Source organism: Cytobacillus sp. Hm23, from assembly GCF_051842895.1.
GTDB lineage: Bacteria > Bacillota > Bacilli > Bacillales > SM2101 > Nanhaiella.
In genome coordinates this window covers 1-115,343 of the sequence record NZ_JBPXRQ010000013.1, presented here as the reverse complement: position 1 = coordinate 115,343, position 115,343 = coordinate 1, and the positions used below count along the sequence as shown (strand labels likewise).

Annotated in this window: 101 protein-coding genes and 4 pseudogenes (1 of these 105 running past the window's edge); 33 read left to right on the top strand and 72 right to left on the bottom strand. The window is 33.5% G+C overall.

Annotation, left to right across the window (positions count from 1 at the left end; genetic code table 11):
- Positions 1-1,701: the 5' portion of a PAS domain S-box protein gene (locus ACSVDA_RS10745; RefSeq protein WP_485883085.1), read on the bottom strand. The gene continues 456 nt to the left of window position 1, outside the view; the window shows 1,701 of its 2,157 coding nt (coding positions 1-1,701); it begins with the start codon at positions 1,699-1,701; its stop codon lies beyond the left edge, outside the window.
- Positions 1,702-2,116: 415 nt separating this feature from the next.
- Positions 2,117-3,514: a sigma-54 interaction domain-containing protein gene (locus ACSVDA_RS10740; RefSeq protein WP_485883083.1), complete on the bottom strand. Its 1,398-nt coding sequence runs from the start codon at positions 3,512-3,514 to the stop codon at positions 2,117-2,119.
- A 357-nt stretch (positions 3,515-3,871) separates the two neighbouring features.
- Here ACSVDA_RS10740 and ACSVDA_RS10735 point away from each other — a divergent pair, with 357 nt between their 5' ends.
- A complete protein-coding gene (locus ACSVDA_RS10735) occupies positions 3,872-5,071 on the top strand; it encodes an ornithine--oxo-acid transaminase (RefSeq protein ID WP_485883082.1) in 1,200 nt (399 codons plus the stop codon).
- A 562-nt stretch (positions 5,072-5,633) separates the two neighbouring features.
- Here the strand turns inward: ACSVDA_RS10735 and ACSVDA_RS10730 are convergent.
- The 5 genes from ACSVDA_RS10730 to ACSVDA_RS10710 form a co-directional block, all read right to left on the bottom strand.
- Complete coding sequence (locus ACSVDA_RS10730; protein WP_485883080.1) at positions 5,634-7,400, bottom strand: methyl-accepting chemotaxis protein; 1,767 nt, start codon at positions 7,398-7,400, stop codon at positions 5,634-5,636.
- Positions 7,401-7,826: 426 nt separating this feature from the next.
- On the bottom strand, positions 7,827-7,982 hold the full coding sequence (locus ACSVDA_RS10725; RefSeq protein WP_485883078.1) for a Spo0E family sporulation regulatory protein-aspartic acid phosphatase: 156 nt from the start codon (positions 7,980-7,982) through the stop codon (positions 7,827-7,829).
- A gap of 45 nt (positions 7,983-8,027) precedes the next feature.
- Entirely contained in the window at positions 8,028-8,228 is a 201-nt protein-coding gene (locus ACSVDA_RS10720; RefSeq protein ID WP_485883076.1) for a hypothetical protein, read from the bottom strand.
- Positions 8,229-9,225: 997 nt separating this feature from the next.
- Positions 9,226-9,654 (bottom strand): DUF6326 family protein, encoded by a 429-nt coding sequence (locus ACSVDA_RS10715; protein WP_485883075.1) that lies wholly within the window; start codon positions 9,652-9,654, stop codon positions 9,226-9,228.
- A gap of 215 nt (positions 9,655-9,869) precedes the next feature.
- The gene (locus ACSVDA_RS10710) at positions 9,870-10,847 is read right to left on the bottom strand and encodes an NAD(P)-dependent alcohol dehydrogenase (protein ID WP_485883073.1); all 978 of its coding nucleotides are present in this window, start codon (positions 10,845-10,847) and stop codon (positions 9,870-9,872) included.
- 185 nt (positions 10,848-11,032) lie between these two features.
- On the opposite strand from ACSVDA_RS10710, the gene ACSVDA_RS10705 reads away from it, so the two are divergent.
- Positions 11,033-11,632 (top strand): TetR/AcrR family transcriptional regulator, encoded by a 600-nt coding sequence (locus ACSVDA_RS10705; protein WP_485883071.1) that lies wholly within the window; start codon positions 11,033-11,035, stop codon positions 11,630-11,632.
- A 110-nt stretch (positions 11,633-11,742) separates the two neighbouring features.
- On the opposite strand, the gene ACSVDA_RS10700 is transcribed toward ACSVDA_RS10705, so the two are convergent.
- Positions 11,743-12,054, bottom strand: coding sequence for a winged helix-turn-helix transcriptional regulator (locus ACSVDA_RS10700; protein ID WP_250886482.1), 312 nt, complete (start codon positions 12,052-12,054; stop codon positions 11,743-11,745).
- A 590-nt stretch (positions 12,055-12,644) separates the two neighbouring features.
- On the opposite strand from ACSVDA_RS10700, the gene ACSVDA_RS10695 reads away from it, so the two are divergent.
- A complete protein-coding gene (locus ACSVDA_RS10695; protein ID WP_485883069.1) occupies positions 12,645-13,649 on the top strand; it encodes an LLM class flavin-dependent oxidoreductase in 1,005 nt (334 codons plus the stop codon).
- Between the two features lie 862 nt (positions 13,650-14,511).
- On the opposite strand, the pseudogene ACSVDA_RS10690 reads toward ACSVDA_RS10695, so the two are convergent.
- A pseudogene (locus tag ACSVDA_RS10690) lies at positions 14,512-15,353 on the bottom strand (SDR family oxidoreductase).
- A gap of 237 nt (positions 15,354-15,590) precedes the next feature.
- Here ACSVDA_RS10690 and ACSVDA_RS10685 point away from each other — a divergent pair.
- Entirely contained in the window at positions 15,591-16,847 is a 1,257-nt protein-coding gene (locus tag ACSVDA_RS10685) for an MDR family MFS transporter (protein WP_485883067.1), read from the top strand.
- 300 nt (positions 16,848-17,147) lie between these two features.
- On the opposite strand, the gene ACSVDA_RS10680 is transcribed toward ACSVDA_RS10685, so the two are convergent.
- The 4 genes from ACSVDA_RS10680 to ACSVDA_RS10665 form a co-directional block, all read right to left on the bottom strand.
- Positions 17,148-20,732: a chitobiase/beta-hexosaminidase C-terminal domain-containing protein gene (locus ACSVDA_RS10680; protein WP_485883065.1), complete on the bottom strand. Its 3,585-nt coding sequence runs from the start codon at positions 20,730-20,732 to the stop codon at positions 17,148-17,150.
- A gap of 354 nt (positions 20,733-21,086) precedes the next feature.
- On the bottom strand, positions 21,087-21,782 hold the full coding sequence (locus tag ACSVDA_RS10675) for a hypothetical protein (protein ID WP_485883063.1): 696 nt from the start codon (positions 21,780-21,782) through the stop codon (positions 21,087-21,089).
- Positions 21,783-21,835: 53 nt separating this feature from the next.
- Positions 21,836-22,564, bottom strand: coding sequence for a hypothetical protein (locus ACSVDA_RS10670; protein WP_485883062.1), 729 nt, complete (start codon positions 22,562-22,564; stop codon positions 21,836-21,838).
- Positions 22,565-22,625: 61 nt separating this feature from the next.
- Positions 22,626-23,387 (bottom strand): aminoglycoside adenylyltransferase domain-containing protein, encoded by a 762-nt coding sequence (locus tag ACSVDA_RS10665; protein ID WP_485883060.1) that lies wholly within the window; start codon positions 23,385-23,387, stop codon positions 22,626-22,628.
- A 264-nt stretch (positions 23,388-23,651) separates the two neighbouring features.
- Here ACSVDA_RS10665 and ACSVDA_RS10660 point away from each other — a divergent pair, with 264 nt between their 5' ends.
- Positions 23,652-24,437, top strand: coding sequence for a nucleotidyltransferase domain-containing protein (locus ACSVDA_RS10660; protein ID WP_485883058.1), 786 nt, complete (start codon positions 23,652-23,654; stop codon positions 24,435-24,437).
- A gap of 181 nt (positions 24,438-24,618) precedes the next feature.
- On the opposite strand, the gene bluB is transcribed toward ACSVDA_RS10660, so the two are convergent.
- Together bluB and ACSVDA_RS10650 are read right to left on the bottom strand one after the other, a co-directional pair.
- Positions 24,619-25,281 (bottom strand): 5,6-dimethylbenzimidazole synthase, encoded by a 663-nt coding sequence (bluB, locus tag ACSVDA_RS10655; protein ID WP_485883117.1) that lies wholly within the window; start codon positions 25,279-25,281, stop codon positions 24,619-24,621.
- A gap of 557 nt (positions 25,282-25,838) precedes the next feature.
- Complete coding sequence (locus tag ACSVDA_RS10650) at positions 25,839-26,060, bottom strand: YdbC family protein (RefSeq protein ID WP_485883056.1); 222 nt, start codon at positions 26,058-26,060, stop codon at positions 25,839-25,841.
- A 277-nt stretch (positions 26,061-26,337) separates the two neighbouring features.
- Here ACSVDA_RS10650 and ACSVDA_RS10645 point away from each other — a divergent pair, with 277 nt between their 5' ends.
- The gene (locus ACSVDA_RS10645) at positions 26,338-26,754 is read left to right on the top strand and encodes a hypothetical protein (protein WP_485883055.1); all 417 of its coding nucleotides are present in this window, start codon (positions 26,338-26,340) and stop codon (positions 26,752-26,754) included.
- A 150-nt stretch (positions 26,755-26,904) separates the two neighbouring features.
- On the opposite strand, the gene ACSVDA_RS10640 is transcribed toward ACSVDA_RS10645, so the two are convergent.
- Positions 26,905-27,231, bottom strand: coding sequence for a nucleoside triphosphate pyrophosphohydrolase (locus ACSVDA_RS10640; RefSeq protein WP_485883053.1), 327 nt, complete (start codon positions 27,229-27,231; stop codon positions 26,905-26,907).
- A gap of 166 nt (positions 27,232-27,397) precedes the next feature.
- Positions 27,398-29,185, bottom strand: coding sequence for a S9 family peptidase (locus ACSVDA_RS10635; protein ID WP_485883051.1), 1,788 nt, complete (start codon positions 29,183-29,185; stop codon positions 27,398-27,400).
- A gap of 396 nt (positions 29,186-29,581) precedes the next feature.
- On the opposite strand from ACSVDA_RS10635, the gene ACSVDA_RS10630 reads away from it, so the two are divergent.
- Positions 29,582-30,754, top strand: a complete 1,173-nt coding sequence (locus ACSVDA_RS10630; RefSeq protein ID WP_485883050.1) for an oxalate decarboxylase family bicupin — start codon at positions 29,582-29,584, stop codon at positions 30,752-30,754.
- Between the two features lie 3 nt (positions 30,755-30,757).
- Here the strand turns inward: ACSVDA_RS10630 and ACSVDA_RS10625 are convergent, their stop codons facing one another.
- The 3 genes from ACSVDA_RS10625 to ACSVDA_RS10615 form a co-directional block, all read right to left on the bottom strand.
- A complete protein-coding gene (locus tag ACSVDA_RS10625) occupies positions 30,758-30,892 on the bottom strand; it encodes a hypothetical protein (RefSeq protein ID WP_485883048.1) in 135 nt (44 codons plus the stop codon).
- 350 nt (positions 30,893-31,242) lie between these two features.
- Positions 31,243-32,709, bottom strand: a complete 1,467-nt coding sequence (locus ACSVDA_RS10620; protein ID WP_485883046.1) for a protein adenylyltransferase SelO — start codon at positions 32,707-32,709, stop codon at positions 31,243-31,245.
- Positions 32,710-32,955: 246 nt separating this feature from the next.
- A complete protein-coding gene (locus tag ACSVDA_RS10615; protein ID WP_485883044.1) occupies positions 32,956-35,688 on the bottom strand; it encodes a GTP-binding protein in 2,733 nt (910 codons plus the stop codon).
- 224 nt (positions 35,689-35,912) lie between these two features.
- Here ACSVDA_RS10615 and ACSVDA_RS10610 point away from each other — a divergent pair, with 224 nt between their 5' ends.
- Positions 35,913-36,356 carry an SRPBCC family protein gene (locus ACSVDA_RS10610; RefSeq protein ID WP_485883042.1) on the top strand — a complete coding sequence of 148 codons (444 nt, stop codon included), beginning with the start codon at positions 35,913-35,915 and terminating at the stop codon, positions 36,354-36,356.
- A 151-nt stretch (positions 36,357-36,507) separates the two neighbouring features.
- Here ACSVDA_RS10610 and ACSVDA_RS10605 read toward each other — a convergent pair whose 3' ends face one another.
- Positions 36,508-36,699, bottom strand: coding sequence for a YwbE family protein (locus tag ACSVDA_RS10605; protein ID WP_214480569.1), 192 nt, complete (start codon positions 36,697-36,699; stop codon positions 36,508-36,510).
- Between the two features lie 130 nt (positions 36,700-36,829).
- Positions 36,830-36,985, bottom strand: coding sequence for a hypothetical protein (locus ACSVDA_RS10600; protein ID WP_485883040.1), 156 nt, complete (start codon positions 36,983-36,985; stop codon positions 36,830-36,832).
- 326 nt (positions 36,986-37,311) lie between these two features.
- Between ACSVDA_RS10600 and ACSVDA_RS10595 the strand changes: the two genes are divergently transcribed.
- Positions 37,312-37,968 (top strand): hypothetical protein, encoded by a 657-nt coding sequence (locus ACSVDA_RS10595; protein ID WP_485883039.1) that lies wholly within the window; start codon positions 37,312-37,314, stop codon positions 37,966-37,968.
- 384 nt (positions 37,969-38,352) lie between these two features.
- On the opposite strand, the gene ACSVDA_RS10590 is transcribed toward ACSVDA_RS10595, so the two are convergent.
- Positions 38,353-40,434: a choice-of-anchor J domain-containing protein gene (locus tag ACSVDA_RS10590; RefSeq protein ID WP_485883038.1), complete on the bottom strand. Its 2,082-nt coding sequence runs from the start codon at positions 40,432-40,434 to the stop codon at positions 38,353-38,355.
- A 318-nt stretch (positions 40,435-40,752) separates the two neighbouring features.
- The gene (locus tag ACSVDA_RS10585; protein ID WP_485883036.1) at positions 40,753-41,643 is read right to left on the bottom strand and encodes an AraC family transcriptional regulator; all 891 of its coding nucleotides are present in this window, start codon (positions 41,641-41,643) and stop codon (positions 40,753-40,755) included.
- Between the two features lie 106 nt (positions 41,644-41,749).
- Between ACSVDA_RS10585 and ACSVDA_RS10580 the strand changes: the two genes are divergently transcribed.
- On the top strand, positions 41,750-42,694 hold the full coding sequence (locus ACSVDA_RS10580; RefSeq protein ID WP_485883034.1) for a DMT family transporter: 945 nt from the start codon (positions 41,750-41,752) through the stop codon (positions 42,692-42,694).
- Positions 42,695-43,100: 406 nt separating this feature from the next.
- Here ACSVDA_RS10580 and ACSVDA_RS10575 read toward each other — a convergent pair whose 3' ends face one another.
- A complete protein-coding gene (locus ACSVDA_RS10575) occupies positions 43,101-44,186 on the bottom strand; it encodes a tetratricopeptide repeat-containing glycosyltransferase family 2 protein (protein ID WP_485883033.1) in 1,086 nt (361 codons plus the stop codon).
- A 410-nt stretch (positions 44,187-44,596) separates the two neighbouring features.
- On the opposite strand from ACSVDA_RS10575, the gene ACSVDA_RS10570 reads away from it, so the two are divergent.
- Positions 44,597-45,145, top strand: coding sequence for a hypothetical protein (locus ACSVDA_RS10570; RefSeq protein WP_485883031.1), 549 nt, complete (start codon positions 44,597-44,599; stop codon positions 45,143-45,145).
- 120 nt (positions 45,146-45,265) lie between these two features.
- On the opposite strand, the gene ACSVDA_RS10565 is transcribed toward ACSVDA_RS10570, so the two are convergent.
- Both ACSVDA_RS10565 and ACSVDA_RS10560 read right to left on the bottom strand, forming a co-directional pair.
- Positions 45,266-46,654, bottom strand: coding sequence for a sensor histidine kinase (locus ACSVDA_RS10565; RefSeq protein WP_485883029.1), 1,389 nt, complete (start codon positions 46,652-46,654; stop codon positions 45,266-45,268).
- A complete protein-coding gene (locus ACSVDA_RS10560) occupies positions 46,647-47,321 on the bottom strand; it encodes a response regulator transcription factor (protein ID WP_485883027.1) in 675 nt (224 codons plus the stop codon). The genes ACSVDA_RS10565 and ACSVDA_RS10560 overlap by 8 nt, the downstream gene beginning before the upstream one ends.
- A gap of 752 nt (positions 47,322-48,073) precedes the next feature.
- On the opposite strand from ACSVDA_RS10560, the gene ACSVDA_RS10555 reads away from it, so the two are divergent.
- On the top strand, positions 48,074-49,141 hold the full coding sequence (locus ACSVDA_RS10555; RefSeq protein WP_485883025.1) for an MBL fold metallo-hydrolase: 1,068 nt from the start codon (positions 48,074-48,076) through the stop codon (positions 49,139-49,141).
- A gap of 90 nt (positions 49,142-49,231) precedes the next feature.
- On the opposite strand, the gene rlmD is transcribed toward ACSVDA_RS10555, so the two are convergent.
- Genes rlmD through ACSVDA_RS10535 form a run of 4 tightly spaced genes read right to left on the bottom strand, consistent with a single transcriptional unit; the run spans position 49,232 to position 52,649 of the window.
- The gene (rlmD, locus tag ACSVDA_RS10550) at positions 49,232-50,665 is read right to left on the bottom strand and encodes a 23S rRNA (uracil(1939)-C(5))-methyltransferase RlmD (RefSeq protein ID WP_485883023.1); all 1,434 of its coding nucleotides are present in this window, start codon (positions 50,663-50,665) and stop codon (positions 49,232-49,234) included.
- Positions 50,666-50,676: 11 nt separating this feature from the next.
- The gene (locus ACSVDA_RS10545) at positions 50,677-51,549 is read right to left on the bottom strand and encodes a DNA-3-methyladenine glycosylase family protein (RefSeq protein WP_485883021.1); all 873 of its coding nucleotides are present in this window, start codon (positions 51,547-51,549) and stop codon (positions 50,677-50,679) included.
- Between the two features lie 39 nt (positions 51,550-51,588).
- Complete coding sequence (locus ACSVDA_RS10540) at positions 51,589-52,140, bottom strand: ribonuclease FAU-1 family protein (RefSeq protein WP_485883020.1); 552 nt, start codon at positions 52,138-52,140, stop codon at positions 51,589-51,591.
- Positions 52,141-52,175: 35 nt separating this feature from the next.
- Positions 52,176-52,649, bottom strand: coding sequence for an NUDIX domain-containing protein (locus ACSVDA_RS10535; protein ID WP_485883018.1), 474 nt, complete (start codon positions 52,647-52,649; stop codon positions 52,176-52,178).
- 581 nt (positions 52,650-53,230) lie between these two features.
- Between ACSVDA_RS10535 and ACSVDA_RS10530 the strand changes: the two genes are divergently transcribed.
- Both ACSVDA_RS10530 and ACSVDA_RS10525 read left to right on the top strand, forming a co-directional pair.
- Complete coding sequence (locus ACSVDA_RS10530) at positions 53,231-54,118, top strand: DUF4097 family beta strand repeat-containing protein (protein WP_485883016.1); 888 nt, start codon at positions 53,231-53,233, stop codon at positions 54,116-54,118.
- Between the two features lie 190 nt (positions 54,119-54,308).
- The gene (locus ACSVDA_RS10525) at positions 54,309-54,704 is read left to right on the top strand and encodes a VOC family protein (protein WP_485883014.1); all 396 of its coding nucleotides are present in this window, start codon (positions 54,309-54,311) and stop codon (positions 54,702-54,704) included.
- Between the two features lie 96 nt (positions 54,705-54,800).
- On the opposite strand, the gene ACSVDA_RS10520 is transcribed toward ACSVDA_RS10525, so the two are convergent.
- From ACSVDA_RS10520 to ACSVDA_RS10510, 3 genes are all read right to left on the bottom strand, one after another.
- The gene (locus ACSVDA_RS10520; RefSeq protein WP_485883012.1) at positions 54,801-55,325 is read right to left on the bottom strand and encodes a GNAT family N-acetyltransferase; all 525 of its coding nucleotides are present in this window, start codon (positions 55,323-55,325) and stop codon (positions 54,801-54,803) included.
- A 267-nt stretch (positions 55,326-55,592) separates the two neighbouring features.
- Positions 55,593-55,808, bottom strand: a complete 216-nt coding sequence (locus ACSVDA_RS10515; protein WP_485883010.1) for a hypothetical protein — start codon at positions 55,806-55,808, stop codon at positions 55,593-55,595.
- 230 nt (positions 55,809-56,038) lie between these two features.
- The gene (locus tag ACSVDA_RS10510; protein WP_485883009.1) at positions 56,039-56,521 is read right to left on the bottom strand and encodes an XRE family transcriptional regulator; all 483 of its coding nucleotides are present in this window, start codon (positions 56,519-56,521) and stop codon (positions 56,039-56,041) included.
- Positions 56,522-56,761: 240 nt separating this feature from the next.
- On the opposite strand from ACSVDA_RS10510, the gene ACSVDA_RS10505 reads away from it, so the two are divergent.
- Positions 56,762-57,124, top strand: a complete 363-nt coding sequence (locus ACSVDA_RS10505) for a GIY-YIG nuclease family protein (RefSeq protein ID WP_485883007.1) — start codon at positions 56,762-56,764, stop codon at positions 57,122-57,124.
- Positions 57,125-57,350: 226 nt separating this feature from the next.
- On the opposite strand, the gene ACSVDA_RS10500 is transcribed toward ACSVDA_RS10505, so the two are convergent.
- The 6 genes from ACSVDA_RS10500 to ACSVDA_RS10475 all read right to left on the bottom strand — a co-directional run bounded on the left by ACSVDA_RS10500 (position 57,351) and on the right by ACSVDA_RS10475 (position 63,640).
- Positions 57,351-58,016 carry a glycosyltransferase gene (locus ACSVDA_RS10500; RefSeq protein WP_485883005.1) on the bottom strand — a complete coding sequence of 222 codons (666 nt, stop codon included), beginning with the start codon at positions 58,014-58,016 and terminating at the stop codon, positions 57,351-57,353.
- A 411-nt stretch (positions 58,017-58,427) separates the two neighbouring features.
- Positions 58,428-59,027: a histidine phosphatase family protein gene (locus tag ACSVDA_RS10495; RefSeq protein WP_485883003.1), complete on the bottom strand. Its 600-nt coding sequence runs from the start codon at positions 59,025-59,027 to the stop codon at positions 58,428-58,430.
- Positions 59,028-59,125: 98 nt separating this feature from the next.
- Positions 59,126-61,006: a molecular chaperone HtpG gene (gene htpG, locus ACSVDA_RS10490; protein ID WP_485883001.1), complete on the bottom strand. Its 1,881-nt coding sequence runs from the start codon at positions 61,004-61,006 to the stop codon at positions 59,126-59,128.
- A 288-nt stretch (positions 61,007-61,294) separates the two neighbouring features.
- A complete protein-coding gene (locus tag ACSVDA_RS10485; protein WP_485882999.1) occupies positions 61,295-61,855 on the bottom strand; it encodes a GNAT family N-acetyltransferase in 561 nt (186 codons plus the stop codon).
- 237 nt (positions 61,856-62,092) lie between these two features.
- Complete coding sequence (locus ACSVDA_RS10480; protein ID WP_485882997.1) at positions 62,093-63,094, bottom strand: phosphotransferase enzyme family protein; 1,002 nt, start codon at positions 63,092-63,094, stop codon at positions 62,093-62,095.
- A gap of 45 nt (positions 63,095-63,139) precedes the next feature.
- Entirely contained in the window at positions 63,140-63,640 is a 501-nt protein-coding gene (locus ACSVDA_RS10475) for a GNAT family N-acetyltransferase (protein WP_485882995.1), read from the bottom strand.
- A 303-nt stretch (positions 63,641-63,943) separates the two neighbouring features.
- Here ACSVDA_RS10475 and ACSVDA_RS10470 point away from each other — a divergent pair, with 303 nt between their 5' ends.
- A complete protein-coding gene (locus ACSVDA_RS10470) occupies positions 63,944-64,873 on the top strand; it encodes a phosphotransferase enzyme family protein (protein ID WP_485882993.1) in 930 nt (309 codons plus the stop codon).
- A gap of 496 nt (positions 64,874-65,369) precedes the next feature.
- On the opposite strand, the pseudogene ACSVDA_RS10465 reads toward ACSVDA_RS10470, so the two are convergent.
- From ACSVDA_RS10465 to ACSVDA_RS10445, 5 genes and pseudogenes are all read right to left on the bottom strand, one after another.
- Positions 65,370-65,972, bottom strand: a pseudogene (locus ACSVDA_RS10465) (toast rack family protein); the annotation flags it as partial.
- Positions 65,973-66,174: 202 nt separating this feature from the next.
- A complete protein-coding gene (locus ACSVDA_RS10460) occupies positions 66,175-66,870 on the bottom strand; it encodes a Type 1 glutamine amidotransferase-like domain-containing protein (RefSeq protein WP_485882991.1) in 696 nt (231 codons plus the stop codon).
- Positions 66,871-66,958: 88 nt separating this feature from the next.
- Entirely contained in the window at positions 66,959-67,738 is a 780-nt protein-coding gene (locus tag ACSVDA_RS10455) for a Cof-type HAD-IIB family hydrolase (protein ID WP_485882989.1), read from the bottom strand.
- Positions 67,739-68,055: 317 nt separating this feature from the next.
- Entirely contained in the window at positions 68,056-68,487 is a 432-nt protein-coding gene (locus ACSVDA_RS10450; protein WP_485882987.1) for an NUDIX hydrolase, read from the bottom strand.
- 298 nt (positions 68,488-68,785) lie between these two features.
- On the bottom strand, positions 68,786-69,256 hold the full coding sequence (locus ACSVDA_RS10445) for a GNAT family N-acetyltransferase (protein ID WP_485882985.1): 471 nt from the start codon (positions 69,254-69,256) through the stop codon (positions 68,786-68,788).
- Positions 69,257-69,559: 303 nt separating this feature from the next.
- On the opposite strand from ACSVDA_RS10445, the gene ACSVDA_RS10440 reads away from it, so the two are divergent.
- The 4 genes from ACSVDA_RS10440 (at position 69,560) to ACSVDA_RS10425 (ending at position 73,512) form a co-directional block, all read left to right on the top strand.
- Positions 69,560-70,237 carry a response regulator transcription factor gene (locus ACSVDA_RS10440; RefSeq protein ID WP_485882983.1) on the top strand — a complete coding sequence of 226 codons (678 nt, stop codon included), beginning with the start codon at positions 69,560-69,562 and terminating at the stop codon, positions 70,235-70,237.
- Complete coding sequence (locus ACSVDA_RS10435; protein WP_485882981.1) at positions 70,234-71,613, top strand: sensor histidine kinase; 1,380 nt, start codon at positions 70,234-70,236, stop codon at positions 71,611-71,613. Before ACSVDA_RS10440 ends, ACSVDA_RS10435 begins: the two co-directional genes overlap by 4 nt.
- A gap of 109 nt (positions 71,614-71,722) precedes the next feature.
- The gene (locus ACSVDA_RS10430) at positions 71,723-72,811 is read left to right on the top strand and encodes an ABC transporter permease (RefSeq protein ID WP_485882979.1); all 1,089 of its coding nucleotides are present in this window, start codon (positions 71,723-71,725) and stop codon (positions 72,809-72,811) included.
- The gene (locus tag ACSVDA_RS10425) at positions 72,811-73,512 is read left to right on the top strand and encodes an ABC transporter ATP-binding protein (protein ID WP_485882977.1); all 702 of its coding nucleotides are present in this window, start codon (positions 72,811-72,813) and stop codon (positions 73,510-73,512) included. The genes ACSVDA_RS10430 and ACSVDA_RS10425 overlap by 1 nt, the downstream gene beginning before the upstream one ends.
- Before the next feature lie 38 nt (positions 73,513-73,550).
- Here the strand turns inward: ACSVDA_RS10425 and ACSVDA_RS10420 are convergent, their stop codons facing one another.
- Positions 73,551-74,027 carry a GNAT family N-acetyltransferase gene (locus ACSVDA_RS10420; protein WP_485882975.1) on the bottom strand — a complete coding sequence of 159 codons (477 nt, stop codon included), beginning with the start codon at positions 74,025-74,027 and terminating at the stop codon, positions 73,551-73,553.
- 638 nt (positions 74,028-74,665) lie between these two features.
- On the bottom strand, positions 74,666-74,989 hold the full coding sequence (locus ACSVDA_RS10415; RefSeq protein ID WP_485882973.1) for a hypothetical protein: 324 nt from the start codon (positions 74,987-74,989) through the stop codon (positions 74,666-74,668).
- A gap of 225 nt (positions 74,990-75,214) precedes the next feature.
- Here ACSVDA_RS10415 and ACSVDA_RS10410 point away from each other — a divergent pair, with 225 nt between their 5' ends.
- Positions 75,215-75,934 (top strand): AAA family ATPase, encoded by a 720-nt coding sequence (locus tag ACSVDA_RS10410; RefSeq protein ID WP_485882971.1) that lies wholly within the window; start codon positions 75,215-75,217, stop codon positions 75,932-75,934.
- A gap of 472 nt (positions 75,935-76,406) precedes the next feature.
- Here ACSVDA_RS10410 and ACSVDA_RS10405 read toward each other — a convergent pair whose 3' ends face one another.
- From ACSVDA_RS10405 to ACSVDA_RS10380, 6 genes are all read right to left on the bottom strand, one after another.
- Positions 76,407-77,174: an SDR family NAD(P)-dependent oxidoreductase gene (locus tag ACSVDA_RS10405; protein WP_485882969.1), complete on the bottom strand. Its 768-nt coding sequence runs from the start codon at positions 77,172-77,174 to the stop codon at positions 76,407-76,409.
- 474 nt (positions 77,175-77,648) lie between these two features.
- Positions 77,649-80,651 carry a carbohydrate-binding protein gene (locus tag ACSVDA_RS10400; protein WP_485882967.1) on the bottom strand — a complete coding sequence of 1,001 codons (3,003 nt, stop codon included), beginning with the start codon at positions 80,649-80,651 and terminating at the stop codon, positions 77,649-77,651.
- 278 nt (positions 80,652-80,929) lie between these two features.
- Positions 80,930-81,472 (bottom strand): GNAT family N-acetyltransferase, encoded by a 543-nt coding sequence (locus tag ACSVDA_RS10395; RefSeq protein WP_485882965.1) that lies wholly within the window; start codon positions 81,470-81,472, stop codon positions 80,930-80,932.
- A gap of 54 nt (positions 81,473-81,526) precedes the next feature.
- Positions 81,527-82,438 carry a phosphotransferase enzyme family protein gene (locus ACSVDA_RS10390; protein WP_485882963.1) on the bottom strand — a complete coding sequence of 304 codons (912 nt, stop codon included), beginning with the start codon at positions 82,436-82,438 and terminating at the stop codon, positions 81,527-81,529.
- Positions 82,439-82,566: 128 nt separating this feature from the next.
- On the bottom strand, positions 82,567-82,887 hold the full coding sequence (locus ACSVDA_RS10385; RefSeq protein ID WP_320209103.1) for a MazG-like family protein: 321 nt from the start codon (positions 82,885-82,887) through the stop codon (positions 82,567-82,569).
- A gap of 51 nt (positions 82,888-82,938) precedes the next feature.
- Complete coding sequence (locus ACSVDA_RS10380) at positions 82,939-83,283, bottom strand: ASCH domain-containing protein (protein ID WP_485882961.1); 345 nt, start codon at positions 83,281-83,283, stop codon at positions 82,939-82,941.
- 249 nt (positions 83,284-83,532) lie between these two features.
- Here ACSVDA_RS10380 and ACSVDA_RS10375 point away from each other — a divergent pair, with 249 nt between their 5' ends.
- Positions 83,533-83,883: a DUF952 domain-containing protein gene (locus ACSVDA_RS10375; protein ID WP_485882959.1), complete on the top strand. Its 351-nt coding sequence runs from the start codon at positions 83,533-83,535 to the stop codon at positions 83,881-83,883.
- Between the two features lie 151 nt (positions 83,884-84,034).
- On the opposite strand, the gene ACSVDA_RS10370 is transcribed toward ACSVDA_RS10375, so the two are convergent.
- Positions 84,035-84,391, bottom strand: coding sequence for a rhodanese-like domain-containing protein (locus tag ACSVDA_RS10370; RefSeq protein WP_485882957.1), 357 nt, complete (start codon positions 84,389-84,391; stop codon positions 84,035-84,037).
- 261 nt (positions 84,392-84,652) lie between these two features.
- On the opposite strand from ACSVDA_RS10370, the gene ACSVDA_RS10365 reads away from it, so the two are divergent.
- Both ACSVDA_RS10365 and ACSVDA_RS10360 read left to right on the top strand, forming a co-directional pair.
- Positions 84,653-85,831, top strand: coding sequence for a TsoY family (seleno)protein (locus ACSVDA_RS10365; RefSeq protein WP_485882955.1), 1,179 nt, complete (start codon positions 84,653-84,655; stop codon positions 85,829-85,831).
- Between the two features lie 108 nt (positions 85,832-85,939).
- A pseudogene (locus ACSVDA_RS10360) lies at positions 85,940-86,128 on the top strand (hypothetical protein); the annotation flags it as partial.
- 148 nt (positions 86,129-86,276) lie between these two features.
- Here the strand turns inward: ACSVDA_RS10360 and ACSVDA_RS10355 are convergent.
- Positions 86,277-86,807 carry a GNAT family N-acetyltransferase gene (locus tag ACSVDA_RS10355; RefSeq protein ID WP_485882954.1) on the bottom strand — a complete coding sequence of 177 codons (531 nt, stop codon included), beginning with the start codon at positions 86,805-86,807 and terminating at the stop codon, positions 86,277-86,279.
- A 180-nt stretch (positions 86,808-86,987) separates the two neighbouring features.
- Complete coding sequence (locus ACSVDA_RS10350; RefSeq protein WP_485882952.1) at positions 86,988-88,409, bottom strand: HD domain-containing protein; 1,422 nt, start codon at positions 88,407-88,409, stop codon at positions 86,988-86,990.
- 268 nt (positions 88,410-88,677) lie between these two features.
- Here ACSVDA_RS10350 and ACSVDA_RS10345 point away from each other — a divergent pair, with 268 nt between their 5' ends.
- From ACSVDA_RS10345 to ACSVDA_RS10330, 4 genes are all read left to right on the top strand, one after another.
- A complete protein-coding gene (locus ACSVDA_RS10345; protein WP_485882950.1) occupies positions 88,678-89,538 on the top strand; it encodes an SPFH domain-containing protein in 861 nt (286 codons plus the stop codon).
- 12 nt (positions 89,539-89,550) lie between these two features.
- Positions 89,551-89,721 carry a type II toxin-antitoxin system antitoxin gene (locus ACSVDA_RS10340; RefSeq protein ID WP_485882948.1) on the top strand — a complete coding sequence of 57 codons (171 nt, stop codon included), beginning with the start codon at positions 89,551-89,553 and terminating at the stop codon, positions 89,719-89,721.
- 835 nt (positions 89,722-90,556) lie between these two features.
- On the top strand, positions 90,557-91,702 hold the full coding sequence (locus ACSVDA_RS10335) for a HesA/MoeB/ThiF family protein (protein ID WP_485882946.1): 1,146 nt from the start codon (positions 90,557-90,559) through the stop codon (positions 91,700-91,702).
- Position 91,703: 1 nt separating this feature from the next.
- Positions 91,704-92,882: a zinc metalloprotease gene (locus ACSVDA_RS10330; RefSeq protein ID WP_485882945.1), complete on the top strand. Its 1,179-nt coding sequence runs from the start codon at positions 91,704-91,706 to the stop codon at positions 92,880-92,882.
- Positions 92,883-93,069: 187 nt separating this feature from the next.
- Here the strand turns inward: ACSVDA_RS10330 and ACSVDA_RS10325 are convergent, their stop codons facing one another.
- Positions 93,070-94,827: a hypothetical protein gene (locus ACSVDA_RS10325; protein WP_485882943.1), complete on the bottom strand. Its 1,758-nt coding sequence runs from the start codon at positions 94,825-94,827 to the stop codon at positions 93,070-93,072.
- Positions 94,828-95,324: 497 nt separating this feature from the next.
- Positions 95,325-96,035: a DsbA family oxidoreductase gene (locus ACSVDA_RS10320; protein ID WP_214480615.1), complete on the bottom strand. Its 711-nt coding sequence runs from the start codon at positions 96,033-96,035 to the stop codon at positions 95,325-95,327.
- Positions 96,036-96,172: 137 nt separating this feature from the next.
- On the opposite strand from ACSVDA_RS10320, the gene ACSVDA_RS10315 reads away from it, so the two are divergent.
- A complete protein-coding gene (locus ACSVDA_RS10315; RefSeq protein WP_485882941.1) occupies positions 96,173-96,739 on the top strand; it encodes a TetR/AcrR family transcriptional regulator in 567 nt (188 codons plus the stop codon).
- Positions 96,740-96,980: 241 nt separating this feature from the next.
- Here ACSVDA_RS10315 and ACSVDA_RS10310 read toward each other — a convergent pair whose 3' ends face one another.
- The 3 genes from ACSVDA_RS10310 to ACSVDA_RS10300 all read right to left on the bottom strand — a co-directional run bounded on the left by ACSVDA_RS10310 (position 96,981) and on the right by ACSVDA_RS10300 (position 99,481).
- On the bottom strand, positions 96,981-97,481 hold the full coding sequence (locus ACSVDA_RS10310; protein ID WP_485882939.1) for an NUDIX hydrolase: 501 nt from the start codon (positions 97,479-97,481) through the stop codon (positions 96,981-96,983).
- Positions 97,482-97,751: 270 nt separating this feature from the next.
- Entirely contained in the window at positions 97,752-98,384 is a 633-nt protein-coding gene (locus ACSVDA_RS10305) for an HAD hydrolase-like protein (RefSeq protein ID WP_485882937.1), read from the bottom strand.
- A 581-nt stretch (positions 98,385-98,965) separates the two neighbouring features.
- Complete coding sequence (locus tag ACSVDA_RS10300) at positions 98,966-99,481, bottom strand: nucleotidyltransferase family protein (protein ID WP_485883115.1); 516 nt, start codon at positions 99,479-99,481, stop codon at positions 98,966-98,968.
- A 511-nt stretch (positions 99,482-99,992) separates the two neighbouring features.
- Between ACSVDA_RS10300 and ACSVDA_RS10295 the strand changes: the two genes are divergently transcribed.
- On the top strand, positions 99,993-101,504 hold the full coding sequence (locus ACSVDA_RS10295; RefSeq protein ID WP_485882936.1) for a phage head spike fiber domain-containing protein: 1,512 nt from the start codon (positions 99,993-99,995) through the stop codon (positions 101,502-101,504).
- A gap of 218 nt (positions 101,505-101,722) precedes the next feature.
- Here ACSVDA_RS10295 and ACSVDA_RS10290 read toward each other — a convergent pair whose 3' ends face one another.
- The 7 genes from ACSVDA_RS10290 to hypB form a co-directional block, all read right to left on the bottom strand.
- Positions 101,723-102,529: a class I SAM-dependent methyltransferase gene (locus ACSVDA_RS10290; RefSeq protein ID WP_485882934.1), complete on the bottom strand. Its 807-nt coding sequence runs from the start codon at positions 102,527-102,529 to the stop codon at positions 101,723-101,725.
- Between the two features lie 416 nt (positions 102,530-102,945).
- Complete coding sequence (locus tag ACSVDA_RS10285) at positions 102,946-103,998, bottom strand: hypothetical protein (protein WP_485882932.1); 1,053 nt, start codon at positions 103,996-103,998, stop codon at positions 102,946-102,948.
- A 437-nt stretch (positions 103,999-104,435) separates the two neighbouring features.
- A complete protein-coding gene (locus ACSVDA_RS10280) occupies positions 104,436-104,711 on the bottom strand; it encodes a CD3324 family protein (RefSeq protein ID WP_485882930.1) in 276 nt (91 codons plus the stop codon).
- A gap of 316 nt (positions 104,712-105,027) precedes the next feature.
- Entirely contained in the window at positions 105,028-105,804 is a 777-nt protein-coding gene (locus tag ACSVDA_RS10275) for a class I SAM-dependent methyltransferase (protein WP_485882928.1), read from the bottom strand.
- 263 nt (positions 105,805-106,067) lie between these two features.
- On the bottom strand, positions 106,068-106,409 hold the full coding sequence (locus ACSVDA_RS10270; protein WP_320208970.1) for a hydrogenase maturation nickel metallochaperone HypA: 342 nt from the start codon (positions 106,407-106,409) through the stop codon (positions 106,068-106,070).
- A gap of 387 nt (positions 106,410-106,796) precedes the next feature.
- Positions 106,797-109,487 carry an FAD-dependent oxidoreductase gene (locus ACSVDA_RS10265; RefSeq protein WP_485882926.1) on the bottom strand — a complete coding sequence of 897 codons (2,691 nt, stop codon included), beginning with the start codon at positions 109,485-109,487 and terminating at the stop codon, positions 106,797-106,799.
- 36 nt (positions 109,488-109,523) lie between these two features.
- Positions 109,524-110,192: a hydrogenase nickel incorporation protein HypB gene (hypB, locus tag ACSVDA_RS10260; RefSeq protein ID WP_485882924.1), complete on the bottom strand. Its 669-nt coding sequence runs from the start codon at positions 110,190-110,192 to the stop codon at positions 109,524-109,526.
- Between the two features lie 461 nt (positions 110,193-110,653).
- Between hypB and ACSVDA_RS10255 the strand changes: the two genes are divergently transcribed.
- Both ACSVDA_RS10255 and ACSVDA_RS10250 read left to right on the top strand, forming a co-directional pair.
- A complete protein-coding gene (locus tag ACSVDA_RS10255) occupies positions 110,654-111,208 on the top strand; it encodes a PadR family transcriptional regulator (RefSeq protein WP_485882922.1) in 555 nt (184 codons plus the stop codon).
- 115 nt (positions 111,209-111,323) lie between these two features.
- Entirely contained in the window at positions 111,324-111,824 is a 501-nt protein-coding gene (locus tag ACSVDA_RS10250) for an anthrone oxygenase family protein (RefSeq protein ID WP_485882920.1), read from the top strand.
- Positions 111,825-111,955: 131 nt separating this feature from the next.
- Here the strand turns inward: ACSVDA_RS10250 and ACSVDA_RS10245 are convergent.
- The 3 genes and pseudogenes from ACSVDA_RS10245 to ACSVDA_RS10235 all read right to left on the bottom strand — a co-directional run bounded on the left by ACSVDA_RS10245 (position 111,956) and on the right by ACSVDA_RS10235 (position 114,429).
- A pseudogene (locus tag ACSVDA_RS10245) lies at positions 111,956-112,467 on the bottom strand (P-loop NTPase family protein).
- A gap of 236 nt (positions 112,468-112,703) precedes the next feature.
- The gene (locus tag ACSVDA_RS10240) at positions 112,704-113,096 is read right to left on the bottom strand and encodes a hypothetical protein (protein WP_485882919.1); all 393 of its coding nucleotides are present in this window, start codon (positions 113,094-113,096) and stop codon (positions 112,704-112,706) included.
- Between the two features lie 310 nt (positions 113,097-113,406).
- Positions 113,407-114,429, bottom strand: coding sequence for a Gfo/Idh/MocA family protein (locus ACSVDA_RS10235; protein WP_485882917.1), 1,023 nt, complete (start codon positions 114,427-114,429; stop codon positions 113,407-113,409).
- A 400-nt stretch (positions 114,430-114,829) separates the two neighbouring features.
- On the opposite strand from ACSVDA_RS10235, the gene ACSVDA_RS10230 reads away from it, so the two are divergent.
- Entirely contained in the window at positions 114,830-115,084 is a 255-nt protein-coding gene (locus ACSVDA_RS10230; protein ID WP_485882915.1) for a hypothetical protein, read from the top strand.
- 93 nt (positions 115,085-115,177) lie between these two features.
- On the opposite strand, the gene ACSVDA_RS10225 is transcribed toward ACSVDA_RS10230, so the two are convergent.
- Positions 115,178-115,343 (bottom strand): IS3 family transposase (locus ACSVDA_RS10225; protein WP_485883113.1); only part of this gene is annotated, 166 nt, incomplete at its 5' end.

Sequence of the window (115,343 nt, the reverse complement as noted above, 5' to 3'; positions counted from 1 at the left end):
AGGTTTTGCAAGTACCATAAAGTCCTCAACAATAGAGTTCACTCGTTCAATTTCATCAAGAATAATATCGAGGAATTCCTGTCGTTCAATATTATTTTCATCCTCTCTTAGAAATTCTGCATAGCCCTTCATTGAAGTGAGGGGATTTCGAATTTCATGAGCAACACCTGCTGCTAATTGACCGACCGCAGCTAATTTATCTTGTCGATGAAGCATTTCTTCCGTTTTTTTCTGATCTGTGATGTCATTTCTAATCGCTAAATATTGATACGGTTTTCCATCCTCATTAACAAAAGGTACAATTGTTGTATAAACCCAATAAAATGATCCATCCTTAGCTTTATTATGAATTTCACCTTTCCATATGTCACCATTCCCTATCGTTTTCCACATGTTTTTAAAAAAATCAGTGGAATGGTATCCAGAGTTCAACAAACTATGATTCTTGCCGAGTAACTCCTCTCTATCGTATTTAGAAATCTTACAAAATTCATCATTTGCATACGTAATAAAGCCTTGACGATCAGTAATTGCCACAATTGTTGATTGATCTAAAGCATATTTGATATCGCTTATTTCTTTTAATTTATCCTTCAATTGAAGCTCGGTTAGCTTTTTACTTGTAATATCATTTCTAATCGATACATATTGATAAGGTTTTCCTTTGCTATTAAGTAATGGGACAATAGTTGTATCTACCCAATAATGGGTTCCATCCTTTGCTCTATTTCTAATTTGTCCTTTCCATACATCACCGTGACCAATCGTTTGCCATAGCTCTCTGAAAAATGTTGATGAATGATAATTTGAATTCAAAATTCTATGGTTCTGTCCAATTAATTCATGCTCCTCATATTTGGAAATTTGCACAAATTTATCATTCACATATGTGATAGATCCTTTTGCATCAGTAATAGCGACAATAGAAGATTCGTCTAACGCGGTTGTAATGTCCTTTGCATATGTCTCTTTAGATGCTACTCTTCTATTTAATGAAATGCTATTCGCCAAAAGTCCTGAAAAAATCATTATAGAAAATACAAGTACAACAAATAGAGCTGTGACATCTTGATTCCCACTTTGCACCAACCCATCCCCGCTGTGAAACTGGAGGTTAGATGCTCTAATTAAAATAAAATGATTTTGTACAATTGCACAAGTAATTAGAAAAGAGCAAATCGGTGTGATCCAAGTCCGAATTGTTGCAGACTGTGTTGGCAGTTGAAACAATATCCAAAAAGAAAATACAAAAGTTCCTAATACGATCATACTTGATAAAGCAACTAGCAATATATTATAGACAACATCAGACACAGCTGAGATACCAATAATATGGCTAGTGACAAGACCAATGGTCATTACTAAACTACATATAAAAATATGTATAAACTTTGTGGATTTCTTAGTTACTAGGGAAAAGGAAGTTGCGGTAAACAAAAGTGCTAGAATGAAAGAAAAAGTCGCTAGAGGTATGTGAAAAATCTTTATCCCTTGTGGAGCACTAGCAAGTATACCTAAAAAATTAACGATCCAAATGCCAATTGCCATAGAAATAGATCCACTTATAAATATGCGTCGTTTATTTTTTTCAGCTTTTTTATATATTAATAATAAATCTATAGCAGTATAAGTAGCTAATATAGTTAGTATAATTGACAATAATATAAGAAACGGATTAAACGAGTCAACTATATATTCCATTTATCATTCAGACTCCCTCATTTAAAGTTTACACTATAATTGTAATGGAATTGTTTGCTACATGGAAGGTCTAAAATCTGCTTATACAGAAAAAAATCAGCTTGGTTTTCGTATATCAATACTGTTTTCGCAATGATTGTTGCTTTTCGTACTAAAAAAAAATACTTTTAAACCAAGTATGTTTCATCCACTTAGTCTCAATAATCAACAAAGTTTGTGAAAGAAAACTTAAATCAAAGACAGGAAACGTTTTTGTCTCATTAATGTTGGTGTTCATACTAAGAGTAACAGAGAAATTTAACAACCTTTTGTGGCAACTGTTCTTATAAGCAACAAAATTTTCGAAAAGCACCTTTCTAAAGACTAGAGAAACATACCTAACTACTCTAATGTATTAACAATAGCGATAAGTTTACTAAAAGTGCTTGTTAATTTGATATTTTCTCAGTCGATATTGAAGGCTCTGTCTACTCATGCCAAGAGCTTTTGCAGTATTAGATATATTATAATCATTGACTTGAAGAGCTTCTTTAATATACTCAACCTCCGCATTATTCATATATTCTTCAAGTGTTTTAAATGACTCCTCATTATTTAAAGCAACTTGAATAGCATGCTGTTTGAACTGAGGTTTATTTCTAAATTGAATTGGTAAATGTGCAAATGTAATGTCTTCATTCTCATCAATAAAATTCATTGCGCCTTCTACGATATGTTCTAATTCTCTTACATTTCCAGGCCAATCATAATCATAAAAAGATCTCATTACTTGTTCATCGATTTGTTTAACACTCATCCCAAACAGTTTATTATACTTTTTAATAAAACTATTTAATAGCAGATTAATGTCCTCTTTTCTATCACGTAATGGTGGAATAAATACTGATACTACACTTAATCGATAGTATAAATCCTTTCTTAATCGTCCTTCAGCAATTGCATCTATTGGATCTTCATTCATTGTTGCTATAATACGCACATCGATTGGCGTATCTTTCGTGTCACCGATACGCCGTATACTTTTTTCTTGAAGTGCACGTAATAGCTTGGCTTGTAATAAGGGGTTCAAAGAATTGATTTCATCAAGAAGTAATGTCCCTCCTTCCGCTTGTTCAAATAACCCTGGCCGCTCTATTGCTCCTGTAAAGGCACCCTTCTTCGTACCAAATAATAACCCTTCAATAAGATGATCAGGAAGAGCAGCGCAATTCTGTGATATAAAGGGTTTTGCAGATCGAGAGCTTCCGTTATGAATGCTTTGAGCAAATAGTTCTTTTCCTGTTCCAGTCTCACCGACAATGAGTACGGAAGACGAAGTTCGTGTTGCTCGCTTACTAGTCTCAATTAGTTCCTTCATCACTTGACTATCACTTAAAATATGTTCAAATGTAAAAGTTGCATTGCCTTTTTTCTGCATATTTTCCCGTATAAGTCTCTCAAGTTTAGTTACATCTTTAGCAATTTCCATCGCACCAATCATTTGTTTTTTACCATTGCTAATTGGAAAGGTATCGTTTATAGTTGTAATTTCTTTTCCTAGTAGGTTAAAATATGTTTGTTTTACATTCCTTGTTATTTGCAAATGTTGTAGCGCTTGTATGAGTGTGCTTGACTGTTGATCCTGAAATGTATAGCTTTCTAATAAATTTTTGTGTAACACATCTTCACGTTCCATGCCTTCTATTTGTGCCATTTTTTTATTGTATATAATCGTTCGTCCATGCTGATCTATCACATGAACACCGATATCAATTTCATCTACAAGTTGATCAAATATTAACAGAAGCTTATTTTCATGTTTTTTGTTATTCATCTTCATCACCACAATAATATTGTAGATGAACAACATGACAGCCGCAATATAATTATGCACTAATCATACAATGTAATAACATAATGCAAATTTTTTTTGCACAAATACATATTTATATTTGTTAAATACTAATGATACAAGTCTATTTCACATTGACTGTTGTTTTCCTACTATGAAATGAACATGTACACAACTAGACTTCGCATCGTTTTTTCTTCAGTAAAACAAGGAATACCATATAAAGCCACTTATTACAGTTAAAATGGGAAACAATAGTGTAAGAAAAGCCTTTTGTTGGCATGGAAATTGCAATGTATATAACTACACTATTTTTAAGTAAAAGAAGGAGAGAATTTGATGAACACAACAACTTCAAATCGCATCATTGAACAAACTGAGAAGTACGGAGCTCACAACTACCATCCACTTCCTATCGTTATTTCAAAAGCAGAAGGTGTTTGGGTTGAAGATCCAGAGGGTAATAAATATATGGATATGTTAAGTGCCTATTCTGCAGTTAACCAAGGGCACCGTCATCCAAAAATAATTCAAGCATTGAAAGATCAAGCTGACAAAGTAACATTAACCTCACGTGCTTTTCATAACGATCAACTAGGTCCTTGGTATGAAAAAATTTGTGAATTGACAGGTAAAGAAATGGCTTTACCTATGAATACAGGTGCCGAAGCAGTTGAAACGGCAATTAAGGCAGTACGCCGTTGGGGTTATGACGTTAAAGGCATTGCACAAGATCAAGCTGAAATCATCGCTTGTGAAGGTAACTTTCATGGGAGAACAATGACAGCTGTTTCTCTATCTTCAGAGGCAGAATATAAGCGTGGATTCGGCCCAATGCTTCCTGGTATTAAATTAATACCATATGGTGATTTAGAAGCTTTAAAAGCAGCCATTACGCCAAACACTGCAGGCTTCTTACTTGAACCAATTCAAGGTGAAGCGGGTATCGTATTTCCTCCAGATGGATTCTTAAAAGAAGCTTATGATCTTTGTAAGCAACAGAATGTATTATTTATTGCTGATGAAATTCAAGCAGGCTTAGCACGCACAGGAAAAATGTTTGCTACCGAATGGGAAAACGTAGAACCAGATATGTGGATTCTCGGAAAAGCATTAGGTGGTGGTGTATTCCCAATCTCTTGTGTAGTCGCAAATAAAGACATTCTTAATGTATTTAACCCTGGATCACACGGATCAACATTTGGTGGGAACCCACTTGCATGTGCGGTATCACTCGCATCATTAGAAGTGTTAGAGGAAGAAAAGCTTGCAGAAAGATCATTTGAGCTAGGAAATTACTTCACAGATAAGCTGAAAGAAATTAATAATCCAATGATAAAAGAAATACGTGGCAGAGGGTTATTTATTGGAGTAGAGTTACATGAACCGGCACGTAAATATTGTGAAACACTTAAAGCAGAAGGTTTACTATGTAAAGAAACACATGAAAATGTTATCAGATTCGCTCCACCACTTGTTATTAAACAAGATGAGCTTGACTGGGCGATTGAACGTATCCAAAAAGTTTTAGGAATGTAACGCCTTGGTCAATCACTACAGCAAAATAGTGGTGAATGACTAAATAAGCAGCAAATACAAAATGCTCCATCATCTTGTTGTCCTCAAACAAGCGCTGGAGCATTTTTTATACTATTGTACCACCTCAACTGGGTGTTCTTCACTTAAAGGTCGTAATATTCAAGAATCTTCTCGTGAACTATGTTGCTATTTATAAGAAATTACCTCAGTTAAGAATGGATTAAATTCATACTTATCGTTGTATAATATTAGATATCACGAACGATCATTGTATACGTGTGTAGTTCATACCATCAATGCGAAAACAACCTTATCTATATTCTTTGATTAGGCTGTTTTCAGATTTTTTGTTGCTAATTTATCACCGATTACAACTAGCTTTCGTTATTAAATAATTAGGGACGGATTATGTAGCCGTTGAAAATTTTATATAAAAGCATCAAATCAAAAAATAACAAATAGAACGATTATTAGACGTTAGAATTTTTCAAATAGTATTTACACGCTTTCGCCATTTTAAGTGAACATTCATATAAACTTAGATCGCTCCATACTAAAATAACTATACTTTAAAAATGGCAATGGACTTGTTCAATTGATCTACTACCTTCATTAATTCATACGCAGCAGCATCCATATTTTCTATTAAGGCTAACTGTTCTTCAGCAGCAGCAACAACATTTTGTGATTTTGCAAAAATGTCATGAGAGGTTGTTTTAGAATTAGCCATGGATGAGGCGACCTCTTGTGAACTTGCAGCTAGTTGTTGTGTAATTGCTGAGGTCTCATGAATATGATCACCCATATCTTTAATATGTTTTGAAATGATTTTAAAATCTTCACTAACCTCTACCATGGATTGATTGCTTTTCGCTGATTCTTCTACTGCAGATTTCATACTCTCTGTTACATTAGAGATTTCATTTTGGGTATCAACAATTAATGTTTGAATACTTTCTGCAGATTCCAATGAACTTGTAGCCAGTTTTCTAATTTCCTCAGCAACTACTGCAAAACCACGCCCTTGTTCACCAGCTCTTGCTGCTTCAATAGAGGCATTTAATGAAAGAAGATTTGTCTGATTAGCGAATGTTGTTATATTGTCTATGATAGAGCCAATTTTGTCAGAACGTTGATTTAACGAAGTAACAATGGTAGCTAAGTGTTTAATTGTGTTCATCATACTTTCAATTTGATTTTGCAGTTGTATAACTACTTCATTTCCTTTATCTGCCTGATGATCTGTTTTTTCTGAAAGCATCGAGATATACGAAGTACTTTCAGCGATTTTTTGAACACCTGTTGCCATTTCTTCCACGGATGTGCTCGTTTCATCTATCATGTTTGCTTGGACTTCAATTCCTCCAGTAATAGTCTGTATATTATCAGCTACATGGTTAGTAGCAGCTGAAGATTCTTTGCTACTTTGACTTAGTTCAATAGAAGCTTTTTGAACAGTTTTAGAATGTTCATTAATACTAAAAATGAGCTCCCTTAATTTTGAAACCATTACATCCGAACCCTTTAACATTTTCCCGAGTTCACTATTCGTATAATTGCTTTTTAATTCAACTTGAAGATTACCTTCACTCACATCCTGTATTTTAAACAAAATTTCATGTATTGTTCTAATCATTCCTCTAATGAAAAGTAAACCACCTCCAGTAATCATTAAAAAGAAGAATAAAAAAATGGAAAAAAACCATATTTTAGTTGTTTTGTTTGAAAGGTGTATATCATCAATATTATTTAGTGCATAATCATTTAATATATCTCCAGATATTTTTAAGTTATCACGTGCGGCTTCAAAAACAGTTAGTGAATCCTTATACAAAGTATAGCTTGGATCCTTTTCTTCAGTGATTTTAGCCCAAACCCCAAAATGTTCCTTAAAATCTAATAGTAGCTGTTGAATCGTTATGTTATTAGTGTCAGTTTGAGATGAAGTATCTTCCAGACTGTTATCCTCGCTAGTTGGTTGTGTAATGTCTTGTAAGTTTTGCTCTTGAATAATAGTTAAAGACTCGTCAACTTTTTCAACTGCTCTTGTAATGTTACTTTGAATATCTAGACGTGTTTCTTCTATAAATTCATCTGAATTCCCCTCTATTGTTAACGACTGGAACCCAACTAATGCTTGATATAAATCTTTATCGGCATCTAAAATTAAGGAGTTTGTTTGAAATGACGTATCATACAAAGACTGTATAAGCTTCTCTACATTTCTATCATTTAAATACAGTAATATAGAACTGGACAATAAAGATAATAATAAAGGTGTACAAAAGAGTATTAATAATTTTTTCTTAACTGAAGTATTCTTAAACATTGTTTGTCTCCTTTACGAGCTTAGGAAAGTTCTATAGCAATATGCTGTGTGTTGTTCATTAATGGCTGTTTTTGCATTGATTAGTTCTCTCGATTAATTAAGACATAAATATGAATATAATTAACATTTGTAAAAATGGCATCAAAGTTTACTAAAAAAGAGCCTGCTTAATATCTCCGTGCTGTATTATTGTTTATAGACCTCATTTTCGTTCGCTCTATATTTGTATAAGATGCTTTCGCATAAATTATTTTTTCGTACTATCATTTAATACACGTATATATCTACCTTTCTGGCATCTTTCCTACTTTATAATAATGAGGCTCAGAAAAAATCTCCCCTTACTGTCTACTTTTAGTAAAATGGCATCAAAGTTTACTAAAAGAGCATTTGTAAAAACAGAAAGTGCACATTCATAAATAAAAATTAACTCAACCTTTTATAGAAAATCAGATAATGATTAATCAATTGATCTAGCTCTTGACTACATCTAATGACTTTTTGGCTTGTAAGTCCCTCTCTTGTTGCAACTCTTGTCATTTCCTCTCTTTTTTGTTCAATGGTTCGTTGTAATTGATTCATTGTTAATACTCCTTTGCAGCACAATTTTATCAATCAAGATACACTTCAACCGTTTGTTTTAGAGGAGTTTCCCTCTTGGTTTATTAGCTTGAGCTTATTATCTAAAAATGACATTAAAAGGCTATTTAAAGCATTTATATTTTGTACTTCCTCAAGGAGTTTGATCAGTATTTCTCTTTCAATTTTTACAATTGATTCATAGTCTGATTTTCTAATAAGCTCTTTTAGTATATTGCTATATTCCATAACATCCCCCTTTATTTTTTTGTTTTCATGAAACAACACTACCATCGATCAATCCTTTTAAAATATATACGACTAACAATTATTCGTTGATTTACAATACTCTTTTAAACAATATAGTTGTTCTTTATCCTAAGAAAAATGGTGTACTTGTGGCATTTTTTACTTACATTGATGTTCGCTGTATGAACCACTTGCTATAATCCTTAGTAAAAACAGCAACATAAATCACAAGAGGAGCTAAATATATATATATCGCAGTTATAAGGAACGATCATAATAGCCATTGTTAACGTTGTCATTTTCAATGCCTATGTGATACTCGATGTTATTACCTATCTTGTTTTTACATATAAGTATTTTCCTTACTATTACATAATTTAAAATATTATTAAGAAATTACATTAGCCAAAATCATGCACTTAATATCATGACAAAACCTTACTATAGTTGGTGGCATGTATATGATATTTAGAAAGGCTTTTTTCTTGTTGCATTTCGTAATAAGAGCTAAACAGGTATATTACTAAGGCTCAGGGCACCTTTTCCTCTCTATAGTCTATATAAACAGATAATAGATAACAGTTACTCAAATGCAAGTGAAAAAAGTACTCAAACTCCAAAAGGGGACCATGGTGTAATGCCAACTTGCAGCAAACATAAATGGCTAGGCTAAGATGTGAAATTGTCCAATAGGATGATAACGTGGTTTGGTTGAATAGCTATTTGAATGATGTTTTCTTAATACAAATCTAGCACTAATATAATACTCCTTTCTAGTTTCGACATATTATAACAATCTTGTCTCACAAATATCTCACAAAAAATACAAAAGCTATTTATAATATTCATCCAAAAAACGCCTTCAATTATTAACAAAGGCGTCAAGTATGTTCGAATTATTTGGAACATAGATTGATTAATAAGAGTAGGATGAATTAATAATGATAGTGAAAGGATCGTAATGTGGTGATATTGTTAGAAGGTAAAATAAAGCAGATTACTTTGAAGGGTTAGGGTTAGGGTTAGGGTTAGGCCAACGCCATGTACACCATATGATTGCGATTAAAGCTATTATTTCCATAGTTAAAAAGAAAATATCATCTAAATCATTTATACCACCAAAGAAGATTAGCATAATCATTGTAATGAAACTAGCCATTATGTTTATTAAGCGATTAATTCTGTATTGCAATATTCGCGAGAGAATTACCATAGCAATAGGAATTTCTAACAGTATTCCAAATACCAATAAAAGCTCTTCGGTAATTAACGTTCCATTCACATTTCCCGTCATCATTTCCTGTAGAAGCCCAGGTCTAAATAATTCATGTATATCCCGAAAAACGACATTTAACAATACAAATATCCACAATGCTGAAAGTGTTGTTTTTCTATTAAGATCAATTATTTTTTTCTCTGTATGCAATCTCATTCTCCTTTCTTAAACGATCTTATTCTAAATGCTGTTATTGCATTTAGCATTCATGTTTTTATACTTAGAGTGACATGAAATAACTAACGATCGTAACATTCTTTCTGCTCAAAAGACTAATAAATTATCTAAAGCAAATCTAATTTCCAAGTATTAATTTTTGTGTATAAGTAGAACGATAATTTAATCACTTCACCCAGCAAGTATAGTTACTCTACAGTTATAATTACTTTCCCCCTAGCACGCCCGGTCTCAAGATACTTAAGCGCTTCAGCTGCTTCATTTAACGGGAAACATTTATCAATGACTGGTACAACTTTCTTAGATTCAAGTAGCTCCTTTAAATAAAGCAAATCTTCTTTGTTCGTATGAACCGTTCTCATCATACCGATAGTCTTCCTGCCTGTTCGAGAAACACGTCTTCCTTTGACGTTAATTTCAATTAAACGAACCATATTCGTAAATCCTGCTATAGCACAAGTTCCATTCGTTCTTAACGCCCTCTCTAAATCTGAAACAGAACGATTTCCTACAGCATCAAAAATGAGATCATATTCAATTCCGTTATTAGTAAAATCATCCTTTGTATAATCAATAACGTTATCTGCACCAATAGAGCGTACCAATTCCACATTTTTTGTGCTACATACCCCAGTTACCTCTGCCCCTATTGCTTTCGATATTTGTACTGCGAATGTCCCCAATCCTCCTGACGCACCATTAATCAACACTTTCTGCCCTGGTTGAATTTTCCCTTCGTTGCGTAAGCCTTGCAATGCAGTAAGGGCAGCGATTGGTACAGCAGCTGCTTCCTCAAAAGATATGTTAGCAGGCTTCATAACCAATGCACCTTCAGGGATTGATACATATTCTGCAAAACCTCCCAAGCCTGTTTCAAACTTCTCTCCAAATACTTCATCACCTATCTTAAAATGTGTTACATTGCTACCAACCTCAACGATCTTTCCTGCAATATCTGCACCAAGCTGCATGTTTTTAGGCTTAAAGAGACCATTTTCTATACGAGCTAAAAATGGCTTCGCTCTCATAAAACGCCAATCAAGTGGATTAGCAGCTGCTGCATTCACTTTTACAAGTACTTCCCCTTCCTTTGGAATCGGCTTTGCTACTTCTTTGTATTGAAGAACATCAGGTGACCCGTATTTAGTGAAAACAATAGCTTTCATTAGTTTCCTCCTTCATGTTATTCATTTTGTATAGAAAATTTTGGTTATTATTGAATTTTATTCATCTTTAGTGTATACTATACGGTGTAGTTTACATATAGTCAATACCTATTTTGCACTACACGGTGTAGTTTATGTAAAATTTTTTAGAAAGTGAGTATGAAGCGATGGATAACAAAAAAGTTTTGGAAACATCAAAAAAACGTCAAGCTATTATGGACGGGGCTATTAAAGCATTTGTAGTAGAAGGATACGAAAAGGCATCTATGGACCGTATTTCCCATCATGCAGGAGTTTCTAAACGTACAGTTTATAATCATTTTTCAAATAAAGACGATCTATTCCAAGCAGTGTTCAAAAGATTTTTATCTGAACAAGAATTATTAAAAAATATAAGCTATAGTCCTGATAAAACGATAGAAGAACAGCTTGAGCTCTTTGCTGATGCAGAACTTTTTCTAGTTAATGACCCTAATCGACTAGCATTGTGTAAAGTCCTTACTACTGTATTTATGCAAGATTATCAGCTACTTAAGGAAACAAAATCTAAATATGGTCCCCCTCACGATAATCTCGTAGCATGGTTAACATCAGCAGATGCAGATGGACGAATGAAAGTACCTGACCCATACATGGCTGCCCAAATTTTTCATGCCATGGTTGAAGGAGCTTTAACATGGCCTGCACTTTTCCAACCTTGTCAGAGTAATGAACAGTTTAAGCCTTTAAAGGATGAAATAATAAAAACTTTTTTAAGCAGATTTGGAAAGAAAACGTCATGCTAGTCTAGTTCCACAATCAAACTTTCATTAAATTAAATGTTAGTTGACTATTAACGCAAAATCTCTATCACTTATATTTAAGCGATAGAGATTTCTATTGTTATACTATACACTCAATGTGTCCACTTTTCTGCCCATCTTTCCAACGCTGTAATCGTTTCAGCTAAGTCTTTACCTTTTTCAGTCAACTCATATTCAATCCGTACTGGAGTTTCAGGATAGACATGCCTAACGACATAATTATCTTGCTCTAAATTTTTTAAGCGCTCCCCTAATACACGATGACTAATGTTATCAATGTCATCTGTCATCTCTTTAAAGCGCTTCGAACCTGACAATAACGAACGAATAATTAAAAGAGTCCATCGCTTTCCTAATAAATCACATGTGTGTTGGAAGTTTGCACATGACTTTGATTTTTCCAAACAATTCACCCCCAAAAAGTGCTTAATAAGTGGCAGTTTTTCCTTGATTTGTTTTTGCAAAAAATAATTGCGCACGTATACAACAAGATGTTTCCTCATCTTTTCTTCTATTTAACGCTGACAATCGCGTAAACCTGTAATTTGATATGATATTGTGAACACAGTAACAATGTTTTTGAAAGGCTGTTTTTCACCTTGATTGTTGTTTTTAGCACTAAGCAATTGCCTCGTATATAACTAGAGTACATGGCGTTTTTCTTCTGTAAAACGATGACAACCGTATAAGTAATAATGGCAGCAAAGTTTATTGAAAGAGCCTAATGAAAAGAGCTTTGTATTCACATATATTGTCCCTTTTTGTACAACACTAAAATATACATGTATGCCCATATAGAATTGTATATCTTTTCGTTTTTTAATCTCATGATACTATTCTTAATTTGTCATCATAACACGAAAGTTACAAGAAGGACTTATATATTTTGACAGATGTGTTATTTCATTATATCATAAAGAAATAGTTGGTTACATTAAGTAAGTAAATAATATAAAGTTACTATAATATTCTATTATGAAAGGAAATGAGATAAATGGTCCGATTAAGTGTGTTAGATCAATCACCCGTACCTGAAGGTGTGACACCAGTCGAGGCGATCAATCAAACAGTGAAGCTCGCTCAAACAACAGAAAAGTTAGGATATCATCGTTATTGGGTTGCTGAGCACCATAGTTCTACTAATCTTGTAAGTTCCACACCAGAAGTGCTTATATCACATATAGCTGCAAAAACATCAAAAATTCGTGTAGGTTCAGGTGGGGTCATGCTTCCACATTATAGCTCATATAAGGTAGCTGAAAATTTCCGTATGCTTGAAGCGCTTTACCCAAACCGCATAGATTTAGGAGTAGGTAGAGCTCCAGGTGGCCATTCACTTTCAACAATGGCCTTAACAGGAGGAGATACGAAGAAGTTCCATCAATATCCAAACCAAATCCAGGAATTAGTCGGTTATTTACACGAAGTTGAAGAATATAAGCTACACCCTGGGTTAATAGCAACACCTGAAATATCAACAGCACCTGAACTTTGGATGTTAGGTTCTAGTGGTGGTAGTGCTAAATTGGCAGCCGAATTAGGCGCTTCATATACATTTGCTCATTTTATTAATGGTAATGGTGGGCAAGGTGTCGTTCGTCAATATCAAGATAATTTTAAACGTTCTCCCGTGAATCAACAGCCTCATACAAGTGTTGCTGTCTTTGTCACTTGTGCTGAAACGAATGAAGAAGCAGAAAGCATAAACAAAAGTATTGATTTAGCAGCACTATTGTTAGAAAAGGGCGAGAGTAAACGTGGGGTTCCTAGTATTCAACAAGCGCAAGAATATAATTATACTGAGATGGATTACATGAGAATGAAAGAAAATCGTAAGAGAATGATCGTAGGTAACCCAATCCAAGTAAAAGAACAACTAGAATCATTAAAAGAATCTTACAATGCAGATGAAATAATGATTGTAACTATTACGCATGACTTTGATGCTCGAGTACGCTCCTATGAACTCATCGCTGATGCTTTTGGAAATACAAATTAACTTATAATGATACAACATTGACTATTGTCTTTAATAAAAGAATAAATATTTGCAATATAACTATTTACTACCTTCCAAATATATAATATACTGGATAATGATAGAAATACTAAGGAGGTCTACACATGATAAACGAAATAAATAAATCAACGAACTTAATAAATTGTAATAATCGGCCTCTATTGGATTCTATACTTTAATAAAACATATTTATGATGCATATAAAACCATAGAGAGCCTCTCTATGGTTTTTTTATGATGATAGAATAAATATGGCGCTTTATATTTTAGCTAACCATATTTTTCTACAATAGTGTTAAATACTTTTTTGCGCCTCTCTTTTATCATTTTTTTGAGGTGCTTCACTAAGTATTTATATAAATTTAAAAGACCATAACGGTCTTTTTTTTATTTTATTTAGGAAGGTGATGGTTAAGATGAAAAAGCATATCAATCGATTAAGTAGGTTAATAATATTCCGGTTTTATTAACAAGGCTCATTTTTCGTAAAAGCAAAAAATACCCATTATTAACGTATAACTAAAAACAGATTTCAAATTGAGAGGTGAACTTGTATGCACAATCCAGATTTTCTAAAAAACCTATCCCTTTGGCATTTCTATGACTTAATGCGGGAATGGCGAAGAAAAAAACAAGTAAGTAAGGATTAATAATAACTACATTGAAGATACAACCTTTATAGAATAAAAGAATAATCCGATAGGGTCAGACTTACCAAATCTATTATTTCGAAAAGAGCTGATAGTCTCTTTTACGATTTTAGGGGGTCTGACCCCTTAATCCTTTTTAATAATCATTCTTATAATCTTAGCGACAAACTTACGAATGGATTTCTATCATTCTACTTATATAATAACCGTAAAATAATCTTTTCCCATATGTTCCATGGTATTAAACGCTTCATGAACACGTTCATTTTTACACCTTTACCAATTTTATAACGAAGCTTTGGATGGTGTTTATTTGCTACAGATACAATCATCTTTGCCACATCTAAAGGATTCCCCAAGTTTTTTTCTTCCTTTGCTAGCTTTCTTCAATTTTTGCTAAATGTGTTGCATAAGGAGACCCCTCACTTCCCAGCCCTGTAGAATTGGATCTTCCCACCTTCCACACATTTGTAGCATATGAACCAGGTTCAATCAATACAATATCAATTCCGAATGGCTTACATTCTATGCGTAGCGACTCACTATAGCCTTCTACTGCATACTTCGAGGATACGTAAGCAGATATAGAAGGAAACCCTATCAAACCAGAAACACTACTCATATTAATAATCCGACCGCTTCTCTGTTTCCTCATTATAGGTAGAATTGCCTGAGTCATTGCCATCAAGCCAAATACATTCGTTTCAAATTGCTTACGGTACTCATCAATCGTTACTTCCTCAGCAAAGCCTCCCACTGCAAAGCCTGCATTATTGACGAGTAAATCTACACTGTTATACTTTGAGCATTTTTCTACTAACTTATTAATAGATTCTTGACTCGTTACATCAACATATTCTATATCTACTTGTTCGAGTAAGTTGTGACTATTTAATTCCTGTTCAAGTTGTGCTGATTTTGTAAGGTCCCTCATAGTTGCGACCACATGAAAACCGGCCTTTGCTAGCTCGATAACCGTTACATAACCAAACCCGCTTGAAGATCCAGTAACGATAGCTGTCTTGTTAATCATCACTTTCCAACCTTTCTTTGTATGATAAATACATAACACTCATATGTTAGATTACTGTTTTATCCATAATTTCACTTTGTAAATTATTGTTTTTTTGATATAGAAAATATGACATTATTAATATATGGGTAATTTTTCATATAATAACTACCAGAATTTATTTTCTGTATATATTACAATATACCCTTTTTATCACTTGTCGAACAAAGGATAATTATTGGGAAGGAGGAAAATCTAATGTTGAAAGAGTTACATCCCAATATTCGTATTAGAATATATACGTCGTTTTTGAGTCGCGTGATCGCTTCAATGATTTTCCCATTTATGGCAATCTATTATACGAGAGAGTTAAACGCTACTTATGCAGGATTTTTTATATTAACTCAAGTCGTTATCCAATTTTTCTCTAGTTTATATGGAGGCTATTTTGCTGATACAATTGGTAGAAAAAAAATGATGGTCATTGGTGAATGGATGAAGGTATTCGCCTTTCTAGGTATGATCACAGTAAATTCCCCCATTTTAACATCACCTTGGGCTACATTTTTAATGGTCATTATTATGGGTGTGGCTTCAGGGCTTATAAATCCAGCAGCTGAAGCAATGCTAATCGATGTAAGTACGAAAGAAACCCGTACTTTAATGTATTCAATCAACTACTGGGCTGTCAATTTATCAATTATGCTCGGATTACTGGTTGGAGGTTGGCTTTTTAAAACTCATTTTTTCGAGCTACTAATCATATTATTTTTCATCTCTATCATCACTTTAACGATGACAATCACTCTTATTAAAGAAACATATACTTCAATAAAAACAGTGGAAGCGTTGAAACCGTACGGAATAAAACCACTACTACTAAGCTATCAAACTGTGATAAAAGATATTCCATTTGTCTTATTTACCATTGGTGGGATCGCAATATTATCACTTGAGCACCAAAGAAATAATTTTATAGCAGTAAGATTAGAAGATGAAATTATCCCAACAGTTGTGTCTCTATTTGGAAATATACAGTTTTCCTTAGATGGAATAAAACTCTTAAGTTTATTATTCGTGGGGAATACGTTAATCATCGTATTGTTTACTTCATTTGTTTCAAAATTAATAAAAAATAAAGCAGAACAGCCAATAATGTATACCGGGTGCCTACTATTTGGTGCTGGTTATGCGATTTTGGCCTTTTCAAACGATTTTTTATTGTTGTTTATTGCAATTATTATTTTGTCCATCGGTGAACTATTGTTTGTTCCAACTAGACAATCGATTCTAGCAGACATTGTAGATGACACTCGTCGTGGTGCTTATATGGCATTTAATGGATTTGTTTTTCAAATTGGCAAAATGTTCGGGGCACTCGGTATCATTGTTGGACAACAAATCGGTGGAATTGGAATGAGCTTTCTATACATATTATTTGCTTTTATCGGAATAGCATTTGCGAGATTAGGAGTTGTTAGAAGTCATGAAACAACGAATGAACATGCTTCATAAACAGCAGATTAATGCTCGTAATCTTTATTATATTGTCTTATAGTTGTAGAACAATAAAATGTCTCGTACGATGGATCTTGTTCCTCAAAAAAATGTTAAAAAAGGCTGTTTTCACATTGATTGTTCCTTTTCGTTCTTAAATTTAAGTACGTATGCATCTTTTATGGCATCTTTTCTACTTTTATAATTATTGAGCTCTTATAAAACACGTACTGTCCATTATTTGAATTTTACGAAAAGAGCCTTACAAAAAGAGGATGACACATGGTCATCCTCTTTACAGTTATATTATTTATCTAACTACTGCTTTTTTAAAATTTTCTCTAATTCATTTTCTACTTTATCTACATACTTAGAGAACTTGGACATATCATGTTTATTTACTTCTGTTACCATTTTAGCTAAGTCACGCTCAATATGATCAGCAGATGTTTCAACATGTTTCACTGTCTTTTTATCTGTAACATCAGCTAAAATAACATCAATAATTGTAGCCTTCACATCAGTTGCACTAACTTCCTCAGCTAGGACTAGTTCAGCTAAAATTGGAGCTAACGCTTCAGCAGATAAGCTGCCATCTTTAAAGTCTACAATTAAGTTATTTAATTCTTCAATTGGATCAACAGCAAATCCAATTTGAACTAATACTGGGTCATGGTCACTCGCTGCACCTGACGCTTCTGTAAAGTCTGTATTAATGTTAACAATGTCTACTTCAGTATTAGCTGCTACATTGTTTGATACTAAAATGTGGTCTAACACTTGTGAGTTACCTTCATAAATATATGTGTAGCGTTCTTCCTTAGGTAACTCTTCAATCATGTTTGTTAATACGTCACCTTCTAGCGCACGTAATGGAGCTGAGAATTCAAAATCGTTCATGTCTCCAAGTACTACAAAGTTTGCATCTGGATTTACTGCTAATGCACCATCAATGAAGTCGTTTAATACTTGTGATTTGTCAACACGACTAGGCTCGCTACCTAAAACAACAGGCTGTTCACTACCATATAACGCTCCGTCACCACGTTTTGAATTTAAGTGATTCGCTATAACAACGACTCTTTCACCGTTGAACTCAAATTCAGCTGCAAGTGATTTACGAGAGTTACTAAATGCTTCATTTGTAGGGTCGATGCGTCCAGGGTTCATTGTTAAGCCATTTTCATCGTATCCTACAGCAGTTGTTGCATCACCAGCTGGTTTATCAACTAGACTTACGCGGTCTGGGTTATAAATATACCCTACACGGATGTTACCACCTGGTTGTCCACCATCCATCTTGTCTTCTGGTGCGATATCTGTGTACTTATAAGTCGGTCCACCAGCTGCTTCAATTGCTGCAATTAACGCTTCATACGTTAAACTAGCGTCAGTTGTACCGCTATCAGTTGGTCCATCATTATCTTGTACTTCTATTAATCCAACAATGTCAGGAGTTTTTAAGTTTTCAATAATTGAATGAGCAATTTTGTCAATTTTCTCTTGATCAGTTTCAGCAGAGAAGTTTTCGACATTGTATGAAGCTACTGTTAATTTATCTTCTGCTTTTTCAATGTTCGTAATTTCTCTTTCTAATCCACCGTCAATTACTTCTGGTAGATCTTCAGTTAGTACTAGCTTAAAGTTACTGTAATCATAGCTTAGAACACCAGTTATTGATCCAGCAAATTGATCACCTGTTTTAAGGTCCATATCTTTGCCAAGCTTCACTAACAAACGCTCTGGATTGAAGTCTTCCGGTGAAATGATTACACCACCAGCTTCAGAACGATATGAGTCAACTGCACTGTCTACTACAACTGGAACTTCTTCGTATTTAGGATGTCCAACAACTGTCGCACCGTCTAATACGATACGCATTCCTTCTAAGCTTTCGTAGAAATCAATGCCATCTTCTTCAGGATCAAATTCAGCAAATGCATCATTATCAATCACCTTAGTCGGTTGAATACGGTCATCTCCGATTACAACAGGTGCTGGTAATGGTTGATTAGATGCTTCAACAGTTACTGTAGATCCTTTAATTTCTGTCGTTAATAAATCTTTTGCGTCATCGTAACCACGCGGTTTAAACTCTTCAACCTCACCTGTAACAGATACAAGGTCGCCGACTTTCACACCAGAATTTTTGAAGTAGACATAGATTCCTTCTGATGTACGAATGTCGTCATCAGCTTCTACTGATTCCATGAAGAAACCATTTGAGCCATCTAAGTGTGTAACGATACCTTTTACATTTTTAACAATTTCTCCATCATATAATGAAACATGTCCTACACCTTGAATATCGTGAATATCAAGGGAGTCAAGCGGTAAAATTGCTTGGTAATCGAACATAGCAACATCACTTGTTTCACCGTCTTTGACAACAATTGCTTTAATAGTTACATCTTCTGTAACTTCAATAGCCTCATTATATACTTCACTTGCAGTTGATGGATCTGTGCCGTCTACTGTATAGTAAATGACTCCATCTTCTACTAAAGTTGTTAATTCAACTGTTGAGCCTATTTCGATTGTGCCAGATGCTGGGTTAGCAAATACAGAGAATGTATCTTCAACTACATCAATTGCAGATCGTGGTGTAAGCTTATATTCACTAAAATTATAATCAATTACTCCAGTGATATAATCATACGTTTTACCTACTTCTAGTAGACTACGATCTTGTGGGCGTAGTTTAAACTCACCGTTTACATCTACACCAGTGAAGTTTCCATTACTATCTACTTCTGTAATTGTTACATTTTCAACTTTTACTAATTCAGCTTCAACAGCTTCGCCTGTAGTGCTAGTTAAATCAGCTGACGATATGAATTGTGGTGCTGGTACACCTTCATTATTGACGATTACGTCAATAGCATCTACTTCTAATTGAGCCATATCATAATATTGATTCATTGTACCTTCTGCTGAAATACGGTCACCAATATTCGCCGCAATATCACCACGAACGACGATTCCAGCTGAATCATCTTGTACGAAAAGATTTGTTTTTCCACCTGTTACAAATGAAGCAGTGACAACTCCTTCAATTTTCGCTTCACTACCTACTTCAAGTGCGCGTGTATCTGCGATAGATTGCACTTCAAGTGGTGCTTTTACAGTATATGAGAATGAAGCAACGTTACTTGCATCCAATCCTTCTTTTACTGCTATTGCTTGAATCGTTACATCTTCGTTGATTGCGATTGGTGCATCATATAATGTGCTTTCTTCCGTTGGTAATGTACCATCAGTTGTAAAATAAATGTCTGCACCATCAGTTGAAGTTGACAATGTAACTTCTGTTCCAGCGTCTACTTCCCCTGAGCTAACAGAAGCCTTAACTTTTGAAGCTTGTGTAACTTCTCCATCAAAGCTTGTCCAAGTAATGTTATCAATAACAATTTGTTTGCCAGTTACATTTACTAACTGAATTTCCACCTCTTCAGCAATATTTAACTCTTCTACTGAAAAAGTATGAATATCAGTGTCATCAAATGCTTCTGATAATCCTTTTGATTCACCATTTATAAATAACTCTACTTGTCGGTTACCAATTCCAGTAAAACCTTTCTTTAGATCTACTGAAAAAGAACTAATACCGTCTGGAATTGGGCTAGAAATAATACTACTATTGTCGCTTGAACGACGTAACATTAATCCCTTACCATCAATTGGATAATCACCTTCATCACGTGAAGCAACATATGACCAAGTCACCCCATCGTTTCCAACAAATGAGTCTGTTCCATAACTTCCTGTTGCATTAGAGTTGTCAAACGTTTCAACAAAGGTTTCTGCTGCAAACGATTGACTCACAAGTCCAACATTAAATAAGTTGAACACTAATAAAGCCACCAATACGAAGCTTGTTCGTTTTCTAGTAAGCTTAGACACTTGCATTCTCCTCTCTTAACTATGTTCTATTGGATGCGTTTACATTGGGAGCAAAAAAATAAAGTTACAGAAGTCTGATGTATGACTTCTTACATTTGCTCCTATTTCATTATAACAGGATTTATGTAGGTATTGAGTATTGTTTTAAATGTAAATCTTGGGATTCATAAAGAACAAAAATTCTAAATCATCCTTCTTTTTTTGCAAGACTATTTTCGTATTGGTTATTGTTTAACTTGAGCAAACGCTCCAGGATTTGCTAGTAAAGCTTGTAATCGAAGTCTTTTATATACTTCTGTATGTGAAGCAATCAAAAGTTTTACTTCCATAACGATCATCTTCGTGACAAGATTGTTAGTTAAATTCTTTAATTTCATTTTCGTTTAATCTGAAAAGATATTCAAAATCTATATTCTCCGTTGAGAAGCGATGTCTATTTATAGATTTTTGTAATGCTGTCTCCTTATGATTTACATCGTATAATATATATCCAATCAGCATATATCTATTAAAATAATAAAATTGCCCTAACAATGTATTGCTATTTTTGGCAGACTCTATTTCTTTCTCACCTTCTATGAAGGTCGACCATTCAATAGGTATCGACATTGCACCATAAGGTTCTTCCAATATAGAAACATTTTGCTTCAATAAAATACTTGGTCTGTAATAATGATGTACCGCTTCTGTAACACTATAGCTTCGCTTCTTTGTTAAATAAAAGTCAATGTAAGCGACTTGTTCACCTGGGTCAATGTTCCATACAATATAATATGAATGAGGGTCTTTTTTATTAGCTTGCCACATGATTGGTCCACCCTCAGTATCAATGCTAACCATACTCCATTGACACTTCTTCCATACCCAATAGCTTGTACCATATATATCATTTTCAGAAATAAAAGGTACAAATACATTCTTTTCATTTAAATAAAGCTTATCTTGAATTTTACTAACTTTTCCTTCAGGAAAAAGGTTGTTCATTTCAACAATCAATTGTTCATTTGTTGGGAAATCAGTTGGTTTTGTAAAGTAAACCGTATTAAACAATAACAAATGAAGTGATAATCGCAACTACAGAAATAACAATCTTAAATCTTTTGTTAGTCATTTATTTTTTCTCCCCTCTCAAAAATCGATTTTGTAGAGTGGAAGTACAATTGTTTTTCAGGAGTCGATATGAGAAGTCCTTTCCCATTTTCTTCAATATAAATCATCGTTAACAGTCCACTTCCCCATTGGGGCTTAGTATCCAAAAGTAAGTACGGAAATCTTTCTTTCCTGTCATTTTGTTCAACTCTTAAATAACGACTTTCATACCATTCTCCATCAGGATCTTGTTCTAGTGTATATGATGGAATTTGTTCAATTAACATAGCTTTATTTAATATATTAGCCGGTGCAGACATATGTGTATTTATCATATGAGTATCTTCTACATTAGAAATATATGTCGATAGCTCATCACTTGGATACAACAAATGATAAATAGGGACTGTTAATAGCGTAGTAAAAATGAAGATGTAATTCGCTAGAAACCCTGTCCAAGCGAAAGCTCGATAATTTTTCCACTTATCTATTTTTCTTCGATAAACTAGAAGTAGTATCCACACGCCAATAGGTAAGATGGCTATTTTTACTTGCGTATTGAATATATTCCAATTGATTGCTAGAGAGAACATCCCAACTAGAAGTATGACAATAATTTTCCATATGCTTATCTTTTCCTTTTTTTTAGATAATTTCAAGCAAATATAAGCAATTACTCCCCATGAAATGAGTGTTGAAATAAGCATAGGAACATTCCTATCAAAATCAAACGTAAATGTCACTAAATCACGCTCCTTAAAGGTACTTTTCGAAAATGTGTATATTTCTTAGTAAGGAAGTACCCTACTTAATAGGCATGATGTGTTTTCTTATCTCATGTAACATATAATCCGCAAAGCTTAATAAGCTTTCGTCTGTAATATTCATTTTTCCTAATTGACCTATATACACTTTTACAGCATCATCAACTATTTTTCGATATTGTTGAGGCAAGTTTTCCTGACCCCAATTCCCACCTTCAAGTTTTGAACAAATAACACCTTCTGTTACATAAAAAAGTACCCGGCACAAGTTTAAAGTGAAATAGACTGCATCATTCACAATTTCATTTTTGGCATTTTTAATATCGTACCAAATAGCATCAATATAAATATCTCTTGGTACTTCTGTAAAAACTTCTTCAATTTCTTTTCCATATAAACACTTACCTCTATGAAAAATAATAGTCAAATGGGCTGCTAATTCAGGGTCTGTATAGCCTCCGCATATATAATTATTGTCTGATAAGTACCTTTCCTTATGAAAATTCGAATAGTGCAACTCAAACGGTGTTGGATGTACGATTTCATGTGCAAATCTCTCGAGAATGACACTCATTTCCACTCCTTTAGGTGGAACATTTTCTAAATGAATAATGGTATGAATGAGTTCTTTTTTTGTAGCAAAATCGATTGGTTTTTTTACGACAACAACAAAATCTATATCACTGGAATCGTTATAGCAGTTCATCGCTAGTGAACCATGTAAATATATACCTACTAGATTATTATCTAATATACGCTTATATGTATCTATGATTTGATTTAATAGTTTAAAGGGCTCCATTTCATACCTCGTCTTATTTTTTGATGTTATGTAAAGGCTGTTTTCGCATTAATTGTTGCTTCACGTACTAAGAGTCAAAAACGTACACAACTAGAGTTCGTGGCATCTTTCCTTCTGTACAACAATGACTAGCCATGTAAAACCACTATTTTTGGTACTAATTGGATAACAATAGCAACAAAGTTTACTAAAAGAGCCTATATAAATTACCAGTTTATATTATATAATTAATTGCAATAATAGAATATACTTCGGAGGAATATTATGGATGATATTAACAATACCAGGAGTATTACTTATAGTGCAGGAACAAGTAGTGAACTTGATAAAGCTTTAGCTAGTAGACTAAGTCCTATCGAAGCTGCAAGAAAATTTATACACTGTCATTTTCCAATTTGTCATGCAGCTATACTCGCAGGAAGTGTCATAAGAGGTGAGGCGACAGAGACATCTGACCTTGATATCGTTATTTTTGACAAAAATATTGATCGATCGTATCGAGAATCACTCATTTATTTAGATTGGCCTATCGAGGTTTTTGTTCATAATTTATCTTCCTATAAGGAATTTTTTGATAGTGATTATAAAAGGGCAAGACCAACTTTACAAAGAATGATTTCCGAAGGGATTGTTATAAAAGACTCTGACATCATAGGTCGAATCAAACAAGAGGCTAATGAAATATTAAGCAAAGGGCCAGAACAGTGGTCCGAAGAGACGATCATTATGAAACGATATTTCATTACTGATGCCCTAGATGATTTTATTGGCTCCTCTAATAGGTTCGAAGCTATCTTTATTGCCAATACGTTGGCTGAATTGGTCCACGAATTTGTACTAAGAACGAATAGGCAATGGATCGGTACGTCCAAATGGATGGTTCGCTCTTTAAATCATTTTGATAAATCGTTTACGAAGGACTATGTCGAAGCGTTTGATTTATTCTATCAAACGAATAATAAAGAAAAAGTCATTGCATTGGTAGAAAGCGTGTTACTTCCCTTTGGAGGACGTCTATTTAGTGGATTTTCTGTAGGTAAAAATAAATAAGAGTTTGCCCTTACTATTTATTCGGATCTTTCATCTATAATTCATATTGAACAAGTGCTGTTCCGCTTGCTCACACGTAGCAGCAAGCGGTTTGTTTACATATACATCTATTATTCCGTATTGAGAACTGAGCATAGTACATTACACAATATCAATTTTTGGTTGACTCCAATCCGAAGTACTAAACTTCTTCATGCAACTCCCCTTTAACTCCCCATGCTTCATAGTATACTAACTTTTGTAGATCTTGACGCTTTTCCCAGTTATGGATTTCTAGCAAAGGAGCTTTAGGGTAATGATCTGTATAACCAAGTGATAGAAGTGCAACTGGGTCAATATGAGGTGGAATATTTAGTATATCTCTAACATCATTCTTTTTGTAAAAACTTACCCAGCCTAGTGCAATTCCTTCGACACAAGAGGCTAACCACATATTTTGGATGGCACATGAAACCGACATAATATCCGTTTCAGGTATCGAATTTCTCCCGAGTACATGTGAACCACCGCGTGTAGGGTCACATGTAACACAAATCGTTAGTGGCGCTTGCTTTAAACCTTCAACTTTTAAATCTAAAAAGTTGTTTTTCTTCTCCCCTTCATAATGAATGGCCAATGCTTTACGTTCCTTATCCGCCGCCCAAGCTAACTGTTCTTTCACTTCATCTGTAGTTATTAAAATGAAATTCCATGGCTGCATAAATCCAACTGATGGACCGCTATGCCCTGCCTGAAGAATTCGTTGAATAGCATCTACAGGTAATGGATCAGATAAAAAGGATCGAATATCTCTTCTTCTGCCGATGACCTTGTAAACGGCATCTCGTTCTTCATTAGAGAACATCACATCACCTTCAATCAAAATATTGTTTGTATACTGCAATTATAGCATGTATAGGTTTAGTTATAGTTTATGATAGGACACCTTAAATGTTATTCATGTTTTCCTAAAAAGCGTAAAATAAACAGGCTGTTATCGCATTAAATGTTTCTTGTCATACTAATAATTATAAATCAAGCGTTGAGTATCTTTTCAAACGTAGAAAAGCCACTTTATAATAGTTACAAGAGATCCATTCGCAAAATAATATTTGCTAAATTTAATATCCTCATCTCCATTATTAAATACGGAATGATTCCTTAATATTCAGTTATGTGACGATATGTCGCATAACTAAGAGGCTGACACAAAAGTCAGCCTCAAGAAATTTCAACACATTGCTCTGTAAGAACTTATGTACAATTGAAGCTCTTAACGTGAACAGGCTGATAGAAATAAAAGAATGTAATCTCTTCTTCGTTCTTATAGCAGTAATCGATATCATGTAAACAACCGCTACATGGAAAATAATATTAACGATAGATTACTTTCAATTTGAATAAATAAAAAAACAATATGACTTACAGCTCCATCGTATTTAACATGTCTCTGAGCTTAATCAATTCATCTTTCGTAACTGTGATACCTTTACCCATTTTTTCGCCATCAGGAGACCACTCTCTAATATCAAATTTCGGCTCTCTATCGTTCCAGCTAATACTTCTAAGCTCTTTTGTCCAACCTTTCGCTGACTCAGAAAGAACTCCAAATTTATCTATTACTTCATATTTTATATTTGCCATATGATCACCCCATTGTTGTATAGTTTGTTTTCTATAATAAAATAAAATTACAATGACAACAACCCAATGCATCTTCTCAAATAGGAATACATCCTCCCTATCTCCCATGTATACAATCAATTCGATTATAATCTTTATTTTCAACATGGGGTATATAGTAAAAACTTTTTAAAAAGAGATAAGAATATTAATATCTAATAAGTTAACGGAAAATTTAACACAATCACATCACCCATTTAATGTAAAATACAGATATGAAGTATGAGGGGGATTATTAGTGAAAAAGCTTTTATCACTATTTACACTTGTTTTTTTAGTAGGATGCAATTCAGGTTTAACTTTTTCAGAAACAACTATGAACCATGTTGATAAAGATGTTAGGAGATTTTTCGAATCGGTGGAGAGCAAAAATGGAGTTCATCTTTTTTTTGATGGCGAAAAAACACTTTATGTGCTTTTAAATGGAAAAAATGTAATACAAGGAGATCAAGCTACTTACTATACGGATTTTAATGTAGAAGCTACTGATGATACAATAAACGTTCGGTTTAACAAAGATGAAACTGACGATTATACTAATAAGACCTTAAATAATCATGTATTGTATAAGTTAAAAAAGGATAAGGATTATGAATACATTCGGTTTTTTAGTAATGGCCAAGAAATACCTATCGATGTAGTATCAGGTAACTAATTATGTTCTTCTATTCTAGGCTACTAAGAAGTCTTTGAAAGATAAGCAAATGATGTTAACCTGACATATGTTTACCCCTTTCTAATTATAAGATGGGGTAAACATAGCTGTTCGCTCTACAAGTTTTGAAATCAAGTTGTTTTACTTTTCTTAATGATCCTCTACATCAATGAGAAACACTTTATCTTTAAAGCCACCTCTATTTTGGTTCTTTAAATCTCGCCTTTCCTCAACTTTTTCAATGGTTACATGATGAACTTCTGCTAATGCATGTATGAGTTCAAGTACGTCAGCTAACTCTTCTACAGCAGATTCATGATCTTTAGCATCAAGATATTCCTGCACTTCTTCTATTAGTTTTTTCTTCAATTCTTCCGTATATTCTTCATCTGATAAGTGTTTAATTCGATAATTCCTTCCTGATTCTTCAATAATTTTAGGAATGTAATCACGAACGAGTTTGTTATACAAGGGCATAAAGACTCTCCTTTGAACAATTGATCTTTTCTTAATTGTGATTTGCTGAACAATATATATAAAAGGGAACAAAGCTAAAGGTGAAAAAACTATTATACACATTCAAAAGGAGCCTCAAAAAGTCAAGTATTGACTAATTTGAAAGCCCCATAGTTATTTACTCACATTACATATATTTTTCAAGGAATGCTGACACAGTTCTATACACTTTTAACTCATTCTCCAGTTTTGAAAATCCATGTCCCTCGTCTTCTAACACCATATATTCAACATCTCGACCTTTTTCTTGTAGTGCAGCTACGATTTGATCTGATTCTGCTTTTACAACACGTGGGTCGTTTGCTCCTTGAATAACAAGCATTGGTTTGGTCATGCTATCTAAATATGTAATCGGAGAATACTCAATTAACTTTTCTTTGTCTCTTTCCGGGTTTCCAACCCATTGATCCATGATTGGTTTCCAAAACTCAGGTACAGAATTAATAAACGAAAACAAATCACTAGGACCAAAAATATCCACTACAGCCTTAAAATATTCCGGATGTCTTCCATGGAGCAATAACGACATGTAGCCACCATAGCTTCCACCTATTAGGAAAATCTTATCTCGATCTGCATAGCCATTTTTAATTAGGTATTCTAACCCTTCAATATTATCAAGGCGTGGACCATGTCCCCAATCACCTTCAACCATTTTTGTAAACTTTAATCCATATCCAGTAGAACCTCGGAAATTAGGTGCAAAAATACTAAACCCTTCACTAATTAAATATTGAAACACACCTCTAAAGAATTTACGTTCACCATACTGAGGTCCACCGTGTGGCCAAAAAATAACATGACCATTGCTATTTGTAGCTTTTGCTTTAAAGAAGAGTGCTTCTATCTCGAGTCCATCAAACGACTCATACTTAATTACTTCCGGATCGACTAACTGTTTCTCATCTACACCGAGCACACGATTGTTTGTTAGCTGCTTCCATGTATGTGAGTTACTTTCTTTTTTATAAATATTTGCTGGCTTCGTAGCAGAAGTGCCTAATAAATATAAATGACCACTTTCTGTAACAGTTAACTTTTGAACCTCTCCTACTGGACTCTCAACCTCTTCTAATTGCTTCGAATCTATTTCGTATCGATATAGAAGATCTTCAACACCCTTTTCGCTAACAGCGTATAGTTGTTTATGTTGTTTATCATATTTAATCATTTTGAAGCCTGCACCAGGTACTGAAACTAGTTTGTTAAACTCTTTAGTTTCAATATTAAATTTAGCAATATATGAAAAATCCTCACCATAATCTGTTATGAGAAAAATCTCTGTCTCTGAAACATATACAGCATCTGTTACAGTGTGCTGCTCATTCGTTTCTGGTGTTAAGGAAATTAACTCCTCATTTACTTTTACATAGGATAGCTTGTGAGTGTTAGAGAAAAGCTTACTAATAATAAAGCTCTCTTCACTAGGACTAATATCTAGTAAAAATGTAGCCGCGCCTTCCCCATCATGAACGACTTGTTCTTCCCCTGAATCGAGGTGATAGCAATAACTCTTTAGGAAAGTCGGTTCATCTTTTGAAGATGTATAGTATAAACGTTTGCCATCATCTGATAAAATCGGTGAAATGTGACGATTGCCTTCTGAGGTTCTAACTGGCTGTAATTCGCCACCATGTGGAGGAATCATATAGATTTGAGCATTTTCGTCCCCTTCATGATCAAATGCTGCGATTACAAATTTTCCACTCTTGTCATACTGAAGCCCATGGCAGCTTTGATCATTAAATGTAAGTGGATATGGAAATTCATTTGGTAAATCCATTGCCCACAAATTAAACTTTCCACTAATATTCGTACTAAAAATAAGTTGATTTTCATCACTACTTACAACAAAATCTTGTATTTTATATGCTCGTAAAAATTGTTCTACATCTGGTTTTTTAAATGTTTCCACTCCATCTTCCCCCTAATTAGTAGATTTCATTTAGGCTGTTTTCACAATAGTTGTTGCTTTTCGTTCTAAGATATAAGTACGTATACATCTAGCGGTCGAGGCATCTTTTCTACTTTTACAATTACTGAGCTCTCATAAAACTAAACATTCTGTAAATTTTTTAATAAAAAAACAAAGATTTACGAAAAGAGCCATAAGTTATTATGTAATATGCTCACTATTCATACTTTATTTTAAGTGACGGCATTGTCACTTTCAAGTTTTTTTTGTTAATTTTCTTAATTTTTTTATTATGTTTATTATAACTTTTTCAATGGACATATGGGTAATATCGAATTCATAAACTATATATCATAAACAACCAACGTTAGGATCACATATCAAGGAGTGTTCATAATGAAAAAACGACATCAGATTCATTCGGACGATGTGCCTCAGCCAATTAGGGAAGATGGAGCAGGTGCTACTGATCTTGGACCTAGAGACATTTTGAGAGATATTGAGAACCCAGATATGCTCGTCCCTCCTAAGACTGATGCTGGCAGAATACCTAATCTAAAGTTCTCATTTTCTGATACACCAATGAATCTATATCACGGAGGATGGGCACGAGAAGTGACTGTTAGAGAACTACCAATTGCAACTACAATCGCAGGTGTCAATATGCGTCTAACCCCCGGTGGCGTACGTGAGTTACACTGGCATAAACAAGCCGAGTGGGCTTATTTACTTCTAGGGAAAGCACGGATTACAGCAGTTGATCAGGATGGTAGAAACTTTATTGCAGATGTAGAGGCAGGTGACCTTTGGTATTTTCCACCAGGTATTCCACATTCCATTCAGGGATTGGATGGAGGCTGTGAATTCTTACTCATTTTTGATGATGGAAATTTTACGGAGAGCGATACCTTTATGCTCTCGGACTGGTTTGCTCATACACCAAAGGATATACTGGTTAATAACTTTGGAGTATCTGAAAGTGCTTTTGCTCATATACCTACCAAGCAACGATACATGTTTCAAGCACAAGTTCCTAAGCCAATTAACAATCAAATAATTCAAAGCCCCTATGGAACTGTTCCAAAGAGCTTTACACATCGTTTAATGGCACAAGAGCCAATCATAACTTCTGGGGGAACTGTTCGAATCGTTGATTCTACCAATTTTCCTGTTTCAACTACAATTGCAGCTGCTCTAGTTGAAATCAAGCCTGGTGCCATGAGAGAAATGCACTGGCACCCAAACACAGATGAATGGCAATATTATCTTACTGGTAAGGGAAGAATGACAGTATTTGCAGCAGAAGGTACCGCACGAACCTTTAATTATAGGGCGGGAGATGTCGGTTATGTCCCGTTTGCTTTCGGACATTATATACAAAACATCGGAGAAGAAAGTCTTTGGTTTTTAGAAGTTTTTAAGAGTAACCGCTTTGAAGATATATCTTTAAATCAATGGTTAGCTCTCACACCACATGAGTTAGTGCAAGCTAATTTGCATGTAGGGCCAGATCTAATGAACGCTTTACGAAAAGAGAAGTGGCCAGTCGTAAAATACACTAATACGTAAATATTAATTACGTAAATTGTTATTGATCTCCTCTTTTCCTTCACAATAAAAAATCAATACATTTTGAAGAGTAAGGGCTTTGTACGACTCTAGTGTTGTTGTTGCAGTCATTGTAAAAAACGCCTTCTTTTTAGTCATCTCCTGATTGAAATACACAAAAGGACCTTCAAATAAATTCGACGCTTTTCGAAAACACTGATTAATTTCTGGATAAAGACATTATTCTGTACTATGTTCACTGTTTACTATTAAAATCTTGTTATATTATAGTGTTTATTACTCCATATATGGACAGCTTTGCATTTAGGGTAGTGCCGTTTTTTGTTGACTACAAGATAAGCAGTATATACATAATCATAATTAATAACTTAATTGCCCGAGGCTGAAACCTTTTAAAAGTTCCACTAATATGGGAATCTCGACACTTATTAGTGGAACTTATTTAGTTTTAAGATTTTACGATCAATACCGATTTCGCCACCTGATCATCATGTACCACAAAACGTTCGGTATGGTTTGACTGATGGTTCTGGTGGTGTGCTATATTCAACCTGCTCTGAAGTGTGGCCGTATGGGTTCGAAAGAACGTGTAGTAGCCGCTCCATCACGCTATAATCTCCGCTTTCCACTGCTGCATCTAGCGCATCCTCTACCCGATGATTGCGGGGGATGATTGCAGGGTTGCTACCCTTCATCAACTGTTTCGATGCAGGGCTCGATTCTTGTTGCCTTTCTAACCTCGCTTGCCATCTTTCATACCAAGTAACAAATTCCCCTGTCTTAAACATCACAGTATCTTGTAAAGTATCAAAAGTTAATGCACGGAATGTATTCGTATAGTCAGCACGATTCTCTTGCATCATTGTTAAAAGATCTTTAATAAGAAGTTCATCCTGTTCCTCTTCATTAAACAGGCCAAGCTTTGCTCTCATACCTGAAAGCCAATGACTATAAAATATACCATTAAATGCTGAAATCTTCTCCTGAGCGATATCAATTGCTCGTTCCTCATTAACATGTAGTAGGGGCAACAAAGATTCAGCAAACCTTGCAAGATTCCATCCACCTATCATTGGTTGATTACCAAAAGCATAGCGTCCTTGTGTATCAATCGAACTGAACACCGTAGCTTCATCATAATGATCCATAAAGGCACAAGGACCATAATCGATCGTTTCTCCGCTAATGGTTGTGTTATCAGTATTCATTACTCCATGGATAAAGCCAACAAGCTGCCATTTAGCAATAAGTGAAGCTTGGCGCTCGATTACTTCCTGAAGTAGTGCACCGTATCGATTTTCATCGGCACTGACATCAGGAAAATGCCGATCCAAAGTATAATCTGCTAGTATTTTGAGTTCTTCAACTGTACACCCATTCCGAACGTATTGAAAGGTACCAACACGGATGTGACTAGCAGCGATACGAGTCAATATAGCACCTGCTAAATCCGTTTCACGTATAACTGGCTCACCAGTTGTTACTACTGCTAAACTACGTGTAGTAGGGATATTTAGAGCATGCATCGCCTCACTAATAATATATTCCCGCAACATCGATCCCAGAGCTGCACGACCATCACCACCACGTGAATATGGTGTCCTACCTGAACCTTTTAGCTGAATATCAACAAGCTCACCTTCAGGCGTATGCTGTTCGCCTATTAGTAAAGCCCGACCGTCCCCTAGCATAGTAAAGTGCCCAAATTGGTGTCCTGCATAAGCTTGTGCAATAGGCTGAGCACCTTTAGGTACATTATTACCCGCAAGTATCGCGAGCCCCTCTTCACTTTGTAGTTCCTGGACGTTCAACCCTAGTGTAGCTGCAACTTGCTCGTTAAGTATTATTAACTTAGGTGATCGTACAGGGTTTAAGCTTAAACTAGAGAAGAATGACTTCGGTAAACGAGCATAACTATGATCTAAGCTCCATCCGATTCCTTTTTTACTTGTCATTGTAACTCCTTTGCTATACATATTTTTTGTAGTCCTTATTTTTTTACAAACACAGTACCCTCTTTTTATATCACTGTTTTTGCATTGATTATAGTTTTTCGGTAAATTGACAACCGTATAAAATCTCAGTTTCAGTTCTAATTTAGTAATAATAGCAGCTAAATGCACAAAAACTGCCTGACAACAACACTTAAGTCTCATCTGAGTATAAATCTAAAAAACGATAAGTGGCACTCATCAATCATTTTATATGTTTCTTATTAACCATTCCTGTAGTTTATGTCTTAAAGTAAATAACGATACAGGGTCATCTACTAAATGCGGATTTGATCTCATATTCATTAACGTTTCAGAGTTTCGGCCAATTTCTTGTTTCATCTCTTGTAAACTACCATCTAACACTTGATGCGGTTGTGTAAAGAAAGATGATATATCCTCTGCTAATGATTGTTCAAACCAGTTGAACCTCTCTAGCAATTGATTTGTAAAGGCATCTGTTACATCAACGTAATCCTCATTTTCAACAAAACTTTTGTATTTATTATATATCATTTCATTATTTGGCTGCAGCATTCCAAACAACTTTCCAGCACTCTTCAGCATCATCTGAGAAGGAGTTCGTCTCAAAAAGATATTCTGTTTTGTAAAATGTGTTTTTACTGCCAATCTATTAGCATCTCTTCGCCAATCATCTAATATTTTGAAGTCGCATTCTAATTTCACTTTTTCTTCTTCATATATCTTGTTAAATTCAACGCTCATTTCAGTTAAAAATTCCTGACTATCTCGTAGTACTTCTCCCGACATTTCAACCCATTGTTCAATAGAATCGCGTAATTTAGGTAAAATCGTTTGTTCAATATATTGTTGTATTTTCATGTTCATTTCTTCATTTATTTGATGATGGATCGTTCCTAAATCACTACGCTCACTAATCATATTTGAACATTCTTTTAATATTCTTGGAATATTGTCTTCCAATTCCGATCTATACTCTTCTTTCCGCGATCTGAACATATTTATAATCACTTGTACTTTTTCTTTCTCTATATCACTTAGTTGGTGAATTGCCCCATTTAGCTTCAATACCATCTCTTCTTGTGATTGTATTTCATTCGTTAATGCTTGTTCATTCTCAATGCGTTTTTGCAAAATATAAGTAATCGTTTCTCGAATATAATAGAGAATCTTTTTCGTACGTTCATGAATGAGCTTTTTATTAGTTAAACCTGATTTCACCGCATTCGCTAATTCATTAAAGTTCGATTTGTTCATTTCATGTTTCGTATATGAGAAAATTCGAGCATTCGGGAAATACTTGTGAATCATAGCCTTAGTATCAGCTATCGTTTCTTCATGTATATCTTTATAATAATCTCTTTCTACTGTCATTGAAACAAAATGCACAGGTAAAGACGGATTCATTTCTTGTAGCTTAATTAACAATTCCACCTCTTTTTCTGTCAAAATGTTGCTACTATCAAGAACAAAAATTAATGAATCTGCAAGTGATAAATATTTAAACAACATTTGGTTATGACTTAAGAAACCTGGCGTATTCATCATTGTTATTTGATGTTGTTGTAGAAATGTAGATGGTAGCTTAAAATCAAACATTGTATTCGTGTCAATCGAACCAAAAGAAAGCGTTTGATGAAATTCACTTAAATTTGAAATTTCTTTAACATCCGAATCCAAAACCTCTTTGATTTCCTTCTTCTCTCCATTGTTAAATACGACAAATGGTGTAGATCGATTCTCTGCTAAAACATGATCCCCAACCAAGGAATTGATAAAAGTTGCTTTCCCATTTTCAAATGCACTTGCAATTAGCACACGTTGTGTTTGTAAAGTTGTTAGTTCGTTTACAATCCACTTCAAACGATTACCTACATGTAACGCGTGTTGGTTTGACCAAGTTAAGATGTCATCAAATAATGTCAGACTATCCTCAAGCCCGTTCTCATACAGATGATCTGTTAAAACGTGTTGTTCACATTGTCGAACAATATCAATAGGGATGTCACCATTAAAAACCTCATTCCAAGATAAGATCGCTGCAGATACAAACATCGCTTCATTATCAGGTGTAATATGTTTCCATACGTGTAAATAGATCGGGACAATTGTTGCTAACTCTTTAATTGAATATGGTCCATGAAGAAAATCTATATATGATTTCTTATATAGTTCACTTAACTTCTCCCACTTATGAAGTTTGTTGTCTTCATCATCCTCTCCAACTAATATCTCATTTATCACTGTAATCCAAGCAAAATAGTATTCTTCGTCTTTATAGCTCATCCAAAGTGATTGGACCATTGACTCAAAATGAGATAAATCAATTTGGTACAAAATAAGCAAAGGTTCTTTAAAAAGATCGGGGTTTATTGATTTCGCCCAACCTTCATCTATATATATCATTAAAGTGTTATACCACTCGATTGATCCTAATCGTACTGCTTCATTTTTTGCAAGCTCAATCATGCTAAAATAATCTTCTTGTTCCTCAAAATAATTTTGTGCTAACTTCGTTACATTCGAATAATCTGGGTTAAATGCAACAGCATCTCTAATAGCTTTATTCGCTAACTGTTTATTTCCTTGTTCAATATAAAGAGTATGTAACTTTAAAGAAATTTCTGAAGTAAGTGTATTAGAGGTTGTTATAATTGAAGAATAAACATGCTCAGCCTCAGCATACATCTGTAGTTCAAGGTATGCATCTGCAATATTTTTCTGAGCCCAAGGTTTAAGCTCATTTTCAACCTTTTCCCATTTAAAAATGGCTGCTTCGTAATCATTACTTAAGTAGTAAACCTCCCCTTGAGCGTACCTAATAAAAGATAACTCAGGCTGTTCACGTTGCTGCTCGTTAACAAAAAGCTCACCAAGCACACGAATAGGATAACTTGATTGATAATCTCCCATAAAAGTCTCGTAATAAGACTTATTAATTAATTGTTGTTCTACAGTCATGACATTCCTCCGATGTATTTATTGCTAAGCCCTATAGCCAAAACTGACCGCTGTTACTGTATTCTACCAAAATTCTAAGCAAAGTAGATTTCAATACACTTTCATTTTTGTTACAAACAAAGAGAAAACTGTAATGATTCACAATTTAGAAGAAATAAATAACTTTTTAACAATTTATGCTAATGTAATACTATAGATTAATAACAGAAGGGAGTCCTTGAACAGTGTTGACAATTCACCATAAAACATATATTAAAATTCCAAAAGAAATAGTATATAAAACGATTACTTCTGCAGATGGCTGGAATGCATGGTTTACAGACCAAACATCTTTACATATGAATGCGGAAGGTACGGGTGATATTCGGTTCAAATGGAGTAATTTCGGAATTGAAAATGCAAACCTTGAAGATGGTGGGAAAATAATTGAGAGTATCCCTAATAAAAAATTTGTTTTTCAATGGTCACCAGGAACAAAACATACTACAGTTACTTTTAAGCTAGAGCCATATAAAGAAGGTACATTAATTGACCTCACCGAAACTGGTTATACTAAATCGGATAAAGACCTCAAGGCATGTATAGGGTGTGCAACAGGTTGGGGAGAAGCACTTACCCTATTAAAGATATACCTAGAAGAGGGAATTGTTTATAAACAGGATTTATAAACAATAGTTGAAATTGTAATAGTATAGGAGTATCCAATCAACTTAATAAATTATTGCTATTATCACTAAACTAGACAAGTGTTAATGGATATTCCATTGATACTAAGCTGAACAACTACTACTACAAACATTAGTTGAAAACAGTCTATATTTATAAGATTCTCTGCACCCTACCAACTTGACCATCAATTAATCTTACTTTAATCCCATGGGGGTGATGAGGAGAGTTCGTTAGAATGTCTTTTACAATACCTCTAGTTAGTGCTCCAGTCATTTGATCTTTTTTTAACACAATCTCTACTTCAAGTCCTCGTTTAATGTTTGACCTTTGTTGACCGTTCATTGTTATCACCTGTTCTCCTTTATTATGTAATACGGTGTTTGCATATTTATAACAATTATATATGATTGATAAGGCTTTTTTCAAAGCAAGTACATTCATGAACTCTTTTGTACTTTGTTTTTATATTGTCTTAATCTTCACCATTATAATAGGCAAAAGCTTGAACAGGATGTAATGCTAACGCTTTAGCTGCTATTGTATCTTTCATTTCTAGACTACCATCAATATACACATGAAAATAAGACTCTACATCTATAAACTGATTTTTTTTGTACCCTTTATGCACCCAAGGATCATCCCTAGTCCATGCTTCTAATCGATTTAAGCCTTTTTCTATGGCTATCTTTTCTGCCTCTCGTTCTAAGATTTAACACGTATACATCCAGGGTTCGTGGCACCTTATCTACTTTAAAAATTATAAAATCTTATAAAACTTATCTTACTGTCCATTTTTAGAAAAAATAGCAACAAAGTTTACGAAAAAAGCCTAGTTAAATTATCACAAATTTATAGAACGATCGATAGAATGAGTACCCTATGTTAAAATAAAATCTATAGTTACATATATAGTTTTTACAATATATATTAACTAAATTATTGGTGGTGTAAACTATGAACAAGGAACAGAAGAATAAGAAACTTACTGTTACGAGTGGCAAATTGAAAGACATAGACGCTCAAATAGAAAAGTTAAACATTCGCGGTTCTGTTACTATTCCTCAGGATGTAAACGTTAAAGTAATATCATCACATGGATCTAGCTCGTTTCACTCAAAAGTTGTTGCTGATCTCTTAAAAAATGCGGGTTCTTGTGTAATAAAAGGGAATATTGAAATAGCTGAAATAGAGAATATGGGCAATTTACATATTATGAATGGAAAAGCACAAAAGATTGTAAGTTCAGGCAGTGTTACAATTGATCAAATACTTCAAACAGATCAAATGAAATGTAACGGAGTCGTGTTTGCAAAAGGGTTATTTGCAAAGCAATTTCATATCAAACTATCAGCCAAAAGTCATATAAATAAGTTAATAGCTAAAGAAATCATTGTGGAACGGGATAGAAAAACTATCCCCTTAGTTGAGAAAAAACTAGTAAGCCAGTTTATTAAAGGTGAAAATATTCGTCTTTCTCATGCAGAAATCGATGTTGTTGAAGGGAATATTGTAGAAATCCGCAAGGGTTGTAAAATAAACACGCTGTATTATAAAGAAAGCTACAAAATCTCTCCAAACTCCCAAGTCTTACATATTAAAAAAAGGGGATAGAGGCATTGGATTTGAAACAAATGCTATTTCGTTGCTAATATTAATCATCCCTATTTTATAGATTTAATTGTAGCACTTATGTTACTCGTTTTCATTTCCCCCTTTGTTTTACGAACTTTCAACTCTGTCCAAACTCAATTGACTTTTTGTCAAGATCGACATATTCCAGTTACTCTAAGTATTTCTTTTCTTTTATCTCTCCTTGTTTCTTACTTGTTTTTGTTCGATTTATGTTAAACGCTTTATAAAATTATAGTTGATATAGTTGTAAAGGTAAGAATATCCTATATACTTTTGTTGGTATGTATAGAGGAACATAATCTTGATAAAAACAAAAAGAACTAAGCGTTGAGCTTAGTTCTTTTTATTTACATGGTACAAACTTTAGTTACCGTTCTGGTCTTTTTTTGAATCACTTTTCGTAATAATTTCATATGTGAAATCAACGAAACCTTTTGTACCAACAGGTGGTGCATACCAGACGATCATATAGTTTTTACCGTCTTTAAATAGTTGACGTAATTCTAATGCATCTTCGTCAGTTACATTAAATGGCTCTACATTGACAACTTTATACTTTTTATTCTTGCCATCTTTACCAACAGCTCTTTCATTAATGAACGTTACAGCATAATCAACATATTGCCCTTTTACTTCATTGATTGATTGTAAGCCATCTAATGAATTTCCATCATGAACATAGCCAATTTCTGGTATTTCAATATTATCAATGAACCAACCTGAATCATTGTATCCCCAGTCAGTCATATAACGGAAACCAACTAAAATCTCTTGACCAGCGTAATCAGAAAGATCAAATGTTTCTTTTTGCCAATCATCATAATGCCCAGTAAATCCTGGAAGGTTTTCTTTAATCTTTGGATAACCTTCTGGCACGATATCCGAGCGCGTGTTTTCATTTGCTAGGCTTGTCCAATTTTCGCCACCATCAGTTGAAACTTGGACAATTCCAAAGTCCCATTGTTCCTCAATATCGATATAATTATCGAATTGCAACGTTGCCTCGTTTACATTACTAAGGTCAGCTTCTAAAACGATAAAATTATCTGCTTCATCGCCTTCGCTTGCCCATAATACTTCATTACCTGATCCTAGTGGATCTTGAGCTACTTCCCAAGGAATTGGAAGGAAATCAATTCCATCAAAGTTAATTGTACGAATCTTATCATCTAATTCAATAACTTTGAAGTTCCCTCCCCACGCTGGAACACCATCCTTTTCGAAAGCAGCTGCAGATTCAAAATTCACCTGTAGATCAATGCTTTCAAATTCATAGATTCCATCACCTGGTTGCGCGCTATCAATAACTAGTGCTGTGTTAAATCTACTAAATAGTTCAGGGAAATCAATACCTGTATTAAATGCTGACAATTGGTTGTTTACACTTTCTATACCATTAGCTTCGTCTTTGATTAACTCTTGAATAAACTCTGTTCCAAATTGTTCACTTAAGTAAAGCTGTAGTAAATACGCTTGGCCGTAATCTGCTAACGTTTCTGGAGCCATTCCAGCTGCTAGGAACTCATCCCACTCTACAAGTGAATTTTCTGGATGATCTAAGAAATAATTAACATGACCCATCGGATGTCCATAACCAGTTAAGTACTCTGCATAATCAGACATACCCTCATTTATCCAGTTCTCTTCATCACTATCATTATCATCATGAATTAAATGTTGATATTCATGCGCAACCGTTCCTAGGAAACCATCTAATCTATTTTCCCAATCTAACGTATCAATTGTTATAATATTACGATCAATGTATGTTTCAAATAGAGAATAATAAAACCCTGCAGTAAAAAATGGATAGTTTGGATCATTGAAGTTTTCATCAACGATGTTATCCACTAACATGATGTTTTTACCTTCTTCAGATAGATAATAGTCTTCTGGTAAATCAAGAATTGCAGGTAATTGAGCGTGCTCTCCAGTTAAAAAGTCTGATTGTCCGAAAAACTCTGTTTCTACTGGATAAATATTATTATCAAATTCATCTCGTAATTTATCAACTTGTTCCTGAGTGACTACGTGAGCTGGTCTTGGGTCTCCCTCTGGAAAAGAAAGATCATCTGCAACCCATACTTCTACATTTTCACCGACACTACGGAGAGTGAATGTTTTCAATTGTAAATCTTGGTTCAGGAAATATTTAGTACCGCCATCAAATGAAAAAGTACCTTCAGATGAATTTTCTGCATCTACTTCCTCACCGTTTAAATTAATATTATCAACTTGAGCAGCAATATCTTCTCTTGCCTTTTGTAAAAATCCTTCGTCCTCAGCTTGTGCTCTTAGCTTCGCTCCGATATCTAAAACATCACCATATCTCTCAGCATTCCAATCTTTCGAAGCTGCACTCACTTGAGCCCCACTAAAAGAAGGTGTCAATAAAGACAGTGTTAGTGCTGTTGCTGAAACTGCTGAAAAAAGCTTCTTTTTCATATGTATTCCCCTTTCTTTTTTCTACAATCTTTCTTGCAAATATGAGCAAATTTAAAAAATAATTGAAGAAAATTGTCGTCTCCAATCGCTATTATACAATAGTATTCTAAAGTTTTTAAATAGTTCAATTATATTAGTTTTATGAGTTTTCTGTATTTTAAATATAAGAATTAGTGCTATTGTATTATTTTTTTTGGATTTTTTTCAATACTTACAAAATATTACTATTTTTTAACCTCTTACTTCTTTTGACTTGCATTCTAGTAAAAAAATATGTCATTAAGTTCTAACTCCTTAACTAGCACTTACCTCTCATAATCAAGGAACTATTTTATTCTTTTTGTATGCTAATGGAGTCATATTGATCGACTTGCGGAATTTATCGATAAAATAGCTTGCACTATTAAAACCTACCTGATAGGCAACTTCAGTAACATTTATATCCTCTTGTTGCAATAAGACTAGGCTTTGCTGAATTCGATAATCCATCACATAACCTAACGGTGTAGTATTTAACATCCGTCTAAAATATCTACAACATTCAGATCGACTCAATTCGCCTGCTTTTGCAATAGCTGCTAACGTAATTTTCCGCTCATAGTGGAGATGAATCCAGTTCAACATTTTTTTCATTCGCTCATTTTTTACCACTTCCGTTTGAACATATTCAAGGTTAAATCTGTTAACAATTAAGCTTTTCCAAATATTCGCTAGTTGCATAGTGATATCAATTTCAAAACATGCTAATTGGTGCTCAATTAACTGCTTAATTTCTCCAATTACATCTAGTATGTTTTTCCCCCAATTTTCATTTGTGTCTACATACAAATAAGGTAGATTCGTAGCTTGAATATACGGAGTAACATAGGTTGAATATAATTCTTGTGATAATAAAAAGTGTGGAGCAACATTCAAACAAATATAAACACATCCTGATTGATCCTTATCTTCAGCCATATGCAAGCAACCACTATTGATAAATAACCCATGACCTTCTTGAACAACTATCCTATCTTCATTTATTTGAAATATTGCTTCCCCTTTTTTAATGAATACAAATTGAACTTCATCATGCCAATGAAGTGGAATATATCCATGTATATTTTGCTTAATCTCAGTTTCGTAACATGCAATAGGTAGTGCAACTGTTTGGTGCTTCGTTTGCTCTTTTAAGCTTTGTTGGTCCACTTTAAAATTCTTTACTTGCACACAACCACCTCAATATACTTATATTTTATAGTGATATTTATGTATAAATTCTAATTATTTTCACTTATTATAGCACTATTATTATATTTTATATGGAGGTTACATTATGAAAAGACCAACTAGAAGAACTGGATTACTTCTCGTTATGATGGGAGCTCTATTATGGGGCGTTGGTGGTACAGTTGCACAAAAACTCTTTCAACAATACGCCATCGATGTCAACTGGTTAGTAACAACACGATTACTCATCGCCGGCTTATTACTCATATCGATCCAATTTGTTCGAAAAGACCGCACTCAAATACTCGGGGTATGGAAGAATGGGAAGGTAGCTATACAACTCATTATCTTTGGCTTATGCGGGATGCTTGCGGTGCAATACACTTACATGGCATCCATTAAACTTGGAAACGCTGCTGTTGCAACACTGTTACAATATTTAGCACCAGTGTTTATTATCGTTTACTTAATAATACGTAAACAAACTATTTTAACGAAGCGAGATCTACTAACTGTGTCTCTCTCTTTAATCGGATGTTTTTTCTTATTAACTAACGGATCCTTTTCACAATTGTCAGTTCCAACCATTGGGATAGTTTGGGGTGTGTTATCTGGCGTAGCATTAGCATTTTATACTTTATATGCCGTTCCTTTGCTGAAACAATACGATTCCCTTGTCATCGTTGGCTGGGCTATGATTATAGGTGGAATCGCTTTAAGCTTTGTTCATCCACCTTGGCAAATAGATTATTCAAGCATTAATGCACTAAGCTTCTTTTATCTCATATTTGTCATCGTATTTGGAACAATGATTGCATTTTGGTTTTATATCGAAAGCTTACAAAGTCTCTCACCTAAAGAAACAAGCCTTATAAGTAGTTTAGAACCATTAGCTGCTGTATTAACTACGGTATTTTGGTTAAAAGAGCCCTTTGGATTTTTTCAATGGCTAGGTACCACTTGTATCATAGGGATGATTATATTGTTGGCTCTAAATAAAAACTATTCAAAGAATAATCATACGAATAATAAGCCTCTAACAATTAACTGATGCCGGCTAATTGTTAGAGGCTTAATATCTTACGTTACAGAAAACGAAACACTACGTGATAGGATTTAAGAAGTATCCCTTCTAAAGTAACTTTTCATACACTTTGTTGCTTTTTTTATTTACATTTGAATAACTGATGTGTATTAAATAATTTTTTTAGTCTTTTGAGAAGAAAAGGTGTCACGAACTCTAGTTGTGTACTTATTTGCCTATTAATACGAAAAACAACAATTAATGCGAAAATAGCCATACTAAATGACAATAGAAAAATGAGATATTAGGCGGATATTATCATTTTATAGAAGAAGAAGTGTCACAAAACTATACAGTGTGTACGTATTTATTGCTAATGAATCATTGCGCAAACAGGCAAATTCAGTGAACATCTGTATTCATGAACAAATATTCAATTATTCTGATTAGTTATTTCATGAAAAAACTGATTATACTCCTTTACTACAGAACTGTCAGGTATATATTTTGCTGCTAAGTCATTATGCAATTTTGCATTTTGATAATCTTTTAAATGAATATAGCAGCTGCACAATTCAAGGTGAGGAAGCCATGTGTAACATGGTTCCTGAAAGATTGTTACACGGTCCTCTAATTCTGGGATATCAAGATTAGTAGCTATTTTATACCAGCTTATTGCCTGAGTTATTTCGTTTTTTATTTGAAAACAATATGCTAATCTACAACACATTTCTGCTCTGGGAGAATCAATTGTAAAAGATGTTAAACAATACTCAATTGCTTTTTCATAATCTTTTAGACTAATATAAGTATCCGCAAGCTTCCAACATGCATAGTTACGAAAATCTTTAGCCTGATTTTCTGTGGCTAAAAAGGTGTCGAATAATTCAATGGCTTTATCAAATTGTTGATGATCTAAACATTCATTTGCATAATGAAGCACATCCCTCGGAGGTAACGTTTTCTTTTCTGCAATGACTTTTTCGTATATCTTTATGTTGCGATCTGATTTTGTTCGGACTTTTTTGTGCTGAATAATAATATTTGCTTTGAATACTTTACCTGAAACTTTAATTTCCTCATGAACATATCCATACCATTTAAAATTACATTCCCTCTTCACTATCCGATTACGATAGATTGTTAAGATAGGCCTTCCCTCTGAGTCAAAGCTATATTGATAAGGCATCATGATCGCATCAGGGTTAAGATCCAACAGGTTTTTCTTTATTTCAGCAATTTTATGCTGACTTTCATTTGGTACAATATCATCTGCATCAAGCCACATAATATAATCTTTCGTAGCTTTTAAGAAGGAGTAATTTCGAGCCTTTGAAAAGTCATCTACCCATTCAAAGTCATAAATTTTATCAGTATATTTCATTGCTATTTCCTTCGTTCTATCCGATGATCCAGTATCAACAATAATAATTTCATCCATTAATTCGGCTATAGAAGATAAACAATTATCTAATACTTCCTCTTCATTCTTTACAATCATACAAAGGCTAATTTGCATGCTTTCACCTCCGTTTAGAGCTCATTGTTGCTAATATTTTATGATCTATGATAGAAGGTGTTACAACGGATACACAGATCTAGAAGTGAGGGTATATATTTGAATCCTATACATGCAGTTTAAAAACCTATTAAACTTGTTCAAATTATTGTATGTGCATGGAAGAAAAAAGTGTTTACTCGATAGTTTGAAAGGTTTTAGACTCATCTTTTTAGCTCGAGTCTCTCAGTAAGAGTTGGATAAATCGATAAGCTATATACCTTTATACCAGTCATAATAAAACTTCGATAAACTTTGTACAGTTCCCAATAAAATGCACACTTAACCCACACATGAATTACACATGAAATTCATATTAAAATGTTGTAATACACTTGTAAGAAAAATTTTCAAAAGGAGAGAATACTAATATGAAATTTTTATCTTTAGCAATTGCAGGTGGTCTATTAACTACAGGATTAGGAGCTTCAGGAGTATATTTAACTGAAGACGAAAATTTAACAACAGAGGAAAAATTATTAAAATATGGTACTGAGTTCGAAGGAGGAACCCAAATAGCTATTAAAGATATTCCTCAAGATCTATGGGATGAAATAGAGGCTACTAATTCTATAGATGAGCATAACTATCAACTTTTAGAAGTTTATGAAGACGACAAAACAGGACTCCACTTTGTACAAGACCCTGAAACAAAAGAATATTTGCACAGGTTAAAAACGCTTAAAACAGATATCAATACAGGTGAAATCTTTGACGCTGAGACAGACGAATTATTAACAAAGCCTTCAGAAATTGTTGAACGATTGTGGGTTGAGGTTGAAGGAGGAATGCAAATGTCTAAAGATGATGTTCCAGAAAAACTCATGAATCTTTTAAATGACGAATTAGGCCCTATTGAAGAAGAATATAAACTAATCCAAGTTGATCCAGAAACAGGAGAGCCTATTGAAGAAAACTAAAGTAAGCAAGTTGATTTAATATACAAATATCCATAGGAGCAATGAACCAAAATTTCTCCTATGGATATTATAGTTAGAAATGCTTCTTATACCACTTACTAAACCACAATACATATTTAGTTATACTGGAATATTAATCGTAAATAAAACGCCATTCTTCACATTTTTTATTTCATATTGTACATGGATAATATTAAAAACACGTTTTACAAGATACAATCCAATACCTGTACCACCAGAATTACGATTCCTTGACTTTTCCAATCTATTAAACGGCTCAAAGATTGTTTTTAAGTGGTCTTCTTCAATGAACACACCTGAATTGAATACAGATACGTTAATATTTGTATCTTCCTTCTGACAAGAAATTTGAATTTCTGCTTCATTTGGAGAATACATCATCGCATTATGAATAACATTTCTTAGCCCTTTTTCTAAGAGGTTTTTATCTGTTTGAACGAATATATCAGGATCAATTTCTAAACTTACATTTAATTTTTTGTCAGATGAAAAATAGGAAAAAGAATAAACAATATCCTGTAAAGTTCTAGATATATTCACGTCACTTAAAGATGGATTAAACCCTACATTTTCGATTCTAGAAAGATTCAAAATTTCTTTAACGAGACCCTCAAGGTCCTCCATCACGTTCAAGCTTCGTTTCAAGTAACTATCGCGATCTTTATATATTCCTATACGATGAAGCATCCCTTCTAGTTGACCTTTTACGATCGTGATCGGGGTTTTTAATTCATGTGAAATTGCCACAAATAGATCTTTTCTTTCTGCTTCAATACTTTTTACATGTTCGATGTCTTTTGTTAATAATTCATTTGCAATATGAAGATCATCTATTGTCCTTTGTAACCTAGATGACATATTATTTAAGGTTTCTGCTAGTTCACCAATTTCATCCTCTGCTTTATACTCACTTTTAGTCGAAAAATCTAGTTTCGCCATTTTTTTCCCTACTGAGTTAAGCTCTAGTAAAGGCTTGGATAAAATTCTTGCATAAAACATAGCTCCTAAAATCGAAATGAGAAAAATGACAATGATTACATAAGGAAAAAACCTTAATATAGCACTTTGAGCTTCATCAACAGGCTGCAAGGTCTGAGAAATTTTAATAATATAATCTCTTTCTTTTAAAGAAATTGACTTCTCTAATTCATTTGTTTCTAATAATTCTTGCCTAAGATAATCTTTTGGAGCTGTAACCAAACCATAGTCGCTTTTCGTATCTATTAAGTATACCATTGCATTATTTTCATCCTGATATTGTTGTGAGGCTTCAAAGAACTCTGGTAAAGTCTTACCTTCAGTCTCTTTAATTAAATCAGACATTGCAGTTTCTAACCGATTCAATTTATAATCCTTATAATATCCTGGAAGGAAAAAATAAATTGAAAAGTAAATCATTAAAGAAGCAAATAATAGTAATAGCGTTGTTATAACAAAGATTTTGAAAACAATACCTCTATGTTTCATTTGACTAAGAAATTTACTCATTTATCTTATATCCTAATCCCACAACTGTTTTAATGTAGTCACCGTTTATTTTTTTTCGGAGATTCTTAATATGAGTATCAATGACTCTTGTATCTGCATAAAAATCATATCCCCATAGTTTATCAATCATCATCTCTCTCGTAATCACCTTTCCTTTATTCTCCATTAACAGCTGAAGCAATTCAAATTCCTTCTTCGTGAGGTTCACCAAACCGTTTTCTTCATAAGCTTGGAAAGATTGTAAATCAAGAATTAAGTTTTCATATGTAAGCTGTGTGCTTGATTTATTCTTTGGTCGTTTATTTCTTCTTAGTATGGCTTCTACTCTCTTAATAAGAATGTTAAAAGAGAAGGGTTTTGTAATATAATCGTCAATGCCTAACTCAAAACCTTTAATTTGCTCAACATCATCTTCTAACGCAGTAAGCATAATTATCGGAACTTCAGACTGTTGTCTTATAAGTTGACAAAATTGAAATCCATCCATATTCGGCATCATAATATCCATAATAATAAGGTCTATTTCTTCATATTGCTGAAACATTGTAAACCCTTCAAGGCCGTCACTTGCCAATTTCACACGATACTGCTGTGATAATAAAAATTCGCTAATTAGTTCGCGAATATCATTGTCATCTTCAACGACAAGAATTGTAGGCATGATCATCACTCTCCCCTAATACATAAGCCAATTGGGCATCTTATGAAATATTATCTCATATTCATGTGTATTCTATGTGGAGTTGTCCATTTAATATATAGGAGTTTCAAAGGAAGAAAGATTATGATAAGTAATCAAATTGATTGTTCTATTTCATACTAATAAATAAACAAGGATACAACTATAGTTTCGTAGCATCTCTTCTTCAATAATGATGATTAACTTATAAGATTTTTTTTACTAGCGTAATTTTGTATAAATAACAATAAAGTTTACGAAAAGAGCCTTTTCTCTATCAGAATATAGTTGCTGTATCAATTAGCTTCTCTAGTGCTTTTAATCCTTCCATGTGCTGTTTTACTCTTTTCAAGCATTTAAGTCATCTTAAGAAAAAAACTCAATACATTTGTATTTATGAAAAATCTATCATTTCAATTGCCTGAATATAAGCTCTTCAATAGTCCATTAAATTAGCTATTGGAAGCATCAGTATGTTCACTTGTAATGGAGCATTCTCCTTTTTGAACATATGTGACTTCATTTCTACAAATCGTTTATAAGTCTCCATCATGAGAACCTCGTGAACATATATTGTCTATAGTTATATAAGGTGTTCGTAACTAAACAAAATGATTACTTTTTTTGTTCTTTTGACTCGAACATCTTGAGCATAATAAAAAAATAAATTCGCATAATAAAGACAGTGAAATTAGTCTTTTTTCACGTACCTAATTCAATGCAAAGAAAGGGTGTAAAACTTGTTTCAAAAACGACGGATTTCAAAAAAATTGATTGTAGTTTTTATTATGGCACTTACACTATTACAAGCAACATATCACGCTCAAAGTGTTATGGGATATGAGCAGGAAACTGAAAGAAATGACATGATAATTCAAACAAATAGTAGTAATGAATTAGAAGAAGAAAGCCGAGTAGCTCCACTTCCTGAAAATGCAAAAGGACCAGCTATTCCCATGGATAAAGGATATTTAGTCGAAGAAATAGGAGATGGAATTTATGCAGTAATGGATGGCATTTTCACGACGATGTTCCTCACTACTGGCAAAGGTGTAATAGCGGTTGATGCACCACAGTCACTAGGAGAGAAGTATTTAAATGCGATCAAAGAAGTAACAGATGAACCGATAAAATATCTCATCTATACTCATGCACATAAAGATCATATTGGTGCTGCATCTTTGTTTCCTGATGATGTAGAGATTTTTGCGCATGAAGAAACAGCAAAAATATTAGAGAAACGACAAGATCCTAACCGTCCAATCCCTACAAAACCATTTAAAGGTAGTCAGAAGAAGTTAAAACTTGGTAACAAGGAACTTCTATTAGATTATATGGGGGATAATCACCAAAGAGGTAACATATTTATTTATGTACCAGATCAAAAAGTTCTAATGGCTGTGGATATCATTTTTCCAGGTTGGGTACCTTTTCGTTATTTAGCTCTTTCTGAAGACATCCCAGGGTACATAGAAGCTCACGCTAAAATAATGGAATATGACTTTGACACATTAGTTGCTGGTCACGTTACGCGCTTAGGTACACGTGAGGATGTTCAAACTCAAATTGACTACATGAATGATGTACAGAAAAACGCAGAAAATGCTCTGAAAACGACTGATCTTAATGCAATCGGGCAAAATGTCGGCTTTGAGAACCCTTGGCACCTTATGGATGTTTATTATGATGAGATGATCAAATCTTGTAATGACGCGACCGTTCCAAAATGGATTGACAAACTAGGTGGAGCTGATATATATACCGACACTCACTGCTCCAAAATAATAGATAGTTTACGACTTGATTAATGAAACAATGTGACCTTTGGAATATTATGATTAAAAGTAAAAGCAGACTTTTGCAAGCTGCTTTTACTTTTTGATACCTTCTTAGTTTTACTATTTATTCAACTCCAAGACTGCGACTGCCTCTACATGCCCCGTATGTGGGAACATGTCAACTGGTTGAATATATTTTATTCTATATAGTCTATTTAGCTTTTCAATATCTTTAGCTAGTGTTGATGGGTTACAAGAAACATAGATCACTTTTTTCGGTTTAACCTTTTGAATTGTTTGTAATAACGCATCGTCACAGCCTGACCTTGGTGGATCGACAACAATTGTGTCTGGCTTCCATCCTTCTTTGACCCATTTCGGTAGCAGTTCTTCGGCTTTTCCTTGGACGTAAGTGGCGTTTTTGTAGCCGTGTTTTTTAGCATTTTTATTTGCGTCTTCAATAGATTCCGCAATGACATCCATACCACGAATTTCTGCTGCACCCTCAGCCAACCATAGACCAATAGTTCCTACACCACAGTATGCATCAACAACTTTTTCTTTACCAGTTAAAGCGGCTGCTTTTTTCACTTCTTCATATAGCTTTACCGTTTGGATTGGGTTTAGCTGGAAGAACGTTCTCGCCGATAACTCAAATGATAAGTCACCGAGTGTTTCTTGTATGACTTCATTACCATGTATATGAACTGTTTTTTCTCCGAAAATGAGCGACGTTTTTTGACCATTAATGTTTTGCATAATGGACTTTACTTCTGGCAAACGGTTTGTAATTTCTTTGATTAGCTGCTCTTTACGAGGCAGCTTATCCGTTCTCGTTACAAGCACAACCTGTACTTCCTCTGTTTTAAAACCAACCCTGGTTACAATTGTTCTAATATCTCCTGAGCGTGATTTTTCATTGTAAATTGGTATTTGCATGTCTTGTAATATGCGTTTAAGGACATTTGTCACTTTTGTCGTTGCTTCATGCTGAATCATACAGTTATTGATGCTCACAAGTTGATGTGAGTTCAAGCCGTATAACCCCGCAATGACATTTTGCTTTTGCATACCTAGTTGGAATTGGCTTTTATTTCTGTAATTCCATGGGTCTTCCATACCGATGGTTTCTTCTATTTGAATTTTTTCAACAGGTACTTTTCCATAACGTTCAAATGCCTGTACTACGATATCACGCTTTTGTTTTAACTGCTCATTATAGTCAAGATGCATTAATTGACAACCACCACATTTAACATATAAAGGACATGGTGCTTTAACACGGTGTGGTGATTTAATGCGAATTCTTCTAATAATAGCTTCTGCATATTTAGAATGAATAACCGATGCTTCTGCTAAGATTTCTTCTCCAGGTAAGGCTCCTGGTACGAAAACAACTTGTTTTTTGAAATACCCTACACCTTCACCATTAATGCCAAGTCGTTTGATCGTTAACGGGAATTGCTGACCCTTTGTAAGGGTAATTGATGTATCTTGTTTTTGCTGTCTATTTCGATTTTGTTGCCTTGAGCGATTTTGTCGTTTCTGTTTCATTGTCACAACTCCTAAGAATTTTCAATACTACGCCATAAATACAATGAAGCATAGCTTAAGTATGGAGCCCACTTCTCACTTAGTTCATCCATTTCGTCTTTAGTGGGCTTATCATCCAGTGAAAAATATTTTTTTAGTGCATTTTGAATACCTATATCTGCTTTTGGAAAGAGATTTTTCCTACCTAATTCAAATAATAATACATTTTGTGCTGTCCACGGACCGATCCCACGGATTTTCACAAGAGATGAAATGACATCTTCGTCCGACATGTTGATTAGTTCATCTAAGTTTAGCTTTCCCTCAGAAATTAATCTCGATGTATCTATAACATATTCAGCTTTGCGCTGACTAAATTGTAATTCTCTCAGCATGTCATATGAAAGTTCAGCAATTTGTTCCGGTAATGGGTAAAACCAAACACCGTCTACTTCACTTCCAAATGTTTTCACAAAACGCTCAGTTAGCGTAAATGCAAATTTTAAATTTAACTGCTGATGAATAATACATTTCATTAAACAGCCGTATAAATTAAAATCAAGTACAAGAGGTGTTCCACGGTGTTCCTCAAATAACTTATTTAAATTAGTTTGTTTAAAGTGATCTGCTATTTTTTGAAGAGGAACATTCCACTGAAATAAGTGATTTAATCTCCTCATTACTTCATCTTGAAGCGTACTTTGTTCACCACTTATTATAAAGCTTGGTTGGTTGATAGTACCAATATTTCTCACCGTAGCGATAGTTCGTTCATTATCAATATAAAGTGGTATATTTACCATTTTTGCCTCTACATCAACTTGATTTAATGGATCTAGTGATAAACGTCCCAACACTCTATTAAAATCGTATGGAGACGAAATGTCAACTTCTTTTACCCACATAATTAGCCTTCCTTCCTTTTTTATCATCGAATCTATTGGTTAAGTGCGCCCTTCACCACAATTTTTAAGCATATCTTTATGGGCTATTGACAAATGAAGTAGATTGAAAGAGCCTTCTTCAAGTTGTTGATGGATTCGGTTTGCTTCTTCCCAAGCCTTATCGTATAAAATTTTATCTATTATTCCTTTTAGTCGCGCATCTTCTAATTCATCAGCATCTTGCTGAAAAATTGCTCCAGATGGTAATACAATTAAATCTAAAAATAAATCATCCATATAAGGTATATTATTTTCAACACCATTTTCGTTACAAATATCTATATACCATTGAACAACTTCACCTTTTTCATTAAACATCGTAGTAACTGAATGATGTTTATTTATAGGGAATTGTTGAAGCCATGAATAGCCATCATCAACAATACAGACATTTTGTGTTTCATAACTCACAGTTAATGGCTCAGTAATTTTATTAATTGTTAGTAAAGATATGTGTCCTTTAAAGTCACTAGTATGAAGGAAAGCTTGGGAATACTGCTTTTTTACAACTCGCTTCCAATTTGAACGATCTGCATATTTACGCTTTAGCATGTTATTGTGCACTCCTTGAATTACTCTGAAAGGTTTTACGTTTTTTTAATACTAACAATACCCTCTTTATCACTTTCATTATCCCATTCTACTTGTATTTCAAACGTACCCTCTTCAAAGAACAGAGGAAACCTTCTCCTTATTGAGTCTTGCATAGGAAGATTGTATGCTTCCTGTATATCTACCCAAACAGGACGACCTTCCCGAGATTCTTGTAGTAATTCACCTGAGAAATCATTCGTAAAATAATTAAATATCATATATCTATCTTTTTTATCCACATTAACATATTCATATAAACCTTTGAACTCAAGGTTATGTACAACAAGGCCAGTTTCCTCCTTGACTTCCCTTATAGCACTATCAACTATACTCTCAGGAAATTCAACCTTTCCACCGGGAGGTATAAATCCTTTAAAGCTATCATGCTGCCTATCCAATAGTAACACCTTGTTCCCATCTTGTATCATACATACAGTCCAAATTTTATAGTTAATGTGGTCACTCATTAGAAACTCCCCCTACTAAGAAATGAAATTTTTTAATCAGCTGTTTGATATCTTAATTGAAGTATATTTCCTATAAAGATGATAGCCGAACAGTACATCACGGTTTTCTGACAGTATAACATCGGTTTCGGACAGTATAACACGTTTGTTCGACAGTATAACTCCGATTTTGGACAGTAAAACATGGTTTTAGACTGTATTACATTGGTTTCGGATAAGTAAAACATATCTTTCTGACAGTATAGCATTTGTTTCGGTCTGTACATCACACTTTTCTGAAAGTATTACATCAGTTTCGGACTTTACGACACGTTTTTACGACTGTAAAAGAACTTTGTTGGAAAGTAGGACAATGTGCGGCAATATGACCAAATATCATTGTTATACATGTATCAGATGAGTTTCTATACTTGACACACAAGATAGAAATCCCCATTATTAGTTAAATTTGTTATAATTGCTATAAATAAAATGAAAATATGCCCTAGCATAGTCTACACCGAAATATTGTTAGAATGGTTACCAATTGTAAAATTCTTAATTTTCAATACATTAAAGCCATTTTTTTGAGGAGTGAGTTCATGAATAAAATTTCATATGGAGCATCAGTTTTATGGAAGAGGTTTGTTAAAGCGTCAGTTTCCACCATTGATAAGAAAATAAAAGATGACATGGTTGAATTGTCTGAGAAAAAATCATTTTTAAGTGACGATATTATTCGAATTAAAATAAATTCTTGTTCTAATAACGTAAGGTTCATATGTTCACATGACAATGAGATCACAGTAGAACTAACAGGACACGTAAACAGCAAATTAGCAGATAATTTCATACTTGATACAGAGATCAATGATAAACAATTAAATATTTCATTACGATCAAAAAAAACATCTCACATTGGTATAATCATTGATCTGTCTATTTTAAAAATAACAGTTCCTCACAAACACTTCGATTCAATTGATATTGACACATCGTCAGCCGATGCAGATATTGAAGATATTTCAGCTAATACTGTTACATTCATTTCAGATTCAGGAGATATTAACGCTAATAAAATCATAGTAAAAGACACTTTATCTGTTGAAACATCTAGTGGCGATATTCATATTATGAATACGAAAGCTTCAAAATTTAATGTACGTTCATCAAGTGGATACATTAACACACGATATGTAACAGCCATGTTCACAAACAGTAAAACATCTTCTGGAGATATTAAACTAATCACAAATGAGCTTAAAGGCACAACGACTGTAGACTCCAATAGCGGTGATATATCAATTATAACTGAAGTTCAACCTGAATCACTAAAAGTTGATTTTAAAGGCTCCTCTGGTGAAGCAAACATAAAGCTACAGGGACTCACATATGAAAAAAACAAGCGTAATGCAGTGGTGGGAACCATCGGTAGTGGAGAGCATGAGCTGATTGTAAGAACTAGTTCTGGAGATTTTTCATTAACATAAGCTTCCTCCCTTATTGCATACTTTAAGGTGATTTTTTTTGAGACTGCCACCTACGAATATTAGTAGTCAAAACAGTATGTGTACAACCAAAGTACGAAAAAATATTACTACTTTTGAGCAATAATAAATTGGATCTACCTAGATATAATAGTCTGTAGGAAAGACTATTATATGAAACGGGGAAATTCACATGAAAAATTGTGTTCAGTTCAGAATAGCAAGACCTACGGACAACTTTGAAGAAGTCATTACATTTTATGAAGAAGGCTTAGGGTTAACAAGAATAGGAAGCTTTCAAAACCATGACGGGTACGATGGTGTGATGTTTGGCTTACCTGGAGTAGAATACCATTTAGAATTTACTAGGCATATTGATGGAAGTCCATGTCCTGCTCCAACAAAGGATAATTTGCTCGTCTTTTATATACCTGATATTAATGAAATTACAGAAATAAAAACGAAGTTGGATTTAATGGGGTATCATGAGGTTGAACCAGAAAACCAATATTGGAAGGAAAAGGGGATTACTATTGAGGATCCCGATGGATGGCGGATTGTACTTATGCATTCACACGGTTTAACTTAGGATCACATTATTACTTATTAGCAAGTCTACCACACAAACAAAATGTACCAGAGCTAACATATAACTTGTTCTGGTACATTAGTTTTGAAAATCTACTCATTTTATCATCGAGTAAACATATGTATCATAAGGTCTACCATTCTGATATATGTTATTTCTTAAAACGCCTTCTTTTTGAAACCCAAGCTTTGTTAATAGATTATTAGAAGCATCATTTTCAAGGAATACAACTGCGCCTATTCTAGTTAGATCAAGTGAATCGAATCCATAGGTAATAATTTTCCTAATGGCCTCTGATGCATACCCTTGCTGCCAATAAGCTGGATTAATTTCAAAACCTATTTCAGCTCTTTTGTATTTAGGTAACCAAGCATTAAAGCCGATTGTCCCAATGATTCCATCAGTGCCCTTTATTTGTATCCCCCACCTAATCCCCCTTTTTTCTTTATAATTATTTGCAAAGAAATTTACTATATTTTTTGCTTGCTCTATACTCACTAACGATTCCTGCCCATAATACCGTGTGACATCGTCATTAGAAAAACAAGCAAATATTGCTTCACCGTCCTCTTCTGTAATTTCTCTTAAAATTAATCTATCAGTTGCTAATTCTGGAAACACTTAATCACCTCTTATAGGTTTTTCAATTAAAAACGTTTTCTCTAATTTATTTTTGATCCTTTATTAAAAAAATTCAAAATGATTTCGCTAATAAGATTTCATCTCTTACAAGAATACCATTTTCTGCATACAAAGGTATTTCAAGCTTCGTTTCTCATTGCGAAAATATCCTCAGGAAATTAGCTACCCTTCTTTTATCAATGGCGCTAGTTGGATGATCTTCATTATAATCACCCTTTTTATAAACTACTTCACATTTGTATTCATTCAAAGCCTGCCATAATGCTGATGAAGTCGCTCTATACATTCCTCCCAAGCTGGAATGCTATCATTTTCCCAATTCACCTTTTCTAATTCGTCTGCAATTTTCCTTGAGATTTTCATGGCTTTTAGATGATTTCCTGCATTTCTATAATTTTTCATAGCACCTTCGTTTTCCCAAACAGTTAATGTCCAAAAAGTATCCCATCCTTCTTTATGCAATGAAGAATGCAGCAACCCTTCAGCTTTTTTTACTTGTCTTGTTGATTTAATGAAAAAAAAAGATAGGTAACATTCTTTTACCCCTCAGATGAAGTCTAGTAACAGAAATAAACATTTTTTCACCTCTCAAGTATGAATTTCCCTATTTTTCTTTATTTTCTCATATTTGTTTTAAAATCTCTACTATAACTAACAACGTCTAACTTAGTAGGATAGGATTTCTAACAGCTCTAAACACGAATTTTTTCTAAAAGTAGATTTATTTCGTTTTCTTCAATATTTTCTAGTTGGTTCAAAAAAGTATCAATTACTGCATTTAACTGATCATTGTCAGCATTTAACATAGTCGTTAAACGTAGAATTCTAACCTGCTTCGCTTTTTCCTTTTGAAGCTCAATTAATTTATCCTTCACAATTATAGAATCTTCTTCCTTAGTTGCTTTATTTACCTCAAGCATTTCCACGTCAATTTTCGTTATTGGATCAAGAGGTTTTGCAAACTTTTTCTCATTTACTAATATATCGGCAGGAACTGCAAAATAGTCACATAAACTTTTTAACCTTTCATTTGGTATAGGTCTACGTAGTTTAATCCAGTCAGAAAATTGTTGAGGTGTAATATTTAATAGCTTTCCTATTTGGGTGTAAGATTGTTCGTTACGAACAACTAAATATTCTAATACGGTTTTTGAGTTTAATAGCCTCTGATACATATGATTCACCTCATCTTAATTTTTTTCGATTGTAATCGTAAAAGATTTTAAAGTCAACATCAACTAATTTTTACAGTTTCTTTATACATTTATATTTGACATATTTTATGTCTGTGTTATGATTGACATAAATTACGTCATTTTACAACTAAGAATTTAACCTTTTCATCTTGGTCTAGAAAAAACTTTCCTAGCTGTTCATTAGCAAAATAAAAATCTTATTTTGAAGGAGGTCTTCATATGGACAAAAAGCAATTGAAAAGAGATTATAAACAAACCCATACTTTGATGGGTGTATACACGATAACGAATCTTGTAAATAGCAAAATGTATGTTGGAAGCAGTATGGATTTAGCTAAGATCATTAACCGCCATCAATTTGAACTAAAGTTTAAAACTCATTTCAACAAGGATTTACAAAAAGAATGGGATTTATATGGTAAAGACAACTTTTCTTTTCAAATATTGGAGAAAATAAAGCCTGAAGAGGAAATTGTATTGGACTACAATGATTTAAATAAATACGCTAACAGGATTAAAGACTTAGAAGAGAAATGGCATAAAACATTACAAGCTGATGATAAGCATGTTGTTAAAATTTAAACCTCAAACTTTTCAGATCAAGTAAACTTCTTGCCAATACTAATTTGTGCAAAACTCCTATTCATGACTACTAAATGAAGTAACTAACGCAATGGAACGCTTTCATCCACCATTACTCTTTTCATAAAAGATGGAGCTAACTAAATAAGAGTTTCATATCATATTTAAAATAAAGTGGTGTCTCACAAATTGAGACACCACACTTCATCTTTTTCTTTGGCAAATATTAATGTCCAGAGTTAAACTGATCAGGAAACTGTTTAATAATCCCTTTAGCAAGCATATCTGCAAGCATGATGATATGTTTTTCTCCTGCATCAAAAGCGGCAATATCTGCGTCCCAATCCTTTTTTAACCTTGAGACAACTTCGTCAGCTGTTAATTTCAAATGTTCATACAGAGATTCTTTTAATTCTTCCTCTTTCCAGTTCGGATTCGCTTTGCTTAAAAAAACTGCTAAATCGTCAGCATTTCTATACCATTCTTTAGTGGATTTTTCCAACGCCTCTTTATCTTCTCTCTTTGCAGCATCAATAATTTCTCCTGCTATTTCAATATGTTCAGTAAGTAATTTTGTTAACTGTTCACCAGCATCTTCTCCGTAATAGGGCTTTATAGCATTACCAATATCAGCTTGATTTTGAAGCAATCTAGTAAGTACTTTTTCTTTGTCTTCTAATTCAGCAATAGCACTAATAATATAATTTCTCGTCCAGACAGTATGGTCTATCCAAAGGTTACGTAGGTCAAATTTTAAATTTACTACCGATTTGGTGTAACAATCCGTATGAGCCTTATGTTTACTATTCGCACTTGTACTTACAGGACCAGCTAGTAGAGCAAATAACACAAGAACTACAATCATTGCGTTAATTTTGTTATGTTTCATCATTAGTCAATTCACTCCTTCTATATTATTGAAGTTACTTTCTTATTTATTTTGGTTGATTTTATTTTTTTCATTCTAAAATCACGCTATTTTCCTGTGGGTTGTTATTTACAGAGGTTCTTTTCGTAAGCTTTGTTACTGTTTTTACCAAAATAAGGATATCGAATGAGCTTTATGACAACTTAATAAAATTCAGAATAGAAAAAATGCCTCGAACGCTAGGTGTATAAATGCTCATATCTATGTACAAGAAGCAAAAATCCATACGAAAACAACCTATCCTTGAAATCACCTATCTTATAAAATAAAGCAACAAAAAGAAAACGCTTAGACATTCATGCTAAGCGTTTTAAAAATATTCATTGGACAAACTTATGTAGTTGAATATTCACGAACTTCATGTGTAAATATTGTTCAGAAATGAACTATGCTTTCTTGGTCGTTATACTGAGAAAGGTGTGAAACAACATTATAATTCTCTATGCTCCATTTGCCATGAAAAAGTAGGTGACTCATACATGTGTTTCTTAAAACCGTTTTTCCAGTTCCAATCTCACCATTAGACAATGTAGCTAAAATGGCATTGATGACTGCACCATGAGAAACAAGCAATATTTTTTTATTCGTAAACCTTGCATGTAATTCATAAAGTCCTTCCATGGATCGTTTTTGTAAATCAATCCATGCTTCTTGGTCTCTATATTTTTGATCTGGGAATTTAGTATTTCTTTCTTTAACAGTCATCCCTTCTGCATCTCCGTAATGCCTTTCCATAAACTTTTTCACTTCAATAAGTGGAATGTTGTGGTTGTTATTAATTATTTGTGCTGTTTGCTTTGCTCTTTGTAATGGGCTTGTAGCCAGTATGTCCCATTGAGAGTTTTTCAAAAACTCACTACATTGGTGAGCTTGTATAATACCATTACTATTTAATGGCGTATCTTTTGTCCCTTGAAGTATGCCTTTTTTGTTCCAATCGGTTTCTCCATGTCTTATTAAACATATTGAAGTCATTTGTTAGCTCCTATTCTAAACAGTATTGCCATGTTCAATACCCTTTCTCTAAATGAAAGACTCCCTTTACAATACGAGTAAAGGGAGCAAGCATTTTGTTATACCATGATTTTACACATATCATTCGTAAACTCTACAGGATCATTGATCGGCAATCCTTCAATTAGAAGCGCTTGGTTATAGAGCAGGTTTGTGTATAAGTCTACTTTTTCCTTATCTGTTTCAAAAGCACTCTTTAATGATTGGAAGACATCATGGTTAATATTAATCTCTAACACTTTATCAGCTTTAATATTTTGGTTATCAGGCATTGCATTAAGGACTTTTTCCATTTCTATACTTACTTCACCATCAGATGATAAGCATACAGGGTGTGTCTTTAATCGTTTTGATACTCTAACATCCTTCACTTTGCTTGATAATATATTTTTCATATATTCGAAGAGGTCTTTATTGCTTTCCTCCTCTTGATTATCCTCGTTTTGTTTGTCATCAGAATCAATTCCTAAGTCACCACTTGAAATAGACTTAAATTCCTTTTCTTTATAATTCATTAACATTCTAATAGCAAACTCATCTATATCATCAGTGAAATATAAAATTTCATAACCTTTATCTAGTACCATCTCTGTCTGTGGTAGCTTTTCAATTCTGTCGTGTGTTTCTCCAGCAGCATAATAAATATATTTCTGATCTTCTGGCATTCTTGACACATACTCATCTAGTGTTACCATCTTCTTCTCTTTTGAAGAATAGAACATGACGAGATCCTGCAATTCTTCCTTATGTGTGCCGTACTCACTATAGACACCATATTTTAATTGTCTACCAAAAGATTGATAAAACTGTTCATATTTTTCTCGGTCGTCCTTAAGTAAACTTAATAATTGGCTTTTTATTTTCTTCTTGATATTTTTTGCAATAAGCTTTAGTTGACGATCGTGCTGTAAAATCTCTCTAGAAATATTTAAAGATAGATCTTCAGAGTCGACCATCCCTTTTACAAAACTAAAATGATCAGGCAGCAAATCTGAGCATTTTTCCATAATTAAAACACCATTGGAATACAGCTCTAAGCCTTTTTCAAATTCTTTTGTATAATAGTCATAAGGTGTTTGTTGTGGGATGAATAAAATCGAATTATATCTAACCGCACCATCAACACTAATATGTATATGTTTTAGCGGCTTATCAAAACCATAATGTTTTTCAGCATAAAAATTCTCGTAATCTTCGTCTGTTAGCTCACTTTTATTCTTTCTCCAAATCGGAACCATGCTGTTAAGCGTTTGTTCTTCTTGTACATCTTCAAATTCGTCTTCGCTACCTTCTTTAGGTCTTTGTTCCGTAACGTCCATCTTTATTGGGTAACGGATGAAATCGGAGTATTTTTTAATAATAGATTTTAATCGAAACTCTTCTAAGTATTCATCATACGTTTCATCTTCTGTATTCTCTTTGATTGTTAAAATAATATCTGTTCCTACTTCATCTTTTTCATAAGGCTCAATCGTATATCCATCTGCCCCATGAGATTCCCATTTGTGTGCTTCTTCACTACCTAATGGCTTCGTAATAACAGTGACAACGTCAGCTACCATAAATGCTGAATAAAACCCTACACCAAATTGACCTATAATATCATGGCCATCTTTAATTTCAGTTTCTTTTTTAAACGCTAACGTACCGCTCTTCGCAATAACCCCTAGGTTATTTTCTAGCTCCTCTTTCGTCATACCAATACCAGTATCAGAAAGCTTCAATATTCTATTTTCTTTATCAATGACTACCTTCATATAGTAATTATCTTTTTCAAAAGTAATCGTATCATCTGATAATGCTTTATAATAAATTTTGTCAATCGCATCACTCGCATTGGAAATTAATTCTCTTAAAAAGATTTCCTTTTGTGAATAGATGGAGTTAATCATCATCTCTAATAACCTTTTCGATTCTGCTTCAAACTGCTTTACAGTCATATAAACCTCTCCTTTCAGTACAATCCTACTTTAATTTTTAATATATGTAAAACATACTGGTCATACATTTAGCACTCAAACTAATTGAGTGCTAACCCATTAATTAAATAACATACTAGACCGTACTATGTCAACATTTAGTGCAAATATAAGATTTCACCGTTTTATTGGGTCAAATTCAGATGTTTATCGGTCAAATTATGTAGTTTTCAGGTCAAATATTGATTTTATTGGGTCAATTTGAACTTTTTTCGGGTCAATATCAAGCTTTTATCTGTCTTCCAACTTTTAGAACACCTTAGCGTATATACAAGTATCTCTCAACTCATTCGAATCAATAGCTACAGCCTCATTTTTTAAAATTCCTTCTAACGTATAATTTAAACGCTCTGGAATTGCTCTACTTTTTACATTTCTCGAATCACAGCGTATTTCAATTCTTCTCGCTTTCAATTCATCTTTAGCGAATTTAGTAATTCCTTGCACGGCTTCCGTCATATAACCCTTACCAGTGAAACGTGAATCAACCCAGTATCCTATTTCAAACTTTGGAATAGACCAATCGATTCTATGTAATCCGGAGGAAGCAACAAGCTGTCCAGAATCTTTCAAGAAAACAAGGAGGCGTAAATCATCTCTTTTCAAAAAATTTACATGTGCTTCTCTAATATTAATTTCTGTTTGCTGTTGGGATTGTTCCTTTTGTGCGAATGGCAACCAAGGCTGTAATTCAGGTAACGAAGCAGTAACAGCTTGATATACAGCTTCCCCATCACCCGGTTTTGGCATTCGTATGAGCAATCTTTCAGTAGTAAATTCCGTTGGAAAATCTAATAATATCGGATTCATTTAACCTCTCTCCTAGTCATAGTTGTTTGCTATATTTTCGTTGTGACTAACCCTTGTTCCTTCTCCACCATCAATAAAATGTATTAACATGTCTACAGACTGTTAACTCTGCCATGATTCATTAAATATACTTGAAAAATAACTATAAAACTGTCTTCAATATCTGATAAGGAGCTTCTATAAACGTTATGATAAAAGAATCTCGATAAGCGCCTCTTAATAGTCGGTCATATCAGCTCAATTGAGTAAAGCTAATAAACTTTCTCCACGTTTTATATATATTTGTAAATGGTCTTCTAGTAAATTTGGATCGCGATTTAGTATATTTATAGTTTTCTTAGTGAAATTCCAATTTATACAACCTGATAACCATATTAATGACCTTAACCGCTCAAAGTCTTTATCATCTAGTATATCCGTTGCTCGATAGCCTTCTATAAAAGCTGCTGCTACATTAGATGACATCTTATGAGAATGCACTCCGTCAGTTCTTGAATACCACTTAACGAGCCAAGCTAAACCTTCCACTCTATCTACATACCCAATTGATTCAAAATCAACGATGCCTTTTACACTTCTTTGCTCATCCCAAAGTATATTTAACGGATTTAAATCCGACTGTACAATAAATTCATAGTTCCCTATCGATGATCTTTCAATGTGTTGTTCAATTAGCATGACATAATGTTCTATCATCTGTAGATGCTTTGCTGAAATAGATGCTGTAGCTACATTTTCATGAATTTTGTTTATAAAATCCCTATAACCATGCAAGTGTGACTTTTTTATTAACTCATCACTATGAAAGTCACTTGATACATCATGAATACGTCTTGCCACCCTTCCAAATTTACCTGCAAGATATTCACTACAATGAGTGATATGTATACCTTCAATCCATTCAAACAAAATAAACAACAATAGGTTATTATCCCGTTTGAGAGATATAAATGGTTCATTTTTTGAAGTTGGTTTAACTCGCATAAATGGAATTTGATTATCAACAAGATAGTTACAAAAACGAATTTGCTCCATCATAATAGTCTCATTTAATAAACCAAAGGCATGATGAGGGGAACGACTTTTGTTAATAAACCTTGCAGAATATCTTTTTCCACCAGCAACTATTTTGTAATGAAGATCACTATGCCAACTGTTATGATGTAGTTCTTTTTCAACAATTACTGTTTGTTTAGCTATCGTATAGTGCTTAAGAGCTTCATGAATTAATTTGTCCAATTATTCCTTATCCTCCTGCAATAGTATTGTGAGTTTACAATACTATCAAACTCCTACTTTGCGACTTCTTCTTTCTAATAAAATGACATCACGCCACTTACCTTGCATTTTACCAATATGCTTTTGTATACCAATTTCTCGAAAGCCCGCTTTTTTGTGTAATGCAAGACTCGAAGCGTTCTCTGGAAAGATTCCCGCTTGTAATGTCCAAATTCCTTCCTCTTCACTCGATTTAATGAGCATATCCATCAGTTTCGATCCAATCCCTCTTCCTTGGCTAGCACTACTTACATATACACTTATTTCGGCAACACCATTATACACACATCTACTGGAAACTGGACTTAGCGCAGCCCAACCTAAAACCTCGTCACCATCCCGTGCAACAAACCGACATTCTTTCAAATGATTACGATCCCACTCCTCCCACATTGGAGCTTCATCTTCAAATGTGGCATTGCCAGTATTTATACCCTCTTGATATATGCCCTTTACTTGTTCCCAATCGGTTGGAATCATCTTGTCTAATATAATTCTTTTGGTCATATAATCACCTTCCTAACATTACTATTCAATAATAATTTCTTAAATCCTGTTAGGATAAGCAAGCAATCTGATGGATGTTAATACGTAATTTTATCTTAACTAATTATCATACAATTATTAGCAGGAGAAATTGGTTCAATAATAGAAATATAAGCACGGGGTATATGTTCAACAAAGAGGATCAAGTGACTTCCAGGTAAAGCAAAATGACTAAGTCCCTTTACTACCTCTCACTCAATGCATACTCGTTACAAAATCTACATGCATTTTTGAACATCTCCTACTAACTTTTGAGGTGAGATCATGTCTATAAAGCATCTTATGGATTTGTCATCCAATTGGGGAATTGAGATTTCGAATTCAGCAAAACTATCAGAAAGAGCTACTCTTATAACTTCTAATAATGGAGAACGATATGTATTAAAGCAAAAAGAAAGCGTAGAAAAAGCGATAAATGAAATAAAGCTATTGTTACGTATAGATAAACAAGATTTCAAGGTACATCTACCCATAAAAACAAATGGAGGAGAATATTATTACTGTTCTGATGATGTTGTTTATTGTATTTACAACTACCTTGATGGTCAAACATTTAAAGCAATTGATACAGTAAAAAATACATCTATACCTGAACTACTTGGAAGTAGCATAGCTCAATTGCATCAAGTACTAAAACAAGTAAGTAATGATTTACAATTCCCGAAAAAGAACCTGTACAACCAAGTATTCGATTGGGCTGTTCAAGAAATATTAAATAATGAAGAAAATCCAGATTTAAAAAGTATATATCATACTCTCCAGGTCGATTTTAAAAATGTCATACATGATTTACCACAGCAATTAATACATAGGGATGCACATATTTTTAATGTAATTATTCAAAAGGATAGACTTGCTGGTTTTGTAGATTTTGATATCGTTGAGCATAATGTTAGGTTATTCGATATTTGCTACTGCTCTACAAGTGTATTGAACGAAATATTTTCTGATGAAGCTTTGAGGGAAAAGTGGTTTGATTTTATCAAAAACTTGTTTGCAAGTTATCATACAGTAAATCCTTTAAATGAAGTAGAAAGAAAGTCTGTTGCATTAGTGATGTTATCCATACAAACAATTTTTATGGCTTTTTTTATGAATATACCTACCTTGTTTAACGCAAATAAAAAAATGTTCTTATGGTTATATGAAAATAAAGAGAGGATTTTAAAGCATAGCACACAAATGGTTGAATGATTTGCGCTCAGGATTATAATATATTTTCACATTTCTCATAAAGCTTTAGACAAATCACGTCTAAGGCTTTGTGCTCAAAAAATTAATTTCAAAACTTCGATAACAAATTGATTCAACATAACCACATAAATGTCGTTTAATCTAGGTTCAATATAATAATCTGAGTCCCCACTTCATGTCCGCTGACCATTTAATTTATGTTAAGCTCAATCTTTATCACCAACAAAATGGGGCATGGGCTCCAAAAACTAGACATTCAATAGATTCTACCCTCTTCTCCAAACGAATCTGTGACATACTCCTCAAACCAACATATTGCACACGTAATAATCTGAGCTTATGTTCCTTTATAGTATACAAATAATGACAATTCTGCTTTGATCGTACATAGAGACCTTTTGGGAGCTACAACGATAAATTGCAATAGATTCTCGTCTAGAACCAAGTGCCTTAATAGATATTATAATGCATGATAAGATCAATTTACTATATCTTCCTACTTAACTATAAACTCTATATCTCCAGTAGTGAGAATTGTATTAATATTAACAATAACATCTGCATTTTCATAAGCATTATTTACATAAAAGTCATCTGCATTTGAGAATAGTCTTTTAAAATTTGTTGATTGAAATCCTTTATTAGAGTTAATTTTAACTCCTACATCAGAAGGTAAATATATTTTTGTACTTCCCATAGCTTTTTTAAGAGTAATGTCAAAACTTTTTTCCCAGTCACCACTTAAGTCAATAGTCAGTTCACCAATTGCAGAATTGATATTTAAATTGTTTAATTGTAAACCACGTAAATCTAACTCTGTGTATGTTGCCCCCGCATTAATATTAAGGTCCATTGGGATTTCATCTGACAAATTAATATTCCATCTATTATTTTGACTACTAGAAAAATCATTAAAATCATCTATAATTGAAGCTTTGTCAGGTTGTTTTACTGTTATTGTTCCTTTGTCCATAATTAAGTCATATGAAACACCTGGCTTAACCTCTATATCTTCATTTTTAAAAAATCCTTCTACCCAACCTTTTGCACCATTAGAAACATTTAAATAACCTGCACCATAATATAACATAACCTCAAGTTTCTTGGCTTTGTCCTCCTATATTTCATGTATTTCTTCTTTAATAATATTTTCCCTGACCTCTTCTTTGTAAAAATTTTCTGTCGTAGTTGCTATTTCAACATTTTCTGTCACAGTTTCTTTTTCAGCACTTTTTGCTTTAGTTGCAAAATTAGTATTTTCTGTCGTAGAAGTTATAGATAAGTATTTTTACAGCTATTTCTTAAGAGCCTAAAAAATATGTCTGTAACTCTTCCTCTATATTGTGATTATTCAAAGAGACTTGATAAGCCTTTGTATTTGGCCTTGAGCTAATAATTTTATTTACCTTTTGGTCAATAAAATGAATGGCAACTCCGTCATCTGCAGCAATACCGCCTTGTATGTCTCCACTATTAATTAATCTGTGATACGCTGGTCTCCGATCTATTTCTCCATCGTAGTGAGGACAATGGCTTCCTTGTAAAAAACCTAAACATTTAATAGACTCTAGCCCTTCTCCAAACGAACTTGTAACACCTTCCTCAAACCAACATATTGCACCAGCACTAATACCAGCTAATATAATTCCTTTGTTCCAAGCTTTTCTCAAAATGTGGTCGAGCCCCCACTCTTTCCATAATACTAATAAGTTTTTAGTACTACCCCCACCCACGTAAATTATATCTTTCTTCAATAAAAATCCCTCTAAATCCCTTGTTTGTGGCTTAAATAAAGATAAATGGGATGGGTTACAATTTTGCTTATGAAAAAACTGATAAAATCTCTCTATATAATCTTCTGCATCCCCACTAGCAGTCGGAATAAAGCAAATGCTAGGCTTTGGTTTTATAGATTGCTTTAATATGTACTGATCCAACAGGGGATTGTCAGGTTCCATAGAGAAACCACCCCCACCTAATGCTATGATTTGTCTCACATAAATACCTCCAATCCATCTAGCACACGTTAATGTTTATCCAACAGTAAATGAAATCAGCCCTTACAAACTTTCCAAATAATTCCTTCTATCTTACCATTCTCTCCAATATTTTTGCAACTCCGTCATTGTCATTAGTATCCGTTACCTCGTCGGCTATCTCTTTAAGTTCTTGGACAGCATTTGCCATTGCAATAGCATATCCATTCATATTAAACATGTCCAAATCATTATAATCATCTCCAAAAACAATTACATCCGATTGTTTGACACCAAAATGATTACATAATCTTAGTATCCCAGTTTTCTTTGATACATTTTTATTCATAATTTGAATGAGCTTACCATTGTCTGTTACGATTAATTTAACATACTCTCCGAACAGCTCCTGTAGCTTCTTAGCATCATTGAAACCTGTAAGTAACAGCTTAGTTGCTTCAAACTCTTTTAATTGCTCAACTGGTAAAATACGTGGACGGTGTTTAACATTGAATATTGAAGCATCACATATATCTTCATTTGCAAACCATTTATCTCGTACTTCAACACTAACAGAACAATTTTGATCATAGTCTAAGCAATAGTCAAAGACCCTTGCTGTAATTTTTTTCGATATAGATATATGTTCTTCAAAATGTGTTAAGTGATCAACAACAAGAGCACCATTGTAATAAACAAATGATGATACTTCTCGTAGCACGGTTGGTAAAAAGGCTTTGACTGAACGTGGAGGTCTTGCTGTAGCTATAATGATTTTTTTACCATTGTTATAGCAATTAAGCACAGCTTGTAAGTTTCTATTAGTAATGTGTTTTTCATTATTAAGTAATGTTCCATCAAGATCCAATGCGATAACAGCTGGATTCAACTAAATTCTCCTCCCTAAATAGAGCCTTGCTAACTATAGTAAGCTATTATTTTTAAAAGGCTCTTCTCGTAAACTGTGTTGTTGTTACCAAATCATACCATAAAAAGTGGTTTTACATGGTTCTTCATCGTTGTACAGATGAAAAGATGCTACGAACAACGCTAGTTGTGTAAGCAACAATTAATGCGTAAACAGCCTTTTAAATCAACTTCGATGTACTTTCCACATATAAGTTAATTACATGAGTTTGAACTTAAAAATCGAAAAATTCAGGTAGAGATTATTCCACCTGAAAAAATGGTCAACAAAAACTTCGGTTAAACCTTCGACAATCGCAGCTTGGAATCAGCTAGTGTAATATTTTCAACTAAATAATCTGGTAAGCCCTCTTGATTCATAATTTGTTCCGTAGTCAACCACATTACCTCGTCTACTTCATCAGGGCTTTTTGTAAATGGCTTGCCAGATTCATGTTCACAAAGAAATACGATATCTACTACATGTTCTCCAAGATCGGTAACAAACGACGAGCTGTTTACATACCCAAGAATTGTAACTTGAACTCCAACTTCTTCGAATATTTCTCTCAGTAAAGTTTTTTCTAAAATATCTGTACAGTTTCCTTCTCTTTCAACCTTTCCACCAACTAAAGAGAGCTCACCACCTGCATGCTCTTCTTTCATACTTCGACGAATCATTAACCACTTTCCATCTTTATTAATAGCACCTTCAACATTGACAATAAACATGCGTATCCCCCTATTACATTTTCTAAAATGTGAACTTCAGCGTTATTGTATGTATGAAATAAAAATTGTCCTCCAACCATTCCAAGTAATATGTACTGTGTTTTATTTAGGCTTTTTTCGTAAACTTTGTTGTATTTTATACGGACAAGTATGATGAGTTTTAGGAGAGCTGAATAATTATAAAAGTAGAAAACTTGGCACGAACGCTTGGAGTATATGTGCCTATAATAACAATGAGTACCACTTGATATGGTGACACCTTTTCTTCTATAAAACGGTGACTGTTGAGTTAAAACGTTTACGAATAGAGCCTTTTATAAAAGTGAGTGCATCCTTCTTCAATACTTTCGATCATATAATTACTAGACTTATATAAGTTCATCGCACTAAGCCAATCATTGTCTGTTTCAAGAACAATTTTCTTATATCCAAATTGGCGAGCATACCCTTCTAGTTCATTAATCATCTTTCTAGCTAACCCTCTGCCTCTATACGACTTATGAACTGACATACGAACAATTCTACAAGTTTCTTCATTTTCTTTTATTAAGGCACCCGTACAACATAAAAAATTTTCATAACAACCTATTAAGAAGACAGATCCCACATTGGTATAAGCCTCTATAATATTTGTTAAATCAGGATTTAAAGACCGATCAAGAAACCCAAACCTCTCTGCTAAACCATCCAAAATCATTTCTTTTGCCTCATTTTCATGTTTTCTCGTCAGTTTTTTAATTGTTAAATTAAGAGCATATTTACTGAACACGCCCACCTCCATCCCTTTGTTCACTTGTGAAAAGTACTTTTTTATGGGTAATTATGAGAATAGTTTGATTAATTAATGTTAAAAAACTACAATTTCCAAAGACTGTACTCAGTTAAATGGACACAGTATAACATAATCTTTATAATGTCCACAGAAGGTTACGTGAAAATATCGAGACTCTTTACTTAAGTTTTATTGTTTTTTTATATTACCAGTTTAAATGACCATTGTGCTCATTTTTATAGACGAAATAGGCTTGAAACCATATGAATTAGGAGTATGACAAAAGGAGATTACGTACCTATGATTCAAATATTAATTGTAGATGATGATGCAAATATAAGGGAGCTATTACAACACTTTCTTCAAACACAAGGCTTTGTCGTTACAGAGGCTATTGATGGTAAAGAAGCTTTATCCATACTATCAAATAAAAAGATTCATCTGGCAGTTGTTGATATTATGATGCCTAATATGGATGGATTCGAACTTTGTGAAGAAATAAAACAGTTCTACGATATCCCTGTTATTTTACTAACGGCAAAAGATCAATTGGTGGATAAGGAAAGAGGATATTTAACCGGAACAGATGATTATTTAACAAAACCATTTGAGCCAAAGGAATTATTGTTCCGCATCAAAGCACTTCTACGTCGCTTCCAGATCGTAAATAATAATGTAATTTATATAGGGCAAACAACGATAGATCGGAATAGCTACGAAATTCATTGCAACAGGAAATTACTTTTGCTTCCACTCAAAGAATTTGATTTACTGTCACAATTAGCAAGTTACCCAAATAGAATTTTTACTCGTCAGGAGTTGATCGAGAATATTTGGGGCAGGGATTTTAGTGGTGATGACCGTACGGTCGATGTTCATATTAAACGAATACGTGAGAGGTTTTCTACTCTTACAGACGACTTTGCTATTATTACTGTTAGAGGTATTGGTTATAAGCTGGAGGTATTGAATAAGTGAAAACACTCTATTTAAGAATCGTTTTGACGACAAGCTTCGTTATGATATCGAGTAGTATTATTGCATTTATTGTATCAAATGGTTATTACCAATATAATTTAAAGCCATACAATGATGCCAAAATTACAAACATTGGAAAAGATATTGTTCATTTTTTTAATAATAACCAAGATGTTAATATTGATGAATATTTACATAGTATAGGAAAATTAGGCTACCAGCTATATTTAGTTAATAATCAAGGAGTTGATTCATTTTATGGGGGGGCATTTCGAGACAAAGAATTAAGCTCAGATGTTATTAAAACCGTATTAAATGGAGAAATTTATCATGGAATTACCGAATTTCCATCAACAGTATTTATTACTGGATTTTTTGACAATGCTTTAACGAATTCAATTGGTTTACCAATTATGATCAATGATAACCACTACGCGCTATTTATCCGTCCTAATGTTGAACTTCAATTTGGGGAAATGAGAATTTTTTTCGCCGTGCTCATTGCTCTAACTTCTTTGTTAAGTCTTTTATTCGTAGCTATTAGTACACGCTATTTAGTGAAGCCAATTACGAAGTTAACTGATGCGACTAAGAAAATCTCCAAAGGTACATATAATATAAAATTAAATGTAAAGCGTAATGATGAAATAGGGCAATTAGCCTCAAATTTCACACAAATGGTAAAAAGCATTGAACAACTTGATAATATGAGGCAAGAATTTGTTTCAAATGTATCTCATGAACTGCAATCTCCTCTAACTTCCATACAAGGATTTGCTCATACGATGCAAACTGAACAATTAACTACTGAACGTCGCAACCAATATTTATCAATCATTGAATATGAAAGCAGAAGAATGTCACAAGTAACAAAACAGCTATTAACATTAGCATCCTTAGATAAAGAAGAGGATGTATTAGAGAAGACGAGCTTTAATATTACTAATCAAATTAAACAAGTAATCAAAATGACTGAATGGAACTGGCGTGAAAAAAATATTTGCATTGAGATGGAGCTTCCTTCAATTACTATTCAGGCTGATAAAAGAATGCTACATCAAGTATGGCTAAACATCGTAACTAATAGTATTAAATTCACTCCTAGCGGTGGTTCTATAACTATTCAAGTAAAACAAGTTGATCAAAACTGTTTAATAGAAATTAGCGATACAGGTATTGGTATCTCTGAAGAAGATCTTCCTTATATATTTAACCGTTTTTATAAAGCTGATAAATCCAGAGTCAGAAAAACATCAGGAAGTGGCTTAGGCCTATCTATTACAAAAAAGATTATTGACATGCATAATGGTGAAATGAATATTGGAAGTACGTTAGGAGAAGGAACAAAAATTCAAATCTCTCTCCCATTAATGTAATCTAACGTTCATATTGCGTTCATATTCCATTTTTATAATGTTTTTGACATGACTATAGGGATAATAATAAACCTTCAATAAAACATTTGAGAATGGAGATGAACGATGTATGTTTCTTGCTATTAGAGAAATGAAGCATGCTAAACAAAAATATATTTTAATAGCTGCTATCATGATTCTCATTTCCTTCCTTGTCCTTTTTGTATCAGGATTAGCAAAAGGTCTTTCTTCAGACAACGCCTCTTCAATCCAAAGTATGACCGGAAACTATTTTGTCATACAGGAGGATTCGAATAACAGACTAAATCGGTCTATGTTGTCTCAAACAGTCGTAAATGAGCTACTACAATTAACAACAGACATTGAGGCGACTCCTTTAGGTGTAAAAATGACTACATTATCAATGGAAGATACATCACTCAAAATAGATGCTACATTTTTTGCAATAGACACCAATAGTTTGCTAGTTCCAAATATTGTCGAAGGAAGAATGATAAATGACTCATCTACTAATGAAATCGTTGTGGATGAATCAATAAAGGATGAGGGATATAAACTAGGAGATCGTTTGAAAGACCAATATTCAGAACAATCTTTTGAAATAGTTGGTTTCTCTGAGGGACAATCCTTTAGCCACACCCCAGTTATACACATAAATTATGATCAATGGCAGGCGCTTCACCAGCCTGACAAAGAAATATTCTTCAATACAATAGCTTTACAAACAACAGACTTAGACGAATTGGTTATTGATGTACCAGATATTGAAGTAGTCAGTAAAGAGCAAGTGCTACAAGGCATTCCTGGTTACAGCGAAGAGCAAAGTTCATTATTGATGATGATTACTTTTCTTTTTGTCATTGCAGCATTAGTACTAGCAGTTTTCTTTTACGTCATTACGATCCAAAAAATCAATCAATTTGGTGTATTGAAGGCGATTGGTGTGAAATCTAGTTACTTAGCAAATAATATTATTTCTCAAGTCGTCATCATTACACTTATTAGCCTCTTAATAAGCATTGTATTAACTTTTGGTATAGCAGAAGTATTACCAACTAGCATGCCATTTTATTTAAATACCGAAATCGTTGTAGGCTGTTCATTGTTATTTCTAGTCGTCTCTATTTTGGGTTCTTTGCTATCTCTATATCGAGTTATAAAGGTTGATGCTATTATTGCAATCGGGAGGGTCGAGTAATGGAATATAAACTCATATTTGATCATGTGTGTAAAAGCTTTGGAGAAGGCGATACCGAGACCAATGTGTTAGATCACATTTCTTTAAAAGTAAAACCACATGAATTTGTAGCAGTACTTGGACCATCAGGTTCTGGAAAGAGTACATTTCTTTCACTTGCAGGCGGACTGCTTACCCCTTCCAGTGGTCGTATTGTTTTAGGAGATACAGATATCACAAAGATGAATCCTAAAGAGTTGAATCAAGTAAGGTTGGACAATATCGGTTTTATCTTTCAATCATCAAACTTAATTCCATATTTAACTGTAATCGATCAATTACTACTTGTAGCTAAACTAACAAATACATCTCATCAAAATGGCATACAAAGAGCAAATGAACTCATTACTAGACTTGGGCTTAATCACCGAAAAAATAGCTATCCCGAAAGTTTATCAGGTGGTGAACGTCAACGAGTAGCCATTGCAAGGGCATGGATGAATGAACCTGATGTGATTCTTGCAGACGAGCCAACCGCAAGCCTAGACTCTGAACGAGGAAGAGTTGTCGTACAAATGCTTGCTGATGAAGTAAAATCAAGAGGCAAATCTGCCATTATGGTTACGCATGATCAGCGTATGTTAGATGTATGTGATCGTATTGTATATATCGAAGATGGTAAACTAAGCGAATCGTCAAATGAGCTTAACACCTTAAATTAAACTGAAATAGCTTAACTAAGGGGTGTACAAATACCTCCTTAGTTATTTGATGAACAATCATATTCCATGGAAATAAATTCGAATAACCCACCATTTGTAATTTGTTCAAAAGTCCTACCTTCTACAAAGCCTGCCTTCTTATAGACCTTAATTGCCCGTTCATTAAATATAGCAACTGAAAGAGTTATTTTTTGCGGTTTAGATTTCTTTTTAGCATAGTTCAGACCAGCTCTCAAGAAATCTAAACCTAAACCATGCCCAGTTAATTCTGGCTTCATTCCCAACCCTATATCGATTATAGCTGTAACAGTTTCTATAAAACTCATAAACCCAATAATTTTATCTTCTCTTTTAACTACATAATAATAATCTCTTCGTTTGTTTACATCTAAAAACTCAGCTAAATCTTCTTGATCTGCTTCCATGTCATAAAAGGAATAATCACCATCATAGTGCCAATTGAACGCTATATCCTCCGCTTGTTCTTGTGACATTTTTGTAAAGTCGTAAGTCATAATTCTTTCCTCTCTCTCAAAACATAGTCCTTTTCATGCTTGCTCACTGCTGTAATAGTCCAATCCAACTTTTCTAATTAAAACTGTTCACACTTAATTAAAGTTGCTTTCGCCTAGATTAATATATTTATAACTAATAAAATTGCTTATACAACTAGTATTCGTGGCTTCTCTGCTTCTATTAAATGATTGCAGCAATTAAAAACCCCTTTCTATAAAAAAATCAGAATAGGAAGCGAAAAGAGTCTTTCTTCAATAAATATTATATTGATACAACTACTCTATGGTGGTATAATTCACTTCGAATTTGAAATTGTAAGAATATTTTTTATAAATACAACTGCTTATAGAATGGCAAGAACGTAAATAGAGTTTACCTACACAAATTATATTGTAAGGAGATCTTTTTTAAATATGTTCAAAAAGGTTAGAGAGTTCTATTTATTGTTTAATAAGGTTAATTTCAATAGTAAGATAACGCTTATGTGGCTAATTCTGTTCCCATTGCTTACGGCTATTCTTTATAATATGAAATTCCTTTCCGAAAAGCCTAGCGAAAGTGTTTTTTTGATGTATTTTGGAGGTTACATAGCGCTAATCATCATTTTAACAGCTTTTAATGTATGTACGAATTTAATTCAGATGAGAGAACAAGGATTTTTAAAAAGATTTTTCTTTATTACAGGAAGTAAACTCCCTATTATAATTGGGTTATTTTTGTCATTCTTAACAATTGCAATATTATCTATATCTACTTTTACAATTTGTAGTTCGATATTATTTTTAGGAAGCACACATCTTACATTGAAATTTTGGTTATTAGGTGTCGTTTTGTTACTCGTCTCTTTTATTCCTATAACATTTCTCTGTCTCTTCTTGTTAATTCTTCCTATAAAGCAAGAATCTTTAATTACTTTTGCAAGTGTTATTATGTTTTTGTTATTTATGACATCCTTTAACAATAGTCTATCTATAGATGTCCCTGCTTATATAAGTCTTATTAACCCTGTAAATGTTGTACTTAACCTAGAAAACTATTTAATGTCAGTACTATTTCAAAATGATTTTAACTATATTAATATGTATTTTACGATTTTATTGCTTGGTGTTTATTTGACTATTGGGGTCTATTCCTACAAATCATTTAAGATTACAGCAATAAACTCGAGATCTTAGGAGAATAGGACATGATTACAGTTGAAAATCTAACTTATGAATACAAAAAGTCAAAAATAAAACGAAAGATACTCGATCAGCTTCATATCAAGTTTAAACCTAATAAAATCAATGTATTATTAGGTTCTAATGGTAGCGGAAAAACCACACTGTTTGATTTAATATCTGGTTCCATAAAATCGCCAAATGAAATAAAAAATACACCAAGACAAAAAGATATTTTATATATGACTCAAAGCACCTTATTACCTTATTCAATAACAGGAAAAGATATCTTCAGGCTCTACATTCATACTGACCATAGTACGAATTACAAAATTACAAATGAACCTTTTTTCATAGATGGAATGGACACTTTTGATAAAGATATGGTAACTAGGTTGTGGCAAACAAAAATAGGTGATATGTCCATTGGTGAAATAAGATGGCTTCATGTAACGGCCATAACGTTATTAAAAAGGAAGCTTTATATATTTGATGAACCAACCGCAGGTATTGACCCCCACGCTCGAGAGCGTATATTAACAAGAATTCAACTACTTACAAAAAAGGCAGACACAACAGTTCTAATGTCTACACACGTCATGCAGGATTTAGAATATTTGAAAGCACATTGTGCAATATTTTTCCTATCAAAAGGAAAAATCAAATTTGAAGGAGATTATAAAGAGTTTATGAACATTGGTGAAAATAATAGTCTTGATGCTGCTTTTAAAGAATTAATTTCCTAAAATATATCAGCTTGTTATAAATATATAGCAAGTCGTTTTATGATTTCCTTGTCAGAAAACTCCCACTTAATGACTTTTGTCATACAAAAATTCAACGAATAATAAATTGTTTAAAAAGTACAGATTGAATTATACAAACTGAAGGGATGATGTTGATGTATCATTTCGTCTACAACGAAAAACCTTACTTTTAGGGGGAAACCTACCTACAGAACCAGCTGAATAACAAGCGGTTAAGCTCACTTATTATTTAATAGTTTTAAAGTGAATTTTGAACTTCTATTACCTAAATTCTTTATTAAGTGTGCTGATGGCAATGATGACTATTAAACTAGCCACTTTATTCTAGTTAACAGAAATAAAGCGGCTCGAATTTAGGACTTTTCATATGATTACATACACTTTATCAAGATTAATCTTATATATATGTGTAACAAAATTTAGTATTAAGTCACTAGCATAACATCATGTTCTATCTTAACCTTGTTGTCGCCCCACCATCTAAAGGCATGATTACACCAGTCACCCATGATGCACGATCACTAGCTAAATATAGGATTGCCTCAGCTACATCCTCTGGTTGACCATTTCTTCCTATGGGATGAAATTCATTAAAGGTAGGTAATGTTTTAGAAACTTGTTCTTCAGACATAAATGTGTTGTAAATTGGTGTTTCTACCACAGCTGGTGCAACTGCATTCACACGAATGTTATCCTTAGCAAATTCTACAGCTAAGTTTTTAGTAAGTGCGTGTCTGCCTGCCATTGCTGCTGAATATGCAGTAGATGGTGTCGCTTCTACTGATTGAATTGCCCACATTGAACCAGTATTGACGATTGCGCCACCTCCACGTTTTTTCATTTCAGGGATAGCTACCTGTGCTGGGTAGAAGGTACCTTTAACGATCACATCAATATAACTGTTTAAATCATCTTCTGTGTGATCTAAAAAACTAGTTGGGTTGAAGATTCCCGTATTAGCAACTAGTACATCCACACCTCCAAATTCTTCAACTGCTACTGCAACTAATTTTTCAGACGTAGCTTTAACACTTATATCTCCAGCCACATATGCAATGTTTTTACCTGTAGGATCAAGTTCCTTCGCTGCTTCTATTAAGATACTTTCTCTTCTCCCATTTATGACTACTTTCGCACCTTCACCGATAAACTTCTTAGCCGTAGCCTTTCCAATTCCAGAGCCACCACCTGTAATGATTACCACTTTATCTTTGAACATCTTGCATTCCTCCTGCTGTTTTTATTTGACCTAGAGATCAATATCACTTGCTTATGCATATTTTACCTACCAATAGGTAGAATTGCAAGAGAAAAGACTTTTTTCTAAACGACTTTATTATGATTTGATAAAATAGCTATTTGAGTGGGGATAGATCGGGAAGCTTTATTTAAAAGGTCCTTATATCCATACAAAGCTCATTTGTCTGATACCATACTTTTCACACTTAACAGAAGTCGCCAATGACGTTTTTATTTCGATGACTTTACGAAATAGACTCCTTTGAATGTTTTTTAGCTTTAATTCGTTATTATTTTCTCTGTAAGTGCATACTCTGCTTTACCAGTGTTATTACCTAGGGTCTTGAACGATTTGTTCTGTAGCATCTATTAATAACAAATCCGCCTAAACTATAAGAGTAGCCACTTTATTATCCCAATAATAAAGTGGCTACAATGATTAATTTAAAAGATATTAGGATGTTTTGTTAATCAGCTTTTCTAACTCTTTTGCTATCTTACTAATATATTTTTCACTGTCAAAATTCTTTTTATCTAGCTCTCCTGCCATACGCTCTAAATCTCTTTCAATATGCTCAGTAATATTTCGAACATGGATAACCGTTTCATTATCAGTTTCTTCAGCTAAAAAAGCTTCTTGAAGTAAGATTTTCACTTCTTCTCCATCGACTTCACCTAGCATGACACTGTTTACGATCATTGCTGATAATTGTTCCATTTGATTCGAATCAGATTTGAACGCTTCAATATGCTGCTGAAGCTGCTGAGCTGAATTAATAAACTTAAGCCAATTTACGTTACCTATGCCTCCAGCTTCACTCTTAAATACAAGATATACATCATGGACACCTTTTGCGCCAGATATTTCAGCTGATTCAGTTACCCATGACTGCCAACCGCCTGTTTTCGTAATATTAATTGTTCCAATTAAATCTCCAGTAGGGCTATCTAAATGAAGCTCAATCATCCCACCTTCAGAGTCAGTTGCTACCCTAGCTTCAACAGCTACAGCTCCCTCACCAAAGTCAACATTGTTGTAGCCTATATAATCACCATTATCAGTATGACCAACGTTCAGGCCTCCACCAACGTCACTAGAATTTTCAGTTTGAACACCGTACTGTGTATCATAGTTTTCAGCTTCAATTTGTTCAAAAGCATTTATTGCAGGATTGTCCTGTATGGCATCCGAAAATGTAAACCAGTTTAGGTTACCTATACCACCAGTTTCACTTTTGAACACAACATATAGGTCATGAACACCATCTGCCCCTAAAACTTTTGCTGATCTTGTCACCCATGATTGCCAGCCACCCGTTTTTTCAACATCTATAGTACTAATGACAGGCCCAGTTGGGCTATCTAATCTAAATTCAAGTTCTCCACCATCGGCATCTGTAGCTACTCTCGCTTCAACAGATATTGCTCCACTACCAAAGTTAACATTGTTAAACCCGATATAGTCCCCGTCATCTGTATGCCCAACGTTTAAACCATAACCAGCATCATTAGCTCCTTCAGTTTGAATACCGAACAATGTATCATAGTTTTCAGCTTCAATTCTTTCAAATGCATTAACTTCGTTTGTAATTTCATTCGTTGCTGAAAATTCAAACCAGTTAAAGTTACCAATACCATTTGAGCCGCCTTTAAACACAATATACAAATCATGTACACCAATTGCATTTTCAACTTGGGCAGAACTAGTTATCCATGATTGCCAGCCACCTGTATTAGGAATATTTATTATACTAATCAATGTGCCTGTCGGACTTCCTAATCGAAACTCTATTTGTCCTCCATCAGCTTCTGTAGCAACTCTTGCCTTGACAAGTTGGGCGCCATCATCAAAATTAACATTTTTAAATACTACATAATCATCATTATCAATTTGTCCAACTACTAAGCCGCCACCGATATCATTTGCTGATTCAGTTGCAACACCTTCCATTGAAGAAAAGTTTTCAGCTTCCATTTGTTGATACGGGTTAAGTTCGAATAATCCACTATCTCCTTCCTGTTCACCGTTCCATGTAAAGGTAGCTACTGCACCAGCAGGAAGTGAATACTCAAACGCTTGTGTTCCCCATCTTACTTTAAACGTTTTTTGCTCATTTGTACTATTCATTGCGAGTAATACTTTTGATCCGTCTGGATTTTTGAATGCAATATTCTCTATTTCCGTATTTTCATTAGACTCTATTCTCTTTGCCCCTGGCTTTACAAACTTACTAATATGTCCAAGCACGTAATACTCTACGTTCTTAACAATATCTCCAGTATCTTGATTTACTGTAACAACGCCACGACAGTCAACACATCCACCATTTATCGGACCAAAATTTTCGTCTAGTGCTAAGTTCCATAGTAAGACTGACTTTGCCCAGTTGCGCGTTGCACCTATTACAATATTAGACATATTCCATTTTAAATTATCACCAAAATCAGTTGCCCATTCCCCACCAGAACATTCAGTAAACCAAATTCCTTTATCTGGGTGTGCATCATACACTGCAGATTGTGACTCAGGTGTACCTGCATAACAATGAAATGCACTTCCTGCTACATAAGAATTTGCCTCTTCATCATTTAACACTTGAATTGGATAATCAAATTCATTCCAATTGTGATCCCAGGCAATAATCTTTGTATCTGTGCCTTCTGCGTTAAAGGTAGGACCTAAATAATTTTTCACGAAATCAATTTGTTGATTTGCATCCATATACATACTTGGATAGCTAGTTGTTTCATGATGAGGTTCATTTTGCACTGTCACAGCATAAATTGGTAATCCTTCACTTTCATACGCTTGAAGGTATTTAACAAAATAATCTGCATAAGACTGATAATATTTAGGATCCAAGCTCCCTCCATTTAAAGTGCCACTCTCTTTCATCCACGCTGGTGCACTCCAAGGTGTACCTAAAATTTTCAATTGTGGATTAATACTTTTAATTTGTTGTAAAACAGGTATGACATTGATTCGATCTTCGTCAATTGTAAAATGACTTAAAGTTGGATCTATTTCACCTTCGGGCATATCATCATACGTATAGCTTTTTAAATTAAAATCCGATGCACCAATTGTTTGACGTACAAAACTTAAATCAATACCCTTTTCACTAAATAAATCATTTAAAATTTGTTCCTTATCACTCTCATTTAATTGGTTCAACAAATACGCTGAAGAACCTGAAACTGCAGCCCCAAACCCATCCATTTCTTGGTATTCAATATTTTCATCAATATGAATATCTGCAGATGAGCTATCTTGTACAAACGTAATATCTTCTTGTTGCTCAAGTAATTTAGTTTCATCAGGGGTTGTAAGCCAAACTTGAACGGATTCACCTGCTGCAATACCTTTATCTATCCCAACAAAACTTGTAAAAGTTAAACAGAATATAAGAAAGAACACCGCTATTGAACGAAGAGTTTTACTATTTCTTTTAAACATGTGCTATCTCCCCACCTTATTTATATTTATTTAATAAACAAAATTGTAAACGTTAACATTATTAAGCCTACAAGTAAAGTTGTATTATTTGTTTTTGCTACATTTACTCACCTACCTTTTTATCTTTTTATGTAAACGTTATCATTTTATAATATTATCTTATAACAAACTTTATTTATATTCTATATTTTTTTACTCACAATGTTTTCCAATCGATCTATTAAAATGAGCAATATTAGGTCATTTTGTTGACTTAATATTGCTCACATTTAGTTTATTTATAGCCATCTAGTAGAATTCAACTCAAAGTATGATAGTATACGACCATTGTAGTCTTTATTTTTGAGGAACGTAAATCCAATTTTTCCTAATACTTTCATCGACCTCTCATTCCTTGTTCTAACTCTAGCAAACAATTTTTCAATCCTTAAACACTTAAAAGCAAAACCTATTGCTGCATTAGCTGCCTCGGTTGCATAACCATTACCCCAATACTGTTGATTTATGAGATAGAGTATTTCAACATCTTCTGTATCGTCTATATATCTTAAACCACAATGGCCGATAAGCTTGTCGGTTTCTTTATGTATAACTGCCCATACACCAAAGCCATATAGATTCCAGTGGCTTACTATATTTTCTACGTAGTTTTCTGTCTCTTCACGGGACATTCCCTCTCCCCTGGCTAACCACATTCCAACTTCGTTTTGCTTGACGATTTTATACAGTGATTCAATATCGTTATGAGTTATTCTCCTTAAGTATAGGCGAGTGGTTTCTATGTTATCACTATTTACCTCGTTATCTCTTACGCTTTGCATCATATATTCACTCCTTACCCTTCGTATATCAATTTTCTTGCAAGTCTATATTTTTTAGCCAATATGTAAGTTGAAATCTATGAATGGTATATCGTGTTCAATATCATATTTCATTTTTTTAAGAACTTTGTATACTTTCTCATTCGAATGATCGATGTTCATATATTTTGAAATATATACATATGAATAAATTTGTCTATAATCGAGAAAGTAAGGTATTTTTGCAAGCCAATATTTATTAAGCAAATTTTCATTATTATACCCTGACATAAACGTATCATAAAAACGCAAAGTAAATTCTCTTCTTCTTATTTGTTCAGATGAAGGAATAGTTTGCACGGCCTGATATAACGAAATTGCGATATCATATGCAAACCAATTCTTCTCGATATCTCCAAAATCAAATAGGATAATCTCACCATTATGCACATGAAAGTTATGATGATGAAGATCATTATGTATCATTCCATAGCTATTAATATCTTTATCTAACAAATGTAACTCAGTTATATATGTTTGCCACTTATCTAATACTTTGTTCTTAATTAATGGATATTCCGTAAAAATACTGTTACTGTTCCATTCTTTATTAACAAGAAAGCTATTTCCAGAGGTAGGATATAATTTAGCAACATGATGCATCCTCCCCATAACTTCTCCCCATTTCTTTACGGTCAATAAATCAGCTAAATTAATATTAGCAAGAACAGAGCCATGCGCTTTCTCGAAAGCCACGACGATATAATACTCACTTTCCCATTGCATTTCTTCAATGATCTTACCTTTTACAGACCGCACTGGTAAAGAAATGTTTAACCCATGATCAGCTAAATAATTCATCCATGCTAACTCTTGCTTTACTGAAGAAATATCATATTTAGTTCCTGATAGAATTTTTAATATAAAATTGCTACCTTTAGCCTTACATTCATAAACATTTTGATCGAATCCTCCTAATAACTTCAATGATGTAGGATTCACTCCGTATTTTGCTGAAACCTTTTCTAATATTGAGTTATGTATTGTTGGTCACCAACCTCTTAACATTGATTTCTTTCCGTTTGTTAGCTTTCATTTTATAAAACTACCATCACTTAATTATTCGTATAGCGATTGGATAGTTTCTTTTTATGTTCATAAAAAATTTGTTCCAAAGAAATATCATACTTGTTAGCGATAACAATTAAGTTTCCTAATACGTCACCCAATTCTTCCGTTAATTCTTGCTTATTTTCCTCAAATGTCCCATTTACTTCATCTGGTCTATCTCTTCCTATTTCAAGGGATCTGATCGCTCGTGCAACCTCACCAGTTTCCTCCGCTAGAAAGCCAATTCGAATAAATATATCTAACTCTGACCACCCTCTTGTTTCATAATATTCCTTAACCCATTGTTGAAACTCAGTTACATCCATCATCCATCTCCGCCTTTCATCAATCATCTAACCTCTTGGTTTTTCTTCCTATTATTTCATTGCTTTAATAGAAATCGCTAAAACACCCCATCGTTCTTCTTGCTCAAGCGTGTAAATTTCGTATGTTCCTTCGAGTAAATCTTTCATCGTCCAACCTTCACAGTCGAAATCCTTTAAAGGAATATCTTCGTACATTTCTTTAAAAGTATGATAATTTTTTAGCCCTGTTACATTTACCCTTAGTGATTCATCTGCTTCAGGAACAGAGACAAACTCGATAGTATCTCCAATTTTTATGTTCCTTCTTTTTTGATCATTCAAGCGTACTTCAACAGTTTTGTTGCCGTCTTTAATCGCTTGTAGGTACACTTTATATAATCCCATTCTGTGCAACATAAACTGTGCCCCTCCATACATAAACTATTTATATTATACGTCATTTGAAGAGTTCAGTTAAAAAGAAAGAAGAATTAAATGAGTACCAGATATAAGCTGTTATTAAAGATATCAACTATTATACAAGAATATTACTTTAGTCCTGTATAATAGATAAATAGCATAGATGTAATCTAGTTATTATTATTTATTCATTTATTTGCCAAGATGAGCTTATAGAATGTACTAACTATTAGGAGGGTATGAAATATGATATTACATATTATTGAAAAAGAAGCATGGCTCAAGGCGCAAAGAGAGGGAATCTATAGTCCTTCTAGCATGGAAACTGATGGCTTTATTCACTGCTCTACTAGTGAACAAGTTGTTGATGTTGCAAACTTTTTGTATAAGGGTCATACAGATCTAGTACTTTTATGTATAGATCCTAATAAAGTCGAAGCAAAGATTGTATATGAAGACTTGTATGAAGCAGGAAAATTATTCCCACATATTTATGGTTCATTAAACGTAACTGCTGTATTTAAAGTTATACGCTTTATGCCAGATGGTAATAAAGGTTTTAGCTTACCTAAGGAATTAACAGATTTTAATAGTTAATGAGCTTTGCTGTTCTTTTATCTTCTATTGTTGATCACAAGTTTCTAATAAGAAGGGATCAGAGTTAGGTCTTCCCTTCTTACTAAGATATTACTTCATAAATACGATTTAAATTTGTTTCTATATCTAATAATTAATTAAAACACTCTCGCTATAATGCACTCATGCCACCCTTTACATTTGTAACTTGTTTAAAGCCGTTTTTCTTTAATAGTTTACTCGCTTGATTACTCCTCATTCCACTTTGGCAAATTACAACTACCTCTTTATCCATTGAAAGCTCGCTCATTTTTTTACTCAGTTGCTGCAAAGGTATATTTTTAAACCCTCGAATGTTATTTGTTTTAAACTCACCAGCTGTTCTAACATCGATAAATTGTTTGTTAGGTGCGCTCATTTGATTTTTTAATTCTGTTACTGAGATTTGTCTTACACCTTTAGTCGGAACAAGTTTTTGAAAAAGAACTACAATAAATAAACCAATCACGATATAACCGATAAATTCCATCTATATAACCTCCATTTTTCAAATTACCCATATGGGTATATTACGAAAATTATATTAGAAAGTCAACTAATAGATTTCTATTATCTTAGCCATTAAATTGTAACAATTTGTTTTTACCTTAAAGCTTCCTTATATGCGTATCTTTATATGAAACATTTCCAGCAACAAAAGATTCTTCTCTCTTGAAAACTGGTTTTTAACTAGTTAGAATAGTGTTCAATTACCCATGAGGGTATATAGAATATACAAAGGAGGATCTACATGCGTAAAAATCTAAAAGAACATTATAACCCAATGTACTTTTTATCATCACTCGGTAATGGAGGCTTAGCTGTAGCATTTTACATGTATCTCATGTTTATGATCGAACATCCTGGAAAACCGATGGCAAACTTTGAACATGTACTCAATGGTTTTAAATCAGGTAATCTATTGCTAATATTAACGATTTCAATTGCTCTACTAGGCATTATTTACTTTGGCTTTAAGCATTACAAACTATTATTTTGGAATATTGCAGAATACAACAAATTTAAGAAAACAAAAGCTTACAATAATTTAAGAGAATCTAATAATGAAGTTACATTAATGACAATCCCGTTAACACTTGCTATGAGCGTTAACGTCGTTTTTATTATTTTTGGTACTTTTATGCCGAATCTTTGGAATTACGTTGAATATTTATTTCCTATTTCGTTAATATCATTTATCGCGATAGGAGTATATAGCCTATACATTTTTAAGAATTACGTTACTAGACTCATGTTAAACGGAGATTTTGATTTCATCATGAATAATAATCTCAGTCAAATGCTAATCACTTTTACCTTTAGCATGATAGCAGTAGGTTTTGCTGCCCCTGCTGCGATGAGTCAAACAAAAGTTGTTTCGACGATTGGTCTATTATTATCAATATTTTTTATTAGTATTGCTATAGTCTTCGTCACTATCCATTTAGTCCTAGGATTTAAGTCAATCTTCAAACAAGGGATTGACGTACAAGGAAGCCCTAGCTTATGGATGATGATTCCAATACTAACACTTATCGGTATTTCCATCGTGCGTAATTATATGGGCTTTAGTCATCATTTGTTACATGAGCCTAACCCAAGTGAGTTACCGCTATTAATTATTTTAACTATACTTGTATCGATTCAACTAATATTCGGTTTAATTGGTTTTTCAGTTCTTAAACGTACTAGCTATTTTAATGAATATATTCATGGATCAAAGAAAAGCCCTGGAAGCTTCGCACTTATTTGTCCTGGTGTAGCTTTTATGGTGCTAGGATTTTTCTTTATTCATTGGGGTTTTGTAAAAAACGGGCTAGTTACTCAATTTTCTACCGTTTATTTCTTGTTAATCATCCCTTATATTTATGTCCAAATGAAAACTGTACGTACAGTTTCAATACTTGAGAGAAAATTACTTCGTATATAAAAGTGATATGCCAGTAGGAGGATTTCAAAAACCAGGCTACTGGCTTTATTATCTTAACAAACACCTAACATTTTTTAGCATCAAAAAAGGTTTTGCTATATAATTGAAAATTTTGGTATACCATTATTTTTTGGACTACTTCACAGCTATTTCGCTGTTCAATCAGGATGGTTTTTGTTTGGAACAGAGCTTTGGACACCAATGATTATTGTTATGATATTATATACCGTCTTGTATTCAATCTTTGGCATATTATCTGTTCGTTTTTACAAAAAAGTTATAAAAGAAGCATTATAGAAGTTGAGAGGTCAGAAATAGAAATAAAGAGCCTGTTAACATGATAGAATTAAACAGGCTCTTATTTCCGTACCTTTTTCCTCAACTTATTAATAAGGATGGATATATCTTAAGCTCTGAATAAGTTATTAGAGGTTATGTAGTTATATCACACCACTATTTCATATTTACAATGCTCACCATAAATATTCGCTATGCCTTTTAATTCATATTTTCTTTGATAATAAGTATTTAATCCTTCATTACTTCGAAGACAATCAAAACGGATGTATTGTTTTCCTTGACCTTTTACTAATTGTATCGCCCATTCGATTAATCTTTCACCTATTTGTTTACCAGCATATTCCCTGTCAACGACTATTCGATGCAAATAAACAATATCATTGTTGTTTCGTGCTTGTCCCCAAATGTCTATATCCCATTCAGTCGGTTGATCTTCCAATGTAATCGTAGCAATTGCTTTATTTTCTTTCAATAAAATATAGGTGTTCTCTTTTATAATAGAATCTAATACCTCTTGTGTATTTTCCTCAAGATGAGTAAGGTAATAATCCCATTGTGTTGTACCTTTTGTTTGTAACCATGTAGCTGCTTGAATTAATAGTTGTATAACGAGTTGTGAGTCTTTTTCTTTTGCACTCTTTAAATGAAATGTTCCGCCATCCGCATGAAGCTCCATTTAATCATCCTCTTTTCATAAGGCTCGTTTCGTAAACTTTGTTGCTTTTTTCACTTACATGTAAGATAACTGATGTGTTGTATATGATTATTGTAGTCTATGGAGAAGAATGTTAGTTTTATGGTATTTAACTCTTTATGAAAATCAACAATTAATGTTAAAACAGCCTTTCATATTGTTTTATCCCAGCAAGTCACTTATTTCTTTATATGCTTTAGAAGTCTTCGCAAATGACAGCCAATGAGGGTGTATAGAATCCTTCTCAGCGTATGCTATTTCCACAATGTCTGAATCAATTAGAACCGTATTTAGTGGCTTTACTTTCCCATTTATACATACGTAAGATATCCTTTTTGCAATAGAAGGGTCTAACTGAAATGCATAATCAATGGCAGTTGACCCATCTGGAAGAAAAACTGGCTCTAAATGGGATGTATAAACTGTAATATCATTCTGTAGTATTTCAAAGGATGCCATCTCCCCAAACTGAGTTGGATTCTTAGAAATCACCTTAATACAGCTAATTGAATCTCTAAACAAATCTTTACTAATTTCCTTAGCATCACTCGTAAATAAGTTGTCTTGCAAAAACTGAAATACTCCAAGATTCTTTAAGTGTTGGTCAGCCTTCGTGTATATATTAACTTTCACTTCTACATCCTTTATTAACACTTTAGTTTTCAAATGCTTATAAAATATGTTATTTCGTATCGCCATATGATCTTTAAATTCGTTACTAATTGGTTGAAAAAGATTGTGGATAATTCCAAGAGCTATATAGCAATCTTCAATTGAATTTGTTACTACGTTAATAGAAAACGTATCAACTAAGGAATGGTCTTCTTGTAACATAGAATTGTACTTATATATAGGCATTGTATCCCAGTAAAGTTCAAGTCCAAGTTTTGTCGTTTTCATTGTGTGTTCAATTTCTTGCTTACATTTATTAAATAACACGCTAAAGGATTGCTCATGTTCGCACATGTGCTGTTTTACGTATTCATATTTAACAGGATTCATGTAATGAAATGACAACGACTCAAGTTCTTTCTGCATATTAACTAAGCCCAATCGTTCAGTTAGTGGTGAAAAAAATGCCAGAGTCTCACTTGCATAAGGGACTTTCTTCTCCACTTTTTTCACTTGTAAAGTCCGCATATTGTGTAGTCTATCAGCAATTTTAATTACCGCTACTCTAACATCATCTGTAATTGCTGAGAGCAATTTTTCTCTATTAATTGCGTTGTATTCATCCTTTTCGTATGAGCCTTTTGCTATTTTGGTTAATCCATCAACAATAAGTGACACTTGTAATCCAAATTTATTGTTAATATCAAATACAGTATATATTGTATCTTCGACAACATCATGAAGCACCGCTGAGATAAGTGTAATAGCATCAGCTTTATAATTAAGTAAGATAAGACAAACAGACAATGGATGTACAATATATGGTTCTCCAGTTGCTCTCATCTGACCTTCATGCGCTTTTTCAGCAAAAGCGATTGCTTTCTCAAGCTCCAAAAGCTCTTCTCTTGTTAAATAACAAGCCTTTGTTAAAACTCTATGTTTAATGCTGTTAATCATAATCTGTTTTGACATTGATTGCTCCTTTTTTCGAAAAAGATATAAACACAAGGTATTTTTCTATTAAATGAATGGACTTGTATAAAACCTCATATTAAGGTCTTAGTAAAATAGCAACATAATGATAACAACCTAATTTTTTTGAATATTATAACATAAATTCTCAAATTTACTATTACTAAGAATTAAATATTTTTCTATTTGATGGAAAACAAATCACTGTCCTTTTTGATATTAAAGTGATATCATATTGATATTAAAATAATATTAAGGAGGCTCTTATATGGCAGAAAAACAATTATGGAAAATAAATGGTTTTATCGGTATTTTACTTGCAGCTACATTAATTGTGCTAGGCTGGTTTGCTCTCGCATCATCTAAAGGCGAAGGAATCTTATTTCTCGTTGCAGCTGGATTATTTATCCTAGCTCTTTTAATTTTTTCAGGACTAACAATCGTCCACCCGAATGAAGCGAAGGTTTTTACTTTCTTTGGTCTATATTTAGGAGTTATACGAAAACAAGGCTTTTGGATGACAATCCCCTTTACGTTAAAGAGGAAAGTATCTTTACGTGTTATTAATTTCAATAGTGAAAAGTTAAAAGTTAACGATTTAGAAGGGAATCCCATTGAAATAGCTGCGGTTGTTGTTTATCGAGTAAACGATGCAGCGAAGGCTGTTTTTGATGTAGAGGACTATGAAGAGTTTGTACAAATTCAAAGTGAAACAGGTATTAGGCATATTGCGAGTCAATATCCTTATGATTATTTTGGAGACAATCATAAGATGACCTTAAGGCAACATAGTGACGAAATTGCTCAATCCCTTGCAAAAGACCTACATTCACGGTTAGAATTAGCAGGTGTAGAAGTGATAGAATCACGAATTATGCATTTAGCTTATTCTTCAGAGATTGCATCAGCAATGTTACAGCGTCAACAGGCTCAAGCAGTACTTTCTGCACGACAAGTCATTGTTGATGGAGCGGTTGGCATGGTTGAAACTGCTATTAATCAATTGACATTAAATGATGTAGTAGAATTAGACGAAGAAAAGAAAGCACAAATGGTAAATAACTTAATGGTAGCTCTTATTTCAGATAAAGGAACTCAACCGATTATAAACTCTGGAAGCATCTACTAAGGGTGTGATGTTTTGACCAAACGAAAAAATTTCCCGCTAAGAATAAACCCTAAGCTATATGATTGTTTAGAAAAGTGGGCAGAAGATGAATTACGTAGTGTTAATGCGCAAATTGAAATTCTTTTAAAAGACGCTGTCAAAAAAGCAGGTCGATGGAAAGATGATGAGAACAATAACTCATAAGTTAAAAGGAGCTTTTTTCGCTCCTTTTTTCTATTATTATTTAACATATGAACAATCGCTGTGTAGTGTCATTGTGATTTTCTAGTACACCTCAATTAATACGCTCCAGTTCAGGTGGAAATTACCCACAGTAATAAGGGAGATTAACCTCGTTAGTTTCTTTCATTGCTTGCTAGCCAACAGCTATTACCATGAAACCGTTTCTCAAATATGCTTATATTGTTACTTTTTCTTTGATTATTGCGGCCAAGTATTATAAATACTTTACACCACTCAACGAATCCTTTACCACCTTACAATAGTAGTCTTATTTCATCTCATTAAGCTTCACCAACAGGTAATATGACATCTTCATATGCTCACCATCCAAACGCACTTCATATCGTTATAGTATTCCACTTATAGGTAGCATAAAGCTCACTGTAAAGCGGTTTTAAACTGTTGTAACCAGCTAGGTTGTTACTATTAGATAGTTATGTTTCACAAAAATATAACTATATTAATAATAATGTACAGAAAACAAAGCAAATTATAGTATACATGTAAATATCTTCAATAATAGTAATTTATGAACAAATATGGCGTTTTAATGTAATATAGTTACTGAAATAGTCATAAGATAGTCAATGTAACATTCACTTTGTTTTAGAGGGGAGGATATGTTAAATGAAAAAGATTAAAATAAAAAAAGTTGAAAAACTTGTACCTTTAGCTAACCATTTCAGTTAAATGGTTAAATACTTACTTTACAAATAAAACATAAGGAAAAGGAGGTTTTAGAAATTCTAAGACCTTCTTTTCTTATAACTTTGAATATTAAAAGGAGTATATGGAGATGAAGCCTAAATTTAAAGACGTTTTCACACCCATCATTGAGTACAAAGACAAAGTTCAAATAGCATTAGAAGATGGTACACTAGAAATAGAAGATGAACACGGAGAATTCCTAAAAATTGTTAGATTGTTAGATGGAAATAAAGATATTCCGCAGATTGCAAGTATCCTAGAATGCTCTGAAGAAGACATTCTAGAAATAGTTGATGATTTAAATCATCATAATTTAATAGAGGACGCTAATGCATTGAATTCTACAACATTAAATAATAATGAATTAAAACGATATAGAGCGAACCTTAATTACTTTTCTAATTTCGCTAACCTTAACACAAGTAAGTATGAGTATCAGAATAAATTGAAGGATGCTACTGTTTTAGTCTTAGGTTTAGGTGGTGGAAGTTTAATAGCAGCAAGCTTGGCTGGGATGGGAGTAGGAAAAATTATCGGTTTGGACTATGATACTGTTGAATTAAGTAATTTGAACAGACAATTTCTATACTCAGAAGATGAAATTGGGAAATTAAAAACAACAGCAGCAGCTGAGAGAATTAAGCAAATAAATAAAGAGATAGTAGTAGAAGTTGTTAACATGAAAGTACAAAATGCAAATTGCTTATCTAATTTAGTAGAAAAATCAGATATTGTCATTAATGGAATTGATCAACCCGCAATTATCTCGTCACGGTGGGTTAATTTTGCCTGTGTCAAAAAAAACAAACCATTTGTGCAAGGGGGAGTTGGAAATAAGAGAATCTTAGTTCAAAAATTCACTCCATATATCGGAGGATGTTTTGATTGTTTTTTAATTAACTCACTACGCGAAAATAGTGAATTTGAGTACCAATTAAAATCTGTATACGGTGAATCTTTTGAAGGAAGAAATACCGCTTTTGCACCTAATGTTGCTATGTTAACAGGAATGCTAACAAATGAAATTGGAAAATTGGCAGCTAATCTAACTGAAAACAATAAAGAATCATTAACTATGGAGATGGATACTCTTTCCTATAATATTCACTCTAAAAAAACTTGGGAGAAAACAGAAGATTGTCCTACTTGTGGAAGCATAGCTGATGATAGATTGGAACCTGTAAATCTAGATTACTTAGTGAATATATCAAAAACATACAGTGGGGTTAACTAACATGGAGCTAACTAACGAAGCTAAAGTGTTGGTACAATTATCAATTCAACAAGATGGTGAAGAGTATACAGTTGGTGACCCTATTCTTGGAATGTTTATTAGAGTTCCATATGAAGCTGTTTTGATTATTGAATTATTAGATGGAACGAATAGTATAAAAGAGATTAAAAACATAATGTCAGAAAAAAACATAGATGTTGATGTTTTCGATTTTGTAAATAGTTTATATGAATTAGAGTTAGTTCATTCAATAGATGATCATGTTTGTTTTGAAAATAGAAATGAAGAACAGCAGACCCAGAGTCATAAATTTTTTACAAATTTAGGATTGCTGTTATTTCATCCTTTTATGAATATATTGTATGCTGCGTTATTTCTTTGTTGTCTAATAATTTTTATTGTGAGACCTGACTTATTTCCTACTTATGAAGACATGTTTGTTGTTCAAACTACTGGAGTAAGTTTATTGCTGTTGTTTGTAACTTCGTGGATTCTATTAATTATACATGAATTTGGGCATTACCTTGCTACCATTAAACATGGTATTCCAGTCAAATTTCGCCTTAGCCTTCGTTTTTATTGGCTAGTTGTGGAGGCAGATATGACTGGTATTTGGTCTGTTACTAAAAGACAAAGGTTTATTCCATATTTAGGTGGAATGTTTTTCGATACGATATTATTATTTATTGTTTTAAGTGTTCAAATCCTTAATCCAACATTTATGCCAGAATACCTCCAATTAGTAACGTTAATCTTAGTCTTTAGGTTTGGGTGGCAGTGTTTAGTCTTTTTAAGAACTGATATATATTATATAATTATGAACCTTATAAATATCCCTAGCTTACACGATTATTCAAAAGTATATTTGAAAGGAATATTTAAAAATAATAGCTTTAAATCTGATGAATTTGGACAACTAAATACTATTGAACAAAGGTCTGTTAAGACTTTTACCTCGTTATATATTTTAGGTGGTATAATGGCTAGTTTGTTATTTCTTTTCTATTCAGCTCCTGGGGTTTATGTAATAATCACTAACACCTTCAAACAGTTAATAAATAATAATGTAAACACCTTTCATTTTTGGGATGGTATATTAATTTTAATTGTATTATTATTTAATCTATTGCTATGGATTATAGGCGCATTAGGGAAATATAATACTTTAAAATCAACTTAATCATAGCTTACAGAACAATCCATTAACGCTAAACCCAAAACGTTCATTGCATATTTAAATCATTTTTAACATCAGTAAAACCTGTTTTGATACCTTTCTATTAAAACAGGTTTTACTAGTTATGTACTCTCAACAAGACTACATTGCTAACATTTTAATACCAATAATATTTGTGGTCACTAAAAGCTCACTGAATTTTAACCTCAACTAGTGAAATTGGGTTTACTTCGCCTACATCTAAAAGAACTTCATCTTTGTATAACAGTTGAACCCGTTGTAAAAACCATTCTACAGTTGAAGGATGATCAATATCTTCGCTATGCATATACATAATTGGGGCAAAGGTTTTTGCATAATACATAGCTCGATTATAATCAGCGACGACGACATCGTTTGCTACAGAACTACCTGTTCTATCTTTAAACCATCCACTTCCTATCCCAAAACTAGGACTCTTCGTACCAATCAAATCATCCTCATACGTATTTCCCCATAAGCCATCATAAGCTACCCATCTGTACAAATCATTCGTTCTGTAATCACTACCAATCAATGAGACGTTTTCTTGAATATCCCATATTGGACCTCTATTTGTCACATCATTTGGTAGAGGAAATCTAGAGTAAGTGGCTACCCTTGGATAACTTGCATGAGAAATCTTTGAGGAAAAACCTACAGGTCTATAATCATCCAATAACGTTGTTATTCGAGCATTTATGTTATAGCTGCTAGAAGATTCACTCACTACAATAACGTCATTCTTAGAGGTGAAATGCACAGATGGTTTGCTCCCAAAATCTAGCGGCGTTCCAACTGCTTTAGTTCCATTCCATTTTGACCACAGTATATTTTCACCATTTAATTGGCCGATATTATAGTATAGCCTGTCACCACCTTCATGAATTTCAAATATTTTACCCTCTTGTGTGACAGTTACATCAGGAAGATACCCTGTATCATAAAACGTTCCATTAGAAGTCCAGTCAACCTGTTCTCCATTTAAAGAGCCAACATTATAGTATAGATTTCCCGATGATTCATGCATTTCAATAATTGTATTATTTGATACCGTAACAGAAGGGTGACGGCCCGTATCGTATTTATTTCCTTTTGTCATCCATGTTATTTTGTTGCCGTTCACTTTCCCTACACTATAGTACAATTTCCCACCTGTGACCTCATTCTCATGAATTTCGATAATTGTTCCATCCGCAGTAACACTTATAGAAGGATTTTGTCCAGTATCATAATATGTTCCATTCGTTGTCCAATTGATTCTATCTCCTTCAATTGTTCCAATATTATAATATAATTTTCCACCAGTAACTTCATTCTCATGTACTTCAATAATTTTACCGCCATCGGTAACCGTAAGCGCTGGATTTTGCCCATTATCGTATTTAGCTCCTAAACGAAGCCACTCAACCTTTTGATCAACAATTTTGCCCAAATTATAATAAAGACTACCACCGGTAACTTCATTTTCATGCACTTCAATAACCATTCCATCAACAGTAACTGCTACCGATGGCTTTTGCCCAGTATCATAATTACTACGTTCATTGCTTTTCATATTTTCACTAAATATGAAGCTATCATCGTACCATTGCCCTTCATTTGAATGGGCTGCATAGTACACAGTTTCAATTTTTTCTGTTTCTTTATCAGCTATTACTCTTACTTTTTCCCAATCACCTTCATGAGCACCTTGTCCAACTGCACCATCCATTACGCCATTATATGGATAAAAAAATGAATATTGAACCCCAACCTTTGTATCGTTTTCATATACTTGCGCATAGGCCTTTGCACCTTCAAGATCGCCTCTTTTTGTCAACTCATCGACAATGTTTAAGCGTAAATCCTCATTCTTCGCATAGGTTGATGTAACGTTAAAACATATCAAACTACTAAATATTAGTATAATGGTGACTAATTTCCTCATACTATTCTCCTCTTTTCCAATCTCTTTTTTTGATAAAATTGTACAGGAATCGAGGTTAGAAAACAAAATAATTTTCAGAATTTATTGTAAATTAAGAGGATAGAACTATGATTTTGCATGATACACTCTCTTATTCTTTCACTTATGCTGTAAAAACGGCACTTCTGACCTATTTCAAAATCATGTGCGACATTTACCTTCTTTGATACTACTCTCTTGGATGGGATGGGATGAGATTATAAAGTAGAAATTAGTCTATGTACTAAATGCTACGAATGTTAGTACATAACATGATGACTAACACATATAGAGCCGTTTCTTATGGATCAAATTCGGTGAGAATTAGAAAATTCACGAATAGCGCCTTATAAAATAACAAAAGGAACTTTCTTATAATGAACTGCATCCTTCATGTCAGTCGTTAATCATCGGATGTGTTCACGTCGAAAGTTCCTTATGTTTCTATATACAATGTTCAACTAGATATCTTTAGCTGTTCACTCACAGCCATTATCATCACAATAGGTACCTTTTGCATTTTCTGTATTAAGCGAAGTTAGTTTGCTTGATTGTTTTTCTTCTTCTAGCACTTTCTCTAGTGCACCAACAAATACTTCTGTCGGTTGCGCACCAGATATGGCATACTTATCATTAATGACGAAAAATGGCACACCTTGAACCCCAATGCTCCTTGCTTCGGATTCATCACTGCGAACCTCATCTTTGTATTGCTCACTTTCTAATACTGATTTCGCTTGTTCCCGGTCAAGCCCAACATCTTCAGCAATATCAAGTAATGTGCTATGATCTCCAATATGCTTAGAATCGGTAAAATAAGCTTTTAATAATTTTTCAGTTAGTTCCTCTTCCTTACCAACAACCGAAGCATATTTTGCTAAACGATGAGCTTCAAACGTGTTTGTGGGTAGCATGTTTTCAAAACGAAAGTCCAAGCCAACTTCTTCAGCTCTTTTACGAATCCCCTCATTATTTTGCTTCGCCTGTTCAATGGACACACCGTATTTGTTAGCAATAATTTCATGAATTGATAAGTTCGTATCTCGCGGTGAATTTGGATCAAGTTCAAAACTTTTATAAGATACATCAGCTATATTTTTTAGGGATGTTCGTTCTAATGCATCCTCTAAATGTCTTTTTCCTATATAACAAAATGGACATACAAAATCTGAATATACTTCGATTTTCATCGTTTGCACCTCAATAATAGTATTTATGATGTTAGCATAACATAGTATGAGCAAATATTATTACGATATGCTCATGAGGTATTCATAAATAGGGCTTGTCATTTGACTACTTATCTACTTGATAGTAGATTATTTATATGGATAATAAAACTACATTACAAAAAATTTTAGATGTCGGTCAGCATCTTATTCAGAAAAACGGTTATAACGGCTTTAGCTATGCTGATATTGCTGAGCAGGTCGGTATAAAAAAGGCAAGTATTCATTACTATTTTCCATCAAAAAAAGAATTGGTCCAAGCTGTTCTACAGCAATATCACAAGGATTTTCTTAATGATCTTTTCCAAATAGATCAAAAGTTTAATGACCCTGTAAAAAAACTTAAGGCTTTTTTCCAACTGTATCGTAATACTCTAGACAATAACTCAAAAATTTGTTTATGTACGATGATGGCAGCAGAAATTTCTTCCTTCCCAGAGGAAATACGTGGTAATATTAATCAATTTTTTGTTGATAATGCAAAATGGCTTGAAAATGTGTTAGCTGAAAAAAAAGCAACTGAAAATCCTATACAAGCTGAGGATTTACGAGATCAAGCACGCCTATTCTTAGCGGTTGCACAAGGTGCTCCCCTGTTAGTAAGGACTTCTGGAAACTTCGCACAATATGATTCAATGGTAGACAATCTTTTAACAAATCTTTAAAAAGCGATACAATAAAACGAGTGTTGATTGAGCATCAACACTTGTTTTATTTCAACCTGTATAGTTAGCTTTAGTAGGATTTAAAGAAAATGAAAAGGCTAAAACTTCATAGGTTCACTCTTATTCAGTTTCATTAGTAGTTGATAAAATCGAACTACTTCTGTAACCAATAATAATATGACTTTCCACATTTTCTCTCCTAAATATACTACTGCATTTCCTTAATACCTTAACTATCATTTCACTTTTTTCGCCTTTTATTTAATGCTTCATTTAATACTTGTAAAGAAAGTTCATGGTCATTCATTACATATGGTATTTCCTCTGGTTCTACCCAAATGCGTGAGGAGGTTTCATTCTCTCTTTGGAAAGGAAAACACTCTTCTATGTCCATTCGATAAAACATTTGATAGCCAACAAGAGGATACTTCCCGCCATGCTTAAAGAGTGGGTTATGTTCGTGACTTACTTCAATCGCTCCAATATACTCTACCTTACCTTTCACATAACCTTCCTCAAATGCTTCTCTATGAAACGCTTCCTCAGGTGATTCTCCATCCTCTACATGTCCACCTGGTATATTAAATCCTCGACCTTTAACATCCACTAACAGAATTTTACCTTGGCTAAAACAATAACCATGTGCACTTGTAATTTGTTTAACGTCTTGTATATGTACCGTTGGTAACCATGAGAGTTTTACATGATGACCTTCCCAATTTACAAAAATATGGTTGTTCATATACTATCCTTTCAAAAAACAACATATTAAGTGTCCTTATAAATATACTGTTTTCATATTATTTGTTGTTTTGCGTACTATCAATTAAAAACGAATACAACATGAGTTTTGTAGTATGTTGTATTCTACCTCTATGAACTTCTTGTGATTTGTAATAATAGTAGCAAAGTTTACAAAAAGAGCCTTTTAATAAGCTTGGCATAAAACCATTTTATACAATGTAATTATTACCAAATCACTTCTTTAAGCCATTCTAGGAAGAACAACAAGCTACGCTTCCTTATCAAGGATAGTTAATAGTTCGGTAGGTTTATTTATAATAAAGTCAGGTCTTTCCATCTCCAAGCTTTGTCTTGCGTCGTACCCCCAAGTAACAGCAACAGATTTAACACCTAGCTCCTTACAAGGAGGTATATCACGAATTTCATCACATATGTATAACACTTCACTGTTCTTTAACTCGAGCCGCTGCAGCAATTTTTTTAGTGTTATATTTTTTTGAAATAATGATTTTGTACAAAATACGTTATCAAATACATCAATATTGTTTTCTATTAAAAACGTTCTTATGTTCTCTTCATTATTGGAAGAGATTATGTCCATTTTGTATTTCCGTTCTTTTAGGTTCATGAGAAGATGTTTTATACCTTCAACCACTATTAGTTCATTTATTCTTGCATTATAGTTTGATTTCATATCATAAACTACTAAAGGCAATTTATACCATGATACCCCTAACATTTTACACCTTTCTTTTATTGATAAGGTGCTCATGTACTCCACATCATCTTTGCTCATTTTCCGATATCCATATTTTGATGAAAGTTCATTAAAAAGTGATACTGCTAAATCTCTTGATTTGACAAGTGTTCCATCAAAATCGAATATAACATGTTTAATCAAGATAACCACCCTTTCTGAAGTTGTTATTGCTATATCTCAACTAGCTATACTATTTAATTTGTTTATCTTGGACATATTTTTGCAAGTAATTATTATAAGTAAGCTCTTTTGGTATACTTTGTTGCCAGGTTTATAGAATGAACTACCGCCGCAGAACATTAACAGTTGTAAATTCTACAAAAAGCTGCAAAATAATAGATCTCAAATAGAGATCATATTAAAGTAGTATATTTACTGCAACTAACCCGACAATGCTAGCGCTATACAATAACCATGCAATAAGTTTGTTGTTTTTTTCTACACCCTTGTCCTAATTACCTTAACATATTTGTATGTCAATAAAAAAAGCAAATATAGAGAGTAAGATGATTTCACTCATTTTTCTATTAAACCTCCATCGAATCTAATGTTGCTTATGTATATTCAATATTAACAATATTTGAGAATTTATCAATTCATTAACAAAACAATCTATAAAACAACAGCCATTCACTAAGAGTTTTTCTAACTATTTTTTTCTTTGTATGAGACAAAATGGATACAGATTAAAGAGTTATTTAGTGTAGGGCTACTAATTGGCTTTATATATGATGAATTTTAATTTTATACCAAATACCTTTCCAATTCTTTTTATTTATGCGTTCCTCATAAATCGCAGCCCGTTCTTTAGTTTCTGTAAAATAAGGTGTTGGCTTCAATTCCATATTGATAACATCATCTAGTCCATAAGGAGCAGTAAGAATTAAATTATTCTGTCTATCTAACTTTACTCCCAAAGCAGTTGCCGTTTCTGGAAACTTTGAAATAGCATCTTCAGCAGATGTGTAGGGTTGAAGATTATTTACCATGTGCATCCTTGCTTCATTCTTAACTGACCATGGGATATTAGGTAACATACTGCTTAATTTATCTTCTAGCTTCTTTTCAAGGGCTTCGTCAATATATGTATCATCAAAATAGATTACATCAATATCTGGTGTGCTCGTTCTTTCAGTAAATCCGTGCAATGTATCCCAGATTTTTGAACGTACAAACCCTGCACATATCCACCATTCAGGTAGCTCTAATATACTTGCAGCTTCTATTATTTCCATCATTTCGGTATCGTTTTGAATTAGCTTAATTATATCCCCTCTATTTCTTAACAAACCAAAGACCCTCCCTACAATAAGAACGTATATTCTTAGTGTAGCATAAATACAGATTAAGATATATTGGATCCACAGAAAGTAGCCTAACATAAATACGATCATTAAATCTTTGGATATTAGAACCAGCCATCCAACATTAAGTTACCTTCATTCAACACTTATAAATCAACTTTTTATTATCAATATATTAATTAAAAACTATAAAAAAAGTCGGAATTAGTCGAATGACAATTGAAATTATTAATTATTTCGCTATTATCGTTAAATTTAGACTTTTCCTGGCTGAACGATTTGGTTGTAATATGTAAACACAACATGACTTACTTCATCGAATGCAACAATACAAGGGATTTCACAAAGGAGGAGCTTGAGAGGAGCAAGGAAAAACAAGTTGGTTTGATAGGTATAGTTTAATAGGTCGGTTATCATTGTAAAATTTAAAACAGGAGGTATTACAATGAACAAATTTGGAAGATTCTTATCTACTACAGCTTTAGCAGCTAGTTTAGCAACAAGTTCGTTTCTACCTACCACGTCATTTGCAGTAGAAGGCGATACAACAACGAATCAAACAGAAAATATTTTCGTGACTCCACTTACTCAAATCGGATCAAATATCATTTCAAAATCTGCATCATCCCCTACACAACCTTTAGCACCGGTACCAGATTTAGTAGAAACCTTTGAAGGCTATGATGCGATCACCTATGGTCTTCCGAAAGACACAAGAGAATTGCAAGGTGGTGTAACAACTCTATCTGGATCAGTATTAAATTTTATTCCCTTAGATATTTATTTAGGTGATTATGCATATATCTTTGGCACTTTCATCATGCCAACTTCTAATTTTTTTAACAAAATCAACCCTAATTTTGATGGAGACATATTTTTAGGATATATAGATAACGATGGGGAATACCATTCTTACTACAACGGGATTTTAAATGAGCTACCAAATGAACAAGGTAAACATGGGACTTTAATGCTTAATCCAGATTTACTACCAGCTAATGATGACTCTTCAATTATATTAGATGCATATTATGAACGTGTTTATGATTCTCAAATTGATTTTAGTGGTGGGACAAAAACGATTGTTGATACGAAGTCTTCAGGAATTACAAAGTCTAAATCATTTGATTTAAGTAGAACAATTGGTTCTACTGTTAGCTTCGAAGCAGGTCTAGACAAAATTGCCAAAATATCAGCATCATTAAGCTCATCATTGACTACAAGCTTTGGACACTCAATTAGTATTCAAGAAAGTCATGACGTACAACTAAGACACACTTTTGGAGAACGCTATGACGATCCATACGCTTATAATGTATACCACCTTGTAGGTGAATATCGTTTTTATCCATCAGATCTTGTGAAAGACTTAGTTGGAGAACTATATGTCATGGGTATCAACCCTTCTAAAGAGACGCTACAAAACTATAGTTTAGGAGAAGTGGAAGTTGGAAATACTACTTTCACTTATCCAACGGACGACTATAGAGCAATAGAAATCTATCAAAATGGCCTGAGAATTCCAGAACAAAATCTACTAGACCAATATTCTATTAACGATTTTACCCATTCGAGTTGGTCAAACACTGATGTTAGTGTTAGCTACGGTTCCGTTACTGCACCTGATAGTACCCTTGCACAAAAATTAACTCCAGCAAGTGTAAATAAAGGCGTTCAACAATATGTAGATATCAATTCAGATGGGAACAAATATACTTTTGGTGTTTGGCTAAAAGCTGATGAACCTCATGATGCACAAATCAAAATTCAAAATCATAATAATACTGAATCTACTGGTATTAAAGTTGAAGTAACAACAGATTGGCAGTATTTTTCAGTAACATCCGATAAACCGTTCACTACTAATGGTGGGGTAACCGTAGTGCTTTGGCCAGGTGCTTATAACGGAACAACAGATTCCGTATATGCTTGGGGAGCAGAACTTATTAAAGAGTGATCACTATCGTTAAATTTAATAGTTTGAATGACATAATCTGAGTGGGAGAACTACATTCCCACTCTATTAATCGTATATCCCGCTTTCTTTTCACACTTAGTGGCACAACGAGTACATTTAAGTCTTCCTATTTTTTTAGCCAACCTTATAGTTTGAACTACTTATCAACCAAATGTTCGAAAATCTTATTTATTTATCTAAAAGATACAGTTGCACAATTATCTTTTATAATTCTTTACAGCGAGTTTGATTGAAAGTTGAATTTGTTCTTTAAAAACACCACCATTATTAAATTTACATAATTCTTCTGCCAAATGTTTTTCAAATAAGGGAACATTGTTTCCTAAAAACCGTTTTGTCCCAAAGGAAGTTGAATATAAGTTACCAATGATTGATTCTATTGTCCATAATTGCTCATAGGCTGGTAAGCTGTATAATTCTAAGTCGAATTTTGAGTTAGCAATAATTTCTTCATGACTTATTGTTGGGTGAGTATATGTTGTATTACCTGCTCTTCTTTCAGTTCCATACCAATGTTGAACTACTTCGTTCACTTTTCTTTGCCACGGTAATAGTTCTTTTTTTGGAGAATAATTATCTATGATGGCAACACCACCTCCATAGGAAACCATTTCATATAAAGTATTAAGCACCTTTTCTCTATCCATCCAATGAAATGCTTTTGCGATTACTACAAATCTAAAATTGTTATTATTATGAACTCGTTTATACAAATCAAGGTCTCCATGGAACCACTCAACATTCTCGACCCTAGATTCCCTGCTAACATGCATTGCTTCTTGCAACATTTCAGACTCGGTATCTATCCCGATTAAGTTTTCAAACCAATCACTGAATCTGCATGTTAATTGCCCAGTTCCACAACCTAAATCCATCATCTGACCTTTACCGTCGAGAGAAAACCTATCGATTATATATCTTACTAAAGAAGCTGGATATAAAGGTCTAAATCTTGAATAATACCTAGCAGTACCTTTAAATAAGTTTTCACCGAAATCAGTCATAAACCATACCTCCTTAATTACTTCCCCCCCTCAAGTCACATAACAAATGCTGTTGTCATGTGGGGGAGAACGTATCCAAACCTATGCATTTTGTACACCAAATGGGAACTTTACTCATTTGGTTGAAAAATTAACTCAAAAAGACATATTATAATACATCCATCATTTACACCTAGGATGAATAAAACTTTAAATTAGGCTGTTTTCACATAAATTGTTCCATTTCGCAATAAGAGCTAACCACTAACGTTCAGGGTACTCATATAGAAGTGAATAAAGTAACAGAGTTTTTGAATAGAGCCTTTAATGAAAAACAGGTAAGTATATATTACATGATGTAATACATACTTACCTTGATTTATTTGCCCTTATAATGAATAAAGATCTATCATTTTTTTGTTGAAATTAAATCTTTCCTACTTTACATGTACAGGGTTATTAGCTTCCTCATTCTCATTATTTTGCTCTAGATTGCTTAGAAGTGTAAATTCTAGTAAATGACCTTTAGAGAAAGTGTCTACCAACATATGTCCATAGTCTATATTAGAGCTCTCTCCTGTTAATATTAATGAGGATATCCAAGGATAATCTTCAATTAACAAATCATCTTTGAATGGATACAGCGTCAGCGCTTTCTCATGAATATATCCTGATTTTAGATCTTTCGTTATATTAAATGTTGCCCAATATTTCTCCAATAATTTTTCAGAAGCACTGTAATTATTATCAACATATGTTACATTAACATAGTCCTTACCAATGCTGTATTTTAAGTCATCATAAATAGGGTTCGCATCAATAGCTCCCCTTAATTGTAACGTTGTATAGTCCATACGGTCCATCAGTCTCATTACAATTAAAATAGCTTGTTCTCTAGAAATGTTATTAGAGTTATAGTCTTCTCCTATAGCCCATTTAGTTTTTGCTGAAGCAAAACTTAAGGATGAGTCCACAAGCTGATTAACATAACCCTCTAAACCTTCAGCTTCAGAGTACTTCATCTCTCCTGTTAAATCTTCCTTAATATTTTCCATGTTAAATGTATTCATTAACATGTCAACAACCTGGCCTTGTGTAACTAGATTATTAGGTAAAAATGATGTTTCTGTTATTCCGTTTACACTTCCAATTATATAAGCAAGCTTAACGTGATCTAAATCTGTATCATAAAATGGAGTATCTATTGTTACTCTATCTAATACCATCTCTTTCGTCCAAAATAGAGTATAGTCTGTATTTTGTAATTCTATAAATATAGCATTTACTAGGAGCTCTGCAAACTCTTCCCGTGTTATAGGGTTAGTATATTGTGATTGTAATCTTTCTGGAACAATGCCTATATCAATGCCTTTTTGAATCGTATTTTTTATCCCACCAATAGGTGTATCCCATTCCTCTATACTGGCAGATGCAGCTGTTGAAGGCAGGATTAAAATTAACACTAGCATAAATGATAAGAACTTTTTCATAACAAATCCTTCCCTACTTAAAGTACCATTTTTACAAAATTATCTTTAAGTATAATTATTTTCCATTTTAATTATACTTAAAGAAAAGTAAAATGAAAGATTACTTGAAAAAGATTAAATATTAAAATAATTCTATCACTTTAGAGAGTTACTATTTAATTTTGATATAACACTTAATAAGAAACAACTAATCATATCATTATTATAAAGAAAGGCTTTTTTCGTGCTTTGTTGCGAAAGCAGCATCTACATAGACTAAAATTTGTTTCTATGGCTCCTAAACTAGAAGATAAAGATGTCGTTTTACTGAACAGTGTTTTATGGAAAAAAAGATACCTCGAACATTAACGATATTCTTGTTTAGCTCTTATTGCGTAAAGCAAAAAATAATGCGACAACAGCCATTACATAAAAAAACACTGATTGGATTAATCCATTCAGTGTTCTATCTTCTTTGAATAAACTATTTTTTTGATGCTATATACAGAAAGACAATATTTTTCTGCGAGGTCGTCTATAGTTATCCCAGTATTAAATTCTTCACAGATTTTTTTATTTCTACAGTTTAAATATTCCCTATTACCTGAATTTTCACCCCATTTTTTCCGAGCTCCTTCAGTGTTAGGTATATAAACTACTTGTCCTTGAACATATTTTTGTATTTCTAAAATTAGTTGTTCTGGTAAGACATTATTAGCGTTAATATATTTCATTATAACCCACTCCTTGAATTTGTTTCTTAAATTTAAGGAGTTACAATTATATGAATCTTAACCTTATGTATTGGTTATAAAAATATATTAAATATTTTTTCTTCTTTATCGCAATTCCTCACTTGGTCAATCTATTATTGAGACTTCTTGAATTATTATTAAACATCATCTGGCATACCTCCATTGTTCACAAAATTAAGTTGGTGTTTTTTAAACTAACCTACTTATCATTTTAAAACAGATAAGCGTCTTTATAAACTTTAAAGTTATTTTTCATTATCTAGTAGACTGATTGATATGGAACAAAATATGCAAATTACTTTACTTTCCTACATACAAAGATCATGCTATAGCTATCATTGGTGATAGGTGTTTCATTCCAATCTTTAAATATATGTAAAATCTCAAATCCACTATCACTTAGTAAGCGTTCCATTTCTTTTGGAAATACATATCGCAAAGTTATTTTTGTACTTGTTTCATCTATTTTGATTCCATGTTCATTCTTAACTTTTCTAATTGTGGTGTAATGCTGAAGTTGATTAAGTGAGTCATATGTACTAATCGTTGACAGATCAACAATTTTCCCATCATTTCTTGTGTAAGTTCTCCAATACTCTTCTGTATTTGGTTGCAGCAGTTCTTCAACGCTAGGGAACCTTGTATCAAAAATAAAAATTCCATCATGTTCTAAATGTCTATTAACAGAAGTCAACAAGTGATTTTGCGCTTCATTCGTAAGAAAATGCTGAAAGCCATTCCCAACCATGTAAACCATTGAACCAACTTCACTTAAATTTAGCTGGGTACAATCTTGCTCTACCCATTCTATATGTAGATTTTGATTATTTGCTTTATTCCTCGCTTGTTCCAACATACTTTTATAAATATCCACACCAATTAGTTTATACCCTTTTTTCGCTAAGGGGATCGTTGCTCTACCTGTCCCACAAGCTAAATCTATAATCATACCCTGTTGCTTAGAAGCCCACTTGGTCAGAAAAGGAATATCATTCAAAAATGTGTTTTCCATATCGTACAAGTTGGCATCATCATACTCTTCGAAATTATTTGATGTTAGATGTTTCTCCATTCAATTCTCCTTCAATGTAATCATTTTTTCACTTACAACTTTAGCATATATTTACATATGTTCAATAACAATGTTACAGTTTGATAGTAAAAAACAGGCAAATCACTGAGAATTAGCCTGTTTTTGCATTGATCATTTTTTTGTAGAACCAATTAAACACGTGTTCAATTAAATTTTCTACCTCTAAAAGAGGTAGAAGTTTAATGTTAAATTTCATATCAAGATGTTGTATGCTTTAAGTAGCTCGTTGATTGACACCTAGCCTAACAAGCGATAATTTCTTTTATCATAAATTCTTTTCCGCATAAAATCTCAAAGTCTTTAATGTGGCATTTCGGGCACTTACTATTATTCTCAATTAAATTAAAAACTTTATTGCACTTTTTGCAAATCGCATTACCTGGTAAGGTCTCAATTTTTAATTTTGTAGACTGCAAAATTGTACCATCTACCGCAGCTGGGTAACATGCCTCAATATATTTAGGAATTAATGAGGAAAGCTCGCCAATTTGAAGTACTAAAGTGTCAATTTTTGTTAATGCATTCGTTTTAGCAAAATCTTCTACAGATTTTATGACATGAATAATTACACTTAACTCGTGCATCTTAACTCCCCCTACTCCTCAAGTAAGAAAAGAGCAAACACCTACAATCTGCAATGTAAACTAGCGTACCCATACCTGTTCCAAAAGGTATTGATTAAATACCATTTTGAAAATGCGCATGGTCCCATTTATTAACGAACACTAGACAAGCAGCATAGCAGGGATTGAAACCGATGGTGCTAAAGCGGTTCTATTATTGCAACTCTCAACTTTATGGTTTATTAACCTAGAATATATCTCGCTTCCATCTATATCCTAAGCTGTTTTCGCATTGGCATTTTTTCTATAAAAAGGAACCTTTATCTACTAGTTTAGGAAAAACAGCAACAAGGTAACTTTTACGAAAAGAGCCTTTAGTAAAGACACACACATTTTACTAATAGAAATCTAGCTATTTTCTCTCGAGAAAATAGTTTTTAGGGTCTTAGGTACCTTATTTGTTACTACTTTCACTTTACGTTTCACCATATATTTCTTTATTGTCGGTTTTATTTCATGCAATTCAACACTCGTAGCATCATATTTTCGTACCATTGAAATTGCGTCAAATTTACATTTAGTGACGCAGGAACCACATCCCACACATAGAAACTCATCAACAACTGTTGCGCCACATCCTAGACATCGTTCTGTTTCCTTCTTCACCTGGTCTTCAGTAAATGTTGAACGAAGATCCTTGAAAGTTTTTTTAGATTCAGCTACATCAACATGATCTACTGTTTGTCTCGGTATTTGATCGTACCCTTTAAGGTCCAGGCTACCTATATCAAACGCACGGTAATCTCTCTTTGGACGGCCAAGCAATAAGCTTTGACCTGGTTGAACAAAGCGGTGAATGGAAATTGCACCTTTTTTCCCCATAGCTATCGCATCGATGGCAAATTTAGGCCCTGTTAATGCATCACCACCAGCAAATACATCTGCTTCATCTGTCTGGTAAGTTACAGGATCTGCTTTAATTGTTTTGTTTGGATGTAGTTGAATATTGCAGTCTGCAATCAAATGACCCCAGTCGATCTCCTGGCCTACTGAAATTAGAATATTGTTTACAGCAACAATTTTCGTTTGACTTTCATCAAACTGTGGATCAAACTTGTTATTTTTATCAAAAACAGAAATACACTTTTTGAATTCTATACCTGTAACACGTCCATGATCAACAAGAATACGTTTAGGCCCCCATGATGTGTTGATATGAATGCCTTCTAATAAGGCTTCGTCAATTTCTTCCGTCATTGCCGGTAGCTCTCCCCATTTTTCTAAACAATACATATCTACTTGCGATGCACCAACGCGTGCTGCTGTACGAGCAACATCAATCGCAACATTACCACCACCAATGACCGCTACTGTTCCTGCTAATTTCATTTGTTGCTTAGCATTAACTTCGCGTAGGAAATCTACCCCGGTCATCACTCCTTTAGCATCTTCTCCTTCGATACCTATCCTTCTACCAGCTTGAGCGCCAATTGCCAAATAAAATGCTTTAAAACCTTGATTTCTTAGCTCTTTCAAACTTACATCTTTTCCAACTTCGACGCCGGTCATAAACTTAACACCTAGGTCCTTTACAATATCAATTTCAGCTTGAACAACATTCTTTTCAAGCCTAAAAGACGGAATTCCGAAAGTTAGCATGCCACCAAGTGCTTGTTGTTTTTCAAACACTGTTACTTGATAGCCTTCAATTGCTAGATAATAAGCACAGGAAAGACCTGAAGGACCTGCACCTATGACTGCAATTTTTTTATCGTATTGATGTTTTATTTCAGGGATATAGCGACGATCCTTATTTAAATCTTGTTCAGCGATAAATTTCTTAATATCATCTATTGCGATAGGGTCATCAATGTCACCTCGTGTACAAGCAGATTCACAATACCTCGGGCAGACACGCCCACATACTGCTGGAAACGGATTTTCTTGCTTGATTAGCTCAAGAGCTTCGGTATACCTTCCTTGTGAAGCTAGCTTAATATAACCTTGAATACCAATATGAGCTGGACAATCTGCTTTACAAGGACTTGATCCAGAATCAACAACAACTTCTCGATTAAGCCGATAATTAGGGTTCCATTTATCTGGACCCCACTCTGTATTATATGGAAGCTCTCTTTTCTCCACTATACTAGGTTCACAAATTTTCTGACCAAGCTTCAATGCATTTGATGGACAGTTTTCAACACATTCTCCACATGCAACACATTTATCTTTATCTACTTGTGATACATAATTTGACCTAACGATATCAGGATTTTTAAAATGGTTTGCATGACGCAATGCTAGGCATGCGCATCCACAACAGTTACAAATAGCATGAGTTTTTCCCGGACCTTCTGTATTTGCGATCTGATGCATAAGACCGTCATCTTCTGCCTTTTTAATAATTTCAAAAGCTTTTTCACGGGTTATCTCTCTACCTCTTCCGGTGCGAATGTAGAATTCTGCAGCATCACCCAACTGAATACATATATCCTCCTTCAAGTGACCACAGCCCTCTCCCATCGCTTCTCTGACTGCTCGACAAGCACAATCAGAAACTGAAAAGGTATCATTATCATTCAGATACATAGAAACTTCTTCATAAGAAGCCCTTCTAGTTTCACCATCAATTGCACTTTCTATCGGAATAACCCTCATGACTCCTAAACCTGGGGGAACATTTCCAGCCAAAAATTCACCTTTACTTCTTGAATACTCTTCAAAACATTCAGCTATTTGGGGATGTTTTTTGACATTTTCTTTGTTGACGACCATGAATTCCATCACTCCTGGAACCCACAGATCGAGTTGAAAATAATCTATACCATCTTCAGAAAAAAAGCTAATAACCCCATCATCCGCCAACTGGAAGAGGATTTTTTCTACTTCCTCTACGGGCTTACCACATAAAGCAGCGACTTCCTCCTTAGTCTTTGGTTTCCTTAGCTCAAGGCAAAGTGCGATCTCGGCCATTTCATCCGTAACAACTGGCTCAAGGATTCGATATTCAGGATCTTCAGGCTTTACTTCATGTTTTGAGCCACGTTTTGTTCGGCTTATCTTATTTGCGAGATCAAGAACTTTTTCTTTAGTCATAAAGTTCAACTCCCCATCATATTTTCCTTCAATGTATTATTCATTCCAGTTTTTGATTTGAGTGCGAATCCATTCTACCCACTCACTTATTCCCTCACCGGTTTTAGCTGAGATCGGAATAACTTTAATTTTTGGGTTTAATTTATGTACACGCTCTTTGACTGCTTCTACATCAAAATCAAAAATATCGATGGCATCCATTTTGTTAATTAATAAGACGTCAGCAACTTCAAACATTAAAGGGTATTTCAGAGGTTTGTCATCTCCTTCAGGTACACTTAAAATCATGGCATTTTTTGAAGCACCAGTATCAAATTCAGCAGGACATACTAAATTACCTACATTTTCTAATATAACGAAGTCGATACCTTCTGTTCCTAATCCTGATAAACCTTGCTTGGTCATATCAGCATCAAGGTGACACATTCCACCTGTGTGCAATTGGATAACTTTTGTACCCGTTTGTGCAACAGTATGAGCATCGACATCTGAGTCAATATCTGCTTCTAGCACCCCAATGCTCATTTCATTCTGCAAAGCTTCAATTGTTTTTACAACAGTAGTGGTTTTACCTGAACCAGGTGATGACATCAAATTTAATAAAAAGGTTTTGTCTTTTTTTAAATCTCTCCTAAGCAAAGCTGCCTGTTGATCATTATCTCTGAAAACGCTTTCTTTAATCTCTAGTATTTTATAAGTTTCCATACTATTTCCCCCTCTATTTGATCATTAACGACCGGGTGGATATGAACATAAATGCTCTATTGGAAAACAAATACATTACCTTCAAAATCAGTATAGCATTTAATAATCTTACGAATTTCGAACTTTTTGTGTTCTTTTTTACATCATTTCGAGACTGTAATTTGTCTACGTATTTCACAGTTCCGACAAGAATATTTATATATAATTTTTCATGAATCACGATATTTTTATAATCTCTTAGGATATGAAATAGACATTTTGAAGACTAGTGTTAAAAATGTCATCATTTTATTTTGGTTTCACACCCTAATACGAATGAAATATCGATAAAAATATTGATTAACTAAACATACTGACTAATAAAATGTTTTGGCAGTTGACTTAAAAATATCTAAAAGATATATTAGAGTTATTTAAATTTGAATATTTTTATTTAACTATTAATAAAAGGAGCCATTTTTATGAATAAAGCACAGTTTATTGTATTAGGTATTTTAGAACAGTTAGGAAAAGGTAGCGGTTATGATATTAAACACATATATGATCAAAATAAATTCTACCAGTGGATAGATATCAAAATAGGCTCAATCTATCATGCTATAAAGCAGCTGCACAAAGAAGGGTATATTAGTGAAGTGAAAAAATTGCAAGAGGGAAACTATCCAACGAAGACAATATATACTGTTACAAACGAAGGAAAAAAGAAATTTGATACTCTACAGAAAGAGTCGTTTTTAGGCTTATTTCCTGACTTTTATGGCTTTAAATTAGCACTAAAATTAAACACTCGTCGTACAGAAGAAGAAATTAACGAATACGCTAAAACGGCACTACAAATTATCGATGATAAATTGGACGCAATGAAAGCACATTTAAATTCTTTGGAGCCGTACAGTCACAAGTATACATACGATTCTTTTTTCATTCTGCATGATCAACGGTTATATGAAGCCGAAAAAGAATGGATTCAAGAGGCAGTTAAAAATATCAATCTTATTATGCGTTTAGAACAGTAATTAACAGCTAATCACTTCAGAATTTAAGTATTGACAATTATTCAAATTTGAATATAATGTAAGTAACTAATCAAATTTGAATAATTTTGGAGGGATTATATTGAGGGCTACCTATGTGGAAAATGGAACTTTGGCCATCGCTTTATTGATCACTGGAATTATGGCAGGATTTTTCTATACCTATACGTTTAATGTAAATTTAGCCATGTTGGAAGTAGACGGTGAAATATATGCAATTGTGCAGTCTCTATTTAACGAAAATGTTAGACACTTTATGTTTTTCATTTTTTTCTTTGGTGGTGGAGCAGCATCTATTATAGCAATTTTAGTTAATTTGAGACACTATAAGTCTTTTTCTTTTTGGTTAATCGTTACTGCTGGGCTGATATACATTTTTGGTATTATTATTTTCACTTTCCAAGTAAATTTGCCTCTTAATTATGAAACAGAAAGCTGGATACCTAAGGCAGTACCTGGAGATTGGATGCAAACCCGTGATGCATGGAATCAAGCTAATGCACTGCGAGTTATCTTCTCTTCTGTTTCTTTTGCTTCCTATATACTTGCTTTATTCCTAAGAGCTTCCAAGATACCTAACCCTCAAAATACTAAATAACATGGAAAGTGCCAATTTATGCTCACAGTCAATACTACACATAAATTGGCACTTATTATATTAATTGGTTACTTATGCCGTTCACACGGAAAAAAATCACTTTAGAAAATACTTTGGTTACAGTAATATCATTAGATATACTTACTTATATTCTTATTATTCTTTAGAATAATTGAATCATATGTATTTTCATCTAGCATTTTTAAGATCTTTGGTTTACTTTCCTTTTCAAAAACAGCATTCCAGTGAAACATCATCTTAAAAATTTTTATTGTTGGAAAATAATTTGCTTTTTCCAATCCTATTTTTTGAAGGATAAATCTCTTTATAATCCTCACTATTCTCGTCGTGTATGGTGTATCTAAGAAGATAATTAGATCAGCGTTCTGATAGCTGTGCTCTACCCATTTATGAGTATGAGCACCCTCTATAATCCAAGTACTGGAACTGACTATTTCTTCTAAATATTTTTCTCTTCGTCTTCTGATCTACGAATGTCACCAGTATCATGTCTTTTCCACACAACATTATCTAATTCATAAAAAGGGATATTCAACGAATTTGATAAATTCCTTGCTAAAGTTGTTTTTCTACTTCCAACTGAACCTACAATATGGATTTTTTGAGGAATACTATTATTCATATTGATCACCATCCACTAACAATTCTTCTATAATTTACTATTATTTAGTAATAGTAAATTATGTCAATACCGACAAAATTGCTCTTAATAACATATCCAATAATTCAAGGTGTACACTTTAAACTCCTTCTTCTCATCAACTGGAACAAACAAAAAAGGCACTTCCATTTTACAGAAAAGTGCCGTCTGTCCTATTTTATTGCAACCATTATGTCCTAAGGATTCATCCAAAGCTGTTAAATAAAAACTCCCTGCTTTTTTTCATTATAGTCTCTTAAACGTCTCCTTATTTCTGCGACAACTGATGCTGGGTTATAGATTTGAAAAATGACATAATTATACTTTTTATGTCCTTTTAAGTCAATCATAACTAGAGGTTCTCTACGTTCGTATGATAAAAAATACGATACATCTGCGTATTTAAAGCTACCTTCATAAATATATGGTGGAAATGAAGTACCTAGCTTCCTGAGCATCCATAGGGGAGCATCAAAATAATCAACAAATACATCCGTTATAGTATGATAAGGGATTTTAAGTTTTCGCTTCAATGCAAAGTAGCCTGTTAAACCTGTTAAGTTTAAAATAAGTTCAGTTTCTTTAAAATTCCCAATTTCTCTCCCCCACACTGATTTATAAGATATATTAATTAAGGCTCTTTGTGTAAGCTTTGTTACTATTTTTTAAAATGGACAGTGTACGAGAGCTCAATAATATTAACAGTGGAAAAATGCACGAACTTAGATGTATACCACTTTATCTTAGAGTGAAAAGCAACATTCAATGAGAAAACAGCCTTAATTAATGTTATTTAGGCCGCTTGTTTTATATTATTGTTAATAAAAGGAATTTATTCATAAAATGTTGCTACTTCTATCGCGTAATCATCAATAAGGTAGTTTCTACATAGTAATCTACTAAACATATAGTCGTGATTGTTCAAGTAGAGAAAACTCTATCAATGACTAATTGATTTTTGTGCCCATCATCAATAAGTGGTAAATCATCATCTAACTTTTCAAAAGTAAGATATTCGTAGACTTTTTCTAAAAAGGGCAAGAATGCAGGATAGTAACGACTTGCAACATCCGAAAGTTCTATATATTTGTTTTTTTGTTCATGTACCACTACTTCTTGGATAGGTTGATTTATTTTTTCTATTAATAAATTGTCATCATTTTTTAGAGTAACTGTCCCTAAATTACCGTAAATTTTCAAGCTAGAACCTATGCCGTGATTAACTCCAGTTAAAAGCTGAATAGAAAAAGTCGTGTTATTCGTCATTTTGCCATGAATGAAGAAAGCATCATCAGCGTCTCTTTCCTCTCCACCCCCATGTGGGACATGAGTATGTACTAAACCGTTAACTATATCGACTTCTGCATTTATTAGCCAACGTAAACAATCGATCATATGTGAGCCGAGTGCACCTAGCATGCCTCCATATTGTTGTTTCTGTCCTAACCAACCTCTTTTGTTTGTAACAAGGTTTTGATACTGTGAGTAACTAACATGGTATTCAAAATGCAATAGTTCACCAATTTCATTGTTCTGAATAAGAGACTTTACTCGTTGACGACTCGGTAAATACCTCCATTCAAAGTCAATAATAACCTTTTTATTATACTGCTTTGATAGTTGTATAAGTTCAGCAGATTCTTGACTGTTCGTAGTAAAAGGCTTTTCACAAACAACATGAATCCTTCTTTCTAACGCGTATTTTACCATTTCATAATGGTGAACTGGCATAGAACTAACAAATAGAAGATCTAAGCTTTCATTATCTAGCATCTGTCTCCAATCTTGATAATGAACAAAGCTATTCAAACCATCATTTAATTCATCTGGTATTTGGTGCCGCTTCATTGTACAAACAGAGACTAAATCCATCTCTTCCTGAGCCTGAATGATTGGAGCTTGAACTCGCAAACCAAACCCACCACCTATAATCCCAACTTTCATAAAACCAACTCCCTCAATATTGTGATAGTCATCATAAACCCTCTTCATTCAAGCTGGGTTATTTCACATCATTATTCGTACATTAGAAGAGTCTATGGTAAAACCCATTTATCTTCATACCTTTTTTATAATGTTAAATCATTAATTCCAATAATAAATGTACTCCCGAAGTGATGAATAAAGTGATTTCTTATTCATTAATTATACTAGAGTGCAGTTTCCTTTAAAAATACTAAACACACATGGAAATATATGCTAACATTAACAGTGAATGGTTAAAAAAATCATAGAATACATATCCGCAACTAAGCGAAAAAAGCATCAATGAATAGAGCCTTATTCAGCCACCTATATTAAGTTAAAATTGAAAAAGGTAGTTTTTCAAGGAAGGAGGAGAACAATGAAAAAAACATTAAGTGTGTTATCCACCGTATCGTTCTTCATTGGACTTATTACGTTAGTATTGATGTTATACGGTATAGATGATTATTTATATAACTTCGGAATTTTTATTATTGTTATCGGTTTGTTTATGGCAATGTTTGCAGAAAAAGGGCTATTTAGAAAAATTGGCTTAGTTGGTAACGGAATCATTGTATTTTTTATAATTATTATACCGCTCATTGTTACGACGTTTTTTTGGAATACGCCTTAATTTTAATTTTAGGACTATAAAAGAATTAATAGCATAATAAAAAGCTCAGGATGAATAAAGTGTACCCTTTGTAAAGGACAGTTTTAAAAAAGCCTAGGCTACATTAAGAAGGTGATCTCTGTATTGAACAGGGGTCATCCTCTTTAAATTCCATTGATATCTGTATTTATTGTAATAAATCATATATTGCTTAATTTCAAGTTTTAGTTCGTATAGTGTCGTGCATGGTTTAATATTAGCCTCATCCTTAAAATGTCCA

Bases quoted from the DNA above. Each gene is read 5' to 3' on its own strand.
- ACSVDA_RS10510 (WP_485883009.1), bottom strand. From the start codon at position 56,521: ATGTATCAGAGGCTATTAAACTCAAAAACCGTATTAGAATATTTAGTT.
- bluB (WP_485883117.1), bottom strand. From the start codon at position 25,281: ATGTTCTCTAATGAAGAACGAGATGCCGTTTACAAGGTCATCGGCAGA.
- ACSVDA_RS10695 (WP_485883069.1), top strand. From the start codon at position 12,645: ATGGTCCGATTAAGTGTGTTAGATCAATCACCCGTACCTGAAGGTGTG.
- ACSVDA_RS10315 (WP_485882941.1), top strand. From the start codon at position 96,173: ATGGATAATAAAACTACATTACAAAAAATTTTAGATGTCGGTCAGCAT.
- ACSVDA_RS10355 (WP_485882954.1), bottom strand. From the start codon at position 86,807: ATGGAGCTTCATGCGGATGGCGGAACATTTCATTTAAAGAGTGCAAAA.
- ACSVDA_RS10400 (WP_485882967.1), bottom strand. From the start codon at position 80,651: ATGTTTAAAAGAAATAGTAAAACTCTTCGTTCAATAGCGGTGTTCTTT.
- ACSVDA_RS10285 (WP_485882932.1), bottom strand. From the start codon at position 103,998: ATGAAAAAGTTCTTATCATTTATGCTAGTGTTAATTTTAATCCTGCCT.
- ACSVDA_RS10270 (WP_320208970.1), bottom strand. From the start codon at position 106,409: ATGCACGAGTTAAGTGTAATTATTCATGTCATAAAATCTGTAGAAGAT.
- ACSVDA_RS10230 (WP_485882915.1), top strand. From the start codon at position 114,830: ATGAAAAAAACATTAAGTGTGTTATCCACCGTATCGTTCTTCATTGGA.
- ACSVDA_RS10740 (WP_485883083.1), bottom strand. From the start codon at position 3,514: ATGAATAACAAAAAACATGAAAATAAGCTTCTGTTAATATTTGATCAA.
- ACSVDA_RS10590 (WP_485883038.1), bottom strand. From the start codon at position 40,434: ATGAAAAAGAAGCTTTTTTCAGCAGTTTCAGCAACAGCACTAACACTG.
- ACSVDA_RS10665 (WP_485883060.1), bottom strand. From the start codon at position 23,387: ATGGAGCCCTTTAAACTATTAAATCAAATCATAGATACATATAAGCGT.
- ACSVDA_RS10505 (WP_485883007.1), top strand. From the start codon at position 56,762: ATGGACAAAAAGCAATTGAAAAGAGATTATAAACAAACCCATACTTTG.
- ACSVDA_RS10685 (WP_485883067.1), top strand. From the start codon at position 15,591: ATGTTGAAAGAGTTACATCCCAATATTCGTATTAGAATATATACGTCG.
- ACSVDA_RS10325 (WP_485882943.1), bottom strand. From the start codon at position 94,827: ATGAGGAAATTAGTCACCATTATACTAATATTTAGTAGTTTGATATGT.
- ACSVDA_RS10370 (WP_485882957.1), bottom strand. From the start codon at position 84,391: ATGGAATTTATCGGTTATATCGTGATTGGTTTATTTATTGTAGTTCTT.
- ACSVDA_RS10720 (WP_485883076.1), bottom strand. From the start codon at position 8,228: ATGGAATATAGCAATATACTAAAAGAGCTTATTAGAAAATCAGACTAT.
- hypB (WP_485882924.1), bottom strand. From the start codon at position 110,192: ATGGAAACTTATAAAATACTAGAGATTAAAGAAAGCGTTTTCAGAGAT.
- ACSVDA_RS10395 (WP_485882965.1), bottom strand. From the start codon at position 81,472: ATGCAAAGCGTAAGAGATAACGAGGTAAATAGTGATAACATAGAAACC.
- ACSVDA_RS10470 (WP_485882993.1), top strand. From the start codon at position 63,944: ATGTCTATAAAGCATCTTATGGATTTGTCATCCAATTGGGGAATTGAG.
- ACSVDA_RS10410 (WP_485882971.1), top strand. From the start codon at position 75,215: ATGATTACAGTTGAAAATCTAACTTATGAATACAAAAAGTCAAAAATA.
- ACSVDA_RS10545 (WP_485883021.1), bottom strand. From the start codon at position 51,549: ATGTGGGTAAAAGAAGTTGACATTTCGTCTCCATACGATTTTAATAGA.
- ACSVDA_RS10535 (WP_485883018.1), bottom strand. From the start codon at position 52,649: ATGAGTGACCACATTAACTATAAAATTTGGACTGTATGTATGATACAA.
- ACSVDA_RS10620 (WP_485883046.1), bottom strand. From the start codon at position 32,709: ATGACAAGTAAAAAAGGAATCGGATGGAGCTTAGATCATAGTTATGCT.
- ACSVDA_RS10255 (WP_485882922.1), top strand. From the start codon at position 110,654: ATGAATAAAGCACAGTTTATTGTATTAGGTATTTTAGAACAGTTAGGA.
- ACSVDA_RS10625 (WP_485883048.1), bottom strand. From the start codon at position 30,892: ATGACTAAAAAGAAGGCGTTTTTTACAATGACTGCAACAACAACACTA.
- ACSVDA_RS10605 (WP_214480569.1), bottom strand. From the start codon at position 36,699: ATGAACGGTCAACAAAGGTCAAACATTAAACGAGGACTTGAAGTAGAG.
- ACSVDA_RS10385 (WP_320209103.1), bottom strand. From the start codon at position 82,887: ATGGATGTAACTGAGTTTCAACAATGGGTTAAGGAATATTATGAAACA.
- ACSVDA_RS10660 (WP_485883058.1), top strand. From the start codon at position 23,652: ATGGATGATATTAACAATACCAGGAGTATTACTTATAGTGCAGGAACA.
- ACSVDA_RS10710 (WP_485883073.1), bottom strand. From the start codon at position 10,847: ATGAAAGCTATTGTTTTCACTAAATACGGGTCACCTGATGTTCTTCAA.
- ACSVDA_RS10570 (WP_485883031.1), top strand. From the start codon at position 44,597: ATGAAATTTTTATCTTTAGCAATTGCAGGTGGTCTATTAACTACAGGA.
- ACSVDA_RS10265 (WP_485882926.1), bottom strand. From the start codon at position 109,487: ATGACTAAAGAAAAAGTTCTTGATCTCGCAAATAAGATAAGCCGAACA.
- ACSVDA_RS10365 (WP_485882955.1), top strand. From the start codon at position 84,653: ATGCGTAAAAATCTAAAAGAACATTATAACCCAATGTACTTTTTATCA.
- ACSVDA_RS10425 (WP_485882977.1), top strand. From the start codon at position 72,811: ATGGAATATAAACTCATATTTGATCATGTGTGTAAAAGCTTTGGAGAA.
- ACSVDA_RS10350 (WP_485882952.1), bottom strand. From the start codon at position 88,409: ATGTCAAAACAGATTATGATTAACAGCATTAAACATAGAGTTTTAACA.
- ACSVDA_RS10430 (WP_485882979.1), top strand. From the start codon at position 71,723: ATGTTTCTTGCTATTAGAGAAATGAAGCATGCTAAACAAAAATATATT.
- ACSVDA_RS10405 (WP_485882969.1), bottom strand. From the start codon at position 77,174: ATGTTCAAAGATAAAGTGGTAATCATTACAGGTGGTGGCTCTGGAATT.
- ACSVDA_RS10725 (WP_485883078.1), bottom strand. From the start codon at position 7,982: ATGAATCAATTACAACGAACCATTGAACAAAAAAGAGAGGAAATGACA.
- ACSVDA_RS10495 (WP_485883003.1), bottom strand. From the start codon at position 59,027: ATGACTTCAATATGTTTAATAAGACATGGAGAAACCGATTGGAACAAA.
- ACSVDA_RS10335 (WP_485882946.1), top strand. From the start codon at position 90,557: ATGAAGCCTAAATTTAAAGACGTTTTCACACCCATCATTGAGTACAAA.
- ACSVDA_RS10375 (WP_485882959.1), top strand. From the start codon at position 83,533: ATGATATTACATATTATTGAAAAAGAAGCATGGCTCAAGGCGCAAAGA.
- ACSVDA_RS10540 (WP_485883020.1), bottom strand. From the start codon at position 52,140: ATGCTAAAGCGTAAATATGCAGATCGTTCAAATTGGAAGCGAGTTGTA.
- ACSVDA_RS10280 (WP_485882930.1), bottom strand. From the start codon at position 104,711: ATGAAATATATTAACGCTAATAATGTCTTACCAGAACAACTAATTTTA.
- ACSVDA_RS10575 (WP_485883033.1), bottom strand. From the start codon at position 44,186: ATGCAAATTAGCCTTTGTATGATTGTAAAGAATGAAGAGGAAGTATTA.
- ACSVDA_RS10735 (WP_485883082.1), top strand. From the start codon at position 3,872: ATGAACACAACAACTTCAAATCGCATCATTGAACAAACTGAGAAGTAC.
- ACSVDA_RS10530 (WP_485883016.1), top strand. From the start codon at position 53,231: ATGAATAAAATTTCATATGGAGCATCAGTTTTATGGAAGAGGTTTGTT.
- ACSVDA_RS10580 (WP_485883034.1), top strand. From the start codon at position 41,750: ATGAAAAGACCAACTAGAAGAACTGGATTACTTCTCGTTATGATGGGA.
- ACSVDA_RS10235 (WP_485882917.1), bottom strand. From the start codon at position 114,429: ATGAAAGTTGGGATTATAGGTGGTGGGTTTGGTTTGCGAGTTCAAGCT.
- ACSVDA_RS10380 (WP_485882961.1), bottom strand. From the start codon at position 83,283: ATGTTGCACAGAATGGGATTATATAAAGTGTACCTACAAGCGATTAAA.
- ACSVDA_RS10630 (WP_485883050.1), top strand. From the start codon at position 29,582: ATGAAAAAACGACATCAGATTCATTCGGACGATGTGCCTCAGCCAATT.
- ACSVDA_RS10560 (WP_485883027.1), bottom strand. From the start codon at position 47,321: ATGATCATGCCTACAATTCTTGTCGTTGAAGATGACAATGATATTCGC.
- ACSVDA_RS10595 (WP_485883039.1), top strand. From the start codon at position 37,312: ATGAACAAGGAACAGAAGAATAAGAAACTTACTGTTACGAGTGGCAAA.
- ACSVDA_RS10310 (WP_485882939.1), bottom strand. From the start codon at position 97,481: ATGAACAACCATATTTTTGTAAATTGGGAAGGTCATCATGTAAAACTC.
- ACSVDA_RS10485 (WP_485882999.1), bottom strand. From the start codon at position 61,855: ATGAATCCGATATTATTAGATTTTCCAACGGAATTTACTACTGAAAGA.
- ACSVDA_RS10565 (WP_485883029.1), bottom strand. From the start codon at position 46,654: ATGAGTAAATTTCTTAGTCAAATGAAACATAGAGGTATTGTTTTCAAA.
- ACSVDA_RS10275 (WP_485882928.1), bottom strand. From the start codon at position 105,804: ATGGAGAAACATCTAACATCAAATAATTTCGAAGAGTATGATGATGCC.
- ACSVDA_RS10290 (WP_485882934.1), bottom strand. From the start codon at position 102,529: ATGACTGATTTCGGTGAAAACTTATTTAAAGGTACTGCTAGGTATTAT.
- rlmD (WP_485883023.1), bottom strand. From the start codon at position 50,665: ATGAAACAGAAACGACAAAATCGCTCAAGGCAACAAAATCGAAATAGA.
- ACSVDA_RS10420 (WP_485882975.1), bottom strand. From the start codon at position 74,027: ATGACTTACGACTTTACAAAAATGTCACAAGAACAAGCGGAGGATATA.
- ACSVDA_RS10525 (WP_485883014.1), top strand. From the start codon at position 54,309: ATGAAAAATTGTGTTCAGTTCAGAATAGCAAGACCTACGGACAACTTT.
- ACSVDA_RS10615 (WP_485883044.1), bottom strand. From the start codon at position 35,688: ATGACTGTAGAACAACAATTAATTAATAAGTCTTATTACGAGACTTTT.
- ACSVDA_RS10475 (WP_485882995.1), bottom strand. From the start codon at position 63,640: ATGACCAAAAGAATTATATTAGACAAGATGATTCCAACCGATTGGGAA.
- ACSVDA_RS10640 (WP_485883053.1), bottom strand. From the start codon at position 27,231: ATGCCCTTGTATAACAAACTCGTTCGTGATTACATTCCTAAAATTATT.
- ACSVDA_RS10650 (WP_485883056.1), bottom strand. From the start codon at position 26,060: ATGGCAAATATAAAATATGAAGTAATAGATAAATTTGGAGTTCTTTCT.
- ACSVDA_RS10320 (WP_214480615.1), bottom strand. From the start codon at position 96,035: ATGAAAATCGAAGTATATTCAGATTTTGTATGTCCATTTTGTTATATA.
- ACSVDA_RS10730 (WP_485883080.1), bottom strand. From the start codon at position 7,400: ATGTTTAAGAATACTTCAGTTAAGAAAAAATTATTAATACTCTTTTGT.
- ACSVDA_RS10440 (WP_485882983.1), top strand. From the start codon at position 69,560: ATGATTCAAATATTAATTGTAGATGATGATGCAAATATAAGGGAGCTA.
- ACSVDA_RS10500 (WP_485883005.1), bottom strand. From the start codon at position 58,016: ATGATGAAACATAACAAAATTAACGCAATGATTGTAGTTCTTGTGTTA.
- ACSVDA_RS10300 (WP_485883115.1), bottom strand. From the start codon at position 99,481: ATGATGGAAATAATAGAAGCTGCAAGTATATTAGAGCTACCTGAATGG.
- ACSVDA_RS10345 (WP_485882950.1), top strand. From the start codon at position 88,678: ATGGCAGAAAAACAATTATGGAAAATAAATGGTTTTATCGGTATTTTA.
- ACSVDA_RS10330 (WP_485882945.1), top strand. From the start codon at position 91,704: ATGGAGCTAACTAACGAAGCTAAAGTGTTGGTACAATTATCAATTCAA.
- ACSVDA_RS10450 (WP_485882987.1), bottom strand. From the start codon at position 68,487: ATGTTTATTGTCAATGTTGAAGGTGCTATTAATAAAGATGGAAAGTGG.
- htpG (WP_485883001.1), bottom strand. From the start codon at position 61,006: ATGACTGTAAAGCAGTTTGAAGCAGAATCGAAAAGGTTATTAGAGATG.
- ACSVDA_RS10295 (WP_485882936.1), top strand. From the start codon at position 99,993: ATGAACAAATTTGGAAGATTCTTATCTACTACAGCTTTAGCAGCTAGT.